The 115,343-nt window shown below is 42.6% G+C and carries 89 protein-coding genes, 1 tRNA gene and 2 pseudogenes (1 of these 92 running past the window's edge); 49 read left to right on the top strand and 43 right to left on the bottom strand.

Translation table 11 applies throughout. From position 1 onward, the window contains the following. The first annotated feature begins 101 nt into the window (after positions 1–101). The 3 genes from HMPREF1534_RS01015 to HMPREF1534_RS01005 all read left to right on the top strand — a co-directional run bounded on the left by HMPREF1534_RS01015 (position 102) and on the right by HMPREF1534_RS01005 (position 4,008). On the top strand, positions 102–1,697 hold the full coding sequence (locus tag HMPREF1534_RS01015; RefSeq protein WP_005945133.1) for an ATP-binding cassette domain-containing protein: 1,596 nt from the start codon (positions 102–104) through the stop codon (positions 1,695–1,697). A 114-nt stretch (positions 1,698–1,811) separates the two neighbouring features. Beyond that, positions 1,812–2,783: a hypothetical protein gene (locus tag HMPREF1534_RS01010; RefSeq protein WP_005945135.1), complete on the top strand. Its 972-nt coding sequence runs from the start codon at positions 1,812–1,814 to the stop codon at positions 2,781–2,783. Beyond that, positions 2,776–4,008 (top strand): acyloxyacyl hydrolase, encoded by a 1,233-nt coding sequence (locus HMPREF1534_RS01005; RefSeq protein ID WP_025066803.1) that lies wholly within the window; start codon positions 2,776–2,778, stop codon positions 4,006–4,008. Before HMPREF1534_RS01010 ends, HMPREF1534_RS01005 begins: the two co-directional genes overlap by 8 nt. 6 nt (positions 4,009–4,014) lie before the next feature. On the opposite strand, the gene HMPREF1534_RS01000 is transcribed toward HMPREF1534_RS01005, so the two are convergent. Continuing rightward, positions 4,015–4,341, bottom strand: coding sequence for a hypothetical protein (locus tag HMPREF1534_RS01000; protein ID WP_018451854.1), 327 nt, complete (start codon positions 4,339–4,341; stop codon positions 4,015–4,017). Positions 4,342–4,364: 23 nt separating this feature from the next. On the opposite strand from HMPREF1534_RS01000, the gene HMPREF1534_RS00995 reads away from it, so the two are divergent. Then, complete coding sequence (locus HMPREF1534_RS00995; protein WP_005945144.1) at positions 4,365–5,282, top strand: hypothetical protein; 918 nt, start codon at positions 4,365–4,367, stop codon at positions 5,280–5,282. 252 nt (positions 5,283–5,534) lie between these two features. On the opposite strand, the gene HMPREF1534_RS00990 is transcribed toward HMPREF1534_RS00995, so the two are convergent. Together HMPREF1534_RS00990 and HMPREF1534_RS00985 are read right to left on the bottom strand one after the other, a co-directional pair. Then, entirely contained in the window at positions 5,535–7,028 is a 1,494-nt protein-coding gene (locus HMPREF1534_RS00990) for an acetyl-CoA hydrolase/transferase family protein (RefSeq protein ID WP_005945147.1), read from the bottom strand. A gap of 39 nt (positions 7,029–7,067) precedes the next feature. Next, complete coding sequence (locus tag HMPREF1534_RS00985; RefSeq protein ID WP_005945150.1) at positions 7,068–7,418, bottom strand: hypothetical protein; 351 nt, start codon at positions 7,416–7,418, stop codon at positions 7,068–7,070. Between the two features lie 489 nt (positions 7,419–7,907). On the opposite strand from HMPREF1534_RS00985, the gene miaB reads away from it, so the two are divergent. Then, positions 7,908–9,278 (top strand): tRNA (N6-isopentenyl adenosine(37)-C2)-methylthiotransferase MiaB, encoded by a 1,371-nt coding sequence (gene miaB, locus HMPREF1534_RS00980; protein ID WP_005945154.1) that lies wholly within the window; start codon positions 7,908–7,910, stop codon positions 9,276–9,278. Continuing rightward, positions 9,278–9,679, top strand: coding sequence for an FKBP-type peptidyl-prolyl cis-trans isomerase (locus HMPREF1534_RS00975; protein WP_005945156.1), 402 nt, complete (start codon positions 9,278–9,280; stop codon positions 9,677–9,679). Before miaB ends, HMPREF1534_RS00975 begins: the two co-directional genes overlap by 1 nt. Positions 9,680–9,691: 12 nt before the next feature. On the opposite strand, the gene HMPREF1534_RS00970 is transcribed toward HMPREF1534_RS00975, so the two are convergent. Beyond that, entirely contained in the window at positions 9,692–9,928 is a 237-nt protein-coding gene (locus HMPREF1534_RS00970) for a PspC domain-containing protein (RefSeq protein ID WP_005945159.1), read from the bottom strand. A 139-nt stretch (positions 9,929–10,067) separates the two neighbouring features. On the opposite strand from HMPREF1534_RS00970, the gene HMPREF1534_RS00965 reads away from it, so the two are divergent. From HMPREF1534_RS00965 to folK, 7 genes are read left to right on the top strand one after another with little or no spacing between them, the layout of a single operon-like run. Then, positions 10,068–10,964, top strand: a complete 897-nt coding sequence (locus HMPREF1534_RS00965; RefSeq protein ID WP_005945161.1) for a class I SAM-dependent methyltransferase — start codon at positions 10,068–10,070, stop codon at positions 10,962–10,964. Positions 10,965–10,966: 2 nt separating this feature from the next. Then, on the top strand, positions 10,967–11,836 hold the full coding sequence (locus tag HMPREF1534_RS00960) for a cell division protein FtsX (RefSeq protein ID WP_005945164.1): 870 nt from the start codon (positions 10,967–10,969) through the stop codon (positions 11,834–11,836). Between the two features lie 10 nt (positions 11,837–11,846). Beyond that, positions 11,847–12,080 (top strand): DUF3098 domain-containing protein, encoded by a 234-nt coding sequence (locus tag HMPREF1534_RS00955; RefSeq protein WP_005945167.1) that lies wholly within the window; start codon positions 11,847–11,849, stop codon positions 12,078–12,080. 14 nt (positions 12,081–12,094) lie between these two features. Continuing rightward, on the top strand, positions 12,095–12,898 hold the full coding sequence (locus HMPREF1534_RS00950) for an undecaprenyl-diphosphate phosphatase (RefSeq protein ID WP_005945170.1): 804 nt from the start codon (positions 12,095–12,097) through the stop codon (positions 12,896–12,898). A 17-nt stretch (positions 12,899–12,915) separates the two neighbouring features. Next, positions 12,916–13,620 carry a tRNA pseudouridine(55) synthase TruB gene (gene truB / locus HMPREF1534_RS00945; RefSeq protein WP_005945172.1) on the top strand — a complete coding sequence of 235 codons (705 nt, stop codon included), beginning with the start codon at positions 12,916–12,918 and terminating at the stop codon, positions 13,618–13,620. A gap of 11 nt (positions 13,621–13,631) precedes the next feature. Beyond that, the gene (gene queA, locus HMPREF1534_RS00940) at positions 13,632–14,687 is read left to right on the top strand and encodes a tRNA preQ1(34) S-adenosylmethionine ribosyltransferase-isomerase QueA (RefSeq protein WP_005945174.1); all 1,056 of its coding nucleotides are present in this window, start codon (positions 13,632–13,634) and stop codon (positions 14,685–14,687) included. 24 nt (positions 14,688–14,711) lie between these two features. Continuing rightward, complete coding sequence (gene folK, locus HMPREF1534_RS00935) at positions 14,712–15,170, top strand: 2-amino-4-hydroxy-6-hydroxymethyldihydropteridine diphosphokinase (RefSeq protein WP_005945177.1); 459 nt, start codon at positions 14,712–14,714, stop codon at positions 15,168–15,170. Positions 15,171–15,199: 29 nt separating this feature from the next. Here folK and HMPREF1534_RS00930 read toward each other — a convergent pair whose 3' ends face one another. From HMPREF1534_RS00930 to HMPREF1534_RS00920, 3 genes are all read right to left on the bottom strand, one after another. Continuing rightward, on the bottom strand, positions 15,200–16,342 hold the full coding sequence (locus HMPREF1534_RS00930) for an acyltransferase (RefSeq protein WP_005945180.1): 1,143 nt from the start codon (positions 16,340–16,342) through the stop codon (positions 15,200–15,202). A gap of 15 nt (positions 16,343–16,357) precedes the next feature. Continuing rightward, on the bottom strand, positions 16,358–18,187 hold the full coding sequence (locus tag HMPREF1534_RS00925) for an endonuclease/exonuclease/phosphatase family protein (RefSeq protein ID WP_005945183.1): 1,830 nt from the start codon (positions 18,185–18,187) through the stop codon (positions 16,358–16,360). 220 nt (positions 18,188–18,407) lie between these two features. Continuing rightward, positions 18,408–19,787, bottom strand: a complete 1,380-nt coding sequence (locus tag HMPREF1534_RS00920; RefSeq protein ID WP_005945186.1) for an MFS transporter — start codon at positions 19,785–19,787, stop codon at positions 18,408–18,410. 277 nt (positions 19,788–20,064) lie between these two features. Between HMPREF1534_RS00920 and metK the strand changes: the two genes are divergently transcribed. The 8 genes from metK (at position 20,065) to tyrS (ending at position 26,299) form a co-directional block, all read left to right on the top strand. Beyond that, complete coding sequence (gene metK / locus HMPREF1534_RS00915; protein ID WP_005945189.1) at positions 20,065–21,357, top strand: methionine adenosyltransferase; 1,293 nt, start codon at positions 20,065–20,067, stop codon at positions 21,355–21,357. Between the two features lie 69 nt (positions 21,358–21,426). After that, positions 21,427–22,014 (top strand): LOG family protein, encoded by a 588-nt coding sequence (locus tag HMPREF1534_RS00910; RefSeq protein ID WP_005945192.1) that lies wholly within the window; start codon positions 21,427–21,429, stop codon positions 22,012–22,014. Further along, on the top strand, positions 22,011–22,823 hold the full coding sequence (locus HMPREF1534_RS00905; protein WP_005945195.1) for a DUF4271 domain-containing protein: 813 nt from the start codon (positions 22,011–22,013) through the stop codon (positions 22,821–22,823). Before HMPREF1534_RS00910 ends, HMPREF1534_RS00905 begins: the two co-directional genes overlap by 4 nt. Before the next feature lie 4 nt (positions 22,824–22,827). Continuing rightward, positions 22,828–23,577, top strand: a complete 750-nt coding sequence (locus tag HMPREF1534_RS00900; RefSeq protein WP_005945197.1) for a uroporphyrinogen-III synthase — start codon at positions 22,828–22,830, stop codon at positions 23,575–23,577. A gap of 100 nt (positions 23,578–23,677) precedes the next feature. Then, a complete protein-coding gene (gene rnpA / locus HMPREF1534_RS00895; RefSeq protein WP_005945200.1) occupies positions 23,678–24,067 on the top strand; it encodes a ribonuclease P protein component in 390 nt (129 codons plus the stop codon). Then, positions 24,064–24,285, top strand: coding sequence for a membrane protein insertion efficiency factor YidD (yidD, locus tag HMPREF1534_RS00890; RefSeq protein ID WP_005945203.1), 222 nt, complete (start codon positions 24,064–24,066; stop codon positions 24,283–24,285). Before rnpA ends, yidD begins: the two co-directional genes overlap by 4 nt. A 12-nt stretch (positions 24,286–24,297) precedes the next feature. Then, complete coding sequence (locus HMPREF1534_RS00885) at positions 24,298–24,927, top strand: TatD family hydrolase (RefSeq protein WP_005945206.1); 630 nt, start codon at positions 24,298–24,300, stop codon at positions 24,925–24,927. A gap of 79 nt (positions 24,928–25,006) precedes the next feature. After that, positions 25,007–26,299 carry a tyrosine--tRNA ligase gene (tyrS, locus tag HMPREF1534_RS00880; RefSeq protein WP_005945209.1) on the top strand — a complete coding sequence of 431 codons (1,293 nt, stop codon included), beginning with the start codon at positions 25,007–25,009 and terminating at the stop codon, positions 26,297–26,299. Between the two features lie 93 nt (positions 26,300–26,392). Here the strand turns inward: tyrS and HMPREF1534_RS00875 are convergent, their stop codons facing one another. Next, positions 26,393–29,647 carry a S41 family peptidase gene (locus tag HMPREF1534_RS00875; RefSeq protein WP_005945211.1) on the bottom strand — a complete coding sequence of 1,085 codons (3,255 nt, stop codon included), beginning with the start codon at positions 29,645–29,647 and terminating at the stop codon, positions 26,393–26,395. Between the two features lie 136 nt (positions 29,648–29,783). On the opposite strand from HMPREF1534_RS00875, the gene HMPREF1534_RS00870 reads away from it, so the two are divergent. Further along, a tRNA-Gln gene (locus HMPREF1534_RS00870) sits at positions 29,784–29,854 on the top strand. Between the two features lie 814 nt (positions 29,855–30,668). Here HMPREF1534_RS00870 and HMPREF1534_RS00865 read toward each other — a convergent pair. The 3 genes from HMPREF1534_RS00865 to HMPREF1534_RS00855 all read right to left on the bottom strand — a co-directional run bounded on the left by HMPREF1534_RS00865 (position 30,669) and on the right by HMPREF1534_RS00855 (position 35,910). Further along, complete coding sequence (locus tag HMPREF1534_RS00865) at positions 30,669–31,166, bottom strand: HlyD family secretion protein (RefSeq protein WP_005945217.1); 498 nt, start codon at positions 31,164–31,166, stop codon at positions 30,669–30,671. A 15-nt stretch (positions 31,167–31,181) separates the two neighbouring features. Then, the gene (locus tag HMPREF1534_RS00860) at positions 31,182–33,338 is read right to left on the bottom strand and encodes a peptidase domain-containing ABC transporter (RefSeq protein WP_026231427.1); all 2,157 of its coding nucleotides are present in this window, start codon (positions 33,336–33,338) and stop codon (positions 31,182–31,184) included. Between the two features lie 97 nt (positions 33,339–33,435). Next, a complete protein-coding gene (locus HMPREF1534_RS00855; protein ID WP_005945224.1) occupies positions 33,436–35,910 on the bottom strand; it encodes an outer membrane beta-barrel family protein in 2,475 nt (824 codons plus the stop codon). A gap of 133 nt (positions 35,911–36,043) precedes the next feature. Here HMPREF1534_RS00855 and HMPREF1534_RS00850 point away from each other — a divergent pair, with 133 nt between their 5' ends. Together HMPREF1534_RS00850 and HMPREF1534_RS00845 are read left to right on the top strand one after the other, a co-directional pair. Continuing rightward, a complete protein-coding gene (locus HMPREF1534_RS00850) occupies positions 36,044–37,411 on the top strand; it encodes a sensor histidine kinase (protein ID WP_005945227.1) in 1,368 nt (455 codons plus the stop codon). Positions 37,412–37,430: 19 nt separating this feature from the next. Continuing rightward, a complete protein-coding gene (locus HMPREF1534_RS00845; protein WP_005945230.1) occupies positions 37,431–38,120 on the top strand; it encodes a response regulator transcription factor in 690 nt (229 codons plus the stop codon). On the opposite strand, the gene HMPREF1534_RS00840 is transcribed toward HMPREF1534_RS00845, so the two are convergent. Beyond that, positions 38,115–38,627, bottom strand: a complete 513-nt coding sequence (locus HMPREF1534_RS00840; protein ID WP_005945232.1) for a flavin reductase family protein — start codon at positions 38,625–38,627, stop codon at positions 38,115–38,117. The two genes, HMPREF1534_RS00845 and HMPREF1534_RS00840, sit on opposite strands and share 6 nt — an antisense overlap. A gap of 342 nt (positions 38,628–38,969) precedes the next feature. Here HMPREF1534_RS00840 and mutS point away from each other — a divergent pair, with 342 nt between their 5' ends. From mutS to HMPREF1534_RS00820, 4 genes are all read left to right on the top strand, one after another. Then, on the top strand, positions 38,970–41,591 hold the full coding sequence (mutS, locus tag HMPREF1534_RS00835) for a DNA mismatch repair protein MutS (RefSeq protein WP_005945235.1): 2,622 nt from the start codon (positions 38,970–38,972) through the stop codon (positions 41,589–41,591). A gap of 64 nt (positions 41,592–41,655) precedes the next feature. Further along, positions 41,656–43,653 carry a family 20 glycosylhydrolase gene (locus tag HMPREF1534_RS00830; RefSeq protein ID WP_005945238.1) on the top strand — a complete coding sequence of 666 codons (1,998 nt, stop codon included), beginning with the start codon at positions 41,656–41,658 and terminating at the stop codon, positions 43,651–43,653. Positions 43,654–43,679: 26 nt separating this feature from the next. After that, positions 43,680–44,675: a BF3164 family lipoprotein gene (locus HMPREF1534_RS00825; RefSeq protein ID WP_128081316.1), complete on the top strand. Its 996-nt coding sequence runs from the start codon at positions 43,680–43,682 to the stop codon at positions 44,673–44,675. A gap of 704 nt (positions 44,676–45,379) precedes the next feature. After that, the gene (locus HMPREF1534_RS00820; RefSeq protein WP_005945244.1) at positions 45,380–46,405 is read left to right on the top strand and encodes a hypothetical protein; all 1,026 of its coding nucleotides are present in this window, start codon (positions 45,380–45,382) and stop codon (positions 46,403–46,405) included. A gap of 114 nt (positions 46,406–46,519) precedes the next feature. Here the strand turns inward: HMPREF1534_RS00820 and HMPREF1534_RS00815 are convergent, their stop codons facing one another. The 7 genes from HMPREF1534_RS00815 to polA all read right to left on the bottom strand — a co-directional run bounded on the left by HMPREF1534_RS00815 (position 46,520) and on the right by polA (position 55,731). Further along, positions 46,520–48,271, bottom strand: a complete 1,752-nt coding sequence (locus HMPREF1534_RS00815; protein WP_005945247.1) for an ATP-binding protein — start codon at positions 48,269–48,271, stop codon at positions 46,520–46,522. Between the two features lie 99 nt (positions 48,272–48,370). Further along, the gene (locus tag HMPREF1534_RS00810) at positions 48,371–49,027 is read right to left on the bottom strand and encodes a chloramphenicol acetyltransferase (RefSeq protein ID WP_005945249.1); all 657 of its coding nucleotides are present in this window, start codon (positions 49,025–49,027) and stop codon (positions 48,371–48,373) included. Continuing rightward, positions 49,024–49,854 (bottom strand): prolipoprotein diacylglyceryl transferase, encoded by an 831-nt coding sequence (gene lgt, locus HMPREF1534_RS00805; RefSeq protein WP_178255045.1) that lies wholly within the window; start codon positions 49,852–49,854, stop codon positions 49,024–49,026. Before lgt ends, HMPREF1534_RS00810 begins: the two co-directional genes overlap by 4 nt. Before the next feature lie 8 nt (positions 49,855–49,862). Then, entirely contained in the window at positions 49,863–50,783 is a 921-nt protein-coding gene (locus HMPREF1534_RS00800) for a ketopantoate reductase family protein (RefSeq protein ID WP_005945254.1), read from the bottom strand. Between the two features lie 14 nt (positions 50,784–50,797). Further along, positions 50,798–51,901, bottom strand: a complete 1,104-nt coding sequence (gene ychF / locus HMPREF1534_RS00795) for a redox-regulated ATPase YchF (protein WP_005945256.1) — start codon at positions 51,899–51,901, stop codon at positions 50,798–50,800. A 181-nt stretch (positions 51,902–52,082) separates the two neighbouring features. Continuing rightward, entirely contained in the window at positions 52,083–52,469 is a 387-nt protein-coding gene (locus HMPREF1534_RS00790) for a DUF3836 domain-containing protein (protein ID WP_005945258.1), read from the bottom strand. Between the two features lie 397 nt (positions 52,470–52,866). Further along, positions 52,867–55,731 (bottom strand): DNA polymerase I, encoded by a 2,865-nt coding sequence (gene polA, locus HMPREF1534_RS00785; RefSeq protein WP_005945261.1) that lies wholly within the window; start codon positions 55,729–55,731, stop codon positions 52,867–52,869. A 91-nt stretch (positions 55,732–55,822) separates the two neighbouring features. Between polA and HMPREF1534_RS00780 the strand changes: the two genes are divergently transcribed. Then, positions 55,823–56,797, top strand: a complete 975-nt coding sequence (locus tag HMPREF1534_RS00780; protein ID WP_005945264.1) for a polyprenyl synthetase family protein — start codon at positions 55,823–55,825, stop codon at positions 56,795–56,797. A gap of 100 nt (positions 56,798–56,897) precedes the next feature. On the opposite strand, the gene deoC is transcribed toward HMPREF1534_RS00780, so the two are convergent. The 10 genes from deoC to HMPREF1534_RS00730 form a co-directional block, all read right to left on the bottom strand. Further along, a complete protein-coding gene (deoC, locus tag HMPREF1534_RS00775; protein WP_005945267.1) occupies positions 56,898–57,839 on the bottom strand; it encodes a deoxyribose-phosphate aldolase in 942 nt (313 codons plus the stop codon). A gap of 6 nt (positions 57,840–57,845) precedes the next feature. Beyond that, on the bottom strand, positions 57,846–58,166 hold the full coding sequence (locus HMPREF1534_RS00770; protein ID WP_005945269.1) for a nucleotide pyrophosphohydrolase: 321 nt from the start codon (positions 58,164–58,166) through the stop codon (positions 57,846–57,848). A 1-nt stretch (position 58,167) separates the two neighbouring features. Continuing rightward, entirely contained in the window at positions 58,168–58,620 is a 453-nt protein-coding gene (gene dtd, locus HMPREF1534_RS00765) for a D-aminoacyl-tRNA deacylase (RefSeq protein ID WP_005945272.1), read from the bottom strand. A 58-nt stretch (positions 58,621–58,678) separates the two neighbouring features. Further along, on the bottom strand, positions 58,679–60,502 hold the full coding sequence (uvrC, locus tag HMPREF1534_RS00760) for an excinuclease ABC subunit UvrC (RefSeq protein ID WP_005945275.1): 1,824 nt from the start codon (positions 60,500–60,502) through the stop codon (positions 58,679–58,681). A gap of 315 nt (positions 60,503–60,817) precedes the next feature. Beyond that, positions 60,818–61,342, bottom strand: a complete 525-nt coding sequence (locus HMPREF1534_RS00755; protein WP_005945278.1) for an adenine phosphoribosyltransferase — start codon at positions 61,340–61,342, stop codon at positions 60,818–60,820. Positions 61,343–61,400: 58 nt separating this feature from the next. Further along, positions 61,401–63,272 (bottom strand): tRNA uridine-5-carboxymethylaminomethyl(34) synthesis enzyme MnmG, encoded by a 1,872-nt coding sequence (mnmG, locus tag HMPREF1534_RS00750; RefSeq protein ID WP_005945282.1) that lies wholly within the window; start codon positions 63,270–63,272, stop codon positions 61,401–61,403. 486 nt (positions 63,273–63,758) lie between these two features. After that, positions 63,759–64,175, bottom strand: a complete 417-nt coding sequence (gene ybeY / locus HMPREF1534_RS00745; protein ID WP_005945285.1) for an rRNA maturation RNase YbeY — start codon at positions 64,173–64,175, stop codon at positions 63,759–63,761. 57 nt (positions 64,176–64,232) lie between these two features. Further along, the gene (locus tag HMPREF1534_RS00740; RefSeq protein ID WP_005945288.1) at positions 64,233–65,465 is read right to left on the bottom strand and encodes a nucleoside recognition domain-containing protein; all 1,233 of its coding nucleotides are present in this window, start codon (positions 65,463–65,465) and stop codon (positions 64,233–64,235) included. Positions 65,466–65,707: 242 nt separating this feature from the next. Further along, a complete protein-coding gene (locus HMPREF1534_RS00735) occupies positions 65,708–66,460 on the bottom strand; it encodes a murein L,D-transpeptidase catalytic domain family protein (RefSeq protein ID WP_005945293.1) in 753 nt (250 codons plus the stop codon). Between the two features lie 40 nt (positions 66,461–66,500). Continuing rightward, positions 66,501–67,523 carry a L,D-transpeptidase gene (locus HMPREF1534_RS00730; protein ID WP_005945296.1) on the bottom strand — a complete coding sequence of 341 codons (1,023 nt, stop codon included), beginning with the start codon at positions 67,521–67,523 and terminating at the stop codon, positions 66,501–66,503. Between the two features lie 112 nt (positions 67,524–67,635). Here HMPREF1534_RS00730 and HMPREF1534_RS00725 point away from each other — a divergent pair, with 112 nt between their 5' ends. The 3 genes from HMPREF1534_RS00725 (at position 67,636) to HMPREF1534_RS00715 (ending at position 73,202) form a co-directional block, all read left to right on the top strand. Then, entirely contained in the window at positions 67,636–69,315 is a 1,680-nt protein-coding gene (locus HMPREF1534_RS00725) for a helix-turn-helix transcriptional regulator (protein WP_005945299.1), read from the top strand. A gap of 173 nt (positions 69,316–69,488) precedes the next feature. Continuing rightward, positions 69,489–71,882 carry a TonB-dependent receptor domain-containing protein gene (locus tag HMPREF1534_RS00720; RefSeq protein ID WP_005945303.1) on the top strand — a complete coding sequence of 798 codons (2,394 nt, stop codon included), beginning with the start codon at positions 69,489–69,491 and terminating at the stop codon, positions 71,880–71,882. Positions 71,883–72,275: 393 nt separating this feature from the next. Continuing rightward, positions 72,276–73,202, top strand: coding sequence for a tyrosine-type recombinase/integrase (locus HMPREF1534_RS00715; protein ID WP_005945306.1), 927 nt, complete (start codon positions 72,276–72,278; stop codon positions 73,200–73,202). Positions 73,203–73,443: 241 nt separating this feature from the next. Here the strand turns inward: HMPREF1534_RS00715 and HMPREF1534_RS00710 are convergent, their stop codons facing one another. The 6 genes and pseudogenes from HMPREF1534_RS00710 to HMPREF1534_RS00685 all read right to left on the bottom strand — a co-directional run bounded on the left by HMPREF1534_RS00710 (position 73,444) and on the right by HMPREF1534_RS00685 (position 81,398). Next, entirely contained in the window at positions 73,444–74,430 is a 987-nt protein-coding gene (locus tag HMPREF1534_RS00710) for a pyruvate kinase (RefSeq protein ID WP_005945309.1), read from the bottom strand. Beyond that, positions 74,427–76,322, bottom strand: coding sequence for an AAA family ATPase (locus HMPREF1534_RS00705; protein ID WP_005945311.1), 1,896 nt, complete (start codon positions 76,320–76,322; stop codon positions 74,427–74,429). Before HMPREF1534_RS00705 ends, HMPREF1534_RS00710 begins: the two co-directional genes overlap by 4 nt. A gap of 233 nt (positions 76,323–76,555) precedes the next feature. Next, positions 76,556–79,555, bottom strand: coding sequence for a PL29 family lyase N-terminal domain-containing protein (locus HMPREF1534_RS00700; RefSeq protein ID WP_005945314.1), 3,000 nt, complete (start codon positions 79,553–79,555; stop codon positions 76,556–76,558). Positions 79,556–79,599: 44 nt separating this feature from the next. Next, on the bottom strand, positions 79,600–80,097 hold the full coding sequence (locus tag HMPREF1534_RS00695) for a helix-turn-helix domain-containing protein (protein WP_005945317.1): 498 nt from the start codon (positions 80,095–80,097) through the stop codon (positions 79,600–79,602). Between the two features lie 756 nt (positions 80,098–80,853). After that, positions 80,854–81,196 (bottom strand): annotated as a pseudogene (locus HMPREF1534_RS00690) (PD-(D/E)XK nuclease domain-containing protein); the annotation flags it as partial. Next, the gene (locus HMPREF1534_RS00685; RefSeq protein ID WP_005945322.1) at positions 81,162–81,398 is read right to left on the bottom strand and encodes an AAA family ATPase; all 237 of its coding nucleotides are present in this window, start codon (positions 81,396–81,398) and stop codon (positions 81,162–81,164) included. The gene HMPREF1534_RS00685 and the pseudogene HMPREF1534_RS00690, both read right to left, overlap by 35 nt. Positions 81,399–82,048: 650 nt before the next feature. On the opposite strand from HMPREF1534_RS00685, the gene HMPREF1534_RS00680 reads away from it, so the two are divergent. From HMPREF1534_RS00680 to HMPREF1534_RS00650, 7 genes are all read left to right on the top strand, one after another. Continuing rightward, positions 82,049–82,546 carry a helix-turn-helix domain-containing protein gene (locus HMPREF1534_RS00680; protein ID WP_005945324.1) on the top strand — a complete coding sequence of 166 codons (498 nt, stop codon included), beginning with the start codon at positions 82,049–82,051 and terminating at the stop codon, positions 82,544–82,546. A 44-nt stretch (positions 82,547–82,590) separates the two neighbouring features. Next, positions 82,591–85,284 (top strand): PL29 family lyase N-terminal domain-containing protein, encoded by a 2,694-nt coding sequence (locus tag HMPREF1534_RS00675; protein WP_005945327.1) that lies wholly within the window; start codon positions 82,591–82,593, stop codon positions 85,282–85,284. 173 nt (positions 85,285–85,457) lie between these two features. After that, positions 85,458–86,420, top strand: a complete 963-nt coding sequence (locus tag HMPREF1534_RS00670) for a calcium/sodium antiporter (RefSeq protein ID WP_005945334.1) — start codon at positions 85,458–85,460, stop codon at positions 86,418–86,420. Between the two features lie 76 nt (positions 86,421–86,496). Continuing rightward, a complete protein-coding gene (locus tag HMPREF1534_RS00665; protein WP_005945337.1) occupies positions 86,497–87,633 on the top strand; it encodes a hypothetical protein in 1,137 nt (378 codons plus the stop codon). A 44-nt stretch (positions 87,634–87,677) separates the two neighbouring features. Beyond that, on the top strand, positions 87,678–89,555 hold the full coding sequence (locus HMPREF1534_RS00660) for a DNA topoisomerase IV subunit B (RefSeq protein ID WP_005945340.1): 1,878 nt from the start codon (positions 87,678–87,680) through the stop codon (positions 89,553–89,555). Position 89,556: 1 nt separating this feature from the next. Further along, positions 89,557–90,012, top strand: a complete 456-nt coding sequence (gene coaD, locus HMPREF1534_RS00655) for a pantetheine-phosphate adenylyltransferase (protein WP_018451866.1) — start codon at positions 89,557–89,559, stop codon at positions 90,010–90,012. 2 nt (positions 90,013–90,014) lie between these two features. Further along, the gene (locus tag HMPREF1534_RS00650; RefSeq protein WP_025066875.1) at positions 90,015–91,622 is read left to right on the top strand and encodes a S41 family peptidase; all 1,608 of its coding nucleotides are present in this window, start codon (positions 90,015–90,017) and stop codon (positions 91,620–91,622) included. Positions 91,623–91,894: 272 nt separating this feature from the next. On the opposite strand, the gene HMPREF1534_RS00645 is transcribed toward HMPREF1534_RS00650, so the two are convergent. Further along, entirely contained in the window at positions 91,895–92,494 is a 600-nt protein-coding gene (locus HMPREF1534_RS00645) for a phosphatase PAP2 family protein (protein ID WP_018451867.1), read from the bottom strand. 192 nt (positions 92,495–92,686) lie between these two features. On the opposite strand from HMPREF1534_RS00645, the gene HMPREF1534_RS00640 reads away from it, so the two are divergent. The 3 genes from HMPREF1534_RS00640 to HMPREF1534_RS00630 are packed head-to-tail and all read left to right on the top strand — an operon-like array spanning position 92,687 to position 96,142. Further along, complete coding sequence (locus tag HMPREF1534_RS00640) at positions 92,687–93,373, top strand: succinate dehydrogenase/fumarate reductase cytochrome b subunit (protein WP_005945351.1); 687 nt, start codon at positions 92,687–92,689, stop codon at positions 93,371–93,373. A 34-nt stretch (positions 93,374–93,407) separates the two neighbouring features. Next, positions 93,408–95,366, top strand: coding sequence for a fumarate reductase/succinate dehydrogenase flavoprotein subunit (locus HMPREF1534_RS00635; RefSeq protein ID WP_005945354.1), 1,959 nt, complete (start codon positions 93,408–93,410; stop codon positions 95,364–95,366). 20 nt (positions 95,367–95,386) lie between these two features. Then, a complete protein-coding gene (locus HMPREF1534_RS00630) occupies positions 95,387–96,142 on the top strand; it encodes a succinate dehydrogenase/fumarate reductase iron-sulfur subunit (protein ID WP_005843870.1) in 756 nt (251 codons plus the stop codon). 56 nt (positions 96,143–96,198) lie between these two features. Here HMPREF1534_RS00630 and HMPREF1534_RS00625 read toward each other — a convergent pair whose 3' ends face one another. The 4 genes and pseudogenes from HMPREF1534_RS00625 to HMPREF1534_RS00610 form a co-directional block, all read right to left on the bottom strand. Further along, positions 96,199–97,062, bottom strand: coding sequence for a helix-turn-helix domain-containing protein (locus HMPREF1534_RS00625; protein WP_005945358.1), 864 nt, complete (start codon positions 97,060–97,062; stop codon positions 96,199–96,201). A 388-nt stretch (positions 97,063–97,450) separates the two neighbouring features. Next, positions 97,451–98,458 carry a fimbrillin family protein gene (locus tag HMPREF1534_RS00620; protein WP_005945360.1) on the bottom strand — a complete coding sequence of 336 codons (1,008 nt, stop codon included), beginning with the start codon at positions 98,456–98,458 and terminating at the stop codon, positions 97,451–97,453. Positions 98,459–98,500: 42 nt separating this feature from the next. Further along, positions 98,501–99,499 (bottom strand): DUF5119 domain-containing protein, encoded by a 999-nt coding sequence (locus HMPREF1534_RS00615; RefSeq protein WP_005945363.1) that lies wholly within the window; start codon positions 99,497–99,499, stop codon positions 98,501–98,503. Beyond that, a pseudogene (locus HMPREF1534_RS00610) lies at positions 99,466–99,984 on the bottom strand (DUF3575 domain-containing protein); the annotation flags it as partial. The gene HMPREF1534_RS00615 and the pseudogene HMPREF1534_RS00610, both read right to left, overlap by 34 nt. A gap of 1,743 nt (positions 99,985–101,727) precedes the next feature. Here HMPREF1534_RS00610 and HMPREF1534_RS00605 point away from each other — a divergent pair. The 3 genes from HMPREF1534_RS00605 (at position 101,728) to HMPREF1534_RS00595 (ending at position 108,893) form a co-directional block, all read left to right on the top strand. Next, positions 101,728–104,919, top strand: a complete 3,192-nt coding sequence (locus tag HMPREF1534_RS00605; protein ID WP_005945373.1) for a SusC/RagA family TonB-linked outer membrane protein — start codon at positions 101,728–101,730, stop codon at positions 104,917–104,919. 27 nt (positions 104,920–104,946) lie between these two features. Next, a complete protein-coding gene (locus tag HMPREF1534_RS00600) occupies positions 104,947–106,710 on the top strand; it encodes a RagB/SusD family nutrient uptake outer membrane protein (RefSeq protein ID WP_005945376.1) in 1,764 nt (587 codons plus the stop codon). A 296-nt stretch (positions 106,711–107,006) separates the two neighbouring features. Beyond that, positions 107,007–108,893 (top strand): alpha-L-fucosidase, encoded by a 1,887-nt coding sequence (locus HMPREF1534_RS00595; RefSeq protein WP_005945379.1) that lies wholly within the window; start codon positions 107,007–107,009, stop codon positions 108,891–108,893. Between the two features lie 78 nt (positions 108,894–108,971). Here HMPREF1534_RS00595 and dprA read toward each other — a convergent pair whose 3' ends face one another. Both dprA and HMPREF1534_RS00585 read right to left on the bottom strand, forming a co-directional pair. Further along, a complete protein-coding gene (dprA, locus tag HMPREF1534_RS00590) occupies positions 108,972–110,087 on the bottom strand; it encodes a DNA-processing protein DprA (RefSeq protein ID WP_005945382.1) in 1,116 nt (371 codons plus the stop codon). Then, positions 110,084–110,494 carry an acyl-CoA thioesterase gene (locus HMPREF1534_RS00585; RefSeq protein ID WP_005945385.1) on the bottom strand — a complete coding sequence of 137 codons (411 nt, stop codon included), beginning with the start codon at positions 110,492–110,494 and terminating at the stop codon, positions 110,084–110,086. Before HMPREF1534_RS00585 ends, dprA begins: the two co-directional genes overlap by 4 nt. A 56-nt stretch (positions 110,495–110,550) precedes the next feature. On the opposite strand from HMPREF1534_RS00585, the gene HMPREF1534_RS00580 reads away from it, so the two are divergent. Further along, positions 110,551–111,489, top strand: a complete 939-nt coding sequence (locus HMPREF1534_RS00580; RefSeq protein ID WP_026231429.1) for a tRNA-dihydrouridine synthase family protein — start codon at positions 110,551–110,553, stop codon at positions 111,487–111,489. 72 nt (positions 111,490–111,561) lie between these two features. Further along, positions 111,562–112,716 carry a lactaldehyde reductase gene (fucO, locus tag HMPREF1534_RS00575; RefSeq protein WP_005945390.1) on the top strand — a complete coding sequence of 385 codons (1,155 nt, stop codon included), beginning with the start codon at positions 111,562–111,564 and terminating at the stop codon, positions 112,714–112,716. Between the two features lie 140 nt (positions 112,717–112,856). Here the strand turns inward: fucO and HMPREF1534_RS00570 are convergent, their stop codons facing one another. Further along, complete coding sequence (locus HMPREF1534_RS00570) at positions 112,857–114,122, bottom strand: DUF2851 family protein (protein WP_005945393.1); 1,266 nt, start codon at positions 114,120–114,122, stop codon at positions 112,857–112,859. Between the two features lie 83 nt (positions 114,123–114,205). Here HMPREF1534_RS00570 and dapB point away from each other — a divergent pair, with 83 nt between their 5' ends. Together dapB and HMPREF1534_RS00560 are read left to right on the top strand one after the other, a co-directional pair. Continuing rightward, positions 114,206–114,961: a 4-hydroxy-tetrahydrodipicolinate reductase gene (dapB, locus tag HMPREF1534_RS00565; protein ID WP_005945395.1), complete on the top strand. Its 756-nt coding sequence runs from the start codon at positions 114,206–114,208 to the stop codon at positions 114,959–114,961. A gap of 3 nt (positions 114,962–114,964) precedes the next feature. Then, on the top strand, positions 114,965–115,343 hold the start of the coding sequence (locus HMPREF1534_RS00560; RefSeq protein ID WP_005945398.1) for a S26 family signal peptidase. It continues 1,046 nt past the right edge of the window; 379 of the gene's 1,425 nt are visible here — the first part of the coding sequence; the start codon lies at positions 114,965–114,967; its stop codon lies beyond the right edge, outside the window.

The raw sequence follows: 115,343 nt of genomic DNA on the forward strand, positions 1-115,343 counted from the left end.
TTGGGACGGCAGGCGAAGTGAATTCGTTTGTTGTGTAATAGTTGTCCTCTATTCCCACAATATACATTTCAGTATTAACATTTTAATTTTATAGAAACAGTATGTGTATACATATACAGTCGGTTACTTATATGCATCCTGATAAAGATGTGCTCTTCAGTAATGTCAGTTTCTCTATGGGGAAAGGTGAGAAAGTAGCGCTTATCGGGAATAACGGATCAGGAAAATCAACCTTGATGCAGCTGATAACAAAAGAATTATCACCTTCGGAAGGTGAAGTGATTTGTTTGGAACCACCTTATTATATTCCCCAACACTTCGGACAATTTAATCATCTGACGATAGCCGGGGCTTTGCGAATTGAAGGAAAGATACAAGCACTTCATGCCATTTTGCAGGGAGATGTTTCTGTGGAGCATTTTACGGTATTGGATGATGATTGGGATATAGAAGAAAAGGCGGTTGCCGCTTTACATGAATGGGGATTGCCGGGAGTGCCTCTCTCCCATCCCATGCATTTGTTAAGTGGAGGAGAAAAGACGAAGGTTTTTTTGGCAGGAATTGCTTTACATTCACCGTCTTTTATTCTGATGGATGAGCCGACTAACCATTTGGATGATGTGAGCCGTGGAAAATTATATCGCTTTATCACTTCCACTTCGTCCGATATGTTGGTAGTCAGCCATGACCGGATATTGCTTAATCTGCTTTCTTCCACTTACGAACTCACGTCGAAAGGAGTAATTTATTATGCGGGGAATTATGACTTTTACAAAGAGCAGAAGGAGTTGGCCGTTCAAGCATTGCAAGCCCGGTTGGAAGAGAATGGGAAGCAGTTACAGAAGGCACGCAGACAGGCACGTGAAGTGATGGAGCGTCAACAGAAGCACGATGTGCGTGGAAAGAAGCAGAATATAAAAAGTGGAGTTGGCAAGATGGCTATGAATACTTTTAAAGATCAGGCAGAAAAAAGTTCTGTACGCTTGAACAATGTTCATACCGATAAAATACATTCATTAGCAAAGAGTGTTACTGATATTCGGAGTGAATTACCGGACATGAAGACAATGAGGCTGGATTTTAATTCTTCTTCCTTGCATATTGGCAAGGTACTGGTTACTGCCAAGAACCTGAATTATGCCTATCAGTCTGAAGAATTGTGGAAATCTCCTCTTAGTTTTGTGATACAAAGTGGGGATCGTATTCATCTGAAAGGGGCTAACGGTAGTGGAAAGACTACTTTATTGAAATTGCTGACCGGTACCCTCTCTCCTACTGCAGGTGAACTGACGAGAATGGATGGGCTGACATGTGTTTATCTTGACCAGGAATATTCTATTATTCATGATGACTTATCAGTTTTTGAACAGCTTTTTTCCTTTAACAATAAACTTTATGACCATGAGCTTAAAACCATTCTTAACCGCTTTCTTTTTCCTGTGTCCGGTTGGGATAAGAAATGTAGTTGTCTGAGTGGTGGTGAAAAGATGAGACTTTCTCTCTGCTGTCTGATGGTGAGTACGCAAACTCCCGATCTGTTTATAGTGGACGAACCGACCAATAACATCGATATTATGAATATGGAGATATTGACTGATACTTTGAAGGAGTATCGGGGAACATTATTGGTTGTGAGCCATGATGCCTGTTTTGTGCAGCAAATTAATATAGAGAAGACGATAACGTTAAATATGTGATGAAGACTGCAAGAATTCAAATTTACGGAAAATCAGATAAATATGCCTGTATTTATGGCATTGTTCGGAAATAAATGTTATTTTTGCCCATGTGAAAGAAAAACACAAAACAACATGAAAACTCTCCTGCATATCGTAGTATATATTTTTATCCTTATGGGATTATCCGGTTGTAATAGCGATGTCTTCGTTGAAGATTTTCAGCCTTCTGTTTCTGATGTGACTTTAGAAGGAAACGGTGATTCGGTGACTATTCGTTTTAAGTCTTCCAATTGGGACCTGCTGAGAGTGTATGATTATTATGATAACTCTTCATTATATTATTCGGTTTATGATAAAGATGGTAATATAGTTTCGCAGAATCAGTCACCTGTTTTGGAAGGATTGGGCAAAATAGTCTGTGATGATATCATTTATAAAGATAAGATGGTTGATTTTGCCATTGAGCGTACTCATCCTAGGGAGGTGAAGATAACAGTAAACGAAAATATGTATTCTTCTCTTTTTCAGTTTTGCGTTACGGTAAGTAACGAATATGAAACGAAAAAAATATATGTATCCATAACACCTTCCGACAGATATATATTTGACCGTATCACTTATTCGCTTGATGCCTATAGTTATACGGATAAACAAATAGAAGAGCGCAAGAGCATAGTGGTCAATAACAGGGGAGATGAGTCAATCGTAACCAACTATATCTTCCCTTTCAAAGATGAGCATCGGCAGATACAATTCACCAGTAATAATCCCGAGGCTTTTAATTTGTTGGCAGATAGTAAGCCGGAGGTTGAGATTCCCGGCATTGTAGATGGCCATCTGGTGATGAACGGAGAACTGGCGCGATATGCTTCTGATATGCAACAATTGCCTTTGCCTTTTCCTGATACGGAAAAGGAGGCGGTCACTACTCCGCCCAAAACTTCGCAGCGTATCACCCTGTTGCTGGAATATGAATGGTTTGAGACTAATTTTACTCTTTATGCCGTTCATCCCAAAACAAAAAAAGAGAAAGTCATTACCGGTACTTTGCAAAGCAAGATGCCCAAAGGATATTTCATAAAGAGTGAGAAGCTCAATAATTAGAACAATGAAAACGAAATTACTCTTATTATATATTGCCGGCCTTTTGGCTGTTTGCCCGATGGGTGGAAATTTGATGGCTCAGACGGCTACGCAACCGGATGTATTAAAGAATGACACAGTAAGCCATAAGTTGATTCATAGACTCGGCTTAGATGTACGTCCCAGTTATGTGACCCCTACCAATGATTTCTTTGATGGTGACAATATGCATCAACAACGAATCAGGCAGGCTCTTTCTGTACACCTGAAATATGCTTTTCAATTCGATAAGAATTCATCTTTAGGTCGGTTGTATCCTCATGCTTATCAGGGTATTGGAGTTTCTTACAATACATTCTTCTGCCCTTCCGAACTGGGTAATCCCATAGCGGTATATGCTTTTCAAGGGTCACGCATAGCGCAGTTGTCACCCCGTTTGTCATTTGATTATGAATGGAATTTCGGTGCTTCTTTCGGGTGGAAGAAATATGATAGGACATATAATCCGCAGAATGAGGTTATCGGGTCTAAAATCAATGCTTACATCAATTTGGGCTTTTTCCTGAATTGGCAGCTTAATTCGCAATGGAGTCTGACCGCCGGTATGGATTTTACTCATTATTCCAATGGAAATACACATTATCCCAATTCAGGTGTCAATCCCATTGGTGGAAGAGTAGGTATTGTGCGTACTTTTGGAGACGGGGCTACAACTGTACAAGGTTTTAAATCGCTGTCCATCAAACCTTATATCAGTTATGACTTGGTGGTGTATGGCGCTACTCGTAAAAGAGGATTCGTGGATGGCTATGACGTTTGTTTGGTACCCGGCTCTTTTGGTATTGTTGGGTTGAACTTTAATCCGATGTACAATTTCAACAAGTATTTTAGGGCCGGTGTGTCTGTGGATGCTCAATATGACGAGAGTGCTAATATCAAAGATTATCGAGTAGAAGAAAGTTCGTCAAGTGATGTGAAGTTCCATCGTCCTCCTTTTCACAAGCAGTTTGCTGTAGGTCTTTCTGTCCGTGGGGAGCTGGTTATGCCTATTTTTTCTATCAATGCCGGTATCGGACGGAATCTGATATGCAGTGGTGATGATACGGAGGGGTTTTATCAAATTCTGGCACTTAAGACTTCTATTACACCGCGTTTGTTTTTGCATGTCGGCTATCAGTTGAGTAAATTTAAGAACCCCAACAACCTGATGCTGGGGTTTGGATACCGTTTTTACAAGAAAAGGTAGAAGAGATTACAAGCGGTTCAATACATCATCGGCAGCACTCTGTCCCTTATATTTCTTTGAATAGTTGTTGAAACGGTAAACCACACTTAAAGAAACATGTCGCTGGTCCTGGTCTTCATTTTGCCAGAAGTAGATGTTATTTATACGTCCGTCATATAGGCTCATGCGTCTGTTCAGCAAATGTTCGCCTGCCAGTTTTACTTGTAGCTTTTCATTCAGGAATGTCTTGCTGAGGCTGATATTCAGATAGTTTTTTTGGCTACAATCGTGAAACATTGTAGATAAATTATTATATTTGTCGTAATATCCTGTTTTTCTGTTGGTTGTCCACATGCACTCCTAAAACGTATTTGCTTATGAAAAGAATCTTTGTATTATATGTTGTTTTAAGTATTTGTGCGGCTGCTTTTTCTCAAATAAAGTTTCCGGAAATAAAATGGAAGAGTGATAGTTTGATTTTTATAAGGGAAAAAGAGGCATTGCGCTACGGTGTTGAAACATTTGGCGATGGCCTTTATGTGGATTCGCTCATTCATTATCTGGATACAATATGTCATGTGGAACCCCAAGTAGATAGTTCTGTTTCTGATTCTATTTTTCAGGCAGTTTGGAATAATGATACACTCACTTATCGGGTACGTTCGAAGATATATCGGGGTTATGATTATGATAGTAAATCGAAAAAGAAATTACGCAATTTAGTGGTAGAGAGTAGAATATATCCTTTTGCCCGTTTTTCTGCCTGTATTGAGAAATTGGATGAGGCTATGATTGAAGTGTTGAAAGATTCCATGTTGCGCATGGAGTGCCCCCTTCCTATGCTGAAGAATAACTATCAAACTTGTATTTTTTATGCGTTGGATGCTTTATTTCAAACGTATGGCATTTATACCGAACCGGTGATTACTCGTAATACTACGTATAGGCGTGAAGAGGAATTGAATGCTTTTTTTGATTACTTTTTAACCTCCACAGCTTCTTATCCGTGTCGTTATAAGGAAATAAAAAATGTTACTTTTCCCGATAACTGTATCTTAGCCTTTTATAATGGTTATAATCATATCATCCATGCCGTGTTTTATCGGGATGGGCTGTTCTATACAAAGAATGGCTTATTCTCTCCCATGGTACTTTCTACTTTGCATCCTGTGCTGAAATCCTACAGTCGTTGGGATACCTCACTGAAAGGATTGAGCAAAGTAGGTAAGCAGTTGAAAAGTGATAAAATAGTTGTATATACCTTGAACAAGAATTTATTCAGAGTAAATAAGTAGTTCTTTTCACAAACCTACAATTACTTTATCATTCTTATCCGTATTTATAGTTTGTAAATTCTGTCATAATATTTAGAAAGACAGGTAGGCTGGGTATGTCATTTACTTTAAAAGGTAGAAGAGTTGCGTGTTTGTATAATAATTGCTGAATTACCCTAGAGTAAATAGGCAATTACTGTATAGTAATTGTTTCATTACCCTAGGGTAGTTTGAAAATTATTCGGACTGTTTTTTTGTAAAAGCAAATGGTTATTACTTGTATTCTGCCCAGTCAATCAGGCGCATATCACCTTTCTTTGCCAATGTATCGTGCATTGCCAATGCAGCCGAAATGCAATGAGGGGTCTGCCCCTTTGAAGCCATCTTTACATAATCCCATAGGATATTCTTGTAATCCGGGTGGGCACAGTTTTCGATAATGGCATGCGAACGTTCCACCGGACTCTTTCCGCGGAGGTCAGCAACACCTTGTTCAGTAATAATGATATTGACGTCGTGCTCGCTGTGGTCTTCATGAGATACCATAGGAACGATGGCGCTGATTTTTCCTTCTTTGGCAACGGATGGACAAGTAAAGATGGAAATATAAGCATTGCGGGTGAAGTCACCCGAACCACCGATACCGTTCATCATCTTGGTTCCACTGATATGGGTAGAGTTTACATTGCCGTAAATGTCTGCTTCGATGGCAGTATTAATAGAGATAACACCGAGACGGCGGATTATTTCCGGATTATTTGAAATTTCGGACGGACGCATTACCAGTTTATCCCGGAAGAAATCGATGTCATCATAAATGCCTTGCAAACATTCATTGGTGACTGTCAAAGAACAAGTACTTCCGAACTTAACGCGTCCCTGACGAATCAAGTCTACCACAGCATCTTGCAATACTTCGGTATACATTTCGAAAGCAGGAATTGTCTTATCACGTCCTAGTGCACCTAATACAGCATTGGCAATATTACCTACTCCACTCTGCAATGGTAGGAAACTTGCAGGTATGATGCCTCGTCTCATGTCGGCAGCCAGAAAATCAGCTACGTTTTGTCCGATTCGGTCGGTGATGGGGTCTGGCGCTGTAAATGAACGTGCCTGGTCAGGCATATTCACTTCCACTACACCGATAATCTTTTTTGGGTCTACCTGTACGTATGGTAGACCAATACGGTCACTTGGTTTGAAGATGGGAATCTCGCGGCGATAAGGCGGATCAAGCGGTTCGTACACATCGTGCAGTCCCATGCCGTTCTTGCTATGGGCAGCATTCAGTTCGATAATCACTTTATCTGCCAATCGTGCAATGGTCGGAGCAATACCTCCGGCGGCAGTCAGATATACTTTTCCATCGGGAGTGATTTCGCAAGCTTCCAGAATAGCCACGTCTACTTTACCCATGAAACCATAACGAACTTCTTGTGCCATTTGTGACAAATGAATATCATTATAAGCTATTTCTCCATTATTTACCGCTTTACGGAAATCAGGATTTGTGGTATAAGGGGCGCGATAGCGAATAGCTTTTACTCTTGACAGAATCCCATCGGTGGCATCTCCTGTGGAAGCACCGGTAAAAATACCAATTTGGAACGGATTACCTTTGGCATGCTCTTCTTCTGCAATTTTTGCGATTTCAGGAGTTATGGCTTTGGGAGTCCCTGCCGGAGTAAAGCCACTAAGTCCGATGTTATAGCCATGTTTTACATAGCTGGCAGCTTCGGCTGCTGAAATGATATTAAATCCCATGATATTCAATGTGTTTTCTGGTTGTTAGTATTGTTGTTATTAATATTTTCGATTGAAAATTTCCGAGTAAATAAAGGCCCGTCGTGCTTCTTCGCGTGTGTTTAGCGCGATGCGTTTTTTTTCATCGGAAGGAGTATGTCGGGTATTCTCGTTGGCAATTGGTGCTGATAAGGGCTTTTCTTTCTTTTTGCGGATGGGCCGAGGAGTACATTTTATAGGGCGTGGTGAAATAGTCTGCTCCTCTTCCTCCGTTTCTTCTATTGTGGGAAACATATCAGTAAGAACTTCACGAGGAGAAGGTGTGCCCGTTTCTTTTTTAGCCTTGGTAATTTGTTGCACAATGGCAATTGCAATGATTACCATAAATATTAATACTTGGACAATTTCCATAGGCTTTCTTTATTTAGTAAATTTGATAATGAACGGTCAAAGTTAGAAAATTATTTTATAACTTCGTTCATAAAAGGGCAAAATAAACAAGGAAAGTATAATGTATTGGGAGCTATCCCAAAAAGACTTCGTTTTTCAAAAGTGCTCTTTGGTATCTGTGTCAGAAACTTCTTTTAAGGAAATGAAACAAAGAAAAAAGGAAGAGAACTTCACAGTTGTCTTCCCCTATTTTTTTAACCTAAACCTTAACTATGAAAAAATCTAATGTTTTTCAAAAGCAAAGATGCAAATTATCTAAATACGTTGGTAACGCAAACGGAGTTTTTTGTTCATTGATTATGATAATTTAACTATTAGGGCTTCTAATGGCTTTTATTATGTCTTTTCGGTCTGAATATCAATCTATAAATATGCAAAAATCAAACAGGATATGAGGAAATTTGCCGGGAACTCAATATCTTTGCAGTGAATTTATAAAAAGAGAATATGATGAAAGAAACAACAGGAGCAGACTTTAAATCTGCAACTGAACAGGAAAACAAGAAACTGTTTATTGAGACGTATGGTTGCCAGATGAATGTGGCGGACAGTGAAGTGATTGCTTCTATCATGCAGATGGCAGGGTATAGTGTATGTGATGCTTTGGAGGATGCGGATGCTGTGTTTATGAACACTTGTTCTATTCGTGACAATGCTGAACAGAAGATTTTGAACCGATTGGAGTTTTTTCATTCCATGAGGAAAAATAAAAAAAGAAACCTGATTGTCGGTGTGCTGGGGTGTATGGCTGAGCGTGTAAAAGAGGATTTGATTGAGAATCATCATGTTGATTTGGTTGTGGGACCGGATGCTTATCTTACATTGCCCGACCTGATTGCTGCTGTTGAAGCAGGAGAGAAAGCTATTAATGTAGAATTGTCGACCACGGAAACATATCGTGATGTGATTCCTTCACGTATCTGCGGAAACCATATTTCGGGCTTTGTCAGCATTATGCGGGGCTGCAATAATTTTTGTCACTATTGTATTGTGCCTTATACTCGTGGCCGGGAGCGTAGCCGTGATGTAGAGAGTATCCTGAATGAGGTGCGTGATTTGGCCGATAAAGGTTATAAAGAAGTAACTTTGCTGGGTCAGAACGTTAATTCCTATCGTTTTGAGAGAGAGAATGAAGTGATTACTTTCCCGATGTTGCTTCGCACTGTTGCTGAGGCTGTTCCGGGAATGCGTGTCCGCTTTACCACTTCGCATCCTAAGGATATGAGTGACGAAACCTTGCAGGTGATAGCCGAAGTGCCAAACGTTTGTAAACATATTCATTTGCCTGTGCAGAGTGGAAGTTCGCGCATATTGAAATTGATGAACCGCAAATATACCCGTGAATGGTATTTGGACAGAGTGGCGGCTATTCGTCGAATCATTCCCGATTGTGGATTAAGTACAGATATTTTTTCGGGTTATCACTCTGAGACGGAAGAGGACCATCAGGAATCTTTGTCTCTAGTGCGTGAGTGTGCTTATGACTCTGCTTTCATGTTTAAATATTCGGAACGTCCCGGAACATATGCTTCCAAACATTTGCCGGATGATGTGCCCGAAGAAGTTAAGATTCGCCGTTTGAATGAAATTATTGAGTTGCAGAACCAACTTTCCGCCGAAAGTAATGCCAAAGATGTAGGAAAGACATTTGAAGTAATGGTGGAGGGCGTGTCGAAACGTTCGAAAGAACAATTATTCGGTCGTACACAGCAGAATAAAGTGGTGGTGTTCGACCGCGGAAATCACCGTATCGGCGATTTTGTAAATGTACGCATAACAGAAGCCAGTTCTGCCACACTGAAAGGAGAAGAAGTTTTCTGATGGGAAAAAAAGAAGCATATAAAGAAAAGAACTTGCAGTATTTGCAGGTTCTTTCTACCCGGGCAGATATCTGCTCTTTACCCTGCGGGATATTCTATGAGGTGCTGCAGGCAGGTACCGGAACGGCTTCACCCACTCTTCGTAGCATCGTTACTGTTCATTATAAAGGCAGCCTGATAAATGGGAAGGAGTTTGATAATTCTTATAGCCGTAATTGTCCCGAAGCATTTCGCCTGTGTGATGTCATCGAAGGATGGCAATTAGCGCTCCGGCAAATGCATATAGGGGATAGATGGATTATTTATATTCCTTATACCCTTGGTTATGGAAGTCGTGCCAGTGGTCCGATTCCTGCTTTCTCTACTTTAATATTTAAAGTAGAGTTGCTGAGTATTGCCTGACACGGTTGGGAGTTAGCGGTTGTGTAGTTTTTCTTTTACTCTGTCTTCATAGCCATCACGATATCTTCTTTCGGGCATTACAATCCACAGAATCAGATAGATGATTCCTCCTGAAAAAGCGGTGAAAATGGTTGCCAAAGCATAAACTATACGCACTGTCGATACCTCCCAGCCGAAATATTCGGCTATTCCTGCACATACGCCGGCTAACATTCTGTTATTGGAGCGAAGCAGTCTTTTATTTTCCATTTATTCTCTAGAATTAAAGTTAGATATGCAAAAATAGGAAAAAGCAAAATGCATAGTTAACTTATACTCTTAAAAGTACTTAAAGGAAAGTCATTGTAATTCATTTTATTTGTTATTTTGCAGCAAATTAGGGTTAAAAGTGAACAGACTCAAGATAGATACTTGTCCGTTGTGCGGCGGAAAACAGTTAGAACATGCAATAACTTGTACAGATAATTATGCTTCGGGCGAAAAGTTCGAGGTGATGCGGTGCACCCGTTGCGGCTTTCTTTTTACACAAGAAGTGCCGGTAGAGGCGGAAATAGGCAGGTATTATGAAACTCCCGATTATATTTCACACAGCGATACCAATAAAGGCTTGATGAACCGGGTGTATCATCAGGTTCGCAAGTATATGTTATCCCGTAAGGCCAAACTGATTAAACGTACGTCCGGGCTGAGTAAAGGCAGTCTGCTGGATATCGGAACCGGTACGGGATACTTTAGTAATGCTATGAAGGAACGCGGCTGGCGAGTGCGGGCGATAGAGAAGAATGTCAAAGCGCGTGCGTTTGCCAAAGAGCATTTTGACTTAGATGTAGATGCGGAAGATGCGTTGGCCGGATATGCTGATCATTCGTTTGATGCAATTACCCTGTGGCATGTGATGGAACATTTGGAACACCTGAATGAAACTTGGGAAAGGTTGGCAGCCTTGTTGAAGGACAGAGGGGTGCTGATTGTTGCAGTTCCCAATCCATCTTCGTATGATGCGGTGAAGTATAAGGAATGGTGGGCTGCGTATGACGTTCCCCGTCATTTATGGCATTTCACACCGTCTGTGATGCAACAATTCGGGGTGAAGCATGGTTTTAAACTTGCCGAACAGCATCCGATGCCATTCGATGCCTTCTATGTTTCTATGTTGACAGAGAAATATAAAGGTAGTCGTTTTTCTTTTCTGAAAGGAATGTGGACGGGATTGTTGGCTTGGTTTAGCACTTTGGCCAGAAAGGGGCGCAGTAGTTCAATGATTTATGTATTCAGAAAGAAGTAATTATGGGAAAGAAATCGACGTCTTTTTTCGATATGCAGTTCATTACTTCCAGCATTAGCACTATGTTGGTGTTGCTTTTATTGGGTATGGTGGTCTTCTTTGTGTTGTCGGCCAATAATCTTTCTAAGTATGTTCGTGAGAATATCAGTTTCTCCGTCCTTGTTAGCGATGACATGAAGGAAGCAGATGCCATTAAGTTCCAAAAGAAGTTGAATGCAGAGCCTTTCGTTAAGGAAACTTATTATATTTCTAAAGAGCAAGCTTTAAAAGAGCAGACAGAGGCGATGGGAACAGACCCTGCTGAGTTTTTGGGGTATAATCCCTTTACGGCTTCCATTGAGATAAAGTTGAATGCAGATTATGCCAATTCGGATAGTATAGCCTGGATTGAAGAGAAGATTATGGCTAACAAGAAGGTGATGGAGATTAATTATCCGCAAGATTTGCTGGATGCGGTGAATAGTAATATTCGTCGAATCAGCTTCTTGTTGCTTGGACTTGCTGCACTTCTTACATTGATTTCCTTTGCATTGATAAACAATACCATACGTCTTACTATATATTCTAAACGCTTTTTAATTCATACCATGAAACTGGTAGGAGCGAGTTGGGGATTTATTCGGAAACCTTTCTTGGTTCGGAATATATGGATTGGTGTATTGGCGGCTGTAATGGCTGATGCGGCATTAATCGGGATGGCTTATGCACTTGTGAGATATGAACCCGAATTGATAGAGATTATTACCCCCATGACGATGTTATTGGTGATGTCGTCAGTTTTTGTTTTCGGTGTGATTATCACCTTTATGTGTGCTTATATATCAATAAACAAATATTTGCGTATGAAAGCCGGTGCGCTTTATTACATCTAATTAAAAGGATATGGACAAACAGAAATTTGCCTTTGATAAAACAAATTTTATCTTACTGGCCATAGGCATGGCAGTCGTAATTATCGGTTTCCTGTTGATGACAGGCCCTAGTTCTACAGAAGGGTATTTTGAGCCGGATATTTTCAGTGTACGTCGAATCAAGGTGGCGCCTGCTGTATGTTTTTTTGGTTTTATTTTTATGATATATGGTATTGTGCGAAAGCCGAAACTAACGAAAGAATAAAAAAGTAAAAGTGTATGGAATGGTTTGAGGCATTAATCCTTGGTTTGCTTCAAGGATTGACAGAGTATTTGCCGGTCAGCAGCAGTGGTCATTTGGCTATCGGATCGGCTTTGTTTGGAATACAAGGTGAAGATAATCTGACATTTACCATAGCAGTGCATGTGGCAACTGTGTTGAGTACGTTGGTTATTTTGTGGAAAGAAATTGACTGGATTTTCCGTGGATTGTTTAAGTGTGAGATGAATGCGGAAACAAAGTATGTATTGAATATTCTTGTTTCTATGATACCTATCGGAATCGTAGGGGTGTTCTTTAAAGATTATGTAGAGGAAATCTTTGGCTCAGGGTTGCTGATTGTGGGCTGTATGTTATTGGTAACGGCTTTATTGCTTACTTTTTCTTACTATGCAAAACCTCGTGTGAAAGAGAATATTAGTATGCGTGATGCGTTTATCATAGGTTTGGCTCAGGCTTGTGCTGTGTTGCCGGGATTATCCCGTTCGGGTAGTACCATTGCTACCGGCTTGTTGCTGGGAGACAATAAAGCTAAACTGGCACAATTCTCTTTTCTGATGGTGATTCCTCCCATTTTGGGTGAGGCGTTGCTGGATGGAATGAAGATAGTGAAAGGAGCTGCAGCAGGAACAACGGACATTTCGGTTTTGTCGTTGGTGGTAGGTTTTGTAGCTGCTTTTGCTTCGGGTTGTATCGCTTGCAAGTGGATGATTAATATAGTGAAGAAGGGTAAGTTGATTTATTTTGCTATCTATTGTGCCATTGTAGGAGCAATTACGATAGCTTGCTCATTGGCAGCATAACCGTAGGGGTAAGAAGCATGAATTTTAAAGAAGGAGAAGTTTTATATTTTGATAAACCGCTGAAGTGGACTTCTTTTGCAGTGGTCAATAAGATAAGATATCACATTTGCCGCAAGTTGGGTGTGAAGAAGTTGAAGGTAGGGCATGCAGGAACGTTGGATCCTTTGGCTACAGGCGTTATGATTATTTGCACGGGCAAAGCAACAAAGCGGATTGAAGAGTTCCAATATCATACTAAGGAGTATGTGGCTACGCTGCAACTGGGTGCTACCACTCCTTCTTATGATTTAGAAAAAGAAATAGATGCCACTTATCCCACGGAGCATATCACCCGTGAATTGGTGGAAGAAACATTGAAACGTTTCATAGGCAGTATTGAGCAGATACCGCCTGCTTTTTCGGCTTGTAAGATTGACGGTGAGCGTGCCTACGATCTTGCCCGAAAGGGAGAGGAGGTAAATCTGAAACCTAAAACGCTGGTAATAGACGAGATAGAGTTGTTGGAGTGTAATCTTCCTGAGATAAAAATCAGGGTAGTTTGCAGTAAGGGAACTTATATCCGTGCGTTGGCTCGTGACATTGGTGAAGCTCTGAATAGCGGTGCACACCTTATAGGTTTGATTCGTACCCGTGTGGGTGAAGTAAAACTGGAGGACTGTATGCAAGTGGAGGATTTTCCCGAATGGCTTGACCGACAAGAAATTGAAGTTATAAACGAATAAGGAGAGATAAGATGAAACTGTCGCAATTTAAATTTAAACTGCCGGAAGAAAAGATAGCTTTGCATCCGGCCAAGTACAGAGATGAGTCGCGTCTGATGGTTGTTCACAAATCAACAGGCCAAATCGAGCACAAGGTATTCAAGGATATCTTGGAGTATTTTGATGATAAAGATGTGTTTATCTTTAATGATACGAAAGTCTTCCCTGCGCGTTTGTATGGAAATAAAGAGAAAACCGGTGCACGTATCGAGGTTTTTTTGTTGCGTGAACTGAATGAGGAGCTTCGCTTGTGGGATGTATTGGTAGATCCGGCACGTAAGATCCGTATTGGTAATAAGTTGTATTTTGGTGATGACGACTCTATGGTGGCCGAAGTTATTGATAATACCACTTCTCGCGGACGTACTTTGCGATTCCTTTATGACGGTCCTCACGATGAGTTTAAGAAAGCTCTTTATGCTTTGGGTGAGGCTCCGCTGCCCAGTTTCATCCGTCGTCCGGTAGAAGAAGAAGATGCAGAACGTTTCCAGACCATTTTTGCTAAAAATGAAGGTGCGGTAACAGCTCCGACGGCAGGACTTCATTTTAGCCGTGAGTTGATGAAACGTATGGAAATCAAGGGAATAGATTTCGCTTATGTGACAATGCATGCCGGATTGGGTAATTTCCGCGAAATTGATGTGGAAGATCTTACCAAGCATAAGATGGATTCTGAACAGATGTTTGTTGATGCTAAAGCTTGTAATATTGTCAATCAGGCAAAAGATGAGAACAGACGTGTTTGTGCGGTAGGTACTACTGTGATGCGTGCAATAGAAACGGCTGTCGGTACAGACGGGCATCTCAAGGAATTCGAAGGCTGGACAAATAAGTTTATTTTTCCTCCATACGATTTTTCGGTGGCCAACAGCATGGTCACTAACTTCCACATGCCGCTTTCCACATTACTGATGCTGGTGGCTGCCTATGGTGGTTATGATTTGGTTATGGAAGCTTATAACACTGCTTTGAAGGAAGATTATCGTTTTGGTACGTATGGTGATGCTATGCTGATTTTAGATAAATAGCAAGATAAGTAAAAGGCACTGTGTATGAAGGTTTATTTAGGGCTTGGAACTAATTTAGGCGATAAGGAAGCCAATTTGCATACGGCTGTGCAACAAATAAATATGCGGATAGGGAAGGTGACTTCCCTTTCCGCTTTTTATGTTACTGCTCCTTGGGGCTTCTCTTCCGAGCATTCTTTCCTGAATGCTGCCTGTTGTGTCGATACTTCTCTTTCTCCCTTTGAAGTTTTAGAAAAAACTCAGTCGATAGAGCGTGATTTAGGTCGCACAAAGAAGTCTGTTGATGGTAACTATAGTGACCGTTTAATTGATATTGACCTCTTATTATATGGTGATTTAATATTGGATACACCTGCTTTGACTCTGCCTCATCCCCTTATGCATGAACGGCGTTTTGTAATGGAACCATTGGCAGAGATAGCACCCAAAGTGGTGCATCCGGTATTAAAGCAAACAATGGAATATCTGAAGCAACAGCAATAGACTTTGCATTACCAATCATATTTTCAGTGTTATGCCACAAATCGTCGTGTCACCTTGAATGCCGACATCATTCTGACTATCAGATAACTGATGAAGAAGGCAGCCACAGCTATACAGATAATATGAACCACTGCCGGAACTCCTTTAGGCAACCATGCGGCAAACATATCATACCCTATTTGCACAAAGACAAAATGGCAAAGGTAAATACCGAAGGTCATTGAGGCCAGTCGGGAAAGGGCAGGAGAGTAGGGCACTTTGATTCTCTGCATAATGACAAACACAGGGAAGGTCATCATAAATACATTGATGCCGCCGAATAGCCATACGATTTCCAAATAGGCATAATTGCCCGGAAAGTATTCCTGCATGATAAGGTAACCTCCAAATGTAATGGCATATCCTGCTGCAAACATAGGTATACCGATGGAGAGGGTTTTCTTCCAACTCCATTGCAAAGGGTATTTCACCAGATAATAAGCTAATATCAGATAACCGATGAAGCCTGACACATAGTAGAAGGAGCCGAAAGCGTTCCAGTCACACACCCCCAGAATATCCATATTGCCCCAATTACCGATGTATCCCAATGCGGGAGCTGCCATTTTCAGATAGGGAAGAAATAAGGAGATTCCCCAAATACGAAGGAACAGCTTGACATCTTTTTGTGAGGCTCGGTCTAGCCATGCCCCGAAAACGGGTATAACGAAATACAGCCCTATCAGCATATAAAGATACCAAAGGGGCGTGGTGTCGTAGTTGAAATTAAAGATAAAGGTGCAAATCTTCGTCACTGTCATTTGCCACGTGAAGGTGGACATGTCGATGGTGGGGTTGTCAGTGGTGGCAATATAGTTCAGGTATACGAAGTACAGCACCGGTAGCATGACCGACCAGAAAATGAGGGGTGGCACAATGCGCCCGATGCGTTTCCGGTAGAACTCGTTCATGCTGCTGCGGAGGGGAAAAAGCAAAACTCCGGTCATCATGACGAACAGAGGTACGCAGCTTCGCACTGCGCTTCCCGCAGCACACCCTTGCAGGAAAGTGCTGCGGTCTGTATCAAAGCGCGCCACAAAAGGGTCGCAACAATGTGCAAATACGACCAGAAAACAGGCGATAACACGTAACAGGTCTATCCAGCCTATGGTTTCTTTTCTTTTTAATTCCATCTGTGGTTAAGTGTTTTATACGGTAATATTGAGTAAAATTTCTCCCTTGGTATTCAATACCTTTATTCTCAATTCGCCTTTCTTTTTCTCGATAACCATCACTGTGGCACTGTCCATATCATATCCTCCGCCGACAATGACAGGAAAATTATTATCCAGTTTTCCTTTCGGATGATAGGCATATTCGTGGGTATGTGCATTCAGGCTGACGTTGAAAGGAGCTTTTTTCAGTAATGGTTTCCATAAGTCTTCGCAAAGGTTCTTATAGTCGTTTCCATATAAAGGGATATGATGAATCAGGATTCGCTTTTCGGCTTTTTTGAACTCTCTGGATGCCAGTTCTTTTTTCAGGAAGTCCACTTGCTCGTTACGCAGCCGGGTAAAGTCGTTCAAACCATAATACACCCAGTGGTCATCCGGTTTGTCTTCACCACAGTCCAGCATCACGATGCGTGTGTCGCCCCAATTGAAGGAACCGTAGGTTTTATTTCCTACATAATCATAATGGTCACGCAGACCGATGGAATAGGCATTGCGTATTTCATGGTTGCCACGCATGAAGAAAGTAGGTACGCAGTCTCCGTGTACTCCTTCAGTCAGTTCACTGATAAAGGCAGTTGCCTGTTCGTGGCTGGCAGGATCGTCTACACAGTCACCGTTGAATACAACAAAATCGTAATCGATGTCCTGAATCTGCTGACATAAAGCGCGGAAAGTTTTGGGATGTTGGTGTAAGTCATTAAATACTACGGCAGTAAAGTTATCACTGTCGGGGGCAGGAAGAGTGAATTCGCTGAATTCCGATTGGGCGGTATTGCCGAATACTTTGTTATAAGCCTGATAGCGCAGAATTTCTTGTGAGCAGACGCGGTAATAGTACTTCTGTCCCGGCTGTAAACCGTCCAGGCGGATTTTATGCAGTTTGTTGTTACACACCGCTTGTCCGTCCATAATGGTGCGCGCACGTTGCAGTTGGGTTGAGTCGGTTCCGTATTCCACCCAGCAGTAGGCAGGTACGGTAGTCTCCCACATCACGGTGATTCCGTTTCCTACCGGATTCTGCAAATAAGGTTTTGTACGGAATATCTTTTCTGCCTTTTCTGCTGTGCGGAGGGTTACCACCAACGGGCGGTGGTCGGATGCTACCGGTTCGTCCTGCACTTTGGAGGAGATGGCGGCAAATCCTTTGGCATTATTTTTTAGGGTAACAATATAGTCGAGTGTCTCTTCCGGTTTGGGGGCGGGAAAAGTGGGTACTTTCGGATTGGAAAGTATCTGAAAATCCTTTTGCAACCCTTTAATGAAATCGGATTGAGGTTCGGCATTCATATCTCCGGCAAGGAAGAAAGGTTTTTTGGCGGAAGCAGCGAAATTCTTTATCATTTCCAGTGATGTCATTCGGTCTTCCTCCGTCAACGAGAGATGGGTGCAACAATAGATATAGTCTTCAAATTCGGCCATAATGAGTGCACGGGCCTCTTCACGTCCCGGCAGAGCCATGGTCTGGATGCGGATAGGAGTTTGTTTGGTGAGTAGTCCGATGCCATATTTCCCCCCGTCGTAATCAATGGCGGGAGCAAAGTAGGCGTGCATTTGCGTGCGTTCGGCTATTTCGCCGAGCACGTATGTTTTTCCGCTGCGGTTGGTCATACTGTCCAGTTCCTGGATGGCTACGGCATCGGGGCAGGCATTATTTATCACATTGGCCACACGTTGGAAATTCTGTACGTTATCCATGCCGTTGGCATTTTTGATATTGTAAGTCATTAACCTTAAGGTATTTTGAGCTTGTGCGGACGAAAGCGTCAGTAAGGCTGTAACAGCCAGAAAGAGTGTCTTTTTCATGTTTTATCCGGTATTATTTAAATTGAAACGCTTCAAAGGTAAGGATAAAAAATATTATTCGGCTACTCGTTTATATTATTTTTGAGACATTCTGTATCCATTGGAAGTTATTTTTATCTTTTCAATGCAGGAAGTAAGTTTTAAGGACTTACAACTTCGGTTTCATTAGGATAAAATAAAGGCTGTCATGAGAGAATCCCGTCAGATTCTTCCGTATCGGTCAATACTTTTTTCCTGCCGGTGAAGCCTGTGTCATTCGGATGCTGCTCACTACTCCCGCTCCAATGGCAAATAATATGGCAAGAAACAAACAGGCTTGTGCGCGGTCTCCTTCGGGAAACATTCGAAAGAGCAATGCCACCAGGGTGGTGCCTAATGTCTGTCCCAATAACCGTGCCGTTCCCAGCATACCGCTTGCGCCACCGCTTCGCCGGGTGGGTGCGGAAGAAACAATGGTGACATTATTCGGAGTCTGGAACAGTCCGAAGCCCATACCGCAGAGAGCCATCCGCCATACAATATTCCAACTTTCGGGATGCTCGGGAAGAATATAGAGTGAGAAAAGTCCTGCTGCAAATACGGCCATTCCCATTCCTCCCAACAGTCCCGGATGCACACGCTCTACAAGTCGTCCGGCAAGAGGGGCTGTCAATATCGTGGCCAAAGGCCAGGGAGTCAGCAACAGTCCGATTTCGACGGCATTATAATGCAGTACATTCTGCATGAAGAAAGGCAAGGACACCATTGCCAACATTTGTGCCGTGAATGATGTGATGGATGTACCGATGGAGAGTGCAAAGATGGGAATACGCATTAAGTCGACCGGCAGGATGGGGGCTTCCTGCTTGAGTTGCCGGCGGATAAAAAAGGTTCCTATGATGGCGAGAAGCGCAATTTGCAGACCGATGAAGTCACGGTTTTCAGAATGCGCAAAGCCCTCCAAAGAATAAATCAGCAGTCCGAAAGTCAGTGCATTGGCTATTGCACTGATTTTATCGAACTTATGTCGTTTTTCGGCAGGAGGATTGTGTGGCAATAAACGATGGCCGATGACAAGCGCTGCCAGTCCTAACGGGATGTTGATGACAAACAGCCAGTGCCAGCTTCCCAACGCCAGAATGCTGCCGGCGATGGATGGTCCGGCGGCTGCCGAAACTGCAACGACCATGGCATTCACTCCCATGCCGCGACCTAATATTTGTGGCGGATAAATCAGTCGGATAAGTGCCGTGTTGACACTCATTACACATGCGGCTCCGAATCCTTGGATGACGCGTGCCGCCGTCAGCATCCAGAATGAAGTGGATAAGGTGCAGGCAAGTGATGCACCGACAAAAATGGAAATGCCGATAAGGAATATCCGCCTATATCCATAGATATCGCCCAATGAGGCGAAAGAAAGCAGTGTCATGGTGATGACCAATTGGTAAGCATTAACAATCCAAATGGCCGTTGAGGGTGTTACATCGAAATCGTGTGCTAGCGTAGGCAGGGCGATATTCATAATTGTCCCATCCAAAACCGACATCATGATAGCCAGCAATACAGCTATCACAGCTAAATATTGTCGTGGTATAAATGCAATCTTTTCTTTATTCATGTTGCAAAATTAACGCAAATCGGACAGACTCGGTTTAATTTCTTCTAAATAATTAAGAAACCTGTGTTAAAGAGTTGCTAAATAGTATGCGGCTTGGAGAATAATGCTTATCTTTGCGACCGTTAAAAACAGTGGAGAGATTTGAGTAGCTTGCAACCACAGAAAAAAATGCTAAAAAATACATTGACTTTCTTCCGTATAATTCCTACTCTGATTTAATTCCCCCGTTTGATAACGAATTAACTTTTAGTTTTAAATTCTTAATTTTATATTCAAAATGGGATACTTATTCACATCCGAATCGGTGTCAGAAGGACACCCCGACAAAGTGGCCGATCAGATATCGGACGCTGTGCTTGACAAACTGTTGGCATTCGACCCCAGTTCGAAAGTAGCTTGCGAAACCCTGGTGACTACCGGACAGGTAGTACTGGCAGGAGAGGTGAAAACAAAAGCGTATGTAGACTTACAACGCATTGCACGTGAGGTAATTAACCGTATCGGTTATACCAAAAGCGAATATATGTTTGAAGGAAATTCATGTGGCGTGTTCTCGGCTATTCACGAGCAAAGTGCAGACATTAATCGTGGTGTAGAACGCGAAGATCCGATGAATCAGGGTGCCGGAGACCAGGGAATGATGTTCGGTTATGCTACCAACGAAACAGAAAACTATATGCCGCTGTCACTCGACCTGGCGCATAAACTGCTGATGGTCTTGGCTGAAATTCGTCGTGAAGGAAAGGTAATGACTTACCTCCGTCCCGATGCAAAGAGTCAGGTGACTATCGAATATGATGATAACGGAAAGCCTGTCCGTATCGATACCATTGTGGTTTCTACCCAGCACGATGAGTTCGTGGCTCCGGCTGATGCCTCTAAAGAAGCTCAGTTGAAAGCTGATGAAGAGATGCTGGCGAAGATTCGCAAAGATGTAATTGAAATCCTGATGCCCCGTGTCATTGCAGAGATTCATAATGAAGACGTTCTGGCTCTGTTCAATGACCGGATAGTTTATCATGTGAATCCTACCGGTAAATTCGTTATCGGCGGTCCTCACGGGGATACCGGTTTGACAGGACGTAAGATTATCGTTGATACTTACGGTGGAAAAGGTGCTCACGGTGGTGGTGCTTTCTCCGGTAAAGACCCCAGCAAGGTAGACCGTAGTGCTGCATACGCTGCCCGTCATATTGCCAAGAATATGGTGGCAGCCGGCGTAGCCGATGAAATGCTGGTTCAGGTTTCGTATGCCATCGGTGTGGCTCGTCCCATCAATATCTATGTAAACACTTACGGCCGTAGCAATGTGAAAATGACCGATGGTGAAATAGCCCAAAAAATAGACGAACTGTTCGATCTTCGTCCGAAGGCTATCGAAGAACGTTTAAAACTGCGCAATCCGATTTATGAAGAAACAGCTTCTTACGGACACATGGGACGTGAACCCAAAGTAGTGACCAAGACATATGAATCTATGTATCATGAAGCAAAGACAATGGAAGTGGAATTGTTTACTTGGGAAAAGCTGGATTATGTGGATAAGATAAAGGAAGCATTCGGTTTATAAAAGCCGGATTCGGATATTGTGTGTTTTCGGGCGGATTCATTCCGCCCGAAAATATAAGAGTTTACAAGAATGAATGATATAAAAAACGTATGTGTATATAGTGCGTCCAGCACAAAGATAGCAAAAGAATATTTTGATGCTGCCGAGAAATTGGGGCGTCTTTTGGCGGAAAAGCGAATCAATCTGATTAATGGTGCAGGCTGTATCGGCTTGATGGCTGCAACCTCCGATGCGGCATTGGCTGCCGGCGGCACTGTGACCGGTGTTATCCCTCATTTTATGGTAGAACAGGGATGGCATCACACCGGACTCACCAAGCTGATTGAAACCGAAACCATGCACGAGCGCAAACGAATGATGGCCGACCTGTCGGATGGAGTGATTGCTTTGCCGGGTGGTTGCGGCACCTTGGAGGAATTACTTGAAATCATTACTTGGAAGCAATTAGGGCTCTATCTCAATCCCATTGTCATCTTGAATATCAACGGCTTCTATGACTCCCTGTTGGATATGTTGCAAAGAGCAGTGGACGAAAACTTTATGCGAAAAGAGCATAGTGCCATTTGGAAAGTAGCTTCTGAACCCGAAGAGGCTGTAAATTTACTCTATACAACACCTGTCTGGAACAAAGAAATCCGTAAATTTGCAGCGATATGAGCGAAAATTGTCATCCCGGAATAGAATATCTGCTTCAGCTGTATGCCGAAGAACAGAGCCGTGTAGATACGGCTTTGACACAAAAGGTGCATCATGTCACCGTTCAGGAAGGGATGAAAGGAGAACCAATACCCTATCAACTGCGGTCGGATTGGATGGTGACCAGTGTTTTGTTTCTGTGTTTCATTTTGGTATCCTATGTTCTTGCCCATGGAAAGAAACATCTGGAGCAACAGTTTAAGAATTTTTCCTTGTCGAAAGAGCGTGCCAGTTTATTTGATGATACCACTGCCTCGGATGTCCGTTATACATTGGTTTTGATATTCCAAACCTGTATCCTTGCCGGTTTCTGTGTATATGATTATTTTTCGGACCACGATTTGCTTTTATTCCGCGTTGTACCCCACTATCTGCTATTGAGCACTTTCATCGGATGTGTGGTCATTTTCTTGTTGTTTAAGTGGTTGGCGTATAACTTTGTAAATTGGATATTCTTTAACAAAACCAAGAATATGATTTGGATAGAGTCATATTTTAATGTGATAATCGGAGCCGGTTTTTTGCTTTTTCCCATTGTCCTTTTGATTGTTTATTTTGATTTATCGCCGCAACTTGCACCTTATTTTATCGGTTTTGTTATAATAATTGCTAAAATATTGCTGTTTTATAAGTGCATTCATAACTTTTTCAACAGAATTTATGGCGTTCTCCATTTAATTCTGTACTTTTGTGCGCTAGAAATTCTCCCTGACTTGATACTGTGGAGGGGAATAGTTATAGCGAACAACATTTTGGTTTTAAATTTTTAGTACATTGAAAATAAAAAAAGTCCTCGTTTCTCAGCCCAAACCGACTTCTGAGAAGTCGCCTTATTACGATATAGCTGAGAAGTACGGTGTGAAAATCGATTTTCGCCCGTTCATCAAAGTTGAGAGCTTGTCAGCCAAAGAGTTCAGACAACAAAAAGTCTCTATTCTTGATCATACAGCAGTGATATTTACTTCAAGACACGCTATTGATCATTTTTTCGGTCTGTGTGCCGAGTTGCGTGTTACCATACCCGAGACAATGAAGTATTTCTGTACTTCTGAAACAATTGCTTTGTATATACAGAAATATGTGCAATATCGTAAACGCAAAGTATTCTTTGGGGCAACCGGTAAATTTGCAGATTTGCTTCCGTCTATTATCAAACATAACACAGAGAAGTATCTTGTTCCGATGTCGGATGTGCATAATGACGAAATTAGAAACGCATTGGATGCTAAGAAGATTCAACATACCGAGGTAGTGATGTATCGCACAGTAAGCAACGATTTCACTCCCGAAGAAAGTTTTGATTATGACATGTTGCTGTTCTTCAGTCCTGCCGGAATCAACTCGTTGATGAAAAATTTCCCTGAATTCGATCAACAAGAGATTGCCATCGGATGTTTTGGTCCTGCAACAGCTAAAGCGGTAAAAGATGCCGGTTTGCGCCTTGACCTGGAAGCTCCCACTGTAGAAGCTCCTTCAATGACGGCTGCATTGGATATGTTTATCCGTGAACGTAACAAAGATTAAATTTTTTAGTTTATAGCCCGAAATCGGGGGTTTTGTATCAAAAAGTTATAACTTTGTGATTCGAAACCCCCGATTTCTTTTTATATGGAAAAGTAAAACTATGGCAGAATATACACTTAGCAAAGCAGAACGATTGAATAGCAAGGCGATGATAGAACGTCTTTTTGCCGGTGGAAACAAGTCTTTTCCGGCTTTCCCCCTGCGTGTGGTGTATATGTGGTTGGATGCTTCGGAAGGGGAGGCGCCTGTTTCTATTTTGATAAGTGTTCCCAAGAAACGCTTTAAACGGGCAGTGAAACGCAATTTGGTGAAGCGCCGGGTACGGGAAGCGTACCGCAAGAACAAACAGCTATTGACGGATGCACTGGTTGCCAAGAATAAAAGACTGGTTTTAGCCTTTATATGGTTGGACAATGAGATTCATCCTTCGGCCGAGATAGAAGGGAAAGTGAAGAGATTGCTGTTTCATATAATGGAAAAAATAGAATGAAAAAGCTGCTTTCACGTCTTCTGTTACTCCCTATTTATTTCTACAGAGGGTATATTTCTCCCATGACTCCGCCTTCCTGTCGTTTTGTTCCTACTTGTTCCGAATATGCTATCGAGGCGATTAAGAAACACGGTCCTTTTAAAGGATTGTATCTGGCCGTTCGTCGTTTGTTGCGTTGCCATCCGTGGGGTGGTTCGGGATACGACCCTGTTCCTTAAATTATATCATTTATGCTACTTGATATTCACAGTCATTATGCAGCTCCGATAGCGGGCGAGAGCATTTGGAATGTAGAACCTGCCGTTTTCTCTCCTATTGAGGGGAATTATTATTCTGTGGGCATTCATCCGTGGAAGGCAGGAGCGGTGCGCGAAGAAGAGTGGAGGCTGTTGCGTGAAGCGGCGGAGCATCCGGCTGTGCTGGCTATCGGTGAGGCAGGTCTTGATAAACTGATGCCGATAAAACCGGCACTTCAAATGGCAGTTTTCGAGAAGCAGATTTTGTTGGCGGAAGCGATGGGAAAACCCTTGATTATTCATTGTGTGAAAGCCTTTAACGAGTTGGTGGAACTGAAAAGGAAATTCCGTCCGAACGTGCCGTGGGTGGTACACGGCTTCCGTAATAATGTGAATATAGCCCGGATGTTGCTGCGTGAGGATATTCGTCTTTCGATAGGAGAGAAGTATCAACTACCTGTGTTGCAGGAGATTCCTTTGGAGTGCTTGCTGACCGAGACGGATGAAAGCCGGATGCCCGTCCGTGACATCATAAAGAGTATTGCCGAAGTGCGGCGGGTGACCGCAGAAGAGCTTTCCATGCAGATAGCCGAAAATGCGGGAAAAATCTTTTTTCAGCGATAAGAGTTGTTTCTTCAGATAAAGAGTCGTACTTTTGTGGCATTAAAGTATAAATCAAACAATTAAATAGATTAATCATTCGATGAATTTTGTAGAAGAATTAACATGGCGTGGAATGGTGCACACAATGATGCCGGGCACCGAGGAGTTATTGGCTAAAGAACAAGTTACAGCATATCTGGGCATCGACCCTACTGCTGACTCTTTGCATATCGGCCACTTGTGTGGTGTGATGATGCTGCGTCATTTCCAGCGTTGCGGCCATAAGCCGTTGGCTCTTGTAGGTGGTGCAACCGGTATGATCGGCGACCCTTCCGGTAAATCGCAGGAACGTAATCTGCTGACAGAAGAGACTTTGCGTCACAACGTAGCTTGCATCAAGAAGCAGCTGGCCAAGTTCTTGGACTTTGAGAGCGATGCTCCCAACAAAGCCGAATTGGTGAATAACTATGATTGGATGAAGGATTTTACTTTCCTTGATTTTGCCCGTGAGGTAGGTAAGCATATCACAGTGAACTATATGATGGCTAAGGATTCTGTACAGAAACGTTTGAACGGTGAAGCCCGTGACGGTTTGTCATTTACAGAATTTACTTACCAGCTGTTGCAGGGTTATGACTTCCTGCACTTATACGAAACAAAAGGCTGTAAACTTCAGATGGGTGGCTCAGACCAGTGGGGTAACATTACTACCGGTGCCGAGTTGATCCGCCGTACCAACGGTGGCGAAGTATTTGCTTTGACTTGTCCGTTGATTACAAAGGCCGATGGTGGCAAGTTCGGTAAGACTGAATCAGGTAACATCTGGTTGGATCCCCGTTATACTTCTCCTTACAAATTCTACCAGTTCTGGTTGAATGTAAGTGATGAGGACGCTGCCCGCTACATCAAAATCTTTACTTCACTGAGTCAGGAAGAAGTGGAAGCATTGACGGCAGAACATGCCGAAGCTCCACATTTGCGTGTATTGCAGAAGCGTCTGGCCAAGGAAGTGACTGTTATGGTTCACTCGGAAGAAGACTACAATGCGGCTGTCGAGGCATCAGGCATTCTGTTTGGTAATGCTACTTCGGAGGCATTGAAGAAACTGGATGAAGACACGTTGCTGGCCGTATTCGAAGGTGTTCCCCAGTTTGAGGTATCACGTGATGCATTGGCAGAAGGTGTGAAAGCGGTAGATTTATTCGTCGATAACGCTGCTGTCTTCGCTTCAAAAGGTGAGATGCGTAAGCTGGTTCAAGGTGGAGGCGTTTCGCTGAATAAAGAGAAATTAAATGCCTTTGACCAAGTAATCACTACTGCCGACCTGCTGGATGAAAAATACCTGTTGGTTCAACGCGGAAAGAAGAATTATTATCTGGTGATTGCCAAATAAGGAAAGAGAGATTCTTTGTGATAGATATAAGAACGGAAGGAGAGAACATACACATTCTCTCCTTCCACTTTTTTATAACTTCATATTCGCACTTTATTTCCCGTCTATCTCCTTCAGCAGTTCATCCACAGCCACTTTCAACTGGGTATCTTCGCCCTGAACAACTGTCTCCGGTGCATTGGCTACCTTGATATCCGGTTCCAACTGTGTATTCTCCAGATAACTTCCGTCCGGCAATTGATAACCGATGATAGGGATACCGAATACCAATGAAGGGTCTTGAAGCGTTTCCCACGATACACTCGTCATGGTGCCCGGTACAGGCATACCCACCAGTTTGCCCAGTTTTTGATGACTGTAAACCCACGGAGTACCGTGTGCATTACTATAATTGGCTTCGCATTGCAGCATGATGGACGGTTTGTTCCAACGACGACTCGGCATATCACATGCTTCACGTCCACGTACCACCTGAGTGAAATACTTCTTACCGCTGAATAGTATCTCTATATCCTCGTGCAAGCGGCCTCCGCCATTGAAGCGAGTGTCGATGACAATTCCTTCGCGATCATTGTATTTACCCAAGATGTCCGAGTAAACAGAACGGAAACTGTCATCACCCATCGACTGGATATGTACATAACCTAAACGTCCGCCGGACCATTTATCCACATCGGCGGCACGCTGTTTCACCCAGCGTGTGTAGAGCAGTTCGTTGAATGCACCGTTGCTGATAGGCATCACTACTTCTTCCCAGCGTTCTTTGGTCTGAGGATTATAGAGAGATACCAGCGTCTTCTTCCGGCTTAAATTATTGAAGAGTGCCGCATAGTCTGCTTCGGCAGTAATTTCTTTTCCGTTTATTTTCTCTACAATATCTCCGGCTTTTACTTTGGAGCGGGCATGGTCGAACGGTCCTTTTTCCACCACTTCGGAAATGAGCAACCCCTTGCCGTCATAGCTCCAGTCGTACAGCAGTCCCAGGTTGGCTGTGGCATCTCCCTTTAGATTGGAATAATAACGTCCTCCGGTGTGTGACACATTGAGTTCGCCCAACCATTCGCTCAGCATCTCGGCAAAATCATAGTTATTGCTGATATGCGGCAGGAATTTGCGATAAGCGGCACTCATGGCATCCCAGTCTATTCCATGCATATTGAGATTGTAGAAACGCTTCTGATGCTGTTTATAGACATGATTGAACATATATTCGCGTTCGGCTGCCAAGTCCATCGTCATATCTGCCTTATAGCTTATGGGCTTTAATGTTTCGGAAGCGGCATTCATCTTCTGCATGGTGCTTCCGCCCAAAACAAAGATTTCTTTTCCTTCCTTATCCATTTCCATGTTTGTCCAGCCGGTATTCATCTTGTGGAGCAACTTGGTATCCTTTTTTCTGAGGTCCAGTTTCCAAAGGTCGAATCCGCCTTCAAAAGCAGAAAGATAATAAAGCTTCTCACCGTCTTTGGAGATGATGGCGCTGCTTAAGTTCGATGAGTTGGGAGTGAGGCGCACAATGCGGTCTTCCATATTCTTCAGTTCGACCACAATGTCCTTTACTTTCTCTTCTTTGGTATCTTCCTTTTTATCCTTATCTTTTTGCTTATCTTTCTTCGATTCGTCTTCTTTGGTCTTATCCTGTTCCTTTTCCAGTTCTTTCTGCAACTCGTAGTCTTCTTTGCTCAAGCGGAACTTGTCGTATGCATCCTGATTGAGGAATACCAGCATGACATCGTTCAATGACCCCCATGAAGCGTGATTGCGCATGCCATAGCGTTCGGTGATGAACAGAATCGCATTGCCGTCGAGCACCCAACGGGGCGAACCGCTGGTGTAACCGCTGTTAGTGATATTAATGATATCTCCTCCCTGTGCATTGACTAAGCCGATATCCGAATATGGGTCATGCTTGTTTCCGATAAACTCTAATGTAAACCATTTGCCATCGGGCGACCAGGCATAATCAAAGCCTCCTCCGGTGCTATACCATGTGGAACCGTCTGTCACCTGGCGTACTTTTTTTGTATCGAGATTCATCACCATCAAGCGGTTACGGTCTTCGATAAAGGCAAGTTCCTTGCCGTCCGGTGAAAACCGGGGATAGGCGCGTTCCACCTTGGCGGACGGCAGCAATACTTCCTCTTCGATAAGAGTGGCATTCGGGAAGTTGGCTTCTTCCTTGCGTGCTATTTTAGCCAGATACAATTCCCAATTACCGTTTCTCTCGCTGGCGTATGCCAGTGTGCGGTTATCGGGTGCAAAGGTTACCCCTGCTTCGCGTGCCGGGGTGTGGGTAATCTGTTTGGTAGTAGTGTAATCAGCCGAAGTGACAAAGACTTCTCCGCGTACAATGAATGCAACCTGTTTTCCATCGGGTGACACCGTGGCCGAAGTAGCGCCCTTGGTAAAACTTAAGTCGGCTACTTTGTCCTGATCGTCACGTATCAGGTTTATTTTTACTTTTTGCGGGGCGGCATTTCCTTGTTGGGTATAGATTTCGCCATCATAAGTATAGCACAAAGTTCCGTTGCTGCCCATAGAAAGGAAACGAACCGGATGGGTCTTGAAACTTGTCACGGGATTGACGGATTGTGGGGCATTGAGCGGGAACGAATATACATTGAAACTTCCCCCGTCACGTTCGCTCAGGAAATAGACAGTCTGATTGTCCGGTGAGAGAACCGGATTCCGGTCTTCACCTGCATGCCGGGTAAGGTTGGTATGTTTCTTGCTTTGCGTGTCATACATCCACACATCTCTGGTGATGGAAGAGGTATGATGTTTGCGCCATTCATCTTCAAAACCTTTTCTGTCTTGATAAAGCAAGGTTTTTCCGGTTTTATCAAAACATACAGCCTCGGCAGGAGTTCCCAACACCTGTTCGGTTCGTCCTCCCTTGGTCGACACTTTATATAGCTCGGTCATGGCCGATGTGGGAAACAAGGCACTGTTGGCAGGGTCTTGAATAGCAGCGGAGAAAAGTATGTATTTCCCGTCCGAGGTAAAAGCGGAAGGCAATTCCGTTGCCGAATGAGTGGTGAGCCGTTTTGCCGGTCCGCCGTCGGCAGGCATTACAAATACATCGAAATTTCCGTTCCGGTCACTGGCGAAAGCTATCTCTTTTCCATCGTGCGACCATATAGGTGTACATTCGTAAGAACTCTGTGTGGTGAGTTGGGTGGCAGTGCCTCCTTTGGCGGGCACCTTATAAATATCCCCTTTATAACAAAAAACGATTTCCTTCCCATCCGGGGAAATCTGCACGTCACGCATCCAGAGTGGAGTTCCTGCGTAACTGTTCGCTGTTGCTATGCAGCCCAGCGCAATGCAAGCTAGAAGTTTTTTCATCGTATCGAAATCTTTTAATTAGGTTTACAAAGATAAGCATTTGCATATTGTAGCAAAAAAAAGTGCGAAAATATTTGGACTATATAGATAGAAAAACGTATCTTTGCACCGCTTTCCAAGGAAAGCACATAATGATTGGACTATGGTGTAATGGTAGCACAACAGGTTTTGGTTCTGTTTGTCCAGGTTCGAATCCTGGTAGTCCAACAAACTACTTATTAAAGATAAAAGCCCATCAAATTGCATGTTTGACGGGCTTTTGTTATTCCGGCCCTTATCACCCATACTTAGCGAGTCCGATATGACGGAGCCTGACACTATGACATATATACGTGCAGGTTCATGCGTACGTACGTGTAGTTCGATACGTATATACGTGTGGCCTGATGCCACCGTATGTGTAGCCCGATGCGTACGTACACACTTTACAAACAGGGGGATATGTCAAAACGTGGACAATGCTGTCTTTTGGTTCGTAGGGGCGAGGTTTAGTTTTTACACACTCCCATGCTGCAAAAAAGACCTTGATGTTTTCCAAAAAGATGGTGATGTTTCTTAAAAACATCACCATCTTTTTTAAAAAGCTCGGTATGTTTTTTATGTAAGGGAAGATGGAACCATCCTCACCAAGTCGGTCATTTCTCCTTTTCCGTTCATCCTTACATTTTAGCCAAAACATGCGGATAATCAGTCGGTTAAGACTGACAGGACATCCCCTCATCCTCCTTTCAGCCGTGCTTCCGAGTCCTTTCACAAGCTGCCTTCAGTAATTCCCTTGTGTACTTTCTACACCTCTTTTTAGACTACCGTAAATGAAAGCGTTATCGAAAAAGTTCAAAAGCCGGAAGAAGTTTTATGAATGAAAGGAGGCTGAAAGGGGGATGACACGATATTCCTTCACAACCGGAACCCCCATCAGCAGGGCGTTTCAGCGGTAGATGAAAGGAGGTAGGAAGAAACGGATTTTCGCCATTATGCGTTTCAAGAACTTTTTTGAAGAGGCTGAGATCTTTCTGAAAGTTTAATGCCCTAGCGCCGGAAAGATATGGTAAGCTATACTTTCGTCTGAAAGCAAGATAGAGGCACTACATTTCATATCTTTAAGGATGGGATAAGAAGCATGCTTATTGTTTATTATTATTTCGGCTTTGAAGAAATTATTTCCTTCCATTACGGTTATTGTATTCGCGCAGTTCACTATTTTCCCATGTGGATAACCATACCGGCCTGCTTCATATCCTTCGAATTCCATCTCTACAGGCATTTCTTTCTTCACTTTTGTAATGTATCGGTAGGGAATAAGCACTTCGGCATGAATGCAGCCGGTTACATCAGTTCCTGTTACGGTGGCTGTGGCCTTGATATTTTCAGGATAAGGAATAAAGAATGCCGCCAATATTAATATCAGTAGAATGACGGTGATATCGCCTATTCCGGTGCGTATGATTTCGGGTGGTACTTTGCCGATGATGTTCCTTACCTTTTCACTTCTTAGTTCTATATTATTGAAATCTGCCATAATTTTCTCCTTTTTCTAATTACCCAGTTCTAATTGGTTTTTTACAAGATTGTAATAGGCCCCCTTTTTCTCTATCAGTGAAGCATGATTACCTGTCTCCACTATACGTCCTTTATCCAACACGATAATTTGATGGGCATTTTTTACGGTGCTGAGCCGGTGGGCTACCACCACGACTGTTCTTCCCTTATAGAACTGATCCAGATTCTCGACTATGGTGCGTTCGTTCTTGGCATCCAAGGCATTGGTGGCTTCGTCCAGAAAGATATATAACGGATCTTTATAGACCGCACGGGCTATCAGTATACGTTGTTTCTGTCCCTGGCTCAATCCGATTCCGTCTCTGCCTATCATGGTGCTGAACCGCATGGGCAGACTCATGATGAATTCTTTTATATTGGCTATCTCTACGGCGCGCAGCAGTCTTTCTCCATCTATGTCTCCGTCGTCTACGGCGATGTTTCGGGCAATGGATTCGGAGAATATCACTCCGTCTTGCATTACTACCCCGCACTGTCTGCGCCACCATTTCAGGTTGAAGCTGTTCAGGTTGGCTTCTCCTATTTTTATTTCTCCGTTCATTACAGGATAATACCCCAGCAACAGTTTCAGCAAGGTGGTTTTTCCACTGCCCGAAGCACCCACTATGGCAGTCACTTTCGTTTCGGGGATGGTGAGGCTTACATCTTCTATGGTCATTTTCGGGCTGTGGGGGTCATATTTGAAGCCGACATGCTCAAAAGAAAGGTCATTGGAGATACCGGGTATTTCGTTCAATAGCCTGTGCTCATTCTCTTCATTCTTCATTTTATGAATTTCATTGATGCGTTCCAGACTGATTTTCACATCTTGCAATGAATAAAGGAAGCTCATCAATTGTTCCACCGGACTGTTCAGTTGTCCGATGATGTATTGTACTGCCAGCATCATACCCAGTGTCATTTGTCCGTGGATGACGGCGGTAGCAGCAACCACGGTTATCACTATATTTTTCACTTCGTTGATGAATATGCTTCCGGCCTCCTGTGTTTGTTGCAGCTTCAAACTTTTCATTTGCACGCCGAACAGATCCGCCTGTACATCTTCCCATTCCCATCGCCGGCGTTGCTCGCAGTCTTGCAGCTTAATCTCCTGCATGGCAGTGATGAATTGGTAGGTCTTGTTGCTGTTTTCTGCCTGTTTTTCGAATAATTCATAATCCAGAATTTTTCTTTTTCCCAGAAACAAGGCAATCCATAAAGCATAAAGAACGCTTGCCAGCAGAAAGATGCAGAAAATGGTCAGATTATAACTGAATAATACACAGCCGAACACCACGAAACTGAGCAGTGAGAACGTAACGTTCAGCATTTGGGTGGTGAGGAACTTCTCTATCCTGTTATGGTCGTTCATGCGTTGCATCAGGTCACCCATCAGTTTGGTGTCGAAGAACGACATAGGGAGTTTAAGCAATTTGATGAAAAAGTCGGAAACCAACGAAATATTGATTCGCATACTGATATGCAGCAAAATCCATCGGCGGATAAAGTCGACCGAAGCGCGACTGATGGTCAGCACCAGTTGCCCCAACAGGATGAGGTAGATAAAGTTCAGATTTTGATGGACGATGCCCACATCTACAATCGCTTGCGTGAGGAATGGAAAGATAAGTTGCAGCAGACAGCCCACTAATGCCCCCAGTATGATTTGTCCGAAGTAGCGTCGGTATTGTCTGAGGTAACCCAGCAGGAAACGGAAAGAGCGTTTGTCTTTTGTTGTTTCTTCCTGCTGCTTATAAAAGGCAGGTGTAGGCTGTAAAAACATGGCTATTCCTTTTTCCTCTCCATTAGACCGGGTACTGAGCCAATGTTCTTTAAATTCCCTGTTGTCATAGGTTACAAGTCCTTTGCCGGGATCTGCAATGTAGAATATTTTACCTTTCTTTATCCGGTAGAGTACTACAAAATGATTTTGGTTCCAATGCAGGATACAGGGCAGGGGGGCTTTGTGTAATTGTTCTGTTGTTACCCGTCCGCACGTGGTGTGCAGTCCCAGTCGGGTTGCCGCTTCGCTGATGCCCAGCAGCGACACGCCTTCGTTGGTAGCAAAGCAGTAGCGGGAAAGAGTATCTTGTGAATACTCTTTCCCATGGTATTTGCATATCATTTGCAGGCAGGCAATGCCGCACTGCATGGAATCGTGTTGGTGGTAGAAAGGAAAAAACTTAGAGTCTGTTTTTTCTGTATTTCCTGCGCCATTCCTATCTGTCTTGCTGGTAATTGTATTGATATCAGCGAACACCTGTGTTTTGAAGAAGGTCATCATTATTAATTATGACTTTTCGTTTCGCCGAGGTTTTTCCTGACCCAAATGAATAAGACAAATCAATCATTACACTGCGTGCGACGATACCAAATCGTGTTTGCCTTGAAAAATTACTATTTTGCACATGCTGTACGGCTTCACGATATTTCTCATTTCTAAAGGGGCTGTTAATATTTAATCTGATGTTCAATTTATTGTCTAACATTCGTTTCTGTACATAGCAGGAATACTTTTGGAACTTATTATATGCTATTTGCATTTCAGGTTCTTGCTGAAAAATACCCCATTGTGCTCCTATTGTCCAATCATGCTTCAAATTCCAGTCTCCGCTTAAATTTAAAGAATAGTGCGTGGCATGTTGCTTGAAATCAAGTCGCGTAGATTTCATATAGGTTTTACCTACTCTGCCGTTGATATTGAAGGACAATGCTTCTGTGGGGCTATAACTAATATAGATAAAACCTGTTATTTTATTATAGCTTCCTAAGTTGTCGTAAGTATATGCTATTGTTTTCTCATTCTGTTGGGATGGATATTTGACGATAGCATTGTCTGTGTTTGAGTAGTCCAGCCATGTGGCAAAAGTGACAGAGTTAGAGAAATAATAGTAGGATAAGTTCATTTGGTTTATTTTTTCCGAGCGGATATCGGGATTACCATATTCTACAGAGAATTCATCAACTTGCTGCTGATATGGGTTCATCTGCCAGATGGAAGCACGTTTTATCAGTGAAGAATATGATAAAGAAAGACTGGAATATTGTGATAAAGTATAGGATAGGAACAAACGGGGTATCCAGTCGAATGTGTGATAGGAGTACTCATTCTCCTTTTCATTGCTGTACTCTATTTTGTTATAAGTATTTTCTATACGAGCACCGGCACTGAAGGAAAATTGATTAAGGCGTAGCTGGTAAGATAAATAAGCAGCCCATATATTCTGTTTTTGTTTGAACTTATCTATCTCGTTCTGCGCATATTTGTTTCCCTCTATCCATGTCCCTGTTTCGGGATTCCACTCATAATATAATGGACTGGACGTGCTCCTTCTATAAATATCTTTTGCTCCTATAGAAAGAGTATGCTTATTCAGTGGAATAGTATAATCAGCTTGTACCGTGTGTTCGGTTAATCCACCTTTTGTATTGGCTTTGTGGATGTATTCATTATAACAGTCTTTATTTTCAGAGTCAGTGAAGGAGCGTTCAGTCACATTGTTTTTCTTATTATCCGGGTTGAATGCATATCGATAGGTTAATAAGAGCCGTTCTCTTTTCTTGTGTGGATATAAGTTTCTGTATGACAGATTAATCTCACGGGCACCGTCGTGTTGGTTTATTTTGTCAAATACATTCGAGTGATAATAAGGATTTGAGGGTGTTTGGTAATTATTGTTATATATTGTGTTCATGTTAATCCTTTGTAGCATGAAGTTGGCATCAGCATAGACAGAGTTCAGTGTATCTATGTTGTATTCCAATAGTCCTTTTATCAGATGATTTGTTATATTTCCGTCTGTTTCCCATTCCTGTGTGGTGACTGTTTTATCCGTTTCATTCAGAAATGTTTCTGTATAGGACGATGATGGTACGTGGTCGAGCTGTGTATTATTGAAACTGTAACCGAAAGAAGCCGATAGTTTATCTTTAGTAAAAAGAATGTTTACGCCGGCATTTTCCGCAGGATGTGTATTTCCGCCGGCATTCAGAATGATGCGGTAGTTATTAGGTTGGTTTTTCAGGGTGATGATGTTTAGAATAGAGCCACCCTCTGACATGCCATATCGCAAGTCCGGGTTGGTGATGACTTCCACCTTTTCTATGGATGAGGCCGGAATGCTTTGTAATACTTCTTTCGGATTGGAGTTGGCCAAAGTATAGGGTTTTCCATTCAGATAAATGACATAATTTGAACCTCCTTTTACGGAAAGCGTTCCATCACCGCTTACAGAGACAAGCGGCACTTTTTTCATTGCATAAAGAAGGTTTTCGGCCAAAAGAGTCTTGTCGTTCTTAAAACTGTAAGAGAAACCATTGTCGGTCAGTGATATGCGCTGCTTCTTTGCTATGACTTCCACCTCTCCCAACTGTTGTGAATCTTCTTCCAGCATAATATGATGGAGGTTAATAGGAGATGTTCCGGTCTTTATATTCTTTGTTACGGTCTTCATTCCTATACAGGATATGATTATAGCGTATTGAGAATCTTTATTTAATTCCAGTAAAAAGGTTCCGTTACGGTGTGGGACAGTTCTTGCAATGCAGGTTTGATTGGGCATTAGGAGAGCGCTGACAGAAGCGTATGGTATGGGTTCATTATTCAGGCTGTCGATAACGGAACCGGTGACTTCTATTTTCAGATTATCCACCTCTTGTGCCATGCTTATAGCCGGCCAACTGTATATGACTCCCAAAAGGAGTGTAATGAGTGTTTTTGTCATATCAATTGTTTTTTAAGTTTTGCTATTGCAAAGGTAAGTAGTTCTGTATGGAGCGTTTATAATAAAAACATAATCATTTTATAATCTTTTTGACTGGAAACAATTATCTTTGTCCTGTAGAATTGATTATAAGATGAAGAAATATTATTATATCACATTCATTGCCATAGTTGCAACAGTCTGTTTACAAGCTAAATACATTTGGGGCTTGTATAATCAGTATGTAACTGAAAATATAATCAAGATAGAGATGGAAACAGAAAAGGCAATAGAAGACGAGAAATGGATTCGAAGAGTCTTGCAGTCTATAAGCATGATACCTACTACCGAGGAATACTCATCGGAGATAAAGTTACAAAAGCCGGATACTGTTCGTTTGTCACCTCAAGATGCAGATATGATTCGTTCAACCACTGTCAAACAGATTGCTGCAGGTAAATTTGCTGCGGAAAGAATTCATGGGTTGGAGCAGGATATTTTGCAAGCAGCTGGTTTTCCTTTGAATTTAAACACTTTGGACAGCCTTTGGCGTGCGTCAGACAGCATTGTCCGTCATCCTCATCAATTCCTTCTTTATGATAAAGACACCGTAATGATTTCTTCTGTTGGAGACTTGGAAAGCCATACGCCTGATTATGTATCTCAGCTTCATCCTATTGGCACAAAAGGCTTGCAATATCTTCAGATAAAGGCAGATATTCCTATGTCTCATTTTCTAAGACATCAGCTTTGGACGCTGGCTCTTTCTGCCTGCATGATGTTGCTGGTATTGCTTTGTCTGTTTTTCCAGCTGACTGCCATTCGCCGGAAGGAAGCATTGCTTCGCAAGAGGGAGATGACCATCAATGGCACTATTCATGATTTGAAGTCTCCATTGAACAGTGTTATTACGATGATGGGGTGGTTGAAACAGACAGCACCCGACAAAGAGACCAAGGAGATGCTTGAAACGAGTAAAGCGGGTGTTAGGCGTTTGATTTCCAATATAGAAGCCTTATTAATGACCGCACGCATGGACCGTCATCAGGTGGTATTGAATAAAAGCCTGATCGATGTTCCGGAAATGGCAGAGGGAGTGAAGAAGGAGTTGTCCTGCCTCTATCCGGGCAAGTCCCATGCCATCTGCATCATCAATGAGCTTCCTGCGGGTTTGCAGGTAATGGCCGACGGTATGTATATAGAGAACGTGATTCGCAATCTGATGGAGAATGCCTTGAAATATTCGGATGCAGGAGTGAGGATAGAGGTCTCGCTCTCCATTGTGAATGAGCGGTTGCGTGTATCTGTCAAAGACAATGGTTGGGGTATCGCCCCATGCCATCAGAAGAAATTGTTCACCCAGTTCTATCGGGTCCCCCGAAGCGAAGAGCAACAGCAGAAGGGTTACGGCATAGGATTGGCGCAATCCCAATATATTATAAATGAACATGGAGGGGAGATAATGGTGAAGAGTGCCGAAGGTGAAGGAAGCACTTTTACATTCATGATTCCATGTCGTTGATTGAAAGGAGAAAAGACGGATGGAGAAGACAAAAGTTTTGTTTGTAGACGATGACATCGCATTGGGTCAAGTGGTGATTTTGGCATTAAGGGCTTCGGGCTATGCTGCGGAGTATTGCACTACGCTGGTAGGGATTCAGGGTGTGGTTCAGGAAATGCAGCCGGACATAATGGTGCTGGATGTAGAGATAGGAGAGAAGAATGGAATAGATGCCGTTGCGGAACTCAAGCTGACGGCTCCCGATACACCGGTTTTATTTGTCTCTTCACACATAGCCGGTTCGGAAGTGGCAAGGGCGCTGGATGCAGGTGGCATCGCTTATCTGCGAAAGCCTTTCGAAATGGAGGAGTTGGTGGCTTACATACGCAGGCACACGCCATGTTTTCATCCGAAAGGACTATCCATCGGAATGTTCAATCTGAGAGCCGGAGACAGTATGTTGTTCAAAGGCGAGGAACCTGTGAGAAGGCTGACTGATTTTGAATATAAACTGCTGAAATTGTTGGCACAGAACATGAATCAAACAGTAAGTCGCGAACAGATAGTGCAGGAACTGTGGGAGGGTACTTCCGGCAGCGAGCAGAGTTTGAATAACTATGTGGCGAGATTGCGGAAATATCTGTCGGAAGACGAGAGCCTGTCCTTGGAAACTGTGCCAAGAACAGGATATATGCTTTCCATTTTAGGAACTCAGCCGCGCGTTTTATGAGATTGCCTCCAATACATTGACAATCTCTACCACATACATTTTGTGAAAGCCTCCGTGTGCTTCTCCATACCATCGGTCGATAATGCTTTGGTCGATAAAGTCTTCCGGCTTAATCATATCGGCATACAGTTTCTTGCACTCAAAGGTCAGCCGGGCCTGTTCAAAAGTAATACTTCCATTTTCGGTGAATAAGGGCTGAAGTCCTGTTGCTTTCACTTTATCTATGTCTCGCCCTGACTTAGAACCGCAAATTTTATGAACATCCTTATGCTCTTCGCCCAAGAAAGAGAGAGTGAGATAATCATTCTGCTCTATGAAATCGAACGTGTAGCGTTCGGGGCGGATAAAAATGAAGGCTACCGGCTTGTTCCATAAGAATCCGATGCCGCCCCAGTTGGCAGTCATTGTATTGAATTTATCTTTTGTACCGGCGGTTACCAGCATCCATTCTTTGCTGATTGTCTCAAACATGTTGTCTTTCAGCTCTTTTACTTCTATCTTTTTCATTGTCTTTATTTGTTTATGTGCACAAAGATATAAACAATAAAATGACTATGCGGTTAATATTTTGGTATTTATTGGGTATATATTGTTTATTGTAGTCTGGCATTCAAGTATCAGGTTACTCCGTGGAAAGTATGGCGGTTGGCTCATGGCAAGATGCCGGCACGCTCAATGAAAGAAGCAAAGATGCTCCGAAAATTGAAAGAAGCAAAGATTATTGTAGATATTGTGTAGCTGCGGAAAGGATAAATAGTGTAAAACTTTTCCTTTCACTTTTTTAAAATCAAAAGTCGATTTGCTATCTTTGTCCGACATTTAAGAATTTTAAAAAGAAAGGATACAACAGTGGCAAACGATGTGGTTTTAACCCCGATGATGAAGCAGTTTTTTGAGTTGAAGGCAAAGCATCCCGATGCGATTATGCTTTTCAGGTGTGGAGATTTCTATGAAACCTATTCCGAAGATGCTGTTGTTGCTTCTGAAATACTGGGAATTACACTGACCAAGCGTGCCAACGGACAAGGTAAGAGTGTGGAAATGGCGGGCTTCCCGCATCACGCTTTGGATACTTATTTGCCGAAACTGATACGTGCCGGTAAGCGTGTGGCCATTTGCGACCAGTTGGAAGACCCGAAGCTGACAAAGAAGCTGGTGAAGAGGGGTATTACCGAATTGGTGACTCCGGGGGTTGCCATCAATGACAATGTGCTTTCGTATAAAGAAAATAACTTTTTGGCGGCAGTTCATTTCGGCAAGTCTGCGTGTGGTGTTGCTTTTTTGGATATTTCTACAGGTGAGTTTCTAACGGCGGAAGGACCGTTTGACTATGTGGATAAGCTGTTGAATAACTTTGCTCCCAAAGAAATTTTGTTTGAACGTGGAAAGCGGGGAATGTTCGAAGGTAACTTCGGCAATAAGTTCTTTACGTTTGAGCTGGAAGACTGGGTGTTTACCGAGACTTCTTCCCGCGAGAAGCTGCTGAAACATTTTGAAACGAAGAATTTGAAAGGCTTTGGTGTGGAGCATCTTAAGAACGGCATCATCGCTTCGGGTGCCATTCTGCAATATCTGGACATGACGCAACATTATCAAATCGGCCATATCACTTCGCTTTCGCGTATTGAGGAAGACCGCTATGTGCGCTTGGATAAATTCACTGTCCGAAGTCTGGAATTGCTGGGCAGTATGAATGATGGTGGTACGAGCCTGCTGGATGTTATCGACAAAACCATCAGTCCGATGGGAGCACGTCTGCTGAAACGCTGGGTGGTGTTTCCATTGAAGGATGAGAAGCCTATCAATGAACGTTTGGATGTGGTGGAGTATTTCTTCCGCGAACCGGATTTTAAAGAGTTCATAGAAGAGAAAATGCATCTCATCGGTGATTTGGAACGCATCGTGTCCAAGGCTGCCGTGGGACGTATCTCTCCGCGTGAGGTGGTTCAGCTGAAGGTGGCGCTGCAAGCCATCGAGCCTATCAGGAATGCTTGCCTGAATGCCGATAATGACAGTTTGCGGCGTATTGGTGAACAACTCAATCTCTGTCTTAATATACGCGAGAAAATAGCCAAACAGATAAAGAATGATCCTCCGTTGCTGGTGAACAAGGGAGGTGTGATAGCCGATGGAGTCAGTGAAGAGCTGGACGAGTTGCGCCGCATTGCTTTCTCGGGGAAGGATTATTTGTTGCAGTTGCAGCAGCGTGAGAGTGACCAGACCGGCATCCCCAGCTTGAAGATTGCCTATAACAATGTATTCGGTTATTATATAGAGGTGCGTAATGCACATAAGGACAAAGTGCCTGCCGAGTGGATTCGCAAACAGACGTTGGTGAATGCAGAGCGTTATATCACACAGGAGCTGAAGGAATACGAAGAAAAGATTCTGGGTGCGGAAGATAAGATTATGGCACTCGAAACCAAGCTTTATAATGATTTGGTTCTTTCCCTTGCCGAATATATCCCTGCCATTCAGATAAATGCCAATCAGATAGCCCGTCTGGACTGTCTGCTTGCTTTTGCCAATGTTGCCGAAGCGAATAAGTACATCCGTCCGATAGTAGAGGACAGTGATGTGCTGGATATTAAGCAGGGACGCCATCCGGTGATAGAGAAACAGCTTCCGGTGGGAGAGAAGTACATTGCCAATGATGTGTATCTGGATACCGACAGTCAGCAGATTATCATTATCACGGGACCTAATATGGCAGGTAAATCGGCTTTACTTCGCCAGACGGCATTGATTACGCTGTTGGCGCAAATCGGGTGTTTTGTTCCTGCAGAGAGTGCCCGTATCGGTATGGTGGATAAGATATTCACCCGTGTGGGTGCCAGCGATAATATATCGGTGGGAGAGTCTACCTTTATGGTAGAAATGAATGAGGCAGCAGATATCCTGAACAACCTTTCTCCACGCAGTCTGGTGCTGTTTGACGAGTTGGGTCGGGGGACTTCCACTTACGATGGCATCTCTATTGCATGGGCGATTGTGGAGCACATCCATGAACATCCGCGTGCAAAGGCGCGTACGCTTTTTGCTACTCACTATCATGAGCTGAATGAAATGGAGAAATCCTTCAAACGCATTAAAAACTACAATGTATCGGTGAAGGAGGTCGATAATAAAGTCATCTTTCTGCGTAAGTTGGAGAGGGGAGGCAGTGAGCACTCTTTTGGTATCCATGTGGCGAAAATGGCCGGTATGCCGAAGAGTATCGTGAAACGTGCAAACGATATCCTACACCAATTGGAGACGGACAACCGTCAGCAGGGAATTGCCAAACCGACGGCGGAGATAGCTTCCGGCCGAGATGGGATGCAGCTTAGTTTCTTCCAACTGGACGACCCCGTACTGTGTCAGGTACGTGATGAGATTCTGAATTTGGATGTCAATAATCTGACTCCTCTTGAAGCTTTGAATAAACTGAATGATATCAAGAAAATAGTCGGAGGTGTGTCAAAGCGTTGATGATGCTGTCAAATCGTCAACGGTATATACTTTTGATACAACCTTTTTTTAAACCTCAATGCTTATGAAAAATTTTTTTATTCTATGCTGTCTGTGGATAGCATGTTGCGCGATTTCTGCACAAGAACCGTGTCCCCAAGTAATTCCCGCTCTTCAGCAATGGAAAGGTGGCAGTGGCAAACTGGCTCTTCCTGCCGAAGGTAATATTGTCGTCAACCCTGCTGATGAGGCTGTGCTTTTGTCTACCGCCGAGATATTGGCAGATGACTTGAGCTTGATGATGGGGTGGAACTATTCCGTGAAAATCGGCAAACCGGGCAAAAATGATATTTATATGGCTTTGATGAAGCCGGACAAGGAGTTGGGTGATGAAGGCTATAAACTGTCGGTGAACCGGTATGCCGGGATTGAAGCGCCCACCCGAAAGGGAGTGTTCTGGGGAACCCGTACGCTGCTACAGATGCTTTATAAGCAGCAGGGAAAGATTTCGAAAGGAACGGCACGCGACTTCCCTTTATTTCCTAACCGTGGTTTTATGATTGATGCCGGCCGCAAGTTCTTTACATTGGACTATTTGAAGCAATATGTGAAGATACTTTCTTTCTATAAGATGAATGAGTTCCAGATTCATCTGAACGATAACGGCTTTCCTCAGTTCTTTGACAATGACTGGAACAAGACTTATGCTGCATTCCGTCTTGAAAGTGAACGTTTTCCCGGTCTGACCGCAAAAGACGGCTCGTATACCAAGAAAGAGTTTACCGATTTGCAACGGCTGGGTATGGAATATGGGGTGAATGTGATTCCTGAAATAGACATTCCTGCCCATTCATTGGCGTTCACTCACTATAACCCCGAAATAGGCAGCAAAGAGTATGGTATGGACCATTTGGATTTGTATAAGGAGGAAACCTATCATTTTGTAGATTCGTTGCTGGACGAGTATATCGGAGGAGAGAATCCCGTGTTTATAGGCCCTGATGTGCATATCGGTACGGATGAATACAATAAGAAAGAAGCCGAGCAGTATCGTTATTTCACTGACCGCTACTTGAAGTACATTGAGAAGTATGGTAAGACTCCGCGTATGTGGGGAGGCTTGAAATGGCTTCCCGGAAAGACTCCTGTAAAGGCAGAGGGAGTAACGGTAAATGCGTGGTCGTATGACTGGGTAGATCCGGAAGTATCTTTAAAAGATGGATATAAGCTTATCAATACTTGCGATACCTATCTGTATATTGTGCCCGGTGCGGGCTACTATCGCGAGTTTTTGGACCATCAATGGCTGTATGAGACATGGACTCCCTGGATGATAAACCGCAAGCAGACACTTCCCGAAGGCACTCCGGGGGTATTGGGCGGAATGTTTGCCGTATGGAATGACCAGTGTGGCAACGGTATTTCGCAACAGGATGTGCATATCCGTACGTTTCCGGCCGTTCAGGTGCTGACCGAAAGACTGTGGAAGGGAGACAACAAACAAGTGCCTTATAAAGCATTTGAGGCTCTTTGCAAAGAGATGCCCGAAGCGCCGGGCATTAACCTGTCGGGTAAAATTTCTCCCAATAAAGATGTCGCCCTGACGGTTCCCGGCAAGGAACTGCTCTTTACCGGTAAGGATACGGTTCAGACAGCTTTGCAGGAAGTGGGTTATCCCTATACGGTGGAATTCAAAATCTGTCCGGACGAAAAGACGAATATCAGCGGTGTGCTGTTTAAAGGCGCTCATGCCACGGTATATACAAACTGGGAGAATACGGGGCGGATTGCCTTCTCTCGCGACGGTTACACATTTGTGTTTAATTCTTATCGTCTTCCGGCCGGCAGATGGTCTTCCATCCGCATCGAAGGAGATTATAAGGGTACTTCCCTGTATGTGGACGGTAAATTGCAGGAGCGCCTGGAAGGCAGAACCATGCGGGTTTATAATCCCAAATATAAGTCGATGGATGAGATGCGCTATCAAGAAACCTTGGTCTTTCCTTTGCAGCAGATAGGAGATACGCTGAATGGATTTCAGGGGAAACTGAAAGATGTAAGTTGCAGGCAGGGAGAAATGTAATGTTTTTATGATCGTTATGACTGAGTATGAGAACACGATTTAAATTATATTTATGCGGTATATTATTCCTTTTATGCTGTTGTGATGAATATAAGAAAGATTCAATATGTTTGCAAGACATAGAGGTTGAACAGTTATCTTTCAAATTATATCCCACTGACAGTTTATTAATATATCCTCTTAGCATAAATGTTTGGCAGAACTACCTGATTATAATGGAGCCCAAATTGAAGGACTCCATTTATTCCATTTGGGACCGTGATGATTTTGCTCATTTGTTTTCATGTGGCAGGAAAGGGAATGGCCCTAATGAGTTAATAAATCCGCGATGTGATTATTACGCTTCTACCGATAGCAGCTTCTTTATCTTGGACTCTGATATAGAGCGAGAAGTTTGCTTTGAGGATAAAACGCTGGTAATAAAAAGGAATAATGATATCACTCTTCCTGATGCTATCAATCAATTAGTAAGATTGGAGGATGATTACTACATATTGGCAGGTTTGACAAACGGAAGCACCGGTGAACATATTATATATAAGAATGGCGGATATAGTTCTTTTGGAGAATTTCCCCGGAAATCAGAGAATGAAGAGAGGCGATTCTTTACTAATTATAAACTGACAGCCGGAGATGTTGCCCATGATTGTATATGTGATTTCTATCTTCATCAGAATTTGATACGCATTTATGACATAAAGGGTAATTTGTTGAAACATATACAGGTAATAGACAATGCTTGTGTTCCTTCGACTTCTGTTGAACTAAGGCCGGTGTTTCATGAATTAAAGTTTAATTCCAAATATATTGCCGTTTTGTATAATAACAAATATAGTACAGAAGAAATCTATTCGGACGAGAAGCTTATCCAGGAATTGCAACTTTGGAACTGGAAAGGCGAATTGAAGAAGCGCATCTGTTTTGATTTCCCTTTTGACATCTATGCTATATCGGAAGATGATATTCTTTATGCTGTTAATTCCGGCCGACCCGACTATATTTATACTTATGACCTTAAATGAAACCTGAGTGTTAGCAGACATGCACCCACACATACTGACGCACAGCCCTACACGTACGCATATATAGGCTTACACGTATTTACGTGCGAGCCCTTGTGTACGTACGTGTAAAACTGGCTCACCGGCAAAAATAAGAGGACAATTCTATGTTTTAAGGCTATGCCAAAGTCAAGGGAACAAAAAAACGTTTGTCAGGAGGGGGAGGAAACTAATCAAATCTTGTCCGAAAAGTGTCCCCATGTAATTTCTACTGCGCCAGAATCTTTCAATGCTAAAATCAAACTGTTCAGAGCTAAAGAAGTTCTTTCTTTTCCGCATTGCTAAGCTGTATGGTTGTTCCCACTAAAAATCTACTAACCCGGAATATCTTTGGAGCGTAAACACTGGCTGCTGTCTGTTGACTGCAAATGAAACATGCTTTGAATCACGAAGGACATGGACTGAGCTTGTCCGCCGGTGTCGGTTATAAATTTTAATGCAATGAATCGATAGTGCTTTCAGGGAATGAATAAAAACTAAACTAACAATCCGTCAAAATGAGAATGCCGATGCGGACGAGAAGCGCATCGGCATTTTGACTGGTTATTGCTCGCGTCATGGACAGGGCCCCGTAATTCCTTTCCGATAGAAGAATTTAACCTTTCCATCCGCTTGCTATTCAAAAAAAAGAAGTACATTTGTTTCATCATCAAACCATAAGCATTATGACCATCATTGCCAACCCTATTTACGACGCTGTTTTCAAATTCCTGATGGAAGACAAGAAAGTGGCCAAGATACTGCTCTCCGCATTGCTGAAAAAGGAGATCATAGACCTGGAGATGCGCCGCCACGAGTATACATCCATGGAGCAGACACGCATCTCGCTCTTCCGCATCGACTTCTCGGCAAAGATTCGCGAGCACGACGGTTCGGAACACCTTGTCCTTATCGAGCTGCAAAAGACCTGGCTGATTACGGAGACCTTGCGCTTCCGCCAGTACCTGGGTACGCAGTACCTCAACAAGGAGAACATCATCGAAGAGAAGAACGAGCACGGACAAAAACGGACCTATGGGTTGCCCATCATTTCCATCTACATCCTGGGGCATCCCCTGGGCGACCTCACCGAGCCGGTGGTCTATGTGCGCCGCAGCTATCTGGACTATGATGACCATCCGCTCCCTGCTCCCGACCCTTTCATCGAGAGTCTGACGCATGACAGCATCATCGTACAGATCCCGTTCCTCACCGGACGCACCCGCAACCGCCTGGAACGTCTGCTGAGCGTGTTCGACCAGGAATACCGGCAGCCCGACAGCGAGCATTATCTGGAAATAAACGATGAGCACATGGACGAGGAAGTGAAGTATGTGGTGCACCGCCTGCTGAAGGCCGCTGCCGCACCCGCCGTTCGCCGTGCCATGGAGATAGAGGACGAGATTCTTTCGGAAATAGAGGACAGGGATACGACAATAATGCTCAAGAATAAGGTGATAGAGGAAAAAGAACAGGTCATTGAGCAGAAAGAACAGGTCATTGAGCAGAAAGAGCAGGTCATTGAGGAAAAAGAGCAGGTCATTGAGGAAAAAGAGCAGGTCATTGAGGAAAAAGAGCAGGTCATTGAACAGAAAGAGCAGATGATTCGTTCCATGGTTAAGATGCTCTGTAACAATGGAGCATCAATGGACGAGATATCCGGACAATTAGGAATACCTATGGAACAAATCAAACAATATATCGATTCATGATACCACTGTGACGCTCCGGAAAAGATACGGACATATTTTTACAGCCCATAAAAGCTATCTTTGTTTTCGTGTGCCTTGATATCAATGTTTGCTTTATAAATATTGCAGAGAGAATTATATTTCTTCGCACACCCTCATTTCCATTCCTTTATACACCACAACAATCTTGTGTAGCTGCGTGCTGCCCACGGCATTTTGCACCGTATCGGTATCTGCATACCGATTGGCTTGGGCAATACCCTCTTTCCGAAGTTCCTCCACACGGTCTTCGGGATCTTTGTACTTGGCATACTTCAATTCGATGATGTAGCTGTGTTGCATATCAGGATAGATATCCAGCAAAGGACACAGGAAAATGTCAGCATATCCGGCTTGAGTGTCGGCCTCGGAGATGGGACGGTAGAAGCGGTTTTGAGCTGTCATGGCAAGAGTGAAACCATGTACGAAAAACTCGCCTTTCTGCTTGTCGCGTTGCGAGGCATAACGCTTCAGACAGTCCGCTATATAGCCGAAGTAAGATTGCCATGCCCCGTCGTAGGCTAAAGCCGAAGCAAGCTCGTCTTTCTCATGGTTGCTGAAACTGAGGTCGGCTTCATTGTACGTGTTCAGCAGATAGGTGTAGAGCTGCTCCTGCACCACTTGGTTGGGAATAGTAAGTTTGGTCTTTCCCTTATACATTCCGCTGATAGTAAGCATACCGAAATAATAGAGCAGGCTCACGAAATTGTCGGAATCCACAATGTTGGCAGCCGGAAAGCTTTCTTTTAACTCGCCGGTAATGTAACCTTGGCTCACTAAGGTCTGTATGGCGGAGGCATCGTGCGCAAACTCTTTGTCCTTGCGGATGAGCATACGCAATTTTTCGTAATCGATACGAATATTGCTCTCTATCATATTTCTGGGTACTCTGCCATTATTGTCTATATAGTTTTTGACAAAATAAAGCACCATATTGGAATTGTATAGCGTAGTTTCTCCATAGCACTCCTGTGCAAAGCAGTAGCTGTCATACCATGGTTTCATCAGCCCTATCAACTCATCGATGGTATGATTGAAAGAGGTTTTGGTAGAATAATAAGCCAGCATTTCGCGTACCTCGGCTTCGGTGAACCCCATCATTTGGTTAAATTTCGATGAGAGAGAGTAGTTGGTACCGATGTTGAAGCCACTGGTCAGGTCGTCCATCGTCACGGGGCTTACACCGGTGATAAAGCAACGCTTGATACTGGAATAAGTCCCGGCTTTCACCTTGTTAAAAAAAGCGCGCAGATAACCTTCTTTGTGCGTCTCTTCGGTATATCGGCGCAGGCTGTCGGCATCGGAGAGGATGGCATTTGTGAAGTGGTCATACTCATCAATGAAGAGATATATCTTTTGGCCTGCACGTTCGCATTCATGATAGAGAACGTCCAACTGCTCAACGGCTCCCTCTTTTTTATCTAACTTTTCCCGGATGCCCTGCGGCAGATACTCTGCATAAATATCACAAAAGTAATTGAAACAGGTATTGCAATGTGCATCCAGTCCGCTGCGGTAATTGTGCAATTCGCCATTAATACCGGAAAAGTTGAGATACAGCACCAGGTAACTATTGCGGTCATCTGTAGGATGCTTCCCTATGTAGAGGTCGCCAAACAGGGCGTCAAACTTGTCACGGGTACGCACATCATAATAGTGTTGCAGCATATTCAGTGTCAGACTCTTGCCGAAACGACGTGGACGGATAAAGAAGAAATACCGGTCCGAACGTTCTATTAAAGGGATAAACGAAGTCTTGTCCACGTAATAATAATTGTCAAGACGAATATCTTCGAAATTCATCATGCCGTATGGCAACAACTTCATATCTGATGATACATATTCCATAATTCAGTTTATTTATGAGTCCACTTTGAACTAGTGTAAACAAAGATACGCTCTTTCCGCTGCTTTTACAAATAAACGTTCGTACTTTTTAGCCTCTATTCACTGAGCCAGCTCTTTCAGTATCATTTCTATTTTTTGAAAGAGTTGCCCTATGTGCGCTCCGTCTACAAAAGCATGGCTTACGGTGAAAGCAATGGGCATAACCAATCTTCCTTCGCGTGGCACTACTTTGCCGGCATTCATCAGCGGATAGTCCAGTGGATGGTCGGGAGCCATCTGCGTGTAGGTGAGCGAAGTGAAATAAAGCTGAGGCGTGGCGCTCAGTTGGATGATGTCAAAATCACCTTGCTCTGCAATCACTTTTTCGGCTCCATACGGGTCGCCGTCTTCGGGAATATGATGGACGATGTGGTATGCTTCGGCATAAAAACGCTCAAAATCCTCGTGGTAAGGGATGCGCACGGTGTAGAAAGTCTTGCCGGGGACGGCGATGGGTGAGATGATGTCCACTTGGTCATGATAGACTACTTGTCCGTTTTTGTCCGTGCGGAAACGGAATTCCTTCACCTCGTTGGCGGCCCGGAGTATGGCATAGAGATAATACAGGAAAAAAGAACGTCCGGAGGCTTTTGCCGCAGCAAGGGCCTCGCCGCACTCTACTTCGCTGGTAATGGATATCCATGAGTTGTGGAAAGTGCGGAAGAAATTGTAGTTGTCCCGACGTTCCCAGGTGTCAATGTCTATGATATGTTTCATTTGTTTTTAGCCGGCTTGAAAGAGTGATACATAAAATGTGCTCCGATAAGGATAAACGGAATGCTGAGCCATTGCCCCATATTGAGCATCATGCTGTCTTCGTATGCCTCTTGGCTGGCTTTGATGAACTCTACAAAGAAGCGGAAAACGAAGATGGTGGTGAGGCAGTAGCCGAAATAGAACCCCGGAAGGAGGGAGGTTTTGTATTTCTTGTATAAAGACAGTCCTATGACGAAGATGATGAGATAGGCTATGGCTTCATAGAGTTGTGCCGGATGGCGCGGTTCCATTCCTTCGCGGGGGAAAATGAACGCCCAGGGCACATTACTCAGTTTGCCGACTATCTCGCCATTCATCAAGTTGCCCAAACGGATAAAACAGGCGGCGATAGGGGTGGCAATGGCAATGTTGTCGAGTACCGAAAGGTAGTTTAATTTCATTTTGCGGGCATAAAACCAAAGGGAAAGTAGCAATCCGATGGTTCCTCCGTGGCTCGCTAAACCTTGATAGCCTGTCCATTTGATGCCTCCGTCTGTAAACTTGACGGGAAGAATCATTTCGAGAGGGTGGGAAAGCCAATAGCTCGGTTCATAAAACAGGCAATGCCCCAACCGTGCGCCTACAACGATACCCAGCAGGCAGTAAATAAAGAGGGAGTCAAATTTCTCATACGGAATCTTTTGGTCTTTATACAGTTTGGAGATGACCCAATAGGCCAGAATCAACCCTGTGACAAACAGGATGGAGTAGTAACGGATGGTGATGCCGAAGATGGAGAAAGCTTCTATCTCGGGATTCCACACGATATGGAGTAATTGATGCATAATCTTGGGGTTTATGAATGACAACTATTGAATTTCTTTTCTACTTTGCGATAAGTGGGCATGTCTACTTTCAGTTTCTCGCCCAGTTCAATCATATCGAACAGCATTCCCTGTATTTCCGATTCATGTCCTTTGGCAATGTCCTTTTGCATAGAGGCAGTGCTTTGGGGGTCTAGCTTATCAATGATTTTCAGGTTGTATTCTATCGGGTCTTCGGGGAATATGATGCCCATGCGACGTCCCATTTCGCTGCTTTCGCGAGACAGGCCGATGAAGGTGTCGCGTTCTTCGCCGGGATGCTGCAATGCGCCCATCGGGACATTGTGATAAGCTCCTGTGCATGCCATGGCGGAGATGAAAGACCATTTGATGAAGGTGTCGCGGTTGATGTCTTCCGAAATGTCTGCCTTGATGCCTGCATCTCTCAGTGCATTAGCAACGGCTTCCAGTCGTCCGGGAGCTATTTCTTGTTCGGGGCGTGCTCCGAAAACAAGGCGGAATATTTTGCCCATTTGCGTGATTTCGCCTGTGCCGGACACGAAACCGACAATGTATATGCAACCGTCGAGTACCGTTACACGTGGAACAAGTCGGCCGATGCGGGGGCCGGTTCCGTAAACATTCAATATGGGGATTACCAAGGTGTCTTGATGCGAGGCGCGTTCCAGAACATCCTGAATGGAGTTGATGGAATATCCTTTTACACAAACGAAAATGACATCTGCCTGTTCGTTATATTCTTCGGCTGTGCAGGCTTTTACGGGAAGATAATGTTCGCCTTTTAAATCCGACTTCAGGTGAAGTCCTTTTTCGCGGATGGCTTCCAGGTGTTTGCCACGGGCAATGCACGTTACGTCCTTTCCTGCTAAAGCAAGAAAACCGGCGATGCTACCTCCCACGCCGCCGGTTCCTATGATAAGAAATTTATTCATATTAATCGTTTGTTTTATACATTGAAGCGGAAGTGCATGATGTCGCCATCCTGTACCACATATTCCTTGCCTTCAATGCCCATCTTTCCGGCTTCCTTGACGGCCGCTTCCGAACCATATTGAATATAGTCTTCGTATTTGATGACTTCGGCACGGATAAAGCCTTTTTCAAAGTCGGTATGGATGACTCCGGCACATTGGGGAGCTTTCCAGCCTTTGCGGTAAGTCCATGCTTTTACTTCCATTTCTCCGGCTGTGATGAATGTTTCCAGATCCAACAGTTTGTAAGCTGCTTTAATCAAACGGTTGACACCCGATTCTTCCAAACCTGCTTCCTGAAGGAACATCTGACGGTCTTCGTATGTTTCCAGTTCTGCAATGTCGGCTTCTGTTTTGGCAGCTACCACTAGGATTTCCGCGTTCTCTTCTTTGACGGCCTCGCGCACCATTTCAACATATTTGTTACCGTTGACTGCGCTTGCTTCGTCCACATTGCACACATACATCACTGGCTTGGAAGTCAGCAGGAACAATTCTTTGGCAATTTTTTGTTCGTCTTTGCTTTCAAATTGTACGGTGCGGGCAGACTTGCCCTGCTCCAATGCTTCTTTGTATCTGACAAGCACTTCGTATGTTTGTTTAGCCGCCTTGTCACCTCCGGTCTGTGCCTGTTTCTGCACTTTTTGGATACGGCTTTCAATGGTTTCCAAATCTTTCAGCTGAAGTTCGGTATCGATGATTTCTTTATCGCGTACAGGGTCTACACTTCCGTCCACGTGAGTTACATTCTCATCGTCAAAGCAGCGGAGTACGTGTAAGATAGCGTCTGTCTCACGAATATTGGCTAAGAATTTGTTTCCTAACCCTTCGCCTTTGCTGGCGCCTTTCACCAGACCGGCAATATCCACAATTTCGACAGTGGTAGGAACGATGCGTCCCGGATGAACCAGCTCGGCAAGCTTGGTCAAACGTTCATCGGGAACAGTGATTACGCCGACATTTGGTTCGATTGTACAAAAAGGGAAGTTGGCTGCTTGAGCCTTTGCATTTGATAAGCAATTAAAAAGTGTCGACTTTCCTACGTTCGGAAGGCCGACAATGCCACATTGTAAAGCCATTATCTATCTGTTTTTTTGATTATTATCCATTAATTTGCCTGCAAAGATAACCATTCTTTTTTTATCGTGCTTCATATTAAAGATAGAATTGGCTTGGAGCTACGAAAAAAGGCAGTCATCGCGACTGCCTTTTTGTTTAAAATTTTATGAAAAGTGTTAGATTGTTAGTTAAATGAACATTTTATTTATCCATAGTTACGGTCATTTCAGGTACTAGTATATATTCTTTCTTCTTAGAATTCCATTTATAATATTCGGTAGTAATGCTCTTATTTCCGTGAATATAACGGATGCAGAGGTTATTTTCCCAACAGTTTTTGTTGCTGTTCCATTTTTGACTTTCATCTTCGGTACGTTGTTGGTTTGTATCGTACTTATAATTGTGCTTCATATAATTGGTCAGCATATTACCGTCCATCTTGAAAACAGTTTCCGAAATGATTACTCCGTTTACTTCTTCAGTGTTGTGAACCAGGTTGTCGCCCGGCTTTGCTGCGGAAATTGTAAGGCTGGCAATAAACAACATTACTACAGAGAGCATTCCTTTCAAAAAAATAATTTTCTTCATGATATCAGTATATTAGATTGTTACTTTCATATTGTTTTTAAAAGCGGTGCAAATGTACAAAAAGAAATTGAAATACCTAACAAACCTGCAATAAAAAGATGATATTTTTGCAATATGTCACTAAATAAACAAATATTAAGAATTAGATACTTTCAATATGTAACAGAATGTATTTAAAGAGAGAGAAAGGAGTTTATGTATTTATCTTGAATAACAGAGGAATAGTGGGTGAATGGCGGTTGTTTATCTTTGGACTGGCAGACCGGAGATTCTTTAGGGAAAGAGGATAAATAGATTTTTGAGTATACAATCAGAATAGGCAGATAAAGAAAGGAGACCAACTGCAGGTCTCCTTTAATATATTTATATATAGCGTGTTAGTGATTATATGTTCTTTTTAATGTGCTTCCAACCAATTGTTTCCCCAGCCACAGTCTGCTTTTAGAGGCACTTGCATCAGATAGGCTTTTTCCATTTCTTCCATTACGATTTGCTGTACTTTTTCCTTCTCTTCGGGCACAACACTGAAGTTTAATTCATCGTGCACCTGAAGTATCATTTTAGAGCGTATACTTTCAGATTGAAAGCGTTGGAATATTTTAACCATGGCTACTTTGATAATGTCGGCTGCACTTCCCTGAATGGGAGCATTTATGGCATTCCGTTCAGCATATCCGCGTACTACGGCATTGCGTGAATTGATGTCCGGCAGGAAGCGTTTACGGCCGAAAATAGTTTCGATGTAACCGTTGGCACGTGCGCGTTCGATGCTCTTGTCCATATATTCCTTGATCTGCGGATAGGTATCGAAATAGCCGTCTATCAGTTCTTTGGCTTCCTGACGGGGGACATTCATGCGTTCTGCCAATCCGAATACCGATATGCCATAGATAATACCGAAGTTGGCGGTTTTGGCCTTGCTGCGTTGCTCGCGTGTCACATCCTCGATGGCTATTTTATATACTTTGGCGGCTGTAGCGGCATGGATGTCGTCTCCTTCGCGGAAAGCTTCTATCATGTTTTTGTCACCGCTTAAGTGGGCCATGATGCGGAGCTCTATCTGAGAATAGTCGGCAGAGAAGAACTCGCATCCGTCTTCCGGGATAAATGCCTTGCGGATTTCTTTGCCGTCTTCGTTGCGGATAGGGATGTTTTGCAGGTTCGGATTGCTCGAACTGAGGCGTCCTGTGGCGGTCACGGTCTGGTTGAAGGACGTGTGTATCTTGCCCGTTGCCGGATTAATAAGAAGGGGTAGGGCATCGATATAAGTTCCGAGTAGTTTCTTCAGCCCTCGATGTTCAAGAATCTTGCCCACTATTTCATGCTTTCCGCGCAAGCTTTCCAATACTTCTTCGCTGGTCACGTATTGGCCGGTCTTTGTCTTTTTGGCTTTTTCTACGATGCGTAGCTTGTCAAACAAGACTTCCCCCACTTGTTTGGGCGATGCAATGTTGAACTCTGTCCCTGCCAATTGATGTACTTCTTCTTCTATTTGATTCATGCGGGCTGTGAAATGTTCCGAGGTTTGTTTCAGTGCTTCCGTGTCTACACGCACGCCATTTCTTTCCATATAGACGAGGACGGGGACTAGGGGCATCTCTATTTCGTAAAAGAGTTTTTCGGCTCCTTGCTCTTTCAGTTCCTTTTCCAGTGCATGCTTTAGCTTTAAGGTGACATCGGCATCCTCGCACGCGTACTTATATATAGCTTCGGGAGGGAGGTCGCGCATATTTTTCTGTCCTTTGCCTTTAGGTCCGATAAGTTCTTCTATATGAATCGTCTGGTAATGCAGGTAGATTTCGGCAAGGTAGTCCATGTTATGGCGCAGTTCGGGTTGCAGCACATAGTGTGCTACCATAGTGTCGAACAGCGGACCGCAAACCTCTACTCCGTAGTTGCCTAGCACCAGCATATCGTACTTGATATTTTGTCCCACTTTCAGTACTCCTGCTTTTTCAAATACCGGTCGGAACTCATTAACAATTTTTTGTGCTTCGTTTTGTTCGGCGGGAACGGGGACATAGAAAGCTTGGTTTTCGGTGTAGCTGAAACTCATTCCTACCAGTTTTGCGGTGATGGGATCGGTTCCTGTTGTTTCCGTGTCTAGACTGAAAGTTTCTTTTGTAAGCAACTTTTGTATTAATTCGGTTCTTTTTTCTTCTGTATCAATAAGTTGATAGTCGTATTTTGAATTTTCTAAACATGCGAGATTTGAATAATTTCCGTTTCCTGTATTCTCGTCTTCAAATTCTGCAAAGAGATTGCCTTGTGATGAAGCCTGTGAAGATGGTGAAGTGCTCGGTTGGTCAAATAGTGAAGGCTGGTCACCGAAAAGTGAGCCTTGTGCTTTGTCGTGTGACATTGAAGTCGCACCTGCCGAAGCCGTTTTCTTTTCACGATTAAAAACGCGGTCGATGAGCGTGCGGAATTCCATCTCTTCAAAAATCTTCCGAAGTTCCTCTTCGTCGGGTTCTTCGCGTTTCAGTTCATCCATGTTCAATGTAATGGGGACATCAATTTTAATAGTCGCCAAGAATTTGGAGAACTCAATCATTTTTCGATTAGTTTCCACTTTTGTTTTCAATGCCCCTTTCAACTCATCTGTGTGGGAGAGTAGGTTTTCGATGCTGCCATATTGGGCAATGAGCTTCTGTGCCGTTTTTTCGCCTACACCCGGACAACCGGGAATGTTGTCGGACGAGTCGCCCATCAGTCCCAACATATCAATGACCTGAGCAGGTGACTGAATGTCAAACTTTGCCTTTATCTGCTCGATACCCATCACCTCAAATTCCTTGTCACCATATTTGGGTCGGTACATAAATACATTGTCACTCACCAGTTGACCATAATCCTTGTCGGGAGTCATCATATAGGTAGTGATACCGCGCCGTCCGGCTTCGGTGGCAAGTGTACCGATTACATCATCGGCTTCATAGCCCGGCACTTCCAGAATGGGAATGCGGTAAGCGCGGATAATGTCTTTTATGATAGGTACGGACAAACGGATTGCTTCGGGCGTTTCTTCGCGCTGAGCCTTGTATTGTTCGTATGCCTCGTGGCGGAAAGTAGGTCCGGCAGGGTCGAATGCCACACCAATGTGCGTTGGGGTTTCTTTCTTCAATACGTCTTCCAGTGTATTGACAAAGCCGAGTACGGCTGAAGTGTTGAAACCCTTGGAGTTAATGCGCGGGCTTTTGATGAAAGCGTAGTATGCGCGATATATTAATGCGTATGCATCCAGCAGAAAAAGTTTGTCCATTCTTAAAAATCTTTAGTTTTTTCATGGTAAAAGTACAAAAAAATACCGTATTCCGCGTTTTATTACTACTTTTGTGCTCAAATTAACCTGTATGGACAAGTTACAGCAAATCAGATTGCCTATTGTTAAGGAGTTTGAAGAGTTCAAATCCTTGTTTGACGCTTCGCTTCAAAGTTCCAATCCTTTACTTAGTGAGGTATTGACCTATATTAAGCAGAGGAATGGCAAGATGATGCGTCCTATTCTGACGTTGCTGATGGCCAAATTATTCGGTGAAATCAATTATTCTGCACTTCATGCTGCTCTTTCATTGGAGTTGCTTCACACAGCAAGTCTGGTGCATGACGATGTGGTGGACGAAAGTGATAAACGCCGCGGACAGTCATCGGTAAATGCTATTTATAATAATAAGGTGTCTGTGTTGGTGGGAGACTATATGTTGGCTACCAGTCTGAAACATTCTGCCATGACAGGTTCTATCCGTATTGTCGATTTGGTGGCACGGCTTGGGCAGAATCTTGCCGAAGGTGAGATTATCCAATTGACTAATATCAATGCTTCTGAATTTTCTGAAGAAGTCTATTATGATGTGATTCGTAAGAAAACAGCCGCACTCTTTACAGCCAGTGCCGAAGCCGGGGCAGTAGCTGTCAACTCTTCCGATGAAATGGTGCAAAATGCGCGGTTATTCGGTGAGATGATTGGGATTGCTTTCCAGATTAAGGATGATATTTTCGATTATTACTCTTCCGGTGAGATAGGTAAGCCGACAGGCAATGATATGAGCGAAGGTAAGTTGACATTGCCGGCATTGCATGTGCTGAATACTTTGGGTGATGAGAAGATGTGCCAATTGGCGTTTCGCATTAAATCCTTGGATGCTACAGATGCAGAAATATCCCTCTTCATCGATTATGTGAAAAAGAATGGCGGTATAGAGTATGCCAGACAGGTGATGGTGGATTATCGTAATAAAGCATTGGATTTGCTTCCTTCTACTGCTGATACAACCATTAAAGATGCTTTGACTGCTTATATTGATTACGTGATAGAACGTGAGAAATAACTTCCTGTTTATCCTTTTATTGGTATAAAAACAATTCCATCGTCGTGGAATTGCTTCTCACAGCGATGGAATCGGTTGTAATAGTTGTATGGTGTAGTGATTAGAAGAATTTAGTTTCCTGACCAACAATTTCGGAGAGGAGCAGATTAGCCAGACGGCTTGTTCCTAAGCGGAATAATTCATTGGTTAACCATTCTTCGCCCAATATTTCTTTTACGATAGTGTAGTAAACCAATGCGTCGTGCACGGTATTGATGCCTCCGGCAGGTTTAAAGCCGACTTTTCTGCCGGTAACCATATAGTATTCTTTGATGGCTTCACACATCACATAGGCAGCTTCGGGGGTCGCGGCAGGATTTTCTTTACCGGTAGAAGTTTTGATGAAGTCTGCGCCCGAATACATCGATAAAATAGATGCTTTCTTAATGTTGGAAGCATTTCCGAGTGCTCCTGTTTCCAGAATTACTTTCAAGTGCTTGTCTCCGCAGACTGCTTTTAATTCTTCGATTTCATCGCACATTCCTTCATAGTCACCGGTCAGGAACTTGCCGACCGAGATGACAATGTCTATTTCGTCTGCACCGCTATGAATAGCCATGGCAGTTTCTGCCACTTTCACTTCAATGAATGTTTGTGAAGAGGGAAATCCCCCCGATACACAGGCAATATTTACGTTATCGGCTTCCAGTGTGTCGTTTACTATCTCTGCCATATTGGGGTAAACACAAATGGCGGCTACATTGCTCAAATCGGGATATTTGTCAACGAAATCGTTTACCTTTTCGGTAAATTTCATTACGCTTTCTTCCGAGTCGGTACATTTTAATGTGGTGAGATCAATGCAGTGGAAGAGGAATTTCTTAACTTCCGGTGTATTGTTTTCAGCCAAATGCTCTTCGATGAAATGGGTAACTTTTGCTTTTACATCTTCATCATTCAGATGGGTGTTGTATTTGGCAAGTGCTTCCATATACTTGTCGTGAGCATCCTCATGTTCGTGACCATGCTCGTGACTGTGGCTACAATCGTGGTTATGTTCCATAATTCTTTATAATTTGGGGTTGTTTTTATGTCTGTCTTTGTCTCGGTTTGTTTTCTTTTCGAGATTCCGATGAAAGGCTTCCGTCAGGTCTACACCTGTCTGGTTGGCGAGGCAGAGGAGTACCCAAAGCACATCGGCCATTTCGTCTGCAAGGTTGCATTTTTCGCCCTCCTTGAAGGATTGGTCACCATATTTACGTGCCATGATACGTGCCAGTTCACCCACTTCTTCAGTCAGTACGGCCATATTGGTCAGTTCGCTGAAGTAGCGCACGCCGTATGTTTTAATCCAGCGGTCTACTTCTTTCTGTGCTTCTTCCAGTGTCATATTATTCTTTGTTTTTTGAGTCCATACATATAGTAACAGGGCCGTTGTTCAGAAGTTCGACTTTCATGTCGGCTCCGAATTCTCCTGTGCCCACTTCGCGTCCAAGAGCGATACTGAGTTCATTACAGAAGTATTCATATAAGGGAATAGCTGTTTCCGGTCGTGCAGCACGGATGTAAGAGGGGCGATTGCCCTTCTTGTAGGAGGCGAATAATGTAAATTGACTGATAACCAATATATTACCTTCTGCTTCCAGAATGGACTTATTCATTACTCCATTTTCATCATCAAAAACTCTCAAGCCGATTACCTTTTTACATAGCCAGTCTGCATCTTCTTGATTATCAGCTTCTTCAATACCTACTAATATCATTAATCCTTTTTCTATGGCCGACTTGCAGACCCCGTCGATGGTGACGGATGCATGGCTTACTCGTTGTATAACTATTCTCATATTTTATTTTTTATCGTTTTTTGCAGATAGTATATATGCAAAGGTAGAAAAATCCCTTCTATTCTGTAAGGCTTTCTTTGATATTTTTAGCGGCAGCTTCGCCCACTACGGCGGCTATTTCTTCCAGTGTTGCTTTTTTTATGCGTGCCACACTCTTAAACGTTTTCAGAAGGGCGGCTTTGCGCTTCTCGCCGATTCCCGGAATACTGTCCAGGGCAGAGGCTACCTGACTCTTGCTTCGTTTGTCGCGATGGAAAGTGATGGCAAATCGGTGCACTTCGTCTTGTATATTCTCTAGAAGATGAAATAACGGTGTGCTTTGTTTAATGCCGATGGTAAGCGGAGGAAATCCGTAAAGCAGTTCCGAAGTGCGGTGTCTGCGGTCTTTGGCAAGTCCGGCAATGGGAATACGCAGATGAAGTTCGTCCTCGATAACTTCACGAACGACCTCCATTTGTCCTTTTCCACCATCGGTGATGATGAGGTCGGGCAGGGGAGAACCTTCTTCGATAAGGCGTGTGTAGCGGCGTCGGACAACTTCCTTCATGGAGGCATAATCATCGGGTCCTTCTACGGTTTTAATATTAAATTTGCGATAGTCTTGTTTGCTGGGCTTACCCATTTTGAATACCACGCAGGCGGCTACGGCATTCGAGCCTTGGATGTTGGAATTATCAAAACATTCGATGTGGGCGGGCATTTTCTCCATGTGGAGCTGGTCTTGTATTTCTTTCAGGATGCGTACTTTCTTTTGCTCGGGATTCAGCTTGTCCGCTTGTTTCAGGCGGTCTACTTTATATTGTTTTACATTCATGACGGATAGATCGAGCAAGTGTTTCTTCTCACCTCTTTGGGGAATGGTGAAAGTTACATTGTTCATCTCCATATCCACCTCGAAAGGAACGATAATTTCGCGTGAAGTACTATTGTATCGTTCTCTCATTTCTACGATTCCCAGTTGCAAAAGCTCTTCTTTGGTTTCGTTCAAACGCTTTTTATATTCGAATGTGAAGGCTTGGTTTATGCAGCCGTTGGTAATGTGGAGGTAATTGATGTAAGCCGAGTTTTCATCCATTTCAATGGAAAATACATCGACATTATGAATGATGGAATTGACAACCTCGCTTTTGGAACGATAGGTTTCTATGAGGTCATACTTTTCCTTTATCTTTTGCGCTTCCTCAAATTTCATTTCGGAAGCCAGGGCTTGCATCTCTTCCATGAGCAGGTCACTTACAATCTGTGTATCGCCTTTTAAAATCTCTTTGATTTCACGGATATCTTTCATATAGTCTTCGTGAGATTGGCGTCCTATGCACGGCCCTTTACAATTCTTTATATGATATTCCAGGCAGACATCAAACTTCCCGGCATTGATATTCTCCGGGGTAAGATTTAATTTGCAGGTACGGATAGGATAGAGCTTTTTAATCAAATCGAGTACGGCATACATCGATGGAACATGACTGTACGGGCCGTAATAGCCGGAGCCGTTACGTATAATTTTACGTGTCTTGAAGATGCGGGGAAAGTATTCGTTACTTACGCAGATAGAAGGGTAGGTTTTGTCATCCTTCAGCATAACGTTGTAACGCGGACGGTATTTCTTGATTAGGTTATTTTCGAGTAAGAGGGCATCCTCTTCCGTTTTTACTACGATATAACGGATGTCTGCAATCTTGCTGACCAATACTCGTGTCTTTCCATTGGGATGTTCTCTGTTGAAATAAGAAGAGACTCTGCGCTTTAAATTCTTGGCTTTTCCAACGTAGATAATTGTTCCCTCGGCGTTCAGATATTGATAAATGCCGGGGCTTTCGGGAAGGTTGAGAACAATTCCTCTCAGATATTCATTGGTGCTAATCTCTTCTTTTTTCTCCATATTGTTACAATGTTATTGTTTTGGGATAAAGACGGATTTCATACGTCTGCTCCAAAGGTTTATATACTATCTTTGGTTGTAGGGGTAATGTTTGGTTATTTGCAGATATTCGCGGATACATTATTCGGAATATGGGGTTGTGTCAAAACCTGGATAATACTGTCGTTTGGTTCGTAGGGGCGAGGTTCGCTCGCCCGAAAACAGTTTGCTTTGTGTCTTCGGGCAGGCAACCCCTGCCCCTACAGCTGACGATCGGATAGACCGGTTTGGTTTTGACACACCCCCAAAGGTACATTTTTCGACTGCAGGCGAAGTTTATAATTGCAGCAGTGTATCCACTGTGATATCGGCAGGAAATGCCTTTCTCCCGTTCAGTCCTTTTAATTCTATAATGAAATTGATATATGCTTTCTTGGCACCACATTTTTGTACCAAGCGGTGGGTGGCTGCCATTGTTCCGCCTGTAGCCAATAAATCGTCGTGCAGCAAAACAACATCCTCTTCACTGATGGCATCCTTGTGTATTTGGATGGTATCGGTGCCGTATTCTTTGGCGTATGTTTCCTCCAGAACTTCTGCAGGGAGCTTGCCGGGCTTGCGTGCCATTACAAAACCTGCACCTAAACGTGCTGCCAAAGCACCGCCCATGATGAATCCTCGTGATTCGATACCCACCACTTTGGTGATGCCTTTATCCTTGTACATCTCATATAATGTGTCCAACATTTCCTGCATGCACTCGGCACTCTTGAACAGTGTAGTGACATCATAGAATAAAATACCCGGGATAGGAAAATCAGGTATTTCTCTTAAATTAGCTAATAGCGTTTCTTTGCTCATAACCAGCGTTTTATTGTTTAATAATTAAATAACTTGTTTCACGTGAAACATTGCCTTTTTATCTTCCGAGAAGCACCAGCAGAACATTGATATCGCTGGGCGAAACTCCCGGGATGCGGCTGGCTTGCGCCAATGTTTCAGGGTCTATCTTTATTAATTTCTGACGGGCCTCGGTAGAAAGCGAGTTCAGCGAATTATAATCAAACTTGCCTTTTATGCGGATAGCTTCCAGGCGGTGAATCTTGTCGGCAATCATTCGCTCACGGTCGATATATCCCTGATACTTGATAAGAACTTCGGCTGCTTCGATTATCTCTTCTTTGCGGTCGGTTATATTATTCAGCATTTCTTTGAACGAGGGGATATGCTCGGCAATACTTTCTATTGTTATTTGCGGGCGGTTTATCAAGTCTATTAATTTGCATCCGTGAGTGAGGCGGGCGGTTCCCAAATGTTCCAAAGCGTCATTGATGAGTGCTGCTTTGATGGAGAACTTCCTGGTAAAATCAATGATGGAGTTTACCGCTTCACGTTTACTGCACAGATGCTCATAGCGGTCTTGTTTGACAAGTCCCAGTTTATATGCCCGTTCGGTCAGACGCATATCGGCATCATCCTGGCGGAGCAGGATGCGATATTCGGCGCGTGAGGTAAACATACGATAGGGTTCGTCGACACCTTTTGTCACGAGGTCGTCAATCAATACACCGATATAAGCTTCGTCTCGTGCCAAGGTGAATGGTTCTCCACCGTGGCAGTTGATGTGTGCATTGATGCCGGCAATGATACCTTGTCCTCCGGCTTCTTCGTAACCGGTCGTTCCGTTCACTTGTCCGGCAAAGAACAAGTTCTTGATTACTTTCGATTCCAACGTGTGTTGCAGTTGGGTAGGGTCGAAGTAATCATATTCGATGGCATAACCGGGGCGATAAACAACCAGGTCTTTGAAAGCCGGTACCTTCTTCAAGGCCGCAAGTTGGATATCCATTGGCAGAGAAGAAGAGAAGCCATTGAGGTAAAGTTCTTGCGTTGTCTCGCCTTCGGGTTCCAAGAAAAGCTGATGCTGTTCTTTATCCGGGAAGGTTACGATTTTTGTTTCTATACTGGGGCAATAGCGAGGCCCGATACTCTGAATTTGTCCGTTGAAAAGGGGAGAGTCGGGGAGTCCTTCACGCAAAATCTTGTGTACTTCTTCATTTGTAAAGCAAGTCCAGCATTGCAGTTGTTTCAGCTTGCGCGGTTCGCTCATGAAAGAGAAACGGTGAAAGTCATTTTCTCCGTCTTGTGTTTCCATCAGTTCATAGTGTACACTGCGACCGTCAATACGAACAGGAGTACCGGTCTTCATTCGTCCTGCAATGATTCCGTGACGAGTGATAGACTCGGTCAAATGGTAAGAAGCAGGTTCGGCGATTCGTCCTCCCGCCAGCTTTTTGCGGCCGATATGCATCAGCCCGTTCAGGAAAGTTCCTGCGGTCAGCACGATACATTTTGCATGGAATGTAACTCCCCAGCAAGTGACCAGTCCGGTTACTTCACCATTTTCGACTATCAACTCCTCTACTGTATCTTGCCAGATATGCAGATTGGGTGTGTTCTCTAATATTTCACGCCATGCCCAGATAAATTTACCGCGGTCGCACTGCGCACGCGGACTCCACATGGCAGGTCCTTTTGAGCGGTTGAGCATGCGGAACTGGATAGCAGTGCGGTCGGTTACAATTCCCATGTATCCTCCCAGCGCATCTATCTCTCTTACGATTTGTCCTTTTGCGATGCCTCCCACAGCCGGGTTGCAACTCATTTGCCCAATCTTATTCATATCCATCGTGATAAGGCAAGTCTTTGAACCCAGATTCGCTGCGGCAGCGGCTGCTTCGCAACCGGCATGTCCGGCACCAATTACAATTACGTCGTACTTAAAATCCATTGATTTATTTCTTTTTACCGTGGCAAAATTACTAAAAAGTTGTCAGAAAGTAGGTTGAGGGATTGTTAGAAAATGATAGAGAGAGGAAAAAGGATGATAAAAAAGAGAATCGAGGGATTATTTTGTCAGGAATCGAGTGTTTTCTTATTGAAGTTCTCTGTTTGGGGCGATGTATTTCGGGGCACATTGTTTTCTTGGGGATTCGACATTTCATACTCACCGACCAAGGGAAGGATAAGCCGTTTTTTAGGGTCAGTCAAAGCCTTTTAAACGGAAGATTATTACAGTCCATTGCAGCAGACTATACAGTCCACTGTGGAAGTCTGTAGTAATCCGACTTACAGACAGGCATAACCGAAAGGATGGAAATGCATAGTCCGGCTAATGAAACGACTTAGGTGGTTCAAAACGTATGCAGAGTTTGAAAATCGGAGAAGACAGCATCCGGTGACAGGGAGTGCTTGATATATTAATGGAAGAAGCGGTTCAGATACTCAGCATTTCCAATGCCTTGTTTTCTGCTGCTTCCATTATTTCGCGTTCTCCGGGACCCTTGTCATTGATGCCGCAGAGATGCAGGATACCATGTATAATGACGCGGTGAAGCTCCCGCTCATACGGTTGGTTGAATTGCTCTGCATTCGTACGGACAGTATCCAGACTGATGAATAAATCGCCCGAAAGACGGTTGCCGGCACAATAGTCGAAAGTAATGATATCCGTATAATAATCATGTTGTAAATATTGGCGGTTTACTTCCAGAATCTTTTCATCCGAGCAGAAGATATAAGCTATTTCACCGACTCTTTTTCCATAGTCGGCAGCAACCTTTTTTATCCATTCTGTAGTTTCCCTTTTCTTGATGGCAGGCATTTCAATGCCTTCTGTCTGATAACTAATCATACTTTTCTCATTTTTAAAGACGGGCAAAGATAGATAAAGTATTCTGATAATCCTCTTTTATCCAAAGAAAAGGTAGCAAATAAAGATAGCCGCAATCACTCCTGCCAGGTCTGCCAACAGTCCGCAAGGCACCGCATGGCGGGTTTTTACGATACCTACACTGCCAAAGTAGACAGCGAGGATATAAAAGGTAGTATCAGTAGAGCCTTGAAAGATACACGCCAGACGCCCGACGAAGGAGTCCGGACCGTAAGTCGTCATGGCATCTACCATAAGTCCTCTGGCTCCGCTTCCGCTTAACGGTTTCATTAAGGCAGTAGGCAGTCCGCCCACAAAATCGCTGTTGATGCCGCATAGTTTGACTGCACCTTCGATGCCGTCAATCAGATAATCCATCGCACCGGAAGCACGGAAAACACCAATTGCAACCAAGATTGCAACCAGATAGGGGATGATGCGTACAGCGGTACTGAATCCTTCTTTTGCTCCTTCTACGAAAGCATCATATACGTTGATTTTCTTTTTCATTCCTGCTATGATGAAACCGATAATTATCAAGAATAAGAAGACGTTGGCAGTGGTGGTGGAATAAATATCAATCTGTGTTCGGGAAAGAGTATTGAAGAAATAGATGATACCTGCTACCAAAAGGCTTATTCCTCCCAGAAATAACAAGATAGTGCGGTTAAGCAAGTTTATTTTCTGGTAAATGCTGACAGTGATAATTCCGGCAAGCGTTGAGAAGAAAGTGGCAAGAAGAATGGGTACAAAAATATCAGTCGGTTGAGCTGCTCCCAGTTGGGCACGATATACCATGATGCTGATTGGAATGAGTGTCAGCCCGGAGGTATTTAAGACCAGAAACATAATCATCGGATTAGTGGCTGTGTCTTTCTTTGGGTTTAGTTCCTGTAAGCCTTCCATCGCTTTCAAACCTAACGGTGTGGCAGCATTGTCCAATCCCAGCATATTTGCCGCCAGATTCATAAAAATGCTCCCGGTCACCGGATGCCCTTTGGGAATCTCCGGAAAAAGTTTGCAAAACAGAGGGCTCAACAATTTAGAGAACAAAGCAATGACTCCCCCTTTCTCGCCTATCTTCATAATTCCGAGCCAGAGTGAAAGCACGCCGGTCAATCCCAATGAAATCTCGAATGCAGTTTTGGAAGAACTGAAGGTTGAATTGATAATCTCGGGGAAGACCTGGGTATCTCCTAGAAAAACAAGTCTTACCAATGCAACTGCAAAGGCGATTAGGAAGAAGGCAATCCAAATATAATTGAGCACCATAACTGTTGAGTGTTTTTGTTTGCGAGCAAAAGTACAAATAAATCCTCTAATTCGGATAAGGATGCATGATGGAAATTTTTAAGCGATTCTCGTTGATTGGCGGGATGAACATTTGATAGAATTATCACTTGTTTCCGTCTTTTTTGATTGGATAATTCCATTTGAGTATGACTTAATGTGTGTTTTCCTTTTAGTTTTTATGGAAAAAAGGAAGGAAAAGAAATAGAAAAGAACTTTTTATTCTAGAAAGAAGAAGCCCGGTTCGTCGTTTTTCGAGTTTCGGAGAATAACTCCTGCGGTTGTAGAGACGGTAAAATAGTGCTTTTTGCCATATACTCTTTATTGTTGGCATAGATAAAGAGCACACTGCCTCCCTTAATTGTATTAATGATCGGTTTGGTAAGTGCCTGCGGCAATGCCGGACATCCGAAACTTCTTCCTAATCTCCCGCCCCTGCATACGGAAGGATTGGCATAAGCAGCACCATGTACTACAATGGCACGCTCGCGTGCGCGGTCGTTAATTCCTTTTTCCAGTCCATCCAATAATAATGAATAACCGTTCTTTCCCCGGTAAGTGCTTCCGGTGAGATAGAAACCGAGTGAGCTCTTATATGAGCCGACCGCATTGGAGAAAGAAGTGGCATAGTTTTCCCCACTGTTTTTGCCGTGTGCGACTACCGATGAGTAAAGTAGCTTTCTTTCTTTCATATCGAAAACAAACAGACGTTTTTCGGTCGATGGTTTGGTGAAGTCGATAAGAGTTAATACGGGCTTCTTTTTCTGTTCTATTTTGTTGTAACCTTGCACAGCTTGTCGGAATGCCGGAAAGTTTACAATTCCTCCCAAATTCATTTCTTCAAATAAAACTTCGCCATCCGTTAGTTCGTTTTCAGGAATGACCATATCTGTCATCTCCTCGGAGACAGACGTCCGAGTAGATACGTTACTGAATGGGAAAAGAAATAGGAATAGAAATAAAAAAGCTTTGTACATAGGTGAAAACTAAATAATGGGTGCAAAGTTACGCACATTTCTATTCCAAAACAAATATAATTGTCTCATTAACAGGTGCCCAGTCAAAAATAAACTTGGCATGTGATGTTGCGTTGCGCACGCACATGTGCGAACGGGGTGTCGTTCCTAACGTATAGCTATATTCGATAATACCTTTTGCCGGTGCATTGGTGGGCACACCATGAATATAGCCACCATTGTTGAAGCGGTTGGCATAAGGAGCAAATCCTCCGGTTGCGGTGGAACCGTCTTTGAGGAAAATCATTTTTGGCTTCTTTTCTTGCAAGACAAACATACCCAATGGTGTGGGCTGTGCATAAGGCGGCCGCCGTTGCCCTGTCGTTGCCGGATTCATGCTGCGTACCAACCATTCCCCCTCTTTCTTTCGTTCCAGAGTCGTGATATTCTGGTTATGGCGGTCTACAAAGATAGCTTTATCAAAAACGACAGTATCGGGAATGAGTTTCACATATTTGGTAGGTGCATACCATTCTCCTCCTATATATACAGGTGTGACTTTCGTAAACTTTCCTTTTGTACCCAGATGGCGCGTCAGCAACCCATCCAGTCCATAACGTACCGGAGTGAGCGTATCATTGAGCTCATATAACGGTACTCCCTGATATCGTTCCACCCCTAAAGTATCAGCCACACGTTTATAAGCATCCCGCTTAAAATTCTTGACCAGCGGAGCTTCTCCATTCCGGTTCTTATAATTCTGAAGGATACACCATTGTGATGGTTTCTGCCGGATATTTTCCAACAAAGCTAACCTCTCTTTTATCTTTTCCCATTGAAAGCAGCGTGTTGTATCCTTATAAGGGTAGATATCTTTTAAAGTATGCTTGTCATAAAGCAGCTCTTTTTCTATTTTTATATCTTCGGCAGCCAGTTCTTTCACCATAATTTCGGCAGGAGTTTCGGCAATGGAATCCCGGGCTTCGAAGATGGCGGATTGTTGCGCGTCGTTTTCCGCTTTCGAGTTGCAGGAACAGAGTACGCAGAACCCTGTCAGCCAATATATGAATCCTATCCTTTTCATAACAGATATGGGGTTTGTAGAGTTCGTTTACAAATATAATTCTTTATAAGGAATAACCATGCGTTTTTGTTTAAATCTTGTATCTTTGTAGCATAACTTTGTCATTTATATCATGAAGAAATTACCTTTTCTTTGGGGAATTATTATCATATTACTGTCTGTTGCCGGATGTCGTCCGTCCAATCACCGTGCTTTACTGCAACGCGCCGATTCATTGATGACGAATTATCCTGATAGTGTCCTGTCTCTGCTTGCGCAACAGCAAGAACATTTGGCCGACTTCTCGGAAGAAGAACTGATGAGTTATGTATGGATAAAAGCGATGGTCCATAGCGCGAGAAATATATCGATGACAGAAGATTCTTTATTGCCTAAAGCGGTGGATTACTTCCGCAAACATGGCGACCGAGAGAAAGTGATGAAAGGTTATATTCTGAAGGCGAACTATCTGAAATGGATAGACCGGTTGGATGATGCCATTGCAGAGCTGGATAGCGGAGTGGCACAGGCAAAGCAAGCCAATGACTCCGTCAATGTCCGCGACCTGCTTTATTATAAGGCGAATATTGTTTACGAGCTTCGCAGAGATTACCGTGAGGTGGCCAGCCATGTGAAAGAGGCCTTGGCTTATTCCCCTGACACTACTTCCCCTGCTTTGGCAGGAATGTTCTATTTTCTCGCCATTAATCTTGGGCTGGTTGGCGATGACTCTTGCACTTATTATTATGAGAAGAGCATTGCGATGGCTGAAGCCAATAAAGATACAGCATATTTATGCCATTATATGCGGAACTATGCTTCTAACCTGATGCGTTCCGAGAAGGTGGAGAAATCAAATGCACTAATCCGCCGTGTTTGGGAGTTGATGCCGGTATATCGTGAAAAGATGGCTGTCACCCATGCAATCCTGGTTGAGAACTTTCTTTATTTGCGGCAACTTGATTCGGCTGCATATTATCTGGATATGGCGTGGCAAGCTGAAGCGAAAGCAGAGCAGCAGTCCGGTGTGAACATCAGTACACGCCTTTTGCTCTATGAATTACAGAATGTGGTGGACTACGCTATGGAAGGTAGTATCTCGACGATTAGAACCGGACGGTTTGGCGATTCCCTTATCTTGGCAGATTGGAACAAGCAGAGCACCATACAGCAACAGATGGATACAAAAATTAAGCTCGAACGTCAGAATTATACATTGATAATCGACCGTCAGCGTACACAACTGTTACTGGTCACTTTCTTATTTATCTTTGCGGTGGGTGGTTTGTGTGTTTTCTTTTATATTCGCAATCGACACCTGCGTTTGGCGGAAGCCGAAGACCGCATCGAAACACTTACCCGGCTATTGGAAGACGCGAATAAAGCGAGTGAGTCAGAGCATGACAGCGCCTTCTTTAAAAAGATACTGTTGAAGCAACTGGGTATTATCCGTTTGGTGGCGACTGCTCCCACTTCGCAGAATCAGGACTTGCTGCGCCGCATATCGGGGATTACCAACAAAGAAGTCCCTGTCGAGGCTCTTTTGGTGTGGGCCGATCTTTATCCGGTTATCGATACTATTTATAACGGATTTTATTCCCGGATGGAGACGCTTTACGGATACTTGCTTTCCGAGAAAGAAAAGCAGGTATGCTGTTTGTTGTGCGCCGACTTCTCGACAAAAGAAATCGGGGTGGTGACACAACAGAGCGTGGCCAGCGTGTATGTTCGCAAAACAGCAATCAGAAAGAAGTTGGGAATGGATGAGAAAGGAGATATTGTGGAATATATAAATAATACGCAGGCAACATAATACGGATTTAGTCTCCATTAAGATTCGCTTCGCCCTGTTTAAGACTTTTATAAATCAAACTATTTGATAATCAGTGAAATAATACTCTCTGATTAAGACTTTTTATTTCCTGATTTAGTGTGTTTAAGCCCCTTCTTGCTGTTACCTTTGTGCTAAACAAAACGAATTACAGAATGAAAACTTTATTACGAAAAAGACTTGTTTCCCTATTTGTCCTTTTATGTTGTACATGGGGAACAATCACGGCACAAACTTATCGATTATCAGGATGTGTGAAAGATGAGACGGGAACTCCTGTCGAAGTGGCCAACGTCATATTGCTTCACTCCACTGACAGTATGTATCAGGATGGAATGATTACCGATACGAATGGTTGCTTCCAGTTGCAAGAACCCAAAGGGAACTATTTACTGCGTGTTACCCTGTTGGGCTATCAGGATTTGTCGTTGCCTCTTACCCTATCCAAAGATACTGATTTAGGCAGTTTGGTATTGAAAAACTCGTCCATAGCGATGAGTGAGGTGACTGTGACAGCCGCCAAGCCCGTTATCAGGCGTGAGATAGACCGTGTGGTCTTTGATGCGGGAAACTCTATTGCCAGCGTAGGCGGTAATGCATTGGATCTCCTTCACGATGTACCCGGCTTGCGCGTGTCTCAAAGCGGAGTCGACATCATAGGAAAAGGAGGAATCAAGATTTATATCAACGACCGTGAGACCAAACTCTCCGGTGAGGAACTCATTAATTTTCTTCGCTCCTACAGTGCTTCTCAAATTAGCAAGGTAGAAGTGATTACCACTCCTCCTGCCCGCTATGATGCCGAAGGCAATGCCGGTATCCTTAACATCCGCCTCAAGGAACGTGTCAAAGACCATATCGGAGGCAACGCTTTCGGCTCTTATCTGTATGGTGAGAAATATAACTATGGGTATGGCGGCCTGAGCCTACAGTTCAATCGTCAACGCGTAACCGCTTACCTGAACGGTAGCGGAGCTTACGGTAAAACCGGCTATGTGGAGCGTAACGGGCGTTTCTATACCGACCAGACATGGCGCAGCCGTTCCGAAAGCGATTATTCTCTTTCTTCCTTTTATGTAGACGGAGGGATAGATATCGATATGGGCAGACAATGGAATATAGGTACCCAACTTACCTATATCAACAGTGCTCCCAATAATGTAACGGACAACCGTACCGAAGTGCACGACATTCAGGAACTTCGTACCGATTCATTTATGCTCGGCCGTGATGATAAGGACTATTCACAGAATCGTGTGAATGTAAACTTCCATGTCGATAAGTCATGGGGAGATAAAGGACACAAGATGATATGGGATGTCGATTATCTGAAAGACAAGTCCAATACATTCTTCGATTTTGATTCTGAAAGCCACCTGCCGACAGGAGAAATAATCCCCGGCTCGGAGTTTAATTATGATAAGAATCAGCGCCGTACGGTAGATGTAATCTCTTCTGCACTCGATTTCATCCTTCCCGGTGACAGTTACAGCTTTACGACAGGTGCGAAAGCATCTTTTACCGACACGCGTAACCGTCTGAACTATGACAACTCCAATGTGTCTTTCACTCAAAATGACTTTTTCCGGTATAAAGAACAAATCTATGCCCTTTATGCCGACTATAGCCATAACTTTGGCTCCCATTTCTCAATGAAAGCCGGTCTACGTCTGGAGCACACTCGGACAACAGGCATTTCCGAGTCCCAGCAGACAACGGACAAGCATGACTATACCCGCTTGTTCCCTACTTTCTATCTGATGTATAAGCCGAATGAAGATAATGTGTTGAATATGAATATATCCAGCCGCATTTCGCGTCCGGCACAGAATATGGTGAATCCTTTCCTTACTTACGAAAACAAATATAGCGAGCATCGTGGAAAGGAAGACCTGAAACCCAGTTATCGCTATAATGCAGAGCTCTCTTATACCCTGAAGAATAACTTGAATTTCTCTATATTCTATTCGTATGCCACTGATGTATTCTCGCAGCGGCTGATGCTGAATGAGGAAACGCATGTCCTTTCCTCATTGTGGGACAACTATATGAAAAACCGTTCTTTCGGTATTACCAACTCTTATACGTTCCGTTTGGGGTGGTTGCAGACGTTTGCCCAGCACACGTTAAAGTATAACAGGACCACTTCCAGCGCGCCCGAAACCCATCCTAAAAATTCCGGTTGGGATTATAACATCAATATCCGTAACACATTCTATCTGAATACAGCCAAAACGTTGGTTGCCAGTCTTTCCGGTTACTATTCCGGACCGAGTCATGACCAGGTGAGTCATCGGGAAGGTTCCTATGGAGCCAGTGGAGGTATCCGTTATAGTATGTTGGGCAACAAACTGAATCTGAGCCTGAATGTAAGTGATTTTTTGGTGAAGAATATGCAGGGGACCAGCTACTCCAACGGACTCTATGCGAAGTTCAACAATACCTTTACCTATACGAGCTTCCGTATCGGGGTAAGCTATAACTTCGGTGCCGATATCAAGCGTAAAAAACATAATTTGAGTAACACGGATATTCAAAACCGCCTGTAGTCGGGGGCGGATTTTTCCCCTTGTATGCCTTTGTTTTTGTCACAAAGGTGGAGAACAACTTTTCTTTTTTTCTATGGCAGGTCAGTTTGCCAATCATGCTGTAAATAAGAACGGTTAAGTGGAAATGAGATTTATTTCCCTTAACCGTTCTTCCGATGAAATGGGGGATTTTAGGCAGGTCGAAGAAATATAATTCTAGAAAATGAGATTCTTTTTTTTAGCGGGATTGATACAGATATGCATGTTCGGCAAGTATGGCAGAATATCCTATTTTATAAAATACCTTATGTCCTCATCGTTTTATCTTCCTAATTGCAAAGGAATAAAAAAACAGACAACTTATCTTTGTCGGATGCTGTTAAGTCAAAAAAATAATTTAAAGATTAGATTACGATGATTACAATTAACCTAAAGAACAGGTGTTCAAGTAAAAAGTCTCTGGCACTCTTTATGCAAACGAACATTACTCATTTGAAAGAGTTGGAACAAACTCGCACAGGTGAAACCTATGCGACTGCGTTTAATAGTTTTATGAGATTTACGAATGGCGAGGATGTGTCGCTAAGTGAAATGGACTCAGACATGATGGTGGCTTATGAAACCTATTTAAAGGTGAATGGGGTAAGTATGAATACTATTTCTTTCTATATGCGCATACTTCGGGCTGTATACAACCGTGCCGTGGAGCAAGGAATTACTTTGCAACGCTATCCTTTTAAGCACGTCTATACAGGAGTGTGTAAAACTATCAAGCGCGCTCTTCCCCTCAGTGTGATAAAGCAGATAAGATTGTTGGAATTGCCTCCAAATTCTACCTTGGATTATGTGCGTGATATGTTTTTGTTTAGTTTCTATACCCGCGGAATGTCTTTTGTAGATATGGCCTATTTGCATAAAGAAGATTTGTCGGAGGGTATTTTATCGTATAAAAGGAAGAAAACGGGGCAGTTACTCCATATCAGGTGGGAGAGATGCATGGAAAATATTGTGAAGAAATATTCTTGGAATCACACTGTTTATCTGCTCCCCATTCTTAAGGACAACGGTGTGGATGAAAGAAGGCAGTATAAAAATGCCATCACTCTCATGAATCGCAGGTTGAAGGATATAGGCAGGATGGTGGGACTAACCCATCCGTTGACAATGCACTGCGCGCGCCATTCATGGGCCAGTGTGGCAAAACATAAACGTATTCCTTTGTCTGTCATCAGCGAAAGCATGGGACATGATTCCGAAGGAACGACCATGATTTATTTGTCATCGTTGGATACGGCTGTAATCGATGAAGCCAACAAGCAAGTATTGAAAGAACTTTTCTAAAAAAGTTTGTATCTTAAAAGGATACCGTATTAGGTACAAAAAACTTCAAATCCGTCAGCTGATACGGAAATCCTTTGCCGAGCCGGGGTATGGCTGACAGGTTTGAGGGAAACATACGGATATTTTGCAGGTTATTCAACTCACAGAAAATATTTATCTGGCAGAACTTGCCGATACTTGTCAGGAAAGAAAGCCGCGGCATCGTTGGTATCTCATATGAATCACCCCTTAGTGTCAACCTCTAATCAATGCCTTTGATGTAATTCAATATGTGCTGTATGAAATCAAGTACTTTGAATGGATGTTGAGAAGCTGCTGTTTCGGATGTTAATGCTATGTAATCAATTCCTTCTAAACACGAATTAGTAATATCAATAATTTCTGCACGAAGAGGTATTTGGCTCCATTTTAAAGAGTCCAAAGTTCCTGTTCCAATAGATATTTTGCAACCTGCTTTTTGTGCTTTCTGTATGATTTCTTTTTGTATGATTCCTATTTTTTCAATACCCAATGAGAGCCCCAGATCTCCACGTCCAACAAATATTGTGTCCGACTGTGCTAATATACTTTCAATATTAGATACTGCCGTGCCGGTTTCTATTTTGGGAATGACAGAAGCCGCGTGAGGAAAGACCTTCTTAGCCCAAACAAGATTGTCTCCGCTTTCAATAAAAGATAAAATAAGACTGATTGGGAAACGATGCAGGACTGAGTTTACTTCTGCGATTTCTTTTTCATCAATAAGAAATTTAAAAAACTCTTTTCCTTTGATGCCGATTGCAACATGATTGCCAAGTCTGCCACCGGAAAGGGAGCGTAATGTTACTGTATTCTGATGAACCCCTTCGACTACAGCTTCAATTTCGCCATCACCAAAATATACAATATCATTTAAATTAACTTCTTCAAAAAAACGCTTATGCGGTAATATGGCATTTACTCCATCTTTTGCTTGGTCTGAAATTGAAAATAGGGAACCATTGTCCAACTCCATACCATTTGTCTCAGTTAAATGAAGCCGTGGCTTTGTATTTCCTATGTCAAGTAGAATTTGAGATAGTGGATAATTTAGCCTGCTCAATTCTTCAAGCACTTCATAAATCCATGTATACGGACATCGTCCGGTATTCATTCTTATACCTGCAATATTATATTCCAATAATTTTTTGAGACCTTCTTTTGAAAAGCCCCGTTTATCGATGGTTACCCATAATTGTGGTGTTTTCATAAGCCTAATTCTTTTTTAATTATACTCAGACGGTCATTGACACTGTTGTTAACCACTTCGAAGTTTCTTATCAAATCCGGGCTATCCGGTGATGGAATTTCAATAACCCTATATCTGTGACGTTTGTATAATGCGACAATTTTCTTGTCTTGTTCAATCCTTTCATCGTCAGTAAAAACCCTTGTTTTACTATCACCTTCCAATGGTTTAATTTCGATACCTAAAATAGGATGAACAATAAAAATAGGATCATCGTATCTATTTTCATTTATAAATGAAAAGTACTTCTCAGGCAACATCTCTTTGCAGTTATTTCTCTCAGCCATTATTTCCAAATAGAAAATTCCTCTGTCATAGAAAGTGATTAAATCAGGTTTGGCAGCTTCATAATATTTTATGGCACGGTCTGTTGCACATTCAAAAAACAACTTCCAGTCATCAGGTGGTTGGATGCTTTTGTTTGCGCTTTTTCTTCTCATATCTTCTATAGAAGCATTTATTAAATTTCCAAACACAGTGTACCCTGATTTATTTATGCCTTTAAATTCTCTATTATATATATCTCTTTGTGATGTTCCACTAAGCAGAGTGGTTTTACCTCCTCCCGGCGAACCATCCAAAACAATGCGTTTGGGTTTTCCCCATCCTCGTGTATTTCCCCAAATCTGAGCTTTTTCCCATAATTGTTCAAATTCGCTATAAAAGATGTTTTGCCATTCGCTGTGTTCTTTAACCATTAATAGCGGCCTTTTTTCAGGTTCATAATTTGTCAAAAAATAGGGTCTGACATTTATTATCTTTTTGCCATCCTTCTTTTTAAAATATTCAATGCCGAAAGGAGGGAAATTATTCAGAACACGGATTTCCACTCTGTTTCTGCCTTTATCATATTCTTTGATTTCTTGAAGCCACTGATATGACACCGGCACATTTTTCCTATCAACTATAGGTCTTAACTGTCCATAATCGATAGCCGGTGAGTGTTGATTCACAATAAGAAATTTGCACACACAGCCATTGTCTATCGCATGACATACGGCAGACTTATGAGAGCCTAAAAAGTTAACCCCTGTTCTTGCCATAAAAAAGAACTCTTCGGCATTCTTCAAATTGTCTGATATATCAGCTTCTAAGGGACGTTTCTTTTGCGAAAAAAAGATAATAGGATTATCTTCTAAGATATTCACTTTATTTGTAGCATCAGCGAAGCCATTAGATTGAGGAGACGGTTTGCTTTCAGTGAAAAAATCGGCCAGTTTAAATATATTTCCTTTTGCAATAATTGAGGCGCACTCTTTTTTTGATGCTATTTTCTTCCAAAAGTTCTCACGTAATTTGGATTTATCGGCAACTCTATCAATCAAGTTGAATAAATCATCTAAAGCGCACGACTTATGATTGGTTAAATCGACAAAGTCTTGCAAATCCTGTATGTCTTTGTGTGTTTCTCTATTAACAAAAGATATTAATTTGGTAAACGCTAATGCACCTGCCGATGGTATATAAATCTTTTTATACTTTACTCTTTTGTTTTCAAATGCTATGGAGTATTCTTTTACTAATAAATCCCAATCGATATCTGCATATGGTTCTCTTTCTTTTATTTTGGGACCAAAAGAAATGATTAAGCCATTTTTCTTGTTCTTTATATGGTAATCAGGACGATATTCATCCATATTCTCATCAAAAATATCCCATTCGTTTGTAGGATATAATTCACGAATAATCGTGTTTCTGACTGCATCAGAGCAAACAAGATCTATGTCTTTAGACTCTCTGGCCGGATAGAAGTATTTTACAGCCAAACCTCCGATTAGAAGGTGTTTTTCATTTAAAATATCATCAATTCTACCCAATTCTTTTTTAGCTTCCGCACTTTCAATATAAACCATATCTTCAAGATTATATATTATTCTTTTTTCAATGGCAGCTTATGAATATTCAATTTGTGTCCATATAAATAACAAACTGCCAGCTATTTATCATTTGATATAAAAAAGCGGGGAAAGAACCATTCCGTTGATAGGAAGTGTTTTCTTTCCCCGCTTGAAAGAGTCTATAATTTCTACTTTGGGTAGAAGCCGCTTCTCACGAAGGAGAAGCGGACTTTTACTTTATAGTATGATTATTTTTTAATAGTAACAGTATAAGTCTTGGTCATTACCATGCCCCACTTATCTGTAACCTTCATGTTCACTTTCAGCTCAGCCTTACCATTAACCAAATCAGATGCTTTAATGTCAGCTTCTGCTTTAGCTGTAAATTTACCGTCAGTACCGATTGTGGTTGATGTCACAAATTTCTCAGCCAATTTTGTATCGTCCCATGCAAATGTTACAGACTTGATTTCATCAGAAGCCGGTTTAGCTTGAGTTGTTACAGTTTCTTTCTTGGTATCGTATGCCAACTTATCTTTGTAAGCTTTGAACAAAGCAACTTCAGCACTGGCGTCTCTTGCAGCTTTTTCGTCTGCTGACAAACCAGCCTTGTCACCCCATGTTCCGTTGTTATAAGTATAATACTTGTTAACCTCAGTCATGATAGTTTCCCAGCCTTTCAAAGTACTATTCTCACTTCCTACTGTTACATCATTGTTTTCAACAGTCAAGAAGAACTTATCATCTGCTCCCAATGCAGTATAAGCATCAACAGTCATACCGAATTTAATCAGGTCAGCCTTCGCAATTTCGATAGGAGTAGCATCAGTATTCACTACATACTTACCGGCAGCATCTTTCTTAGGAGCGTCATAGTCAGTAACATCTTTTTGAGTAGAACCGCCTGCGTTTCCGAATAATGTCAGAGCCTTGCCCTTGTTGATACCCAAAGCATAAACAGCAGAGATATTAGAAGTCATATTAACTTCTTTACCAAAGGCGCCAGTAATAGCTTTTACTGTTACGTTAGAACCATCAGCAGTATAAACCGAGCTCTTAACAATAACCTTGAAGTCATAGTCAATAGTGTTTTTAGCATTGCCATACAAGGTATAAGTAGCACGGATATTACGTTCCTTGTTCAACATATATTCGTTAGCTTTAGTATCATCACCATTCCAAGCATTTTGGTATACGCTTAAACGACCTTGATCATCAATCCAGTCTATTGCGCCCATTTCTGTATCAGCACCCATCGCTTCTTCCCAAGCTTTGTGATCCAAGTCGATATAAGTTACATCACTACCGGCGAAATCAGGAGCCAAGATACCGTCTTCCAAATCGTAAACCACCTTATTATTTACGATTGTATAGTCACCGATAACTTGCAATACATTGGCTGTAGTAAAGTCAGGTACCAACTTGAAGATATCTTCTGCCTTCGGATTAGAAACAATCATAGTAGCTTCAGATTTCACAATTGTTGCAGCACCGTCTGTTGCTTCAAATACAATTGCATAAGTTCCGGGTACATAGTTTGCAGCATTCAAGCTAAAGCCGAACTTAGCGAAGTCACTGTATGATGTAGCTGTTGCTTTGCCGTCACTCTTATACTGAGCAAGATTGTTATCATCTGTTGTATAAGTATATGTTGCTGTTTCAGGCTTGTCACCATTTTCGTCCAACAGATAAACACTCATTGTCTTACCAGCTTTGAAGAATGCATCCTTCTGAGTTGCAGTAGTAAACTGGAAGTCAGCAACATCCCAAAGAACATTCTGTGTATAAGCACCGCTAACTTTCTCAGTAGATAATGTTACATTCTTGTCTTCCAAACCACCGGCTACTTGAATATCCTGATTAACTGTTACATCAATATCCTCATCAACAGCAGAACCATTCAAACCAAGTGCTATAACGTTCAATTTAACAGTAATGCCAGATACATTGGCAGGCATATTGGCAATAGTCAATACATTTCCGTCCAAAGACAAACCATATTGTTCAATATTCAATTGGTCGCGGAGTTTTACAATAGCTTTACCTTTGTATTCATTTGCATAGATGATACCGGCTTTTTCAGTCTTAGCATCAACAGCTGTCAAATCAATAGTAGGAGCATAAGTTACAGTACCAGCGTTTACATCAACGTTTTCATTCACATCGTCTGCAGAAACTTGATATGCAAAAGCAGTCTTGACAACTGTACCCTTTTCGTTTTCTACAACCAAAGATGCTTCTTCATTCTCAGTAGTTGCATATTTTTTATCTTTTTCATTGTATGCAGGTTCTACGTCCAATGTCCACAAGCAATCTTCTGTTTTAGCGGCTCTAGACATACTACCATTGTTTACTTTCCAGTCGTCTGCAATACCTTTAACAGGGTTAGACAATGCAATATCAAGAACTTTTCCTTTAGCCAGTTGCAAAGAGAAATCAAACTTATCAGTCAATTCCACATTTGCGGGATTTACCAATATCGGCAATTCGCCACCTTGTTTTACTATAGCATTTGCAGCAATACCGGCAAGGTCAGTGAATTTCTCAGTCAATGTCTTATATGCCTTCTTTGCTTTTTCTGTAGTATTCTTTACAGCAGGTTGCCACTTTGCAGTTTGGAATTTAACCTTAACTACAGCAGCAGGAGCTTCCACTACAAATGCATCAGAAGTAGCAGGCAAAGTCACCTCTTGGAACTTGCCGGTTTCGTCAGCGATATGCAATACATAAACGCCATCCTTCTTTACAACATAGGCACTAGTACCTTGTGCAGAGATTTCAGTAGTCTTTTCTACGAATTCACCTTTAACGGCATCCCATTCGTAAACTACCCACATTCCATTGGCGTCGATTTTGGGAGAAGGAGCAGTAGCTCCCGGCTTACCATCTTCTCCATCTTTTGCTATAGCTTGAGAAGTGGTCTTTTCACCGTCCTTGTACCAGAAACCGTCTTCACCGATAGTCCATTCAGTACCGTCTTTTCCATCTGCCCCCTTGATACCTGTAATGGAGGTAGTAGTACCGTCGCTCATGGTTACAGCGAAACCGTTTTCAACAGGAGAGATGTTGGTTACCCATTTTCCTTCTCCTACCAGTTTCTGCAAAGCTGCAATAGCATCCTTGTTAGAGTTGATTTGGCCTTGCAAATTCTCGATGTCATCATCATAGTCTTTACAAGACACAAATGTTCCTGTTGACGAAACCATTAAGGCTCCGAACAGGATTGCACTTAAAAACTTTTTGTTCATAATAGAAAAACTTTAAATTTATAAATTTAAAAAACTAAAATTGGTTATACATAATTTATTGATTCTGAGTGCTGTGCTCTCATTTCATATTTCATATATCTTTTTGGAGATAAGCCCGTCATTTTCTTGAAGGCGGCGTAGAACGTGCTTCGCGACAGGAATCCGCAATATTGGGGTATCTCCTCGGGTGAATATTTGTCCGAACGGAGCAGTTCCTTGGCATATTCCACCCGATATTTGTTCAGTAAATCTTTCAGGTGACAGCCGAAGTAGCGGTTTATCACATTGGATAAATAAGTCTGGTTCGTTTCAATCATTCCACTTAGTTTCTTCAGCGAGATTTCCGGGTCAAGAAACACTTGGCGCACTTCCAAGTAATACAATACATATTTATATATTTCACAATCGACTTTTCTTGCTTTCTCCGGCTCACGACCTGCAAACTTCTGCTCCCAATAAATATGAGCAGCTCTGAAAAGCAGATTTTTCTGCCTTTCGGAAGTAAAAGTGCGCTTGTCGCGGTGTAGAAACAGGTAGTCCATTGTACTTTCTTTTTATCGTCTCTATTTCAGATAATTACTCACTTTTCAAACCCTTAAAAAAGGGTTGCGTTCGGTGCATCTCTTAGTAAGAGATACACCGAACGCACATAATCGCTTTATTATTAATAGTTTAAGCCGATAAAAAAGTGTCCTATAACTTAAGACTAAAGATATTTTTGCATTTGTCTTGTGATTTTTCTTCTCAAAAAGTTTTAATTATCAAAACTTTGTGTAAATTTGCAGCGAAAAGTGTATCTCTTACTAAGAGATGCACTTTTTTTCTTCTATCTCCTAAAACTTTATTCATCACATTTCCAGATGATTGAATCTCGCTAATCATCTGTTTCGCTCCTGACTTGAGAATCTTAACGGATGTCAACATATTATAAAGGGCTAAGTCCGGATATTCTTGAAAAGGGGGAATTGTTTCCAAAGCCGGCTTAAGGGTTTTTCAACGGGCTTTTCGGGAGGTAATGGAATCGTTGAAGGCAAGTTTGAAGGGATTTGGGAAGTGCGGCTGAAACGAGAATGAGGAGGTGGTGTAATCAGTGTGGATTACAAAACATGCCGAGATTATTAGAAAGATAAAGTTTTTTTTGAAAGCGCAATGGCTTATCCGACAACAAGCGGAAGTGACGTGTGAACCTGAACGTACGCAGGCATAAGTTTATGCATTCGTATGTACTGTATCAGGTTCCACTGTGTTTTACATCGGGCAGTCCCAGTCCGGTGCATCTGTTTTATCGGGAGGACAATTTATACCTCTTCCATCCTTGCCAGCTCCCATCCGCAGAACTGCATCACATTGTTCCGCCGACTGTGCCTCGAACTTGTCTTTCGGGAGATATTTTAGTTCCAGAATGTAGCTGTGCTCCACCTCAGGATATCGCTGCAGGTCCGGCATGAGGAACATGTCGCAGAAACCGTGGTTCAGCTCCACTTCGGGCATGGTCAGGTAATAGGCATTGATACTCAGGTAGGCTGTGAAGAAACCTTGAATGTTCCTTTCGCCCTCTATGCTGCTGCGTACCGATGAGTTGTCCTTATAAGCGCGGGCTATAAAATCAAGGGCCGGACGCCAATCCCCGTCGAAAGTCATTCTTTCGGGAAAGGTCATAATAACTGCGGATCATATCCAGAAAAAGGCTCTTTCCGAAACGTCGGGGACGAGTAAAAATGAGGTAGTGCGCCTGATCTTCCAATAAGGGCAGATACATTGTCTTGTCCACATAATAGCAGTTCTGTTCCATCACATCCGTGAAGTTTGACATTCCGTAAGGTATACCTTTTATCGCTTCCATAATCTATTCTCTTTTTGAGTTTAGTATGAAGGGCAAAGTGATGATGCCTTTCACACTAATTTCTCATAAACAGGCGGTTTCAGCAGTTGTTATGTGTGAAAGGAGGTATGCAATAAACTTTCTACCGGGTTAATTTTTGCCTTTTTCTTCTTTTTATCAATCGATAAAAGTGTTTTAGAAAAAGACTTTGTTCTTTTTGAAAAACACTTAAGTCTTTCTCAGAAACTCCTTGGTCTTTTTTGAAAACTTCAAGGTCTTTTCATTATGATACATTGACATCTGTTAAGATTTGCGAGTTGGATGTAAAACAAATGATTGATGGTACTTAACTTGTTGGGGATGTGGTGAATAAGATTTCAGGAGAAAGAAGAAAAAAAGTGTATCTCTTACTAAGAGATACACTTTTCGCTGCAAATTTACACAAAGTTTTGATAATTAAAACTTTTTGAGAAGAAAAATCACAAGACAAATGCAAAAATATCTTTAGTCTTAAGTTTCAGGATACTCTTATGCTCACTTAAATAATTAATAATAAGTTATTTATGCGCGATTGTGTATCTCTTAGTAAGAGATGCACCGAACGCAACTCTTTTTTAAGGGTTTGAAAGATGTGTATTTATTTGAAATAGAGACGATAAAAAGAGAGTACAATGGACTACCTGTTTCTACATCGCGACAAGCGCACTTTTACTTCCGAAAGGCAGAGGAATCTGCTCTTCCGGGCTGCCCGGCTTTATTGGGAGCAGAAGTATGCGGACAGCGAAGTGGTTCCGAAAAGGAAAGTCGATTGTGAGCTATATAAATATGTATTGTATTATTTGGAAGTGCGCCAAGTGTTTCTTGACCCGAAGCTTTCACTGAAGAAGCTGAGCAATATGATTGAAACGAACCAGACTTATCTGTCGAATGTGGTCAACCGCTACTTCGGTTGCCATCTGAAAGAGTTGGTGAACACGTATCGGGTGGAATATGCCAAGGAACTGCTCCGTTCGGGCAAGTGTCCGCCGGAGGAGCTGCCCCAACGCTGCGGGTTCCTGTCGCGAAGTGTGTTTTATGCTGCTTTTAAAAAGGTGACGGGTGTTTCTCCCAAACGTTATATGAAATATGAAATGAGAGCACAGCACTCAGAATCAATAAATTATGTATAACCAATTTTAGTTTTTTAAATTTATAAATTTAAAGTTTTTCTATTATGAACAAAAAGTTTTTAAGTGCAATCCTGTTCGGAGCCTTGATGGTTACCTCGACAGGAACATTTGTGTCTTGTAAAGACTACGATGATGACATTGACGAAATCAATAAAGAGTTGACGGAAATCAAGTCTCAGATCGCAGCTTTGGAAAGCGCTGTAAACAACGGTGACTATGTGACCGGTGTTACTCCTACCGCTGACGGTAAGGGTATGATTTTTACTTTCTCCAAGGGTAGCCCTGTAACGGTTACTTTGAATGTAAAAGATGGTGAACCAGGTGAAAGTGCTCAAAAAATTACTTTTGACGAAAAAACAGGCGAAATGTTGGTTGACAATAAGCCTACAGGTATTTTCCCTGCAAAAGATGCAGAAAAAGCTCCCGTTAAGATTGAAGGGGGATATTGGGCCGTGTTGAATGACAAAGGTGAATATGACGTAACTGAAATTCCTGTTTCGGGTGTTACTGCAGTAGTTACTGATGGTATTTGTACATTGACTGTATTCAATGCAGATGGCACTACTACTGTAGTTGAGTTGCCTACTACTTCTTCTACTATCACAGAACTTGAAGTAGTTGGTTATTTGGACGCTAAGGGTGATTTTACTGCATTCTCTGATGCTGCTTCTCACGATAACAAATATGAGATGGGTTACTCTGCTTTCTATACAGCTACTAAGGCGCCTTGGGAATGGGTGGATGCCGATGAATCTCAAAAAGTAAAAGGTGAAATTGCTGCCAAAACAGGTGTGGTTTCTCTTGCTGGTCAGTCTTTGGTGATTCGTGTAGCTCCCGCTTCTGCTGATTTATCAACAGTGGCTATGTCTTTGGTTAATTCTAAGATGGACGAAGCTCCTATAACTTTAGGTACTCCCGAAGCATTCAAAGGCTTGGTGACTCGTGCTGCTTCTGCTAATGGCTTGTGGGCTATTCCTTTGTCGAGCAAGGAATTGACAGGTTTGAATGCTTTGACTGATTTGACTGGAAAATTTGGTGGTGAAATAGAGGATGATGAGTTTAATATTGCATTTGCTGTAAAGACTCCAAACTTCTTGTCAAACTTCAACTTGGCATTCAATAAGGTTGAATTGGATGCGGTGAGTGCTTCTCTGAATAAGAAAAAGTTGGTTGAGGCTACACAGAAAGGAAGCACTAATATTTATGAATCTACTTCTGGTACAGAAGACAATGCTTATGTGATTGTTAAACAAGGTACACCAAATACCTTTACTTTTGATGTTCCGACTTCTGTTTACAAGAGCCAAATTATTGTAGATGAATATATAGCTCAGAACTGGGGTGTTGTGATTGATGGTAATTCATTTACAGTAAATAAGTATAATGACAAACAGACAATTCCTTCATTCCCTGTTTATTTCAACTATATTCAACTGACAGAAACGGGAATCAAATCTGTAACTCAGACTGTATGGGTTCGTATGGAACGTACAATTAAGGATCAGGTAGTTCTCGATCCTGTTAACCATATCATTCCTGCCAAGGCTGCTGATGATAAGTTTACAGTTTCTTTGGACAAGATGTTCAATGAAATGACAGCTGAAGAAAGAGTTAATTGGAATAAATTTGCTCACGACATTGTGACTGTGATTAAACAAGTAAATCCTGACGGTGATGATATTACAGTTACAGGATTTGATGATGATAATATTGCTTATCTGACAGCAGACAATAAGCCTGCTACTTCAGCTCTCAATATTGCTAAGTTGCAATTCATTCCGAATCACGAATGGAATCAAGAAACATATCCATTTGATAAGGAATACTACATTGTTTCTGATTTCGAGGATGAAAACGGTGACGTATTGAGCTCAGTTAAGATTCCTTTGACCGTAGGTATCCCTGCGTTGTCAACTCTGTTGCAGAAAGAGCAGGTAGTATTTGGTGGCACTAACAATGGTACTGGCGTATTGAATGAAATGGATTATGCTTCTGACAACAACGCTGTATTCTACTCATTGAAGTATGCGTTTAAAAACCAGTTGAAGGATGCTTTCGAAAATGAAAATACTGTTAAATTCATTATTGATCCTCAACAGAAAATAGAAGGTAATCCGGTCGTAGACTTGGCTCACATGGGTACAGGCGAAAAGCGTACAGGTGTTAATCAGGCTATTGTTTTGGATGATAAGGAAAAGGCTTACAACACTCCGATCAATATCTTGATTGATGGTGAAACTACTAAGTATGTTGGTAAGTACACTTGGTCAGACAAAGAAATCAAAGATAATGCTTTCACTATTAAGATTGTCAGTCCGATTGAGCAAGGTATCGTTGAAGCTGCTAGTGGTGATATAATCGAAGTGGTTGCTACAGAAGATGGTACAGCTAAATTGACTGATGCTGATTTGACTACTAAGACTTATGCTAAGGTTGAATATAATATCTTCAAAGATAAGTTTAAAGACAATGAAACAACAGCTGATTTGTGGACCAGTCCATACATGAAGGGTATCTCATTCAAGTCTATGAACGAGAATACTATTAAAGCTATTGCTAATGAAGACATTAAGCCTGCAACTAAGGTTAAAGATACAGTAACTCCTGGTTATGTAGTTTTGAGACCGATGAATGTTGCTTACGAAGGCACTACAGAAGTAGAGGTTAAAGTAACAGACGTTTGGGGTTACGCTAAGACTGCTACTGTTAAAGTGAAAGTTCTTGCAGAAAAGGAGTAATTTATCTGTGAGATTAATTATCTGATAATAGGTAAACTCTGATATGCAGGGTACGTCTCTTTCTGATTTGCGGGAAAGAAGGCGTACCCTGCTTTTTTTGTATCTGTATATTTTTCCCGATCTTAATAAATATGTATTTTTGCACAAGTAAAATCGTAATTATACATTCTATTATGTTAGACACCCTTCTTTTAATCGGCGGTTTAGCCCTTATATTGCTGGGAGCAAACGGCCTGACTGACGGCTCGGCTGCTGTTGCCAAGCGTTTTCGTATTTCCGACCTCGTAATCGGTCTCACCATCGTGGCTTTCGGTACTTCCGCACCCGAGTTGGTAATCAGTGTACTTTCTGCTTTAAACGGAAGTGCAGAGATGGCTATCGGTAACGTGGTGGGTAGTAATACATTCAATGCTTTGATGATTATCGGTTGCACGGCGGTGGTACTACCCATCAAAGTTGGTGAGGGAACCATGAGCAAAGAAATACCGCTGGTGATTCTTTCTTCGCTGGTACTTTTCTTTTGTGCCAATGATGTGATGCTCGATCAAGGCAATGAAAATATAATCGGGCGGATTGACGGACTTATTCTGCTCGCTTTCTTTCTTATTTTCTTGCGATATACATTTGCCATTGCACGAAACGGAGGCGAAGAAGTGGGAGAAGAACAGAAGATTAAAGAGATGCCTGTATGGAAATCTGTTCTTTTTATAGTGGGTGGACTGGCAGGTCTCATCTTTGGCGGGCAACTCTTTGTTGAAGGAGCAAGCGGTATTGCCCGGTCGCTGGGTGTCAGCGAATCTGTTATAGGATTGACTTTGGTGGCAGGAGGTACTTCGTTGCCCGAGCTGGCCACATCTGTTACGGCTGCATTGAAGAAGAATCCGGGTATTGCCATCGGAAATGTGATAGGTAGCAATCTGTTTAATATATTCTTTGTGTTGGGATGTAGCGCAACTATTTCACCTTTGCCGATGGGTGGCATCAATAATCTTGACTTGACGGTGATGATTGCTTCCGCACTGCTGTTGTGGCTGGTGGGATGGTTCTTCAAAAAACGTACCATTACACGCCCTGAAGGGGTGTTGATGATGGTGTGTTATGTGGCTTATACGGCCTATCTTATTGCCCAACAATGAAAAAAGGTGTGAAAATCACCTCTTTTTAAATTAAAAACAGCTATCTTTACCGCCTGAATTTTTATAAAAATCGAACATGGCTATTACCATTAAGAAAGTCAGTACCCAAAAGGAACTAAAAACATTTATACGTTTTAATTACGAGTTATATAAGGATAATCCCTATTCCGTACCCGATTTGTACGATGATATGCTGAATACGTTCAGCCCGAAGAAGAATGCTGCTTTTGAGTTTTGCGAGGCTGTTTACTTTTTGGCCTATAAAGATGATAAAGTGGTGGGACGTATTGCCGGAATTATCAATCATCGTGCCAATGAAACATGGCAGAAAAAGGAAGTACGTTTTGGATGGATTGATTTTCTGGATGATATAGAAATATCACGTGCACTGCTGGATGCTGTGTCTGAATGGGGAAAATCGAAGGGCATGGATACTATTCAAGGACCTTTGGGCTTTACTGATTTTGACGCGGAAGGAATGTTGATTGAAGGCTTTGACCAGTTGAGCACGATGGCAACTATTTATAATTATCCTTATTACCCGCAACATATGGAAAAGTTGGGATTTGAGAAAGATGCCGACTGGGTGGAGTATAAGATATATGTGCCTGATGCTATTCCCGACAAGCATAAGCGTATCAGCGATTTGATTCAGCGTAAGTTTAATCTGAAGATTAAGAAATATACATCGGGTAAAAAGATTGCTGCCGAATACGGTCAGGCTATTTTTGAGCTGATGAATGAGGCATATGCGCCCCTTTATGGATTTTCGGCATTGTCACAAGGACAGATTGACCAGTATATCAAGATGTATCTGCCTATCGTGGATTTGCGTATGGTGACTCTGATTACGGATGCCGACGATAAACTCATTGCTGTGGGTATTTCAATGCCTTCTTTGTCTGAAGCATTGCAAAAGGCAAAAGGACGTTTGCTGCCTATGGGATGGTATCACTTGATGAAGGTGCTGTTTATGCATAAATATCCTCCCATGCTCGATTTACTGTTGGTGGCTGTGAAGCCTGAGTACCAAAACAAAGGGGTGAATGCTTTGTTATTCTCCGACCTGATTCCTGTGTATCAGCAATTGGGGTTCAAGTATGCCGAAAGTAATCCGGAACTGGAGCTGAACGGAAAGGTGCAGGCACAGTGGGAGTATTTCGAGACTGAACAGCATAAGCGCCGTCGTGCTTATAAGAAAAGCATCGTCTGACAATGTACTCGTGAAGAAACTGATTTTGTAACCGTTACTAAGATATGGAAGAAAACAACGAACTGATAAACAATTCCGCCGTAGAATATACCGACGATAACATCCGCCACCTCAGCGATATGGAGCATGTGCGTACCCGTCCCGGTATGTATATTGGAAAGTTGGGTGACGGAGCGCATGCAGAAGACGGTATTTATGTTCTTTTGAAGGAGGTACTCGATAACAGTATCGATGAGTTTAAAATGCAGGCGGGCAAGAAGATTGAAATTACAATAGAAGATAAACTTCGTGTCAGTGTGCGCGACTTTGGCCGTGGTATTCCTCAGGGAAAACTGATTGAGGCAGTGAGCGTGCTGAACACAGGTGGCAAATATGACAGCAAGGCTTTTAAAAAAAGTGTCGGGCTGAATGGTGTCGGTGTGAAGGCGGTCAATGCATTGAGTTCGCGCTTTGAAGTGCGAAGCTACCGCGAAGGGAAGGTGCGTATTGTTACTTTTGCCAAAGGAGATTTGCTGACAGACCGGACGGAAGATACTTCGGAAGAGAACGGTACTTATATCTTCTTTGAACCGGATAATACTTTATTTGAAAATTATAGTTTCCGCTCTGAATTTGTGGAAACGATGTTGCGCAATTATACTTACCTCAATACGGGATTGGCTATCATTTATAACGGACAGCGTATATTGTCGCGCAACGGGCTGGTGGATTTGTTGAATGATAATATGACGGCTACGGGTCTGTATCCCATCATTCATCTTAAAGATGAGGATATAGAGATTGCCTTTACGCACACCGGACAGTATGGCGAAGAGTATTATTCGTTTGTCAATGGGCAACATACCACTCAGGGGGGTACACATCAAAGTGCTTTTAAGGAGCATATTGCACGTACTATTAAAGAGTATTTCAATAAGAATATGGATTATGCGGACATCCGTAACGGATTGGTGGCAGCCATTGCCGTCAATGTGGAAGAACCGATGTTTGAAAGTCAGACAAAGATTAAGTTGGGATCTACCAATATGGCTCCCGGCGGTCCTACGGTGAATAAGTTCGTAGGCGATTTTGTGAAGACGGAAGTGGATAATTATCTGCACAAGCATATGGACGTGGCGGATGTGATGTTGCAAAAGATACAGGAATCCGAGAAAGAGCGTAAAGCGATAGCCGGTGTGACTAAACTGGCCCGTGAACGTGCCAAGAAAGCGAACCTTCATAATCGTAAGTTGCGCGACTGCCGTTTCCACCTCAATGATGCAAAGGGAGATAAGAAAGAGGAAAGCTGTATTTTTATCACCGAGGGTGATTCGGCAAGCGGTTCTATCACGAAAAGTCGTGATGTAAACACGCAGGCGGTGTTCAGCCTTCGCGGTAAGCCGCTGAATTCTTACGGGCTGACCAAGAAGGTGGTGTATGAGAATGAAGAGTTTAATTTGCTGCAAGCGGCTCTTAACATAGAAGAAGGCATAGAGGGACTGCGTTATAATAAAGTGATTGTGGCAACCGATGCCGATGTGGACGGCATGCATATACGTCTGTTGTTGATAACGTTTTTCCTGCAATTCTTCCCCGATTTGATAAAGAAAGGACATGTGTATATTTTGCAGACTCCTTTGTTCCGCGTGCGTAACCGTAAGAAGGGAGTGTACGAAACTGTCTATTGCTATTCGGAAGAGGAAAGGATTGCTGCTATCGAACGGTTGAGTCCCAATCCTGAAATTACTCGGTTTAAGGGACTCGGAGAGATTTCACCCGATGAATTCAAGCATTTTATCGGAAAAGATATGCGTTTGGAACAGGTAAGCCTTAGAAAGACTGATTTGGTGAAAGAACTGTTGGAATTCTATATGGGTAAGAATACCATGGAAAGACAAAACTTTATAATTGAAAACCTTGTTATAGAAGAAGATATAGCGTGAGATGAGAAGAGCAATATTTCCGGGAACATTCGATCCCTTCACCATCGGGCATTATTCGGTTGTAAAACGGGCATTGACCTTTATGGATGAGGTGATTATCGGTATTGGTATTAATGATAATAAAAAGACTTGGTTCCCGATGGATAAACGTCTGGAAATGATTCGCGGATTGTTTGCCGATGAACCTCGTATCAGGGTGGAGGCGTATGACTGTCTGACGGTGGATTTTGCCAAAGAACAGAATGCCGGGTTTATCGTGCGCGGCATTCGTACCGTGCATGATTTTGAGTACGAGGAAACCATTGCCGATATCAATCGGAAGCTGGCGGGAATAGAGACTATTTTACTGTTTACCGAGCCCGAACTGACTTCTATCAGTTCTACTATTGTGAGGGAATTATTGCAATTCGGTAAAGATGTTACTCCGTTTTTGCCTGAAGGAATGAAAATAGATTAATGATGAAATATACCAAGTATTTAGTTGCAGGCTTGATTGCCTGCATTTTTTCTTTCTGTGCTGTCCGGGCACAGGAAAGAAAGTCTTTAGTGGATTCCCCGGCCCGTAAACTGCAATTGGCGGAGTTTGCCATTGCCAATCTGTATGTCGACAAGGTGGATGAAGGCAAGATGGTGGAAGAAGCCATTATAAAGATGCTGGAACAGCTTGACCCGCATTCTGTTTATTCGGATGCGGAAGAGGTAAAAAAAATGAATGAGCCGTTGCAGGGCAATTTTGAAGGAATCGGTATTCAGTTTAATATGGCGGAAGATACTCTTTTCGTTATACAGCCTGTATCGGGAGGTCCTTCTGAGAAGGTTGGCATTCTGGCCGGTGACCGCATTGTAATGGTGGATGATACGATTATTGCCGGTGTGAAGATGAGCACGGAAGATATCATGCGCCGTTTGAAGGGGCCGAAGGGTTCGGAAGTGAATCTGAAAATTGTGCGCCGTGGAGTGGGGGAACTGCTTCCTTTTACGGTGAAAAGGGATAAAATTCCGGTTTACAGCCTCGATGCTTCTTATCTGTTGAAAGATAGAATCGGCTATATCCGCATCAATCGTTTTGGTGCTACCACGCATGAGGAGTTTAAGAAGGCATTGGCTGAACTGAAAAAACTAGGCATGAAAGATTTGGTGCTTGATTTGCAGGGTAACGGTGGAGGTTATCTGAATGCTGCCATCGATTTGGCAAATGAATTTTTGGAAAAACAAGAGTTGATTGTTTATACCGAAGGACGCCGGAATCCTCGTAGCGAGTTCTTTGCCAAGGGTACCGGAGATTTCCGGGATGGGCGTCTGATTGTGCTGGTGGATGAGTTTTCGGCTTCTGCCAGTGAAATCGTGACCGGAGCTGTTCAGGACTGGGACAGAGGAGTAGTGGTTGGTCGCCGCACTTTCGGTAAGGGGCTGGTGCAGCGTCCCATCGACTTGCCCGATGGCTCTATGATTCGCTTGACGGTGGCTCGTTATTATACTCCGGCAGGGCGTTGTATTCAGAAGCCTTACGAAAGTATTGAAAAATATAATGAAGATTTGATAGACCGCTATAACCGAGGGGAAATGCTGAGTGCCGATAGTATTCATTTTCCTGATTCTCTTAAGTTTAAGACTCATAAATTAGAACGTACGGTATATGGTGGAGGTGGCATTATGCCGGATTATTTTGTGCCGATTGATACGACGCTCTATACTAAATATCATCGTCAGTTGCGTGATAAGGGGGTATTGATGAAAGTGCACTTCCGGCAGATAGATGCACATCGTGACGAATGGTTGTCTAAGTATAAGAAGTTTGATGATTTCCATAAGAAGTTCGAAGTTTCTCCGGATATGCTTCGGCAATTGGTAGCGACAGGAAAAGAGATGGGCGTGGAATATAATGAGGAAGAATATCAAAAAGCCCTGCCTTTGCTGAAATTGCAGATGAAGGCGTTGATAGCTCGTGATTTATGGGATATGAATGAATATTATCACGTTATTAATGATGCTAACGAAAGCATCAGGAAGGCTTTGGAACTGTTGGAACAACCGGATTTTGAAGGATTGTTGAAAAAGAAACAGTAGTCGGGCTGTATTAATATGGTAAGTTTGTCATTCTGAGATTCTTTTGGTGCGCAGAATGACAAACTTATAGAAGGGCATGGTTTGCCTGCCCGAAGACACAAAGTAAACTGTTTTCGGGCGAGCGAACCTCGCCCCTACGAGCTAAGCGACAGCATTATCCACGTTTTGACACATTTCTTTTCCGAATGGGGTAAACCACAGGAGGTTATAGAATTGCCGAGTGACCTTGATATAGTAAATGTTTTTATAATGAAATGATTGTTTCTCAGGTTTTATTTCTTTTTGAATAATATCTTATTCAGCCAGCGGTTGATATAAATATTTGCAAAAGCGCATCCCACTCCGATGGCAGCTCCTGCCACTACATCGCTTGGATAATGTACTCCTTGGTTTATCCGGGCAAACCCTACTCCGCAAGCCCACACTGCCGAAGGAGCGATGACATACCATTTGGGATAAGTGATTGAAAGAGATGTTGCCAGGGAAAAGGCGGCAGCTGTGTGACCTGATGGGAATGACGGGCTGTCTGCATCCGGTGCTCCGTAAACATGAATCTTATCGGGGTACTTTACAAAAGGGCGGTCGCGTCCTATGATGTGCTTGGCTGCGTAGGTGATGCCTACTGCTTCAATCACGCTTGTACCGATATAAATGGCATCTTTCAGTAACGGCTGGTCTTTTTTTATCAATGCATAAATTCCCATGGCGGCGGGCACTCCTACAGGCAGGATAACGCCGCTTGCTGACAATCCACGGCTGAGGCCGTGTACATCCCATTTGTTGATGGTCTTCACCGTGTTGATGTCCCAGTTTTGCGCAGATAGTTGCATGCTGAGGCATAAGCTTAGAAGTAGAAAGATACTTTTTTTCATTGTATATTTTATAGTTTGCTGCCGCAAAGATAGGAAATTATGTTTTCTTCTCTTTGTTCCTAGGCTGATTAAAGAATAATTTCCATAATTCCTTGTATTATCGCTAGAATTCCTTTACTTTTGCATCGTGAATACACAGCTTTTAACGGAATTTTTAGTTCTAACAATTAAATAATTTAAATTCAATCATTTATGTGGTTAAGTAATTCATCTATTGGAAGGAAAGTGGTGATGAGTGTCACAGGTATCGCCCTTGTCCTGTTTCTGACGTTTCACATGGCGATGAACCTTGTTGCGCTCTTCTCGGAAGATGCTTACAACATGATTTGTGAATTCTTGGGAGCTAACTGGTACGCGTTGGTTGCAACTGCCGGACTGGCTGCTCTGTTTGTAATTCACATCATCTACGCTTTCTGGTTGACCATGCAGAACCGTGCAGCTCGCGGTAGCGAACGTTATGCAGTGAACGTTAAACCTAAGTCGGTAGAATGGGCATCTCAGAACATGCTTGTTCTGGGTATTGTCGTTATTGCCGGATTGGCTCTTCATTTTGCCAATTTCTGGTACAAAATGCAGTTTGCCGAAATTATCGGTGTTCATGATTTAGGCGCATTCGGTCCTACAGACGGTGCCGCTTACATTAAAGAAACATTTGGCAACCCCGTATTTACAGTGCTTTACCTTATTTGGTTAGCAGCTTTGTGGTTCCACCTGACTCACGGATTCTGGAGTGCTTTGCAGACTTTGGGCTGGAGCAATAAAATCTGGTTCGAGCGTTGGAAGACTATTGGTAACATCTACTCTACTTTGGTAGTTCTTGGTTTTGCAGCAGTAGTCGTTATCTACTTCGTGAAATCACTCGCTTGTGGTGCTTGCTAATCGTAAATTGTAAATGATAAAATTGTAAATGAATATGGCTACTATAGATTCTAAAATTCCTGAAGGCGCTTTAGCCGAGAAATGGACCAATTATAAAGCTCATCAAAAATTGGTAAACCCTGCCAACAAACGTCGTCTTGACATTATTGTGGTAGGTACCGGTTTGGCAGGTGCTTCGGCTGCTGCTTCACTGGGTGCTCTGGGTTTCAAGGTATTAAACTTCTGTATCCAGGACTCTCCTCGTCGTGCACACTCTATTGCTGCACAGGGAGGTATCAATGCTGCTAAGAATTATCAAAATGATGGTGACTCTGTTTACCGTCTTTTCTACGATACAATCAAAGGTGGTGACTACCGTGCACGCGAAGCTAACGTTTATCGTCTGGCAGAAGTGTCAAATGCTATCATCGACCAGTGCGTAGCTCAAGGTGTTCCTTTCGCTCGCGAATACGGTGGTTTGCTGGATAACCGTTCATTCGGTGGTGCTCAGGTATCACGTACATTCTATGCCCGCGGTCAAACCGGACAGCAGTTGTTGCTGGGTGCTTATTCTGCATTGAGCCGTGAAGTTCAGCGTGGTAACGTGAAGTTGTACACTCGTTATGAAATGTTGGACGTTGTGCTGATTAAGGATAACGAAGGTGTGGAACGCGCCCGTGGTATTATCGCCCGCAACCTGGTTACAGGTAAGATTGAACGTTTTGCTGCTCATGCGGTAGTTATCGGTACCGGTGGTTATGGTAATACTTACTTCTTGTCTACCAACGCTATGGCGTCAAATGGTTCGGCTGCTATGCAGGTTTACCGCAAAGGTGCTTACTTTGCCAATCCTTGCTTTGCACAGATCCACCCGACCTGTATCCCTGTACACGGTGACAAGCAGTCTAAACTGACTTTGATGTCCGAGTCATTGCGTAATGACGGACGTATCTGGGTTCCGAAAAAGCTGGAAGATGCCAAGGCATTGCAGGCAGGAACTAAGAAACCGACCGATATTCCTGATGCAGACCGCGACTTCTACTTGGAACGCCGTTATCCGGCATTCGGTAACCTGGTTCCCCGTGACGTTGCTTCACGTGCTGCGAAAGAACGTTGCGACGCCGGTTTCGGTGTGAACAACACAGGTCTGGCTGTATTCCTTGACTTTAAATACGCTATCGACCGTCTGGGTGAAGATGTAGTTCGTGCCCGTTACGGTAACTTGTTCGATATGTACGAAGAAATTACTGACGAAAATCCGTACAAGACTCCGATGATGATATTCCCGGCTATTCACTATACAATGGGTGGTATCTGGGTTGACTATGAACTGATGACTTCTATCAAGGGCTTGTATGCTATCGGTGAAGCTAACTTCTCTGACCACGGTGCAAACCGTTTGGGTGCATCTGCATTGATGCAGGGATTGGCTGACGGTTACTTCGTATTGCCTTATACTATCCAGAACTATTTGTCAGACCAGATTCAGGTTCCCCGTTTCTCAACAGACCTTCCCGAATTCGTGGCTGCTGAAAAGGCTGTAAACGATAAGATTCAGAGACTGATGAATATCAAGGGTCATCGTTCGGTAGACTCTATTCACAAGGAACTGGGTCACATCATGTGGGACTTCGTAGGTATGGGACGTACCAAGGAATCTTTGACTACTGCTCTGGCTAAACTGAAAGAAGTAAGAAAGACCTTCTGGAGCGACCTTCGCATTCCGGGTGAAGCTAATGAATTGAATGTGGAACTTGAAAAGGCAATCCGCCTGGCTGATTTCATCGAAATCGGTGAGCTGATGGCTTACGATGCATTGAACCGTGAGGAATCTTGTGGTGGTCACTTCCGTGAAGAACACCAGACTCCGGAAGGTGAAGCGCTTCGTCACGATGACAAGTTCTCGTATGTAGCTTGCTGGAAATACACAGGTGAAGGAAAAGAACCCGAATTGATCAAGGAAGATTTGAACTATCAGTTCGTTAAGGTTCAAACTCGTAACTATAAGTCTTAATTATTAATTGTATAGAAATCATGGATAAAAATATAAGTTTCACACTGAAAGTTTGGCGTCAGAAAGGTCCTAAGGACAAAGGACATTTTGATACCTTCCAAATGAAAGATATTCCGGGTGATACCTCATTCCTGGAAATGATGGATATCTTGAACGAGCAGCTTATCAATGAAGGTAAAGAACCTATCGTATTCGACCACGACTGTCGTGAAGGTATCTGCGGTATGTGCTCTATGTACATTAACGGACATCCTCACGGACCTGCTACAGGTGCTACTACCTGCCAGATTTATATGCGTCGTTTCAAAGACGGTGATACCATTACTGTTGAACCTTGGCGTTCTGCCGGTTTCCCGGTTATCCGCGACTTGATGGTAGACCGTAGCGCATACGACAAGATTATGCAGGCGGGTGGTTACGTGTCAATCAATACCGGTGGTATTCCTGACGCTAACGCAATTCCTATCGCGAAACCTATTGCCGATGAGGCTATGGATGCTGCTGCATGTATCGGTTGCGGTGCTTGTGTTGCTGCATGTAAGAATGGTTCTGCTATGTTGTTCGTTTCTGCAAAGGTCAGCCAATTGGCACTGTTACCTCAGGGTAAAGTGGAAGCTGCACGCCGTGCGAAAGCTATGTTGAGCAAAATGGATGAACTGGGCTTTGGTAACTGTACAAACACTCGTGCTTGTGAAGCAGAATGTCCGAAGCTGGTTTCTATCAGCAATATTGCTCGTTTGAACCGTGAATTTATTGCTGCGAAGCTGAAAGACTAATTACGGTTAGTTTTACTTGATATTTGAGAGTGCCCTGCCTTTTGGCGGGGCATTTTTTATTGCAATATCTTCTGTATCTCGGCACTTTTTTCTTTTCGGAGATTTCGCGGAGAGTCTCCGAAGTACTTCTTACAGAAGTTGGAGAAATTGGAGAGTGATTCAAAACCGTGTCCGAAACAGATTTCGGAAATAGATAACCGGTCGTCCCTTAACTGATAAAGAATGCTTTCTTTTCGTTGTTCGGTCATCCATTCGTGAACGGGAACATGGAAAATTGCATCAAAAATACGACGAAAAGTGGTAAGGCTATAACCTCCCAGTTGGGCAAACTCTTCTACAGTCTTTACTTTTTTGTAATTCTGAATGACGAAGTATTGGAATGAAGTGGTATATTGGGAAAGAGGGTGTATGAGGGATGCCAGCTCATAATCAGTATAATAGTGTCCTAATATAAAAGCAAGTTCTTTGCGTTTTAGGGATAGGAGTTCACGGCAGATTTTGGGTTCTGATAAGTACGTATTGGTACATATCAGAAAATATTCCAGTGCAGGGACGATTTTTAAGGGTGTATTGATCAGAGGTCCTGGGATGTCATTCATAATATGGTGGTAACGTTTATCACAAAACAGTTCCGGTTGATTGAAGCGGTAATAAATACATTCCGTATCTATCATTGCCAATATTTCAATTTTGGCGGTGATAGGTTGTAAAATGAATTCTCCCGTTTTGACAGTAGTTCCTGCATACTCTTCGCTATTTACCAATATTTCTCCTTTCAGGATGAAGAGCATAAAATTGAACTCACTTCTTATGACAGGGATATGGAATCCTTGCTTATGAAAGACGTGGAATACTGCATTTTCCACTGATTTTGGACACATTTGACATTTGTCCGTGTTTCCACAAAAGACATCAGGCATTAAAGTGGGGGCTTTGGTTTGTGTACAGGCAAAAATAAAATAAATAATTTGATTTACAATGAATAAGGTGAAATAATGTTATTGTTTATGGTGGGGAGATGATGCAAGAATGGAATTAGAAAAGTTTTTTTGAGATATGATATTGTTTTGCCGTTTCAAGTAAAACGAATGGTTTGTTAATCCTTAATGGCTATATTCGGATTCTTCATTGCATTCAGAATGATACAATGATAGATAAATCTGGGATTTCCTAATGTGTTTTGTATATGGATGGAGTATAGGGATAAAAATGCTCCGCAAATGAAATAAGCCTTTCCCAAGAACCTATTTTATTTGCGGAGCTAAAGAGTTATGTTAGAGGAAAACTACTTTTCCGAACAAGATAGGTCTATTTGTTAATGTCAATATCACTATCACCATTAGTTGCCCAATCATCAGAAGTGTCAATTTTACCATCAATTTTAACTTTATCTCCACTTAATATGAGTGTATAAGTAGTCTTTTTGCCTTCTGTCCATGTTTTTCCTCCTAAACTTACAGTAATAGGATTGCTTTCTGCATGAATCTCAGTGTCTACATCACCATATTTCTTTGTAGCTGAATAAGTTACTACTATCGTTGCATCATCGGGGACTGTTTGTGGCATTAACATTAATGTTGTGCTGTTATAGTCATTATTGTCTGTATAGGTACCTAATAGTGTAGCTGTTGTTCCATTAACAACTGTTGCGTTTGTTGGGGTTGCAACGTAGCCGGTTTCCTCTTTATTAATGTGATCAGTCCATATCCCAGTCTCATAATTATATTTACCATCTTTAAATACACCATTTATAGCTACTGATTTTACAGTATATGTAACTGTCTCATCATCACCTTTTAAATTAAATAACACTTGTGTCAGTGCGTGTTTAAACGGTAGAGATACGGCGTTTGTTGTACTATATTCTTGATTTTCTAACTTTGCAACAAGTAAATCATGTTGCGAAGTTATGTCTGTTGCTATGGTATATTTAAGTGTTGGGTATCCTGCAGTCTCCTTAGTGAATGTTGCTTCAGATGATGTGGTATCATATCCAAAGAAATGCATCTTCTTCCCTACTGGCCAATAATACTTTTCTGTAGATTCCCATACATCTTCTCCATTTTTTTTTGTAAAGTAACCGTTTGAAATTACATCTAATGCATCTGTGGAGTATGTAGCCCCATCACTAGAATATGCATTTACTGTAAAGTTCCCTAAACTATTTGTTGTTGTTACTGTAGCCCTTGTTACTGGAGTATAACCAAATCTAATTTCAGCTTTACCCTTTTGTCCATTATCAATTCCATCCATTTCATTTTGTGAGCAACTTGTGATTGCTAATGCAGCTACAGCCGCAAATAAAATCTTTTTCATATTCGTATGTTTTAAAGTTAATAAATTCATTTGTTTCATATTTTAATTAACGGGTAATATCACATCCTCTTCATTCTCCCAATTATCAACATTGCCACCGATACCTCCGCCTCCCGAAGGAGGAACTTCCACATCATCCACCACAATCTTTTCATCCTCCGGCAGCTTAATCTCTATTTCCGGAGGTTGAGGATTATGGTCTCCTTCTCCGGGCTCATCTCCGTCATCGGGAGGTCTCACCGCTTCCGTGATTTCTACTTTCGCCTCTTGTTTGGAACCATCCACCCTAACTATAATCAGTTCCAAAAACCGGGCGATATCGGCTCTGGCTTGCGTCAGCTTGGGATGACCGAAACAGGTAAAACTACCTTTTATGACTCCGTCTCCTTTGCCGGTTTCGCAATAAATGGGAGCAAAGCGGCATACACCTGCATCTTTACCCAGGTGATAACATTCTGCCATTCCGGAAACACTGCCAATGACGGAGGCGACATTTTTTAATCCTTCTGTCTTTATGGCGAAAGTGTAAGTCGTTACCACAGCTTTGAGTTTCACCTTCAGCATAGGCAATTCATTCTCTTTCCCGACTTCCACATCATTCAGAGACAGCATATAAAAAGCATCCGGTCCCCATACCATGTTTTCTGTTTCACTGATGCCCAGCCCTGTACAATTTCCGGTGCACGCCATTATTGTTTCATAACTTCCTTCGTCTTTTACTTGCACCACTTCGGTATCATAATTGTAAATTACAGCCGAATAGTGTCCCGGAGGCACTTTTACCTCTCCGCCTTTTACCGGCAGATAAGTATCTATCTTTCTTCCTTGGTCGTCTTTCGGATAAAAAATAACCCTGACGCCTTCCGGCAAATGATCGGTCACCCCTTCCCAATTGAGCGAAATATTGATTCCTGTGACAGGATAATCATCTAAAAGCGTGCGGCGGCTACACCCCCACATTACCGGTAGTGAGGAGAAAAGCACAAGGAATAAATAGCGTGCTCGTTTCATATTCTTTCTCTCCTCTTCGTTATCAACCATACAAGCGAGATTTTCGCTTTGGTAGGGCCTATGAAGTTGTATTGTCCGCTACTTGTCCACACTAGTGATTCTTCGTACGGGGTATATTTTCGGTATTTTGTTGTCAGATATCCGATGCCCAGACTGAATTCGAATGCCAGATGTCGTGATACCGGAAGGGAATACCCATAACTGAATCCTGCTGCACCATAATATTTCCCTTGATAACCGTCCCCTTTATATTGGAAGTCGTAAATGCCCCCTTCAGCGTATAGCCCGATAAAATGTCCCGTCAACTGGCGGCGCCCGGCGCGGTTGCCCAGCCAGAACCGGCTTTCTATGCCGCCCGATAGCAATTGATAACAAATTTCTTTGTTGCTATCAGACCACCAGGGACATTTATATTCGGCGTTCAATGACCATTGTCTTCCTATGGGAACTTCTATCTCGATGTTAGGGGCTAGCGCTATGTCGTACAATAAATTGTTTTTTACAGCAAGTATTGTCTTGCCGGTATTCTCCTTTTGGTTTTTGTACTCTATTGGCTGTGCATCTATGTTTGGGGGCAATAGGCACAAAAGCACGAATATGCTGAATATAGTAGTACATTTTCCCATAAATCATTTTTTATATGAGGCAAATATAGAAGATATAATCTGAAAAAAAACTTATTAAACGCCCTATTTAGGGAGTTGAAAGGGTCTGTGAAGCGATTGGAAGGATTTTGCAAGTTTTGAGGGGAGATTGTGGAAATAAAGCGGGTGGTAAGTTTATTATTCGGACTTGTTGCTAGTGAAATGTTTCATATTCTTTATTTTGATACTCCTTTTTTATCGTATTGTTATATTGTGTGCGAAAACGGATTTATTCTGTGAAATAATTCTAAAAGGAAGCCCGATTTGAAGTAAAGATTTGGAGAGAATAAAGGGAAATCTTATATTTGTTATGTGATTTTTTTCATAGTATTAGATTTAAGGTTAACAAAGGTTGGAGCAAGGCGTTGCTCCTTTTCCTTTTTTTATAAGTTTCTCTTTCTATCTTATTACTTATGAATCATGTTCTCCATCTCTTTATTTCCATCTGAAAACTACTATATGTACACCCACTTTCTAGGATTAATAGAATTTTAGTGGGGATAGTTTCGTTTGTTCTTAAAAACCTTCCGTTCTTTATTGTATAAGAATGAGGGGGTACATTGTTCTCTTGGGGATTTAAATATCATATCACAAACAAAGGGAAGAATAAGCCGTTTCTTAGGCTCAGCCAAGTCCTTTTAAACGGAAGATTATTACAGTCTTCCACAGCAGACCGTACAGTCTACTGTAACGGACTGTACGGTCTACGGTAGCGGACTATACAGTCCACTGTGGGAGACTGTAGTAATTCGACGGACAGGCAGGCATAATCGAAAGGACGAAAATGCTTGTTCCGGTTAATGAAACGACTTAAAGAGTTCAAAACATATGCAGCATTTGAAAACCGGAGGAAATAACATCCGGTGACAAGTATTTGCTTGATATGTTAAATCCCTAAAAATAATAACTGCCCCAGAATAGTTGCACCTACTTATGACCTCATACTCTTATTCCTTTTTCTGACATACTTTGCTTATTTTATTCATTCACAACGAAATATCCGTTTGTTGGTTTATAAATAGGCTGTTTGTGAAATGCCCATATTGGGCTTTTCCTTCTTGAACAAGCGGTGCAAATGGGTAAACGATGCGAAAACATTTGCTTGGTTTTACAGATAATCACTTCAGTGCTAGTTGACTGTGAAGTACTCCGTCAGCATAAAAAGCTTCTGCAGCTCTTTCTTTTATTAATGAAAGCAAAATATATATTAACCATAGCCGTAATTAAGTAATCACAATAGGCTTTGCCAAGTCGTGTATTCAGGCAGGACAGAGACACTGACAGTTGCTCGATGAAATTTATGCTGTTCCTAAAAACTGCTTTCTGTTCAAGATTGCGAAGACAGATGATGTTCCCTGCTAATTTTCTATTAATCCATTTTCTACAGACAGGCATTGGAGATAATATATAAAATAAATTGAGTTCTCTTTTTGCTGAAGTGTTTTCGATGTGTGTTTCTTCAAAGGGGATAAGAATTTTAGAGAATTATAAAAAAAATAATGAAAATAAATTTGATTCTGCCAATAAATGTATATATTTGCAGTGATATATGATAAACACGTTTGTGAGACTCTTCTTTTTAGAAGTTTTTATTTACCTTAAAAAAACAATACTATGCTAAAAGACATGAAAACGGTTGGAGTGCTGTTGCTCCTTTCTGCGATATCAGCAGGAACAGCGTATGCAGTTCCCAAGTGGGGAACGGCTGGCGTAAAAGAGATTCAGCAAAATGGTGTTTGTAACGGAGTAGTAACAGATACGACGGGAGAAACAGTCATAGGGGCATCTGTAGTGGTGAAAGGAACCACTAATGGTACAATTACAGGTCTCGATGGAGACTTTTCATTATCAGGGGTTACTAAAGGAAGTATATTGGTTGTTTCCTTTGTGGGTTATCAAAATACGGAAGTAAAATGGAATGGGCAACCGTTAACTATTGTTCTTAAGGAAGATACAAAAGTATTGGATGAAGTTGTAGTAGTGGGTTATGGTACTCAGAAGAAAGCTAATTTGTCCGGTGCGGTAGCTGCTGTTGATGGGAAGGTATTGCAAGACCGTCCTATTACCAATATTGGACAGGGATTGCAAGGTGTTGTTCCCAACTTGAATATCACGATGAACAACGGTGGTGCTCCGGGTGCTACTTCCAGTTTTAATATCCGTGGTAATACGTCATTGAATGGTGGTAGCCCATTGGTATTGGTGGATAATGTACAGATGGATACCAACTTGGTAAACCCGGATGATATCGAGTCTATTTCAGTATTGAAAGATGCGGCTTCTGCTTCTATCTACGGTGCTCGTGCTGCTTATGGCGTTATCTTGATTACAACCAAAAAAGGTAAGAAATCAGACAAACCGACTGTTTCTTTATCAGCTACGGGCTATTGGCAGTCACCGGCATTGACTTTCCACAATGTAAACTCTATGCAGTATCTTACTATGATGGATGAAGCTTATCAGAATGATGGTGGTAGCGGTCATTATTTCAAATCGCAGGTCTATCAGTATGCCGAAGATTACTTTAATGGTAAATACGATTCTCCGGTATTCTTTGATACAGCTTATGATACGTATAAATACGGATATTGCGGTAATACCGATTGGTGGGACGAATTATATAAAACTTCTTTCTCGCAAATCTATACAGCCAACATCAGCGGTGGTAATGACCGTACTACTTACTACGCATCTGTAAGTATGAACGAGCAAGGTGGTATTTTGAAAGCAGGAGACGATAAGTACAATAAATATAATGCTAATGTAAATATCTCATCCAATATCACTAAATGGTTGAATGTATCGGCAAAGATTGCTCATACTTACACCGATGAGTTGCACCCTACCGGTGGTACTACAGCTATGAACTCTACCGCTTATTCAGGGCTGTCTTCTTATTCGGGTATGATGAAGGGTGACTTGAGCCCGCTGATGCCAGTAAAACATCCGGATGGACATTACGCCGGACAAGGCAGCTACACCAATCCTGTAGCCATTATGGAACAAGGTGGTAATGCACAGTACAAGCAGAATGATTTGTGGATGACCGGTGCTGTGAAAATTACTCCTATCAAAGGCTTGGTAATCAATGCAGATTATACATGGAATTTCTATGGTAAGTCATCTAATCAGCATGTACAGAACTTCTATGATTATACGGCTGTTCCGGGTACAGAGAACTATTATCCGTGGACTAATCCAAGCAGTGTGACTGTAACCAACAATGATGATTATTACAATGCTTTCAATGCCTTTGCTGAATATACTTTCTCTTTGAAGGAGAAACATAATTTTAAGGTAATGGTAGGTTATAATCAGGAAAATAAACATAAGAAATATCACTATGCAGGACGTAAGAATTTGATTGATTCTTCCAATCCTTCGCTGAATCTGGCTTATGGTGACATGGCGATGAACGGTTCGGAAACTCATTGGTCTGTGAACGGTTTCTTTGCTCGTATTAACTATGATTATAAGGGCAAGTATTTGTTGGAACTGAACGGACGTTACGATGGTTCTTCTAAATTCCCACATGGTGATCGCTACGCATTTTTTCCATCAGCTTCAGTAGCTTGGCGTGTGTCCGAAGAAAAATTTTGGGAACCGATTAGAGGATGGTTTGACAACTTTAAGCTTCGTGCTTCTTACGGCTCATTAGGTAATCAGGCATTGGATGAAAGTCGCTATGGTAACTTCCCTTATTTGGCTACTTATGGAATCAATACAAAATATGGTGCATTGCTTAACGGAACTCGCCCTGTGGCTGTATCTGTTCCCGGATTGGTGAGTGCTTCATTTACTTGGGAGACTGTAAACCAGATAGACTTTGGTTTTGATGCTTCTTTCTTTGGTGGACGCTTGAACACTAGCTTTGACTGGTATCGTCGTAATACAAAAGACATGCTTACGGCAGGACAGGCTTTGCCGGCTGTTTTGGGAACTTCTGTTCCGCAAGAAAATGCTGCTGACATGAAAACTGTAGGTTGGGAAGTTTCATTGGAATGGAATGACCGGCTGAGTAATGGATTTGGTTATCATATTAAAGGTGTATTGTCTGATTATCAGGCTAGCATTACCAAATTCTCTAATCCTACTAAATTACTTGGTACACACTATGTGGGCGAAAAACTGAACGAAATCTGGGGTTATGTTTCTAATGGACTTTTCCAAAGTGACGAGGATGCGAAAGCAGCAGACCAATCTTATCTGTCAGGTGGTAGTTGGGGTGCCGGTGATGTGAAATACGAAGACTTGAATAATGATGGGAAAATCGATATAGGAAAGAATACGTTGGATGACTCTGGTGACCGTAAGATTATAGGTAACAGCACTCCACGTTACTCTTATGGTATTACTGCCGGTTTCGATTACAAAGGGTTTGATTTTGAAATGTTCTGGCAAGGTATTGGTAAGAGAGACTATTGGTTAGGAGGTTCTCAGTTTTGGGGATTCACTGATGAATGGTGTACACCGCTTACTTCATCTCTTGATTACTGGACAGAAGACAATCGCGATGCTTATTTCCCGCGTCTGCATCACTACGGTGTGAACGGTGGTAACCATCAGGTATCTACTCGTTATTTGCAAAATGCTGCTTATCTTCGTCTGAAGAATGTGGTATTGGGATATACTATTCCACGCAGTATCACTGAGAAGGTGAAAATATCTCGTTTGAGAGTGTTTGTACAGGGAGAGAATTTGTTGACATTTACTCCGTTGATTGATTCTTACGATCCGGAAACATTGAATAACATGACTTATCCTATTAACAAGAAGATTTCTGTCGGTTTGAATTTAACCTTCTAAAAATTAATTTATTAAAGGAATTATATTATGAAAATAAAGAATATATTATTCGTGTCATTATTCGCTGGAGCCGTTCTTAGTTCTTGTGACTATACCGATTTGTCACCTATAGACTCTATTACAGACAAGACGTATTGGACGACAACCAACGATTTGAAACTTTATGCCAATGGTCTGTATGGTTTGTTGGCTTCTCCGACTGCTACAGGTGACAATACTAGTGACAACTTTGTACCGAAAGATTATAGTGGCTATTTGTTTAACGAATATACAGTACCGGCCTCGGCATCAAGCAGTAATGGATGGTATTGGAATGATATCCGCAGTTGTAACTATTTCTTGCAGCGTTATCAAACCGTGGAAGGATCCGAAGCTGAAATTAATAAATACGTAGCTGAAATACGTTTCATGAGAGGTTTGCTGTATTACAGCAAAATAAAGCAATTTGGTGATGTACCTTGGTATGATAAAGATTTGCAGACTAGCGATACGGAAGAACTTTATAAAGCCCGGGATAGTCGCGATTTTGTATTGGGTAAAGTGATAGAAGATTTTGAATTTGCTATTCAGTGGTTACCCGAAAAGTCTGATTCTGAAAAGGGACGTCTTAATAAAGATGCTGCCCGCACGCAGTTGGCCCGTATTTGTCTGTACTTCGGAACTTACATGAAGTATCATAATGAAACACCTACTACAGAATGGACTTCACAAACGTTGTTACAGAAAGCGGTGTCTTTGACGGAAACTATGATGAATAGTGGAAATTATGACATTGTAAAGGCTTCGGATGCAGGAGCTGCAACGGTAGCTTACGAAGGCTATCCGCTGTATTATGCTAATTTGTTCGTACAGGAAGATTTGTCGGACTGTAAAGAAGGTATTCTCTGTCGTTTCTATGAAGAAGGAGTGCTGACTCATGAAGTTGGACGTCAGGTAGGTGAAAACGGTACAGGTTTGAGTAAAGATTTTATTGAATCATTCTTGATGAAAGACGGTACTCCTATTTATAATACAAACTCAGGTTATAAGGGAGATGAAAATCAAGAAGCTGAAATTTCGGGTCGTGATCCGCGTCTTTACCAGTTGATTGATAATCAGCATAAGCCTTATAGAGTACAGAATGGAAAACCGAGTCAAAATCCGGTAGCTGACTGTAGCGCCAGCAAAAGTGTAACTGGTTATCCGTGTACTAAATACCATTCAGCCAATACCAAACAGGCGGAAGCTCGTAATACGTACTATGACTGGTTCGTTTATCGTTATGCCGAAGTATTACTGATTAATGCAGAAGCGCATGCGGAATTGGGAGATATCAGCCAAAGCATTCTTGATAAAACTATCAACAAGTTGCGCGACCGTGTAGAGATGGCTCATTTGACTATGAATCCTGTAGCCGATGCTGCTCCTGTTAATTACGGATATCAACTTTCCAATTTGTTGTATGAGATTCGTCGTGAACGTCGTATTGAATTAGTGGCTGAAAATCACCGTTTGGATGATTTGAAGCGTTGGAATGCTATGAAACTGATGGAAAATCCAAAAACTATGTTTGGCTTGAAGATTACCCCGACTGTAGAAAAAGAATACGAAGCAGTCAATGTTACATTTGGTGGTGATAAAGGGCGTCCTGTTATAGAATATCAGGGAGCGATTTATCTGTATCAGTATCCGTCAAAGGCTATTGATGATGCCGGTCGTAAATGGAGTAATGATGACCGTAGATGGTTATATCCGTTGCCAACTAATGAACTGGTGCTAAATCCTAATTTGGTTCAGAATCCGAATTGGTAATATCTAAAAAAGAATAATATAGCTGTGCATTTTTTGCACAGCTATCAATAAAGAAGGGTTGAAGCTGTAAATGCTCAAAGTAGACATTCTAGTCTGTAAAAGCAAAATGTTTCTATTTTATGGGATTATCTTAAAACCCTATGTATGCTATAGTTAATAACATAGTTATTATAATAAGTGTTGAATTTAGATTAACGGGAAGGGGGCAAGGCGTTGTTCCTTTTCTTTTTTAATCTTCTCTTTTCTCCAAAAAAGTTTATCTTTGCATTATTATATGCTAACTAATTTATAATTTTATGAAAAAACACGCTAATCTTTTTTGTGTTGGTGCAGCCTTGAGCTTGCTTTGTGCTTGTGAGCCGGTTGTAAAAGCTCCCGAACCTATTCTTCCGATACCCGAAGCCAAACAAGTGGAATGGCAAAAGATGGAAACATACGCTTTTGTGCATTTCGGTCTGAATACTTTTAATGACCGTGAGTGGGGATATGGTGATTCTGATCCGAAAACATTTAATCCTGCGAAGCTGGATTGCGAACAGTGGGTGAAGACTTTTGTTGCTGCCGGTATGAAAGGGGTAATTCTTACAGCCAAACATCATGACGGTTTTTGCCTGTGGCCGACGGGACTGACTGAATATTGTATTCGGAATACTCCTTATAAAGATGGGAAAGGGGATATTGTCCGTGAGTTGTCGGAGGCATGTAAAAAGTATGGCATTAAATTCGCTGTTTATCTTTCTCCATGGGATAGAAATCAGGCTATTTATGGCACACCGGAATATGTGGACTATTTCTATAAACAACTGCATGAACTGTTGACTAATTATGGTGCGGTGTTTGAAATTTGGTTTGACGGAGCCAATGGCGGTGATGGTTGGTATGGTGGTGCGAAAGATTCACGTACTATCGACCGGAAGACTTATTATCAGTATGACCGCGCTTATGAAATGATTGATAAATATCAGCCTCAGGCAGTTGTCTTCTCCGATGGAGGTCCCGGTTGCCGTTGGGTGGGAAACGAGAACGGATTTGCAGGAGCCACTAACTGGTCATTCTTGCGTGCCGGAGAGGTTTATCCCGGTTATCCTAAATATAGAGAATTGCAATACGGTCATGCTGACGGTAATCAATGGGTGGCAGCAGAGTGTGATGTTTCCATTCGTCCGGGATGGTTCTATCATCCGGAGGAAGATAATCGTGTGAAGACAGTAGAACAGCTGACAGACCTCTACTATCGCAGTGTGGGTCACAATGCAACTTTGCTGTTGAATTTTCCGGTAGACAGAAATGGATTGATTCATCCGGTTGACTCTGCTAATGCAGTGGATTTCCATAAAAATATTCAGAAGCAATTGGCACATAATCTTTTGTCGGGTGTCGTTGCTGAGGTTTCTGACGAGAGAGGAGGGAAATATACAGCTAAGGCCATGACGGATAATGATTACGATACTTATTGGGCTACCAATGATGGTGTGGTGTCGGCAACCGTAGAGTTTGATTTGCCGCAACAGGAGAAGGTGAACCGCATGATGCTGCAAGAATATATTCCTTTGGGACAGCGTGTGAAATCTTTTGTTGTGGAATATAATAAGGATGGTCAATGGTTGCCGGTGAAGTTGAATGAAGAAACGACAACAGTGGGATATAAACGTTTGCTCCGTTTTGAGACTGTAACAACCGATAAGCTTCGTGTGAACTTTACGGATGCCCGTGCTTGTCTCTGTATTAATAATGTAGAAGCCTATTATGCCGGAGAGACTGCTGATGTATCGTTTGACAATACAGTTGCGGATATAAAGAGCTATCCTTTTACATTAGTCGGCGTAGATGAGTCGGAAGCTAAGAAGTGTGCAGATAAGGATGATACTACAACGTGTTTTGTAGATGGTAACACGGTAGTTGTTGACTTGGGAGAGGAACAGACTGTTGCTTCTTTCCATTATCTGCCCGACCAAAGTGAATATAATAAAGGTTTAATTTCCGGTTATGAGATATCTGTAGGTACGGATGCCAATGCAATAAATAATGTGGTAACTAAAGGCGAGTTCTCTAATATCAAGCATAATCCGATATTGCAATCGGTTTATTTCACCCCTGTAAAGGCGCGTTATGTAATGCTGAAAGCAGTGAAGATGGTGAATGAAGGCGAGACAATGGGATTTGCAGAGATTGGTATCAGATAAGATTGTTCTTTAATTGTTGATGGAAGACAGTAACACCGCAGGGGGGGAAGAAAAACTTCTGCCTCTGCGGTGATTATGCTATAATAAACGGTATATTCCTCCGGCAAGTACCCGTAGTACCCCTTTCATCTCTAGTTCAAAGAGCAGGGCGCTCATTCGGTTGACAGGAATATTGGTATCTACCACCAATGTGTTGATTTGCAACCCGTCGGGTCTGCTTTTCAATAACCCTACCACCTTTTCTTCTTCTTCGCTTAAGTCGGGAAACAGTTCTCGTTGCCGGGGTGTGGATGATGTTTTTTCTTTATCTTCACTCCATCCCATGGTTTCTACAAAATCTTTGGCTGATAAGATTAGGGCAGCCTGATTGCTTTTTATCAGTTGGTTGCATCCGGCGGAGAATTCATCATTTATCCGTCCGGGAAAGGCGAAACAATCCCGATGATAACTTCCGGCAACGCCGGCTGTAATCAGTGCGCCTCCTTTGTCGGCAGACTCAACAACAATAGTGGCATCGCTCATCCCTGCCACGATGCGGTTTCGCCTGACAAAGTTCTGTCGGTCGGGGTTTGTCCCACTCATAAACTCAGTTAACAGTCCTCCCTGTTCCAGCATTTCTATTGCCGTTTTACGATGAGCAGAAGGATAAATGCGGTCCAGACCATGTGCCAATACTCCAATTGTATTGAGGTGGTTTGCCAATGCAGCGCGGTGAGCATGAATATCTATGCCGTAGGCCAATCCGCTGACGACAAGTACTTCCGGGAGCATTGCGGCTAATTCTTCCAAGAATCGGATACAGATATCCTGACCGTAGGCAGTGGCATGGCGTGTACCCACGATATTGATTATTTTCAAAGCATTCAGATCAGCGTTTCCCCGATAGTAGAGCACAAGGGGAGCGTCATCACATTCACGCAGCCGTGAAGGATAGTCCTCATCGGTCAGTGTCAGACAACGGATGCGGTTCGTTTCGGTAAAAAGAAGCTCTTCTTCGGCACGACGGAACGCTTCAGGACAATCCAAAGCTTTTATCTGTTTGGGAGAAATACCGGGAACCAGTTCGCAAAGGTCTTTCCGGTTGCGGAATACGGCAGTGGCACTTCCCAATGCGTCGACCAATTTATGGATGCCGATTAGCCCCAGGCCCGGAATGCGGGTCAGGGCTATGGAATATAGTTGTTCGTCTTTCATTGTTTGTTCAGATAGGGTGCGAAAGTCTCGTCAAACAGAGCACTGTCACCCAATCTGCCGTTTACTACACAAACCGATTCTACGGTTGCTTTGATGGCTACCTTCATGTCGGGTAGGCGGAAAATGTCTTGGTAGAATACATACTTGATGCCTTCCTTCTTAAGGTAGAGTTTAGATACGAACTCGTCTCCACTCTTCAGTGGGGTTTTGAAAGCCATGGTGAGGCGAGCCACTACCGGATCCACTCCTTCTTCGTGCAGTTTGGCAAAGCTGATACCTACCGAAGTGAGGAACTCGTGGCGGGTATGTTCCAGATAATGTTGGTAATTGGCATTATTCACAATTCCCTGCAGGTCGCATTCATAGTCGCGTACCTTCATTTTTAATTCATAAATATACTTTTCCATATAGCAAAGGTAAGGAAAATTATGTTTCTTTGCAGTGAAACAAGAATAAAGATATGATGAAACTGTATGCTTCCCCGTTACAGGGCTTCACTGAAGCCCCGTGGCGCAATATCCACCATGAGCTATTCGGTGGCATTGACGCTTATTACACCCCTTTTGTACGCGTAGAGAAAGGGGAGTTCCGAAACAAGGATATCCGAGACATTGAAAAGGAAAACAACAAGGTGACTTGTTTGATTCCGCAGTTGATAGCTTCTACGCCGGCAGAGTTGGAAAAGCTGGTCGGTTTGTTTTTGGAACGCGGATATCGTGAAGCGGACATCAACATGGGTTGTCCGTTTCCGCTGCTTACCATGCGGCACAAGGGCTCCGGTATTTTGCCTTATCCGTCAGAGGTTAAAGTGCTTCTGAATGAGCTGGCACATTATCCTGAAATGAAATTCTCAGTCAAGATGAGGCTTGGATGGGAATATTATGATGAGTGGAGACAGGTGCTTCCGTTGCTGAATGCGGTACCTCTTACACGGATTATATTGCATCCGCGCATAGGTCGGCAGCAATATAAAGGTATGGTATATAAGAAAGAACTGAGACTGTTTGCTGAGATGTGCCAGCATCCGCTGGTTTATAACGGTGATTTGCATACACCGGATGATATCCGGCGAATCGAAGAGGAGTATCCCGACTTGGATGGAGTGATGATAGGGCGCGGTTTGTTAGCCAATCCTGCGCTTGCCATGGAATATCGGGAAGGCATTGTTCTTCCGCGTGAAGAATTATATGCCAAGGTAAATGTTTTCCATAACCGTCTGTTTTACCATTACGAGTCTTACCTGCAAGGGGGTACACAACTTTTGAGCAAAATAAAGCCTTATTGGGAATATCTTTTGCCCGATATGGATAAAAAGCTGAAGAAGGCTATTCTGAAGGCTTCTCATGTAGATAAGTATCTTGAAGCAGTCGGCATTGCTTTGATGTCTAAAAACATACTATAAGAATTCTTTCGAAAAGTCAGTTTATCGGGAATTTGTACTACTTTTGTAGCATATCAACTTAATAAAAAAACTATGATTAACAGATTTGTATTGAACGAAGTGTCTTATTTCGGACCGGGCGCGCGTGAAGTGTTGCCACAAGAGATTAACCGTCTTGGTTTGCACAAAGCATTTGTATCTACAGACAAGGATTTGCTGAAATTCGGTGTTGCCGACAAGGTATTGAAGGTATTGGAGAAGGCAGGCATTCCATACGAAATATTCAGTGAAATCAAACCGAATCCTACTGTCGCCAATGTGAAAGCGGGAGTGGAGGCATTTGCCAAATCGGGTGCAGATTTTATTCTGGCCATCGGTGGCGGTTCGTCCATCGATACTTCCAAGGCGATCGGTATCATTACTAACAATCCTGAATTCAGCGATGTTGTTTCGCTGGAAGGCGTGGCTCCTACTAAAAAGAAGTCGGTTCCTATCATTGCACTGCCCACCACGGCCGGTACTGCTGCCGAGGTGACTATCAACTATGTCATTACAGATGAAGAGAATCATAAAAAGATGGTATGCGTTGACCCCAATGATATTCCTGCCATCGCCATAGTCGATGCAGAGCTGATGTATACGCTGCCTAAAGGATTAACAGCTTCTACCGGACTGGATGCTCTGACTCACGCCATCGAAGGCTTGATAACTAAAGGTGCATGGGAAATGAGTGATATGTTTGAGATTAAAGCAATCGAAATGATTGCCCGTCATTTGGAAACAGCCGTGTCCGACCCCACGAATGCTGAGGCGCGTAACGGCATGGCGGTAGCGCAATACATTGCAGGTATGGCGTTCTCGAATGTCGGTTTGGGTGTTGTGCATGGCATGGCTCATCCGTTGGGTGCTATTTTCGATATTCCTCATGGTGTGGCAAATGCCTTGTTATTGCCTGTTATCATGGAATTCAATGCTCCGGCTGCTTTGCCTAAATATGTCGATATTGCGAAAGCAATGAATGTTTATAAAGATGGAATGAGCCGGGAAGAGGCTGCAAAAGCAGCTGTTGATGCAGTCAAGACTCTGTCTGTCAAGGTCGGCATCCCCCAACACTTGTCGGAACTCGGTATAAAAGAAGAAGATTTGCCTCGTTTGGCTGCTTCTGCCATTGCAGATGTTTGTACTCCGGGCAATCCGCGTGAGGTGACGGAAGAAATAATTCTGGAATTGTATAAGAAGGCCTTCTAAAGGCGGTTTCGGCAGTTGTTGTTTTATGGAATAATTTAAGAGGGGCATCTTGTGAGGATGTCCTCTCTTTTTATGCTTTTCTTTTTCCTTATTTGATTAAATCTTCTTTTATCATTCATATCGGGATAGGAGCATTACCTTTAGTTTCTTTTCAGATACTCATATCCAATCCTGCAATACAGGCATTTCTTTTTGTCACAATATTCCTTTTTTAGTTGTATCAGTGCCTGACTATCTGATGCATTGGCTGCTTTTATTCCACATTGTTCCCACATGCGGGTAATATAGTTATATTCTGCCTTCAGTTCCTCTAGAAAAGCACCGGCACGTGCACAATACTCTTCTTTTCCTTTGTGTACTCCGTAACTGTATAGAAAAGTTGCTACTGTATTGATTATAAGTAAGTCAAGAGAAGAATTACTTAATGTTTTTGGTCGGGAAGGCGAAGGGTGTTCGAAAGTATAGTGATTTACCCAATATGCTGAAGTACCTCCTTTTAGGATTTCATGCACTTTGGTTACTGTTTCCGCTTCCATGATGCGCGAAAGCAGTCCGTAAGAGCGGTGATACAGCACTGCCAGTTGTGCTATTCGTATATGGGGGAAATTGGTGGGGCGCAGACGCAGGAAGCGCCATTGAGAAACATCCATCGGGGTGAGTCCGAATTTATGCGAAAGGTATTCGTATTCCTTTTTCAAACGTAAATAATACTCATCGCCGGCCGTTCCTTGAAGCAGTCCTGCCTGTCCGAAGAAAAAGGCCTCTATTTGAAATAACTCATCCCGATGCTTGTCTACTGCCCGTAAAGGAATCCGGTTTGCCCAAGTCTCAAAAGCATCTCCGTTGAGGCCAAAGCCGAAATTGCGTGCCAAAGTAATGAAAAAGGCATCTTCCCAATTGCTGTTGCAACGTTTGAGCCGTTCCGATAGTTGCGAGGCTTTCTGTTCGAAACGTTCCAGTTGTAGGGCAGACATCCAGGAGTGTATCGTAAAAATGGAAAGGGTGGGGATGATGCGGTAGCAAGGCGGATAGCTTTCTGTTTCAACCAGTTCGTGATAGTTCCGGCAAACATAGTCGGGGCAGGTGAGTATCAATTGAGGAATAGGATCGCCATTGGTACGGTGCACATCAATATCCGCATCTGATGTAATATGCAGAATAACGGAGTCGTATGTCGCATCTGTATGGTGTCCGTGTTTTAACCAATCCGAAGAATGTTCATGTATCTCCACATTGCCTATCCATAAAATGCCGTTCAGTTTGACTTTTGCATTAAAAAAATCGGGACCGGCATTTGTGTTTGCCAGTCCCGTATCTATGATTTCAACCTTTTGGCCAGTTGTGGTTTTTAGTTCCTGAAGCGGAAATATCTTGTGTTTCCAAATGTAATGTAGTAGTTGTTCCATGTTAATGAGGTGTAAATGTTAGGCAAATGTAATGGTTTACAGTGAAAAAAGCTATCTTTGTAGCAAAAATATATAGACATACAATGAAAATAGCATTAATTGGATACGGAAAGATGGGTAAGGAAATCGAAAAGATTGCCATTGCCCGCGGACATGAGATTGTGAGTATTATAGATATTAATAATCAGGAAGATTTTAACTCCGAAGCTTTCAAATCGGCGGATGTGGCTATTGAGTTCACTAATCCTACAGTGGCATACGATAATTATATGAAGACTTTTGCAGCCGGGGTGAAGTTGGTATCGGGCAGTACCGGATGGATGGATCGCCACGGTGAAGAGGTGAAAAGGCTTTGTACCGAGGGAGGAAAGACTTTGTTCTGGTCGTCCAATTTTAGTCTGGGAGTAGCTATTTTCTCGGCTGTCAACAAGTATTTGGCTAAAATTATGAACAACTTCCCGGCTTATGATGTCTCTATGGTGGAAACGCACCACATTCATAAGGTGGATGCACCGAGCGGAACAGCGATTACTCTTGCAGAAGGTATTTTGGAGAATATCGACCGCAAGGATAAATGGGTGAAGGGAACTTTGGTGGCACCGGATGGCAGCGTGTCGGGCAATACGGTTTATGCTCCTGATGAGCTTCCCGTCAGCTCTGTTCGCGAAGGTGAAGTGCCGGGTATTCATACTATTCGTTATGATTCGGAGGCAGACAGTATTTCGATTACCCATGATGCAAAGAATCGTAAAGGATTTGCTTTGGGTGCAGTTTTGGCTGCCGAATATACGGCTCAGCACGAAGGATTTTTAGGTATGAATGATTTATTTCAATTTTAGAATATGATAAAAGCAACACGTGCACAATGGATTAAGTTTGTCATTGTATTGGTACTTTGGCTGGTGTTTCTCGTTTGGCTGAAAAGCTGGCTGGGACTGGTGGTAGTGCCGTTTATCTTCGATGCATATATTACGAAGAAGATTCCTTGGACCTGGTGGAGAAAGTCAAAGAACCCCACTGTGGTGACCGTGATGGGGTGGGTAGATGCTATCGTTTTTGCTTTGGTGGCAGTTTACTTCGTGAATTTGTATTTCTTCCAGAATTATGTGATTCCTTCTTCTTCACTGGAAAAGTCATTACTGGTGGGTGATTATCTGTTTGTCAGCAAGTTGAGTTATGGTCCCCGCGTACCGCAGACTCCGTTGCACATGCCGTTGGCAC

Origin of the sequence: Phocaeicola massiliensis B84634 = Timone 84634 = DSM 17679 = JCM 13223, assembly GCF_000382445.1 — a bacterium.
Lineage (GTDB): Bacteria > Bacteroidota > Bacteroidia > Bacteroidales > Bacteroidaceae > Phocaeicola > Phocaeicola massiliensis.

What these genes read in the sequence shown, in the direction of transcription:
- HMPREF1534_RS01015 (WP_005945133.1), top strand. Translation starts at nt 102, where the DNA reads ATGTGTATACATATACAGTCGGTTACTTATATGCATCCTGATAAAGAT.
- HMPREF1534_RS01010 (WP_005945135.1), top strand. Translation starts at nt 1,812, where the DNA reads ATGAAAACTCTCCTGCATATCGTAGTATATATTTTTATCCTTATGGGA.
- HMPREF1534_RS01000 (WP_018451854.1), bottom strand. Translation starts at nt 4,341, where the DNA reads ATGTGGACAACCAACAGAAAAACAGGATATTACGACAAATATAATAAT.
- HMPREF1534_RS00995 (WP_005945144.1), top strand. Translation starts at nt 4,365, where the DNA reads ATGAAAAGAATCTTTGTATTATATGTTGTTTTAAGTATTTGTGCGGCT.
- HMPREF1534_RS00990 (WP_005945147.1), bottom strand. Translation starts at nt 7,028, where the DNA reads ATGGGATTTAATATCATTTCAGCAGCCGAAGCTGCCAGCTATGTAAAA.
- HMPREF1534_RS00985 (WP_005945150.1), bottom strand. Translation starts at nt 7,418, where the DNA reads ATGGAAATTGTCCAAGTATTAATATTTATGGTAATCATTGCAATTGCC.
- miaB (WP_005945154.1), top strand. Translation starts at nt 7,908, where the DNA reads ATGAAAGAAACAACAGGAGCAGACTTTAAATCTGCAACTGAACAGGAA.
- HMPREF1534_RS00975 (WP_005945156.1), top strand. Translation starts at nt 9,278, where the DNA reads ATGGGAAAAAAAGAAGCATATAAAGAAAAGAACTTGCAGTATTTGCAG.
- HMPREF1534_RS00970 (WP_005945159.1), bottom strand. Translation starts at nt 9,928, where the DNA reads ATGGAAAATAAAAGACTGCTTCGCTCCAATAACAGAATGTTAGCCGGC.
- HMPREF1534_RS00960 (WP_005945164.1), top strand. Translation starts at nt 10,967, where the DNA reads ATGGGAAAGAAATCGACGTCTTTTTTCGATATGCAGTTCATTACTTCC.
- HMPREF1534_RS00955 (WP_005945167.1), top strand. Translation starts at nt 11,847, where the DNA reads ATGGACAAACAGAAATTTGCCTTTGATAAAACAAATTTTATCTTACTG.
- HMPREF1534_RS00950 (WP_005945170.1), top strand. Translation starts at nt 12,095, where the DNA reads ATGGAATGGTTTGAGGCATTAATCCTTGGTTTGCTTCAAGGATTGACA.
- truB (WP_005945172.1), top strand. Translation starts at nt 12,916, where the DNA reads ATGAATTTTAAAGAAGGAGAAGTTTTATATTTTGATAAACCGCTGAAG.
- queA (WP_005945174.1), top strand. Translation starts at nt 13,632, where the DNA reads ATGAAACTGTCGCAATTTAAATTTAAACTGCCGGAAGAAAAGATAGCT.
- folK (WP_005945177.1), top strand. Translation starts at nt 14,712, where the DNA reads ATGAAGGTTTATTTAGGGCTTGGAACTAATTTAGGCGATAAGGAAGCC.
- HMPREF1534_RS00930 (WP_005945180.1), bottom strand. Translation starts at nt 16,342, where the DNA reads ATGGAATTAAAAAGAAAAGAAACCATAGGCTGGATAGACCTGTTACGT.
- HMPREF1534_RS00925 (WP_005945183.1), bottom strand. Translation starts at nt 18,187, where the DNA reads ATGAAAAAGACACTCTTTCTGGCTGTTACAGCCTTACTGACGCTTTCG.
- HMPREF1534_RS00920 (WP_005945186.1), bottom strand. Translation starts at nt 19,787, where the DNA reads ATGAATAAAGAAAAGATTGCATTTATACCACGACAATATTTAGCTGTG.
- metK (WP_005945189.1), top strand. Translation starts at nt 20,065, where the DNA reads ATGGGATACTTATTCACATCCGAATCGGTGTCAGAAGGACACCCCGAC.
- HMPREF1534_RS00910 (WP_005945192.1), top strand. Translation starts at nt 21,427, where the DNA reads ATGAATGATATAAAAAACGTATGTGTATATAGTGCGTCCAGCACAAAG.
- HMPREF1534_RS00905 (WP_005945195.1), top strand. Translation starts at nt 22,011, where the DNA reads ATGAGCGAAAATTGTCATCCCGGAATAGAATATCTGCTTCAGCTGTAT.
- rnpA (WP_005945200.1), top strand. Translation starts at nt 23,678, where the DNA reads ATGGCAGAATATACACTTAGCAAAGCAGAACGATTGAATAGCAAGGCG.
- yidD (WP_005945203.1), top strand. Translation starts at nt 24,064, where the DNA reads ATGAAAAAGCTGCTTTCACGTCTTCTGTTACTCCCTATTTATTTCTAC.
- HMPREF1534_RS00885 (WP_005945206.1), top strand. Translation starts at nt 24,298, where the DNA reads ATGCTACTTGATATTCACAGTCATTATGCAGCTCCGATAGCGGGCGAG.
- tyrS (WP_005945209.1), top strand. Translation starts at nt 25,007, where the DNA reads ATGAATTTTGTAGAAGAATTAACATGGCGTGGAATGGTGCACACAATG.
- HMPREF1534_RS00875 (WP_005945211.1), bottom strand. Translation starts at nt 29,647, where the DNA reads ATGAAAAAACTTCTAGCTTGCATTGCGCTGGGCTGCATAGCAACAGCG.
- HMPREF1534_RS00865 (WP_005945217.1), bottom strand. Translation starts at nt 31,166, where the DNA reads ATGGCAGATTTCAATAATATAGAACTAAGAAGTGAAAAGGTAAGGAAC.
- HMPREF1534_RS00860 (WP_026231427.1), bottom strand. Translation starts at nt 33,338, where the DNA reads ATGCAGTGCGGCATTGCCTGCCTGCAAATGATATGCAAATACCATGGG.
- HMPREF1534_RS00855 (WP_005945224.1), bottom strand. Translation starts at nt 35,910, where the DNA reads ATGACAAAAACACTCATTACACTCCTTTTGGGAGTCATATACAGTTGG.
- HMPREF1534_RS00850 (WP_005945227.1), top strand. Translation starts at nt 36,044, where the DNA reads ATGAAGAAATATTATTATATCACATTCATTGCCATAGTTGCAACAGTC.
- HMPREF1534_RS00845 (WP_005945230.1), top strand. Translation starts at nt 37,431, where the DNA reads ATGGAGAAGACAAAAGTTTTGTTTGTAGACGATGACATCGCATTGGGT.
- HMPREF1534_RS00840 (WP_005945232.1), bottom strand. Translation starts at nt 38,627, where the DNA reads ATGAAAAAGATAGAAGTAAAAGAGCTGAAAGACAACATGTTTGAGACA.
- HMPREF1534_RS00830 (WP_005945238.1), top strand. Translation starts at nt 41,656, where the DNA reads ATGAAAAATTTTTTTATTCTATGCTGTCTGTGGATAGCATGTTGCGCG.
- HMPREF1534_RS00825 (WP_128081316.1), top strand. Translation starts at nt 43,680, where the DNA reads ATGAGAACACGATTTAAATTATATTTATGCGGTATATTATTCCTTTTA.
- HMPREF1534_RS00820 (WP_005945244.1), top strand. Translation starts at nt 45,380, where the DNA reads ATGACCATCATTGCCAACCCTATTTACGACGCTGTTTTCAAATTCCTG.
- HMPREF1534_RS00815 (WP_005945247.1), bottom strand. Translation starts at nt 48,271, where the DNA reads ATGGAATATGTATCATCAGATATGAAGTTGTTGCCATACGGCATGATG.
- HMPREF1534_RS00810 (WP_005945249.1), bottom strand. Translation starts at nt 49,027, where the DNA reads ATGAAACATATCATAGACATTGACACCTGGGAACGTCGGGACAACTAC.
- HMPREF1534_RS00800 (WP_005945254.1), bottom strand. Translation starts at nt 50,783, where the DNA reads ATGAATAAATTTCTTATCATAGGAACCGGCGGCGTGGGAGGTAGCATC.
- ychF (WP_005945256.1), bottom strand. Translation starts at nt 51,901, where the DNA reads ATGGCTTTACAATGTGGCATTGTCGGCCTTCCGAACGTAGGAAAGTCG.
- HMPREF1534_RS00790 (WP_005945258.1), bottom strand. Translation starts at nt 52,469, where the DNA reads ATGAAGAAAATTATTTTTTTGAAAGGAATGCTCTCTGTAGTAATGTTG.
- polA (WP_005945261.1), bottom strand. Translation starts at nt 55,731, where the DNA reads ATGGACAAACTTTTTCTGCTGGATGCATACGCATTAATATATCGCGCA.
- HMPREF1534_RS00780 (WP_005945264.1), top strand. Translation starts at nt 55,823, where the DNA reads ATGGACAAGTTACAGCAAATCAGATTGCCTATTGTTAAGGAGTTTGAA.
- deoC (WP_005945267.1), bottom strand. Translation starts at nt 57,839, where the DNA reads ATGGAACATAACCACGATTGTAGCCACAGTCACGAGCATGGTCACGAA.
- HMPREF1534_RS00770 (WP_005945269.1), bottom strand. Translation starts at nt 58,166, where the DNA reads ATGACACTGGAAGAAGCACAGAAAGAAGTAGACCGCTGGATTAAAACA.
- dtd (WP_005945272.1), bottom strand. Translation starts at nt 58,620, where the DNA reads ATGAGAATAGTTATACAACGAGTAAGCCATGCATCCGTCACCATCGAC.
- uvrC (WP_005945275.1), bottom strand. Translation starts at nt 60,502, where the DNA reads ATGGAGAAAAAAGAAGAGATTAGCACCAATGAATATCTGAGAGGAATT.
- HMPREF1534_RS00755 (WP_005945278.1), bottom strand. Translation starts at nt 61,342, where the DNA reads ATGAGCAAAGAAACGCTATTAGCTAATTTAAGAGAAATACCTGATTTT.
- mnmG (WP_005945282.1), bottom strand. Translation starts at nt 63,272, where the DNA reads ATGGATTTTAAGTACGACGTAATTGTAATTGGTGCCGGACATGCCGGT.
- ybeY (WP_005945285.1), bottom strand. Translation starts at nt 64,175, where the DNA reads ATGATTAGTTATCAGACAGAAGGCATTGAAATGCCTGCCATCAAGAAA.
- HMPREF1534_RS00740 (WP_005945288.1), bottom strand. Translation starts at nt 65,465, where the DNA reads ATGGTGCTCAATTATATTTGGATTGCCTTCTTCCTAATCGCCTTTGCA.
- HMPREF1534_RS00735 (WP_005945293.1), bottom strand. Translation starts at nt 66,460, where the DNA reads ATGTACAAAGCTTTTTTATTTCTATTCCTATTTCTTTTCCCATTCAGT.
- HMPREF1534_RS00730 (WP_005945296.1), bottom strand. Translation starts at nt 67,523, where the DNA reads ATGAAAAGGATAGGATTCATATATTGGCTGACAGGGTTCTGCGTACTC.
- HMPREF1534_RS00725 (WP_005945299.1), top strand. Translation starts at nt 67,636, where the DNA reads ATGAAGAAATTACCTTTTCTTTGGGGAATTATTATCATATTACTGTCT.
- HMPREF1534_RS00720 (WP_005945303.1), top strand. Translation starts at nt 69,489, where the DNA reads ATGAAAACTTTATTACGAAAAAGACTTGTTTCCCTATTTGTCCTTTTA.
- HMPREF1534_RS00715 (WP_005945306.1), top strand. Translation starts at nt 72,276, where the DNA reads ATGATTACAATTAACCTAAAGAACAGGTGTTCAAGTAAAAAGTCTCTG.
- HMPREF1534_RS00710 (WP_005945309.1), bottom strand. Translation starts at nt 74,430, where the DNA reads ATGAAAACACCACAATTATGGGTAACCATCGATAAACGGGGCTTTTCA.
- HMPREF1534_RS00705 (WP_005945311.1), bottom strand. Translation starts at nt 76,322, where the DNA reads ATGGTTTATATTGAAAGTGCGGAAGCTAAAAAAGAATTGGGTAGAATT.
- HMPREF1534_RS00700 (WP_005945314.1), bottom strand. Translation starts at nt 79,555, where the DNA reads ATGAACAAAAAGTTTTTAAGTGCAATCCTGTTCGGAGCCTTAATGGTT.
- HMPREF1534_RS00695 (WP_005945317.1), bottom strand. Translation starts at nt 80,097, where the DNA reads ATGGACTACCTGTTTCTACACCGCGACAAGCGCACTTTTACTTCCGAA.
- HMPREF1534_RS00685 (WP_005945322.1), bottom strand. Translation starts at nt 81,398, where the DNA reads ATGGAAGCGATAAAAGGTATACCTTACGGAATGTCAAACTTCACGGAT.
- HMPREF1534_RS00680 (WP_005945324.1), top strand. Translation starts at nt 82,049, where the DNA reads ATGGACTACCTGTTTCTACATCGCGACAAGCGCACTTTTACTTCCGAA.
- HMPREF1534_RS00675 (WP_005945327.1), top strand. Translation starts at nt 82,591, where the DNA reads ATGAACAAAAAGTTTTTAAGTGCAATCCTGTTCGGAGCCTTGATGGTT.
- HMPREF1534_RS00670 (WP_005945334.1), top strand. Translation starts at nt 85,458, where the DNA reads ATGTTAGACACCCTTCTTTTAATCGGCGGTTTAGCCCTTATATTGCTG.
- HMPREF1534_RS00665 (WP_005945337.1), top strand. Translation starts at nt 86,497, where the DNA reads ATGGCTATTACCATTAAGAAAGTCAGTACCCAAAAGGAACTAAAAACA.
- HMPREF1534_RS00660 (WP_005945340.1), top strand. Translation starts at nt 87,678, where the DNA reads ATGGAAGAAAACAACGAACTGATAAACAATTCCGCCGTAGAATATACC.
- coaD (WP_018451866.1), top strand. Translation starts at nt 89,557, where the DNA reads ATGAGAAGAGCAATATTTCCGGGAACATTCGATCCCTTCACCATCGGG.
- HMPREF1534_RS00650 (WP_025066875.1), top strand. Translation starts at nt 90,015, where the DNA reads ATGAAATATACCAAGTATTTAGTTGCAGGCTTGATTGCCTGCATTTTT.
- HMPREF1534_RS00645 (WP_018451867.1), bottom strand. Translation starts at nt 92,494, where the DNA reads ATGAAAAAAAGTATCTTTCTACTTCTAAGCTTATGCCTCAGCATGCAA.
- HMPREF1534_RS00640 (WP_005945351.1), top strand. Translation starts at nt 92,687, where the DNA reads ATGTGGTTAAGTAATTCATCTATTGGAAGGAAAGTGGTGATGAGTGTC.
- HMPREF1534_RS00635 (WP_005945354.1), top strand. Translation starts at nt 93,408, where the DNA reads ATGGCTACTATAGATTCTAAAATTCCTGAAGGCGCTTTAGCCGAGAAA.
- HMPREF1534_RS00630 (WP_005843870.1), top strand. Translation starts at nt 95,387, where the DNA reads ATGGATAAAAATATAAGTTTCACACTGAAAGTTTGGCGTCAGAAAGGT.
- HMPREF1534_RS00625 (WP_005945358.1), bottom strand. Translation starts at nt 97,062, where the DNA reads ATGCCTGATGTCTTTTGTGGAAACACGGACAAATGTCAAATGTGTCCA.
- HMPREF1534_RS00620 (WP_005945360.1), bottom strand. Translation starts at nt 98,458, where the DNA reads ATGAAAAAGATTTTATTTGCGGCTGTAGCTGCATTAGCAATCACAAGT.
- HMPREF1534_RS00615 (WP_005945363.1), bottom strand. Translation starts at nt 99,499, where the DNA reads ATGGTTGATAACGAAGAGGAGAGAAAGAATATGAAACGAGCACGCTAT.
- HMPREF1534_RS00605 (WP_005945373.1), top strand. Translation starts at nt 101,728, where the DNA reads ATGCTAAAAGACATGAAAACGGTTGGAGTGCTGTTGCTCCTTTCTGCG.
- HMPREF1534_RS00600 (WP_005945376.1), top strand. Translation starts at nt 104,947, where the DNA reads ATGAAAATAAAGAATATATTATTCGTGTCATTATTCGCTGGAGCCGTT.
- HMPREF1534_RS00595 (WP_005945379.1), top strand. Translation starts at nt 107,007, where the DNA reads ATGAAAAAACACGCTAATCTTTTTTGTGTTGGTGCAGCCTTGAGCTTG.
- dprA (WP_005945382.1), bottom strand. Translation starts at nt 110,087, where the DNA reads ATGAAAGACGAACAACTATATTCCATAGCCCTGACCCGCATTCCGGGC.
- HMPREF1534_RS00585 (WP_005945385.1), bottom strand. Translation starts at nt 110,494, where the DNA reads ATGGAAAAGTATATTTATGAATTAAAAATGAAGGTACGCGACTATGAA.
- HMPREF1534_RS00580 (WP_026231429.1), top strand. Translation starts at nt 110,551, where the DNA reads ATGAAACTGTATGCTTCCCCGTTACAGGGCTTCACTGAAGCCCCGTGG.
- fucO (WP_005945390.1), top strand. Translation starts at nt 111,562, where the DNA reads ATGATTAACAGATTTGTATTGAACGAAGTGTCTTATTTCGGACCGGGC.
- HMPREF1534_RS00570 (WP_005945393.1), bottom strand. Translation starts at nt 114,122, where the DNA reads ATGGAACAACTACTACATTACATTTGGAAACACAAGATATTTCCGCTT.
- dapB (WP_005945395.1), top strand. Translation starts at nt 114,206, where the DNA reads ATGAAAATAGCATTAATTGGATACGGAAAGATGGGTAAGGAAATCGAA.